The 99,698-nt window shown below is 72.3% G+C and carries 89 protein-coding genes and 1 pseudogene (1 of these 90 running past the window's edge); 44 read left to right on the top strand and 46 right to left on the bottom strand.

Annotation, left to right across the window (positions count from 1 at the left end; all coding sequences use genetic code 11):
• Window positions 1-351 carry the 3' portion of a helix-turn-helix domain-containing protein gene (locus ACWEVS_RS26105; protein WP_452417550.1) on the top strand. It extends 228 nt beyond the left edge of the window, so the window shows 351 of its 579 coding nt (coding positions 229-579); its start codon lies off the left edge, out of view; its stop codon occupies window positions 349-351.
• 129 nt (window positions 352-480) lie between these two features.
• Window positions 481-945 (top strand): luciferase domain-containing protein, encoded by a 465-nt coding sequence (locus tag ACWEVS_RS26110; RefSeq protein WP_449929002.1) that lies wholly within the window; start codon window positions 481-483, stop codon window positions 943-945.
• Window positions 946-1,330: 385 nt separating this feature from the next.
• Here the strand turns inward: ACWEVS_RS26110 and ACWEVS_RS26115 are convergent, their stop codons facing one another.
• Complete coding sequence (locus tag ACWEVS_RS26115) at window positions 1,331-1,894, bottom strand: TetR/AcrR family transcriptional regulator (protein ID WP_354916084.1); 564 nt, start codon at window positions 1,892-1,894, stop codon at window positions 1,331-1,333.
• 87 nt (window positions 1,895-1,981) lie between these two features.
• Between ACWEVS_RS26115 and ACWEVS_RS26120 the strand changes: the two genes are divergently transcribed.
• The 4 genes from ACWEVS_RS26120 (at window position 1,982) to ACWEVS_RS26135 (ending at window position 6,060) form a co-directional block, all read left to right on the top strand.
• Window positions 1,982-3,142: an alpha/beta hydrolase family protein gene (locus ACWEVS_RS26120; RefSeq protein ID WP_452553785.1), complete on the top strand. Its 1,161-nt coding sequence runs from the start codon at window positions 1,982-1,984 to the stop codon at window positions 3,140-3,142.
• Entirely contained in the window at window positions 3,143-3,757 is a 615-nt protein-coding gene (locus ACWEVS_RS26125) for a VC0807 family protein (RefSeq protein ID WP_452553786.1), read from the top strand. It abuts the gene before it with no gap.
• Window positions 3,758-3,934: 177 nt separating this feature from the next.
• A complete protein-coding gene (locus ACWEVS_RS26130) occupies window positions 3,935-5,263 on the top strand; it encodes a hypothetical protein (protein WP_452553787.1) in 1,329 nt (442 codons plus the stop codon).
• Complete coding sequence (locus ACWEVS_RS26135) at window positions 5,260-6,060, top strand: substrate-binding periplasmic protein (protein WP_449929012.1); 801 nt, start codon at window positions 5,260-5,262, stop codon at window positions 6,058-6,060. The genes ACWEVS_RS26130 and ACWEVS_RS26135 overlap by 4 nt, the downstream gene beginning before the upstream one ends.
• Here the strand turns inward: ACWEVS_RS26135 and ACWEVS_RS26140 are convergent, their stop codons facing one another.
• A complete protein-coding gene (locus ACWEVS_RS26140) occupies window positions 6,061-6,705 on the bottom strand; it encodes an extracellular solute-binding protein (RefSeq protein WP_449929014.1) in 645 nt (214 codons plus the stop codon).
• A 273-nt stretch (window positions 6,706-6,978) separates the two neighbouring features.
• Here ACWEVS_RS26140 and ACWEVS_RS26145 point away from each other — a divergent pair, with 273 nt between their 5' ends.
• The gene (locus ACWEVS_RS26145; protein ID WP_449929016.1) at window positions 6,979-7,950 is read left to right on the top strand and encodes a hypothetical protein; all 972 of its coding nucleotides are present in this window, start codon (window positions 6,979-6,981) and stop codon (window positions 7,948-7,950) included.
• An 82-nt stretch (window positions 7,951-8,032) separates the two neighbouring features.
• Here the strand turns inward: ACWEVS_RS26145 and ACWEVS_RS26150 are convergent, their stop codons facing one another.
• The 4 genes from ACWEVS_RS26150 to ACWEVS_RS26165 all read right to left on the bottom strand — a co-directional run bounded on the left by ACWEVS_RS26150 (window position 8,033) and on the right by ACWEVS_RS26165 (window position 11,344).
• Window positions 8,033-8,263 (bottom strand): hypothetical protein, encoded by a 231-nt coding sequence (locus ACWEVS_RS26150; RefSeq protein WP_452553789.1) that lies wholly within the window; start codon window positions 8,261-8,263, stop codon window positions 8,033-8,035.
• Window positions 8,264-8,340: 77 nt separating this feature from the next.
• The gene (locus ACWEVS_RS26155; RefSeq protein WP_449929020.1) at window positions 8,341-9,099 is read right to left on the bottom strand and encodes an SDR family oxidoreductase; all 759 of its coding nucleotides are present in this window, start codon (window positions 9,097-9,099) and stop codon (window positions 8,341-8,343) included.
• A 314-nt stretch (window positions 9,100-9,413) separates the two neighbouring features.
• Window positions 9,414-10,628, bottom strand: a complete 1,215-nt coding sequence (locus ACWEVS_RS26160) for a low temperature requirement protein A (RefSeq protein WP_449929022.1) — start codon at window positions 10,626-10,628, stop codon at window positions 9,414-9,416.
• A 143-nt stretch (window positions 10,629-10,771) separates the two neighbouring features.
• The gene (locus ACWEVS_RS26165) at window positions 10,772-11,344 is read right to left on the bottom strand and encodes a TetR/AcrR family transcriptional regulator (protein ID WP_449929024.1); all 573 of its coding nucleotides are present in this window, start codon (window positions 11,342-11,344) and stop codon (window positions 10,772-10,774) included.
• A gap of 39 nt (window positions 11,345-11,383) precedes the next feature.
• Here ACWEVS_RS26165 and ACWEVS_RS26170 point away from each other — a divergent pair, with 39 nt between their 5' ends.
• Window positions 11,384-12,328 carry an ATP-binding cassette domain-containing protein gene (locus tag ACWEVS_RS26170; protein WP_452417539.1) on the top strand — a complete coding sequence of 315 codons (945 nt, stop codon included), beginning with the start codon at window positions 11,384-11,386 and terminating at the stop codon, window positions 12,326-12,328.
• On the top strand, window positions 12,325-13,107 hold the full coding sequence (locus ACWEVS_RS26175; protein WP_452553791.1) for an ABC transporter permease: 783 nt from the start codon (window positions 12,325-12,327) through the stop codon (window positions 13,105-13,107). Before ACWEVS_RS26170 ends, ACWEVS_RS26175 begins: the two co-directional genes overlap by 4 nt.
• A 102-nt stretch (window positions 13,108-13,209) precedes the next feature.
• On the opposite strand, the gene ACWEVS_RS26180 is transcribed toward ACWEVS_RS26175, so the two are convergent.
• Window positions 13,210-14,553 carry an APC family permease gene (locus tag ACWEVS_RS26180; protein ID WP_452553792.1) on the bottom strand — a complete coding sequence of 448 codons (1,344 nt, stop codon included), beginning with the start codon at window positions 14,551-14,553 and terminating at the stop codon, window positions 13,210-13,212.
• Between the two features lie 64 nt (window positions 14,554-14,617).
• Between ACWEVS_RS26180 and ACWEVS_RS26185 the strand changes: the two genes are divergently transcribed.
• Window positions 14,618-15,469, top strand: coding sequence for an LLM class flavin-dependent oxidoreductase (locus ACWEVS_RS26185; RefSeq protein WP_452553794.1), 852 nt, complete (start codon window positions 14,618-14,620; stop codon window positions 15,467-15,469).
• Window positions 15,470-15,510: 41 nt separating this feature from the next.
• Here the strand turns inward: ACWEVS_RS26185 and add are convergent, their stop codons facing one another.
• Together add and ACWEVS_RS26195 are read right to left on the bottom strand one after the other, a co-directional pair.
• Entirely contained in the window at window positions 15,511-16,464 is a 954-nt protein-coding gene (gene add, locus ACWEVS_RS26190) for an adenosine deaminase (protein ID WP_452553795.1), read from the bottom strand.
• Window positions 16,465-16,528: 64 nt separating this feature from the next.
• Window positions 16,529-17,449 (bottom strand): annotated as a pseudogene (locus ACWEVS_RS26195) (RNA polymerase sigma factor); the annotation flags it as partial.
• Window positions 17,450-17,571: 122 nt separating this feature from the next.
• Here ACWEVS_RS26195 and ACWEVS_RS26200 point away from each other — a divergent pair.
• Entirely contained in the window at window positions 17,572-18,192 is a 621-nt protein-coding gene (locus ACWEVS_RS26200) for a TetR/AcrR family transcriptional regulator (protein WP_452553796.1), read from the top strand.
• Between the two features lie 116 nt (window positions 18,193-18,308).
• On the top strand, window positions 18,309-20,459 hold the full coding sequence (locus ACWEVS_RS26205) for a SpoIIE family protein phosphatase (protein WP_452553798.1): 2,151 nt from the start codon (window positions 18,309-18,311) through the stop codon (window positions 20,457-20,459).
• Here the strand turns inward: ACWEVS_RS26205 and ACWEVS_RS26210 are convergent.
• Both ACWEVS_RS26210 and ACWEVS_RS26215 read right to left on the bottom strand, forming a co-directional pair.
• Window positions 20,456-21,538, bottom strand: coding sequence for a winged helix DNA-binding domain-containing protein (locus ACWEVS_RS26210; RefSeq protein WP_452553799.1), 1,083 nt, complete (start codon window positions 21,536-21,538; stop codon window positions 20,456-20,458). The genes ACWEVS_RS26205 and ACWEVS_RS26210 overlap by 4 nt on opposite strands.
• Window positions 21,539-21,548: 10 nt before the next feature.
• Window positions 21,549-22,970 carry a WS/DGAT/MGAT family O-acyltransferase gene (locus ACWEVS_RS26215; RefSeq protein ID WP_452553801.1) on the bottom strand — a complete coding sequence of 474 codons (1,422 nt, stop codon included), beginning with the start codon at window positions 22,968-22,970 and terminating at the stop codon, window positions 21,549-21,551.
• Window positions 22,971-23,010: 40 nt separating this feature from the next.
• Between ACWEVS_RS26215 and ACWEVS_RS26220 the strand changes: the two genes are divergently transcribed.
• Together ACWEVS_RS26220 and ACWEVS_RS26225 are read left to right on the top strand one after the other, a co-directional pair.
• Window positions 23,011-24,675, top strand: coding sequence for an acetolactate synthase large subunit (locus tag ACWEVS_RS26220; protein ID WP_452553803.1), 1,665 nt, complete (start codon window positions 23,011-23,013; stop codon window positions 24,673-24,675).
• A 49-nt stretch (window positions 24,676-24,724) separates the two neighbouring features.
• On the top strand, window positions 24,725-25,708 hold the full coding sequence (locus ACWEVS_RS26225) for a tyrosine-type recombinase/integrase (protein ID WP_449929045.1): 984 nt from the start codon (window positions 24,725-24,727) through the stop codon (window positions 25,706-25,708).
• A 58-nt stretch (window positions 25,709-25,766) separates the two neighbouring features.
• Here ACWEVS_RS26225 and ACWEVS_RS26230 read toward each other — a convergent pair whose 3' ends face one another.
• Complete coding sequence (locus ACWEVS_RS26230; RefSeq protein WP_452553805.1) at window positions 25,767-26,771, bottom strand: SMP-30/gluconolactonase/LRE family protein; 1,005 nt, start codon at window positions 26,769-26,771, stop codon at window positions 25,767-25,769.
• A 110-nt stretch (window positions 26,772-26,881) separates the two neighbouring features.
• On the opposite strand from ACWEVS_RS26230, the gene ACWEVS_RS26235 reads away from it, so the two are divergent.
• The 8 genes from ACWEVS_RS26235 (at window position 26,882) to ACWEVS_RS26270 (ending at window position 36,586) form a co-directional block, all read left to right on the top strand.
• Complete coding sequence (locus tag ACWEVS_RS26235; RefSeq protein ID WP_452417520.1) at window positions 26,882-27,319, top strand: MarR family winged helix-turn-helix transcriptional regulator; 438 nt, start codon at window positions 26,882-26,884, stop codon at window positions 27,317-27,319.
• Window positions 27,320-27,458: 139 nt separating this feature from the next.
• Complete coding sequence (locus ACWEVS_RS26240) at window positions 27,459-27,986, top strand: PadR family transcriptional regulator (RefSeq protein ID WP_449929049.1); 528 nt, start codon at window positions 27,459-27,461, stop codon at window positions 27,984-27,986.
• On the top strand, window positions 27,983-28,675 hold the full coding sequence (locus tag ACWEVS_RS26245) for an ABC transporter ATP-binding protein (RefSeq protein WP_449929051.1): 693 nt from the start codon (window positions 27,983-27,985) through the stop codon (window positions 28,673-28,675). Before ACWEVS_RS26240 ends, ACWEVS_RS26245 begins: the two co-directional genes overlap by 4 nt.
• Window positions 28,672-30,885 (top strand): FtsX-like permease family protein, encoded by a 2,214-nt coding sequence (locus ACWEVS_RS26250; RefSeq protein ID WP_452553807.1) that lies wholly within the window; start codon window positions 28,672-28,674, stop codon window positions 30,883-30,885. The genes ACWEVS_RS26245 and ACWEVS_RS26250 overlap by 4 nt, the downstream gene beginning before the upstream one ends.
• Before the next feature lie 16 nt (window positions 30,886-30,901).
• Window positions 30,902-33,193 (top strand): penicillin acylase family protein, encoded by a 2,292-nt coding sequence (locus ACWEVS_RS26255; protein ID WP_452553809.1) that lies wholly within the window; start codon window positions 30,902-30,904, stop codon window positions 33,191-33,193.
• Between the two features lie 462 nt (window positions 33,194-33,655).
• Complete coding sequence (locus ACWEVS_RS26260) at window positions 33,656-34,309, top strand: lysophospholipid acyltransferase family protein (protein ID WP_449929057.1); 654 nt, start codon at window positions 33,656-33,658, stop codon at window positions 34,307-34,309.
• A gap of 48 nt (window positions 34,310-34,357) precedes the next feature.
• Window positions 34,358-35,977: a penicillin-binding transpeptidase domain-containing protein gene (locus ACWEVS_RS26265; RefSeq protein WP_452553811.1), complete on the top strand. Its 1,620-nt coding sequence runs from the start codon at window positions 34,358-34,360 to the stop codon at window positions 35,975-35,977.
• Between the two features lie 99 nt (window positions 35,978-36,076).
• Entirely contained in the window at window positions 36,077-36,586 is a 510-nt protein-coding gene (locus tag ACWEVS_RS26270) for a hypothetical protein (protein ID WP_452417513.1), read from the top strand.
• A 177-nt stretch (window positions 36,587-36,763) separates the two neighbouring features.
• Here the strand turns inward: ACWEVS_RS26270 and ACWEVS_RS26275 are convergent, their stop codons facing one another.
• From ACWEVS_RS26275 to bla, 3 genes are all read right to left on the bottom strand, one after another.
• Window positions 36,764-37,513, bottom strand: a complete 750-nt coding sequence (locus ACWEVS_RS26275; protein WP_452417511.1) for a TNT domain-containing protein — start codon at window positions 37,511-37,513, stop codon at window positions 36,764-36,766.
• Window positions 37,514-38,304: 791 nt separating this feature from the next.
• On the bottom strand, window positions 38,305-40,545 hold the full coding sequence (locus tag ACWEVS_RS26280; protein ID WP_452553813.1) for a transglycosylase domain-containing protein: 2,241 nt from the start codon (window positions 40,543-40,545) through the stop codon (window positions 38,305-38,307).
• Window positions 40,545-41,483: a class A beta-lactamase gene (gene bla, locus ACWEVS_RS26285; RefSeq protein WP_452553815.1), complete on the bottom strand. Its 939-nt coding sequence runs from the start codon at window positions 41,481-41,483 to the stop codon at window positions 40,545-40,547. Before bla ends, ACWEVS_RS26280 begins: the two co-directional genes overlap by 1 nt.
• A 501-nt stretch (window positions 41,484-41,984) precedes the next feature.
• Between bla and ACWEVS_RS26290 the strand changes: the two genes are divergently transcribed.
• Window positions 41,985-42,629, top strand: a complete 645-nt coding sequence (locus ACWEVS_RS26290) for a hypothetical protein (RefSeq protein WP_449929069.1) — start codon at window positions 41,985-41,987, stop codon at window positions 42,627-42,629.
• Between the two features lie 204 nt (window positions 42,630-42,833).
• On the opposite strand, the gene ACWEVS_RS26295 is transcribed toward ACWEVS_RS26290, so the two are convergent.
• Window positions 42,834-43,121, bottom strand: a complete 288-nt coding sequence (locus ACWEVS_RS26295; RefSeq protein WP_449929071.1) for a DUF3040 domain-containing protein — start codon at window positions 43,119-43,121, stop codon at window positions 42,834-42,836.
• Between the two features lie 132 nt (window positions 43,122-43,253).
• Here ACWEVS_RS26295 and ACWEVS_RS26300 point away from each other — a divergent pair, with 132 nt between their 5' ends.
• From ACWEVS_RS26300 to ACWEVS_RS26310, 3 genes are all read left to right on the top strand, one after another.
• Window positions 43,254-44,267: an Rv2578c family radical SAM protein gene (locus ACWEVS_RS26300; RefSeq protein ID WP_452553816.1), complete on the top strand. Its 1,014-nt coding sequence runs from the start codon at window positions 43,254-43,256 to the stop codon at window positions 44,265-44,267.
• 268 nt (window positions 44,268-44,535) lie between these two features.
• A complete protein-coding gene (locus tag ACWEVS_RS26305) occupies window positions 44,536-47,646 on the top strand; it encodes a S41 family peptidase (protein WP_452553818.1) in 3,111 nt (1,036 codons plus the stop codon).
• Window positions 47,647-47,766: 120 nt separating this feature from the next.
• On the top strand, window positions 47,767-49,101 hold the full coding sequence (locus tag ACWEVS_RS26310; protein WP_452553820.1) for a glycosyltransferase family 4 protein: 1,335 nt from the start codon (window positions 47,767-47,769) through the stop codon (window positions 49,099-49,101).
• Here the strand turns inward: ACWEVS_RS26310 and ACWEVS_RS26315 are convergent.
• Complete coding sequence (locus tag ACWEVS_RS26315) at window positions 49,067-49,969, bottom strand: S1C family serine protease (protein WP_449929079.1); 903 nt, start codon at window positions 49,967-49,969, stop codon at window positions 49,067-49,069. The genes ACWEVS_RS26310 and ACWEVS_RS26315 overlap by 35 nt on opposite strands.
• A 184-nt stretch (window positions 49,970-50,153) precedes the next feature.
• Between ACWEVS_RS26315 and ACWEVS_RS26320 the strand changes: the two genes are divergently transcribed.
• Window positions 50,154-50,870 carry an HNH endonuclease family protein gene (locus ACWEVS_RS26320; protein WP_354916200.1) on the top strand — a complete coding sequence of 239 codons (717 nt, stop codon included), beginning with the start codon at window positions 50,154-50,156 and terminating at the stop codon, window positions 50,868-50,870.
• On the opposite strand, the gene ACWEVS_RS26325 is transcribed toward ACWEVS_RS26320, so the two are convergent.
• Window positions 50,854-51,672: an SGNH/GDSL hydrolase family protein gene (locus ACWEVS_RS26325; protein WP_452553821.1), complete on the bottom strand. Its 819-nt coding sequence runs from the start codon at window positions 51,670-51,672 to the stop codon at window positions 50,854-50,856. The genes ACWEVS_RS26320 and ACWEVS_RS26325 overlap by 17 nt on opposite strands.
• Window positions 51,673-51,848: 176 nt before the next feature.
• Between ACWEVS_RS26325 and ACWEVS_RS26330 the strand changes: the two genes are divergently transcribed.
• Complete coding sequence (locus ACWEVS_RS26330) at window positions 51,849-53,066, top strand: isochorismate synthase (RefSeq protein ID WP_449929083.1); 1,218 nt, start codon at window positions 51,849-51,851, stop codon at window positions 53,064-53,066.
• A gap of 5 nt (window positions 53,067-53,071) precedes the next feature.
• Here the strand turns inward: ACWEVS_RS26330 and ACWEVS_RS26335 are convergent, their stop codons facing one another.
• Window positions 53,072-53,692 carry a YigZ family protein gene (locus ACWEVS_RS26335; protein ID WP_452553823.1) on the bottom strand — a complete coding sequence of 207 codons (621 nt, stop codon included), beginning with the start codon at window positions 53,690-53,692 and terminating at the stop codon, window positions 53,072-53,074.
• Window positions 53,693-53,867: 175 nt separating this feature from the next.
• Window positions 53,868-54,191, bottom strand: a complete 324-nt coding sequence (locus tag ACWEVS_RS26340) for a cupin domain-containing protein (RefSeq protein ID WP_449929087.1) — start codon at window positions 54,189-54,191, stop codon at window positions 53,868-53,870.
• Between the two features lie 71 nt (window positions 54,192-54,262).
• On the opposite strand from ACWEVS_RS26340, the gene ACWEVS_RS26345 reads away from it, so the two are divergent.
• The 7 genes from ACWEVS_RS26345 to ACWEVS_RS26375 all read left to right on the top strand — a co-directional run bounded on the left by ACWEVS_RS26345 (window position 54,263) and on the right by ACWEVS_RS26375 (window position 59,592).
• Entirely contained in the window at window positions 54,263-55,210 is a 948-nt protein-coding gene (locus ACWEVS_RS26345) for a helix-turn-helix domain-containing protein (RefSeq protein ID WP_452553825.1), read from the top strand.
• A 38-nt stretch (window positions 55,211-55,248) separates the two neighbouring features.
• Window positions 55,249-55,587 (top strand): YciI family protein, encoded by a 339-nt coding sequence (locus ACWEVS_RS26350; RefSeq protein ID WP_354916217.1) that lies wholly within the window; start codon window positions 55,249-55,251, stop codon window positions 55,585-55,587.
• Window positions 55,584-56,783 carry an RNA polymerase sigma factor gene (locus ACWEVS_RS26355; RefSeq protein ID WP_452417499.1) on the top strand — a complete coding sequence of 400 codons (1,200 nt, stop codon included), beginning with the start codon at window positions 55,584-55,586 and terminating at the stop codon, window positions 56,781-56,783. The genes ACWEVS_RS26350 and ACWEVS_RS26355 overlap by 4 nt, the downstream gene beginning before the upstream one ends.
• 160 nt (window positions 56,784-56,943) lie before the next feature.
• Window positions 56,944-57,417: a fluoride efflux transporter FluC gene (locus ACWEVS_RS26360; RefSeq protein ID WP_449924948.1), complete on the top strand. Its 474-nt coding sequence runs from the start codon at window positions 56,944-56,946 to the stop codon at window positions 57,415-57,417.
• Window positions 57,414-57,758 (top strand): DUF190 domain-containing protein, encoded by a 345-nt coding sequence (locus ACWEVS_RS26365; RefSeq protein WP_452553827.1) that lies wholly within the window; start codon window positions 57,414-57,416, stop codon window positions 57,756-57,758. Before ACWEVS_RS26360 ends, ACWEVS_RS26365 begins: the two co-directional genes overlap by 4 nt.
• Window positions 57,755-58,132: a fluoride efflux transporter CrcB gene (gene crcB / locus ACWEVS_RS26370; protein WP_354916229.1), complete on the top strand. Its 378-nt coding sequence runs from the start codon at window positions 57,755-57,757 to the stop codon at window positions 58,130-58,132. Before ACWEVS_RS26365 ends, crcB begins: the two co-directional genes overlap by 4 nt.
• 212 nt (window positions 58,133-58,344) lie before the next feature.
• Window positions 58,345-59,592, top strand: a complete 1,248-nt coding sequence (locus tag ACWEVS_RS26375; protein WP_452553830.1) for a serine hydrolase domain-containing protein — start codon at window positions 58,345-58,347, stop codon at window positions 59,590-59,592.
• 240 nt (window positions 59,593-59,832) lie between these two features.
• Here the strand turns inward: ACWEVS_RS26375 and ACWEVS_RS26380 are convergent, their stop codons facing one another.
• Window positions 59,833-61,125 carry a virginiamycin B lyase family protein gene (locus tag ACWEVS_RS26380; protein ID WP_449924959.1) on the bottom strand — a complete coding sequence of 431 codons (1,293 nt, stop codon included), beginning with the start codon at window positions 61,123-61,125 and terminating at the stop codon, window positions 59,833-59,835.
• A 96-nt stretch (window positions 61,126-61,221) separates the two neighbouring features.
• Between ACWEVS_RS26380 and ACWEVS_RS26385 the strand changes: the two genes are divergently transcribed.
• Window positions 61,222-62,337, top strand: a complete 1,116-nt coding sequence (locus ACWEVS_RS26385; RefSeq protein WP_449924962.1) for an epoxide hydrolase family protein — start codon at window positions 61,222-61,224, stop codon at window positions 62,335-62,337.
• A gap of 114 nt (window positions 62,338-62,451) precedes the next feature.
• On the opposite strand, the gene ACWEVS_RS26390 is transcribed toward ACWEVS_RS26385, so the two are convergent.
• Together ACWEVS_RS26390 and ACWEVS_RS26395 are read right to left on the bottom strand one after the other, a co-directional pair.
• On the bottom strand, window positions 62,452-63,339 hold the full coding sequence (locus ACWEVS_RS26390; RefSeq protein ID WP_452553832.1) for an arginase family protein: 888 nt from the start codon (window positions 63,337-63,339) through the stop codon (window positions 62,452-62,454).
• A 538-nt stretch (window positions 63,340-63,877) separates the two neighbouring features.
• On the bottom strand, window positions 63,878-64,468 hold the full coding sequence (locus ACWEVS_RS26395) for a TetR/AcrR family transcriptional regulator (protein ID WP_452553834.1): 591 nt from the start codon (window positions 64,466-64,468) through the stop codon (window positions 63,878-63,880).
• A gap of 80 nt (window positions 64,469-64,548) precedes the next feature.
• Here ACWEVS_RS26395 and ACWEVS_RS26400 point away from each other — a divergent pair, with 80 nt between their 5' ends.
• Window positions 64,549-64,956, top strand: coding sequence for a VOC family protein (locus ACWEVS_RS26400; RefSeq protein ID WP_354916246.1), 408 nt, complete (start codon window positions 64,549-64,551; stop codon window positions 64,954-64,956).
• Here ACWEVS_RS26400 and ACWEVS_RS26405 read toward each other — a convergent pair.
• Entirely contained in the window at window positions 64,949-65,806 is an 858-nt protein-coding gene (locus ACWEVS_RS26405) for an aldo/keto reductase (protein WP_452553835.1), read from the bottom strand. The two genes, ACWEVS_RS26400 and ACWEVS_RS26405, sit on opposite strands and share 8 nt — an antisense overlap.
• Window positions 65,791-66,687, bottom strand: a complete 897-nt coding sequence (locus ACWEVS_RS26410) for an NAD-dependent epimerase/dehydratase family protein (RefSeq protein ID WP_452553836.1) — start codon at window positions 66,685-66,687, stop codon at window positions 65,791-65,793. The genes ACWEVS_RS26405 and ACWEVS_RS26410 overlap by 16 nt, the downstream gene beginning before the upstream one ends.
• An 81-nt stretch (window positions 66,688-66,768) precedes the next feature.
• Here ACWEVS_RS26410 and ACWEVS_RS26415 point away from each other — a divergent pair, with 81 nt between their 5' ends.
• Window positions 66,769-67,710 carry a LysR substrate-binding domain-containing protein gene (locus ACWEVS_RS26415; protein ID WP_452553868.1) on the top strand — a complete coding sequence of 314 codons (942 nt, stop codon included), beginning with the start codon at window positions 66,769-66,771 and terminating at the stop codon, window positions 67,708-67,710.
• On the opposite strand, the gene ACWEVS_RS26420 is transcribed toward ACWEVS_RS26415, so the two are convergent.
• The 4 genes from ACWEVS_RS26420 to ACWEVS_RS26435 form a co-directional block, all read right to left on the bottom strand.
• Window positions 67,702-67,902, bottom strand: coding sequence for a hypothetical protein (locus ACWEVS_RS26420; protein ID WP_452553838.1), 201 nt, complete (start codon window positions 67,900-67,902; stop codon window positions 67,702-67,704). The genes ACWEVS_RS26415 and ACWEVS_RS26420 overlap by 9 nt on opposite strands.
• Window positions 67,903-67,912: 10 nt before the next feature.
• Entirely contained in the window at window positions 67,913-68,323 is a 411-nt protein-coding gene (locus tag ACWEVS_RS26425) for a cupin domain-containing protein (RefSeq protein WP_452553840.1), read from the bottom strand.
• A gap of 19 nt (window positions 68,324-68,342) precedes the next feature.
• The gene (locus ACWEVS_RS26430) at window positions 68,343-69,098 is read right to left on the bottom strand and encodes an SDR family oxidoreductase (RefSeq protein ID WP_452553842.1); all 756 of its coding nucleotides are present in this window, start codon (window positions 69,096-69,098) and stop codon (window positions 68,343-68,345) included.
• Window positions 69,099-69,354: 256 nt separating this feature from the next.
• Window positions 69,355-70,269, bottom strand: coding sequence for an RNA polymerase sigma-70 factor (locus tag ACWEVS_RS26435; protein WP_452553844.1), 915 nt, complete (start codon window positions 70,267-70,269; stop codon window positions 69,355-69,357).
• 167 nt (window positions 70,270-70,436) lie between these two features.
• Here ACWEVS_RS26435 and ACWEVS_RS26440 point away from each other — a divergent pair, with 167 nt between their 5' ends.
• Together ACWEVS_RS26440 and ACWEVS_RS26445 are read left to right on the top strand one after the other, a co-directional pair.
• Window positions 70,437-72,458, top strand: a complete 2,022-nt coding sequence (locus ACWEVS_RS26440; RefSeq protein WP_449924987.1) for a hydantoinase/oxoprolinase family protein — start codon at window positions 70,437-70,439, stop codon at window positions 72,456-72,458.
• Window positions 72,455-74,083: a hydantoinase B/oxoprolinase family protein gene (locus ACWEVS_RS26445; RefSeq protein WP_452553846.1), complete on the top strand. Its 1,629-nt coding sequence runs from the start codon at window positions 72,455-72,457 to the stop codon at window positions 74,081-74,083. The genes ACWEVS_RS26440 and ACWEVS_RS26445 overlap by 4 nt, the downstream gene beginning before the upstream one ends.
• 37 nt (window positions 74,084-74,120) lie before the next feature.
• Here ACWEVS_RS26445 and ACWEVS_RS26450 read toward each other — a convergent pair whose 3' ends face one another.
• Complete coding sequence (locus ACWEVS_RS26450; RefSeq protein WP_452553847.1) at window positions 74,121-74,963, bottom strand: NAD(P)-dependent oxidoreductase; 843 nt, start codon at window positions 74,961-74,963, stop codon at window positions 74,121-74,123.
• 52 nt (window positions 74,964-75,015) lie between these two features.
• On the opposite strand from ACWEVS_RS26450, the gene ACWEVS_RS26455 reads away from it, so the two are divergent.
• Window positions 75,016-77,952, top strand: a complete 2,937-nt coding sequence (locus ACWEVS_RS26455) for a BTAD domain-containing putative transcriptional regulator (protein ID WP_452553849.1) — start codon at window positions 75,016-75,018, stop codon at window positions 77,950-77,952.
• Window positions 77,953-78,013: 61 nt separating this feature from the next.
• Here the strand turns inward: ACWEVS_RS26455 and ACWEVS_RS26460 are convergent, their stop codons facing one another.
• From ACWEVS_RS26460 to ACWEVS_RS26515, 12 genes are all read right to left on the bottom strand, one after another.
• A complete protein-coding gene (locus ACWEVS_RS26460) occupies window positions 78,014-80,092 on the bottom strand; it encodes a PucR family transcriptional regulator (protein WP_452553851.1) in 2,079 nt (692 codons plus the stop codon).
• A 151-nt stretch (window positions 80,093-80,243) separates the two neighbouring features.
• Window positions 80,244-81,317 (bottom strand): DUF917 domain-containing protein, encoded by a 1,074-nt coding sequence (locus tag ACWEVS_RS26465; protein ID WP_452553852.1) that lies wholly within the window; start codon window positions 81,315-81,317, stop codon window positions 80,244-80,246.
• 85 nt (window positions 81,318-81,402) lie between these two features.
• Window positions 81,403-82,203, bottom strand: coding sequence for a hypothetical protein (locus ACWEVS_RS26470; protein WP_452553853.1), 801 nt, complete (start codon window positions 82,201-82,203; stop codon window positions 81,403-81,405).
• 650 nt (window positions 82,204-82,853) lie between these two features.
• The gene (locus ACWEVS_RS26475) at window positions 82,854-84,161 is read right to left on the bottom strand and encodes an MFS transporter (protein ID WP_354916283.1); all 1,308 of its coding nucleotides are present in this window, start codon (window positions 84,159-84,161) and stop codon (window positions 82,854-82,856) included.
• A 140-nt stretch (window positions 84,162-84,301) separates the two neighbouring features.
• Window positions 84,302-84,670 carry a nuclear transport factor 2 family protein gene (locus ACWEVS_RS26480; RefSeq protein ID WP_449925009.1) on the bottom strand — a complete coding sequence of 123 codons (369 nt, stop codon included), beginning with the start codon at window positions 84,668-84,670 and terminating at the stop codon, window positions 84,302-84,304.
• A gap of 70 nt (window positions 84,671-84,740) precedes the next feature.
• On the bottom strand, window positions 84,741-85,424 hold the full coding sequence (locus tag ACWEVS_RS26485; protein ID WP_452553855.1) for a polysaccharide deacetylase family protein: 684 nt from the start codon (window positions 85,422-85,424) through the stop codon (window positions 84,741-84,743).
• Window positions 85,425-85,514: 90 nt separating this feature from the next.
• On the bottom strand, window positions 85,515-86,273 hold the full coding sequence (locus ACWEVS_RS26490; protein ID WP_449925015.1) for an ATP-binding cassette domain-containing protein: 759 nt from the start codon (window positions 86,271-86,273) through the stop codon (window positions 85,515-85,517).
• Window positions 86,270-87,298, bottom strand: a complete 1,029-nt coding sequence (locus tag ACWEVS_RS26495; protein WP_449925018.1) for an ABC transporter permease — start codon at window positions 87,296-87,298, stop codon at window positions 86,270-86,272. Before ACWEVS_RS26495 ends, ACWEVS_RS26490 begins: the two co-directional genes overlap by 4 nt.
• Window positions 87,295-88,284: a sugar ABC transporter substrate-binding protein gene (locus ACWEVS_RS26500; protein WP_354916298.1), complete on the bottom strand. Its 990-nt coding sequence runs from the start codon at window positions 88,282-88,284 to the stop codon at window positions 87,295-87,297. The genes ACWEVS_RS26495 and ACWEVS_RS26500 overlap by 4 nt, the downstream gene beginning before the upstream one ends.
• Before the next feature lie 224 nt (window positions 88,285-88,508).
• Complete coding sequence (locus ACWEVS_RS26505) at window positions 88,509-89,627, bottom strand: DUF917 domain-containing protein (RefSeq protein WP_449925024.1); 1,119 nt, start codon at window positions 89,625-89,627, stop codon at window positions 88,509-88,511.
• Entirely contained in the window at window positions 89,627-91,204 is a 1,578-nt protein-coding gene (locus ACWEVS_RS26510; protein ID WP_452553858.1) for a hydantoinase/oxoprolinase N-terminal domain-containing protein, read from the bottom strand. The genes ACWEVS_RS26505 and ACWEVS_RS26510 overlap by 1 nt, the downstream gene beginning before the upstream one ends.
• A gap of 41 nt (window positions 91,205-91,245) precedes the next feature.
• The gene (locus tag ACWEVS_RS26515) at window positions 91,246-92,583 is read right to left on the bottom strand and encodes a purine-cytosine permease family protein (RefSeq protein ID WP_452417476.1); all 1,338 of its coding nucleotides are present in this window, start codon (window positions 92,581-92,583) and stop codon (window positions 91,246-91,248) included.
• Between the two features lie 131 nt (window positions 92,584-92,714).
• On the opposite strand from ACWEVS_RS26515, the gene ACWEVS_RS26520 reads away from it, so the two are divergent.
• A complete protein-coding gene (locus ACWEVS_RS26520; protein WP_449925033.1) occupies window positions 92,715-93,353 on the top strand; it encodes a TetR/AcrR family transcriptional regulator in 639 nt (212 codons plus the stop codon).
• A 184-nt stretch (window positions 93,354-93,537) separates the two neighbouring features.
• Here ACWEVS_RS26520 and ACWEVS_RS26525 read toward each other — a convergent pair whose 3' ends face one another.
• Window positions 93,538-94,491 (bottom strand): HpcH/HpaI aldolase/citrate lyase family protein, encoded by a 954-nt coding sequence (locus ACWEVS_RS26525; protein ID WP_449925036.1) that lies wholly within the window; start codon window positions 94,489-94,491, stop codon window positions 93,538-93,540.
• A complete protein-coding gene (locus ACWEVS_RS26530; RefSeq protein ID WP_452553860.1) occupies window positions 94,488-95,675 on the bottom strand; it encodes a CaiB/BaiF CoA transferase family protein in 1,188 nt (395 codons plus the stop codon). The genes ACWEVS_RS26525 and ACWEVS_RS26530 overlap by 4 nt, the downstream gene beginning before the upstream one ends.
• Window positions 95,676-95,696: 21 nt before the next feature.
• Here ACWEVS_RS26530 and ACWEVS_RS26535 point away from each other — a divergent pair, with 21 nt between their 5' ends.
• Window positions 95,697-96,332 (top strand): GntR family transcriptional regulator, encoded by a 636-nt coding sequence (locus tag ACWEVS_RS26535; protein ID WP_452553862.1) that lies wholly within the window; start codon window positions 95,697-95,699, stop codon window positions 96,330-96,332.
• Between the two features lie 112 nt (window positions 96,333-96,444).
• Here ACWEVS_RS26535 and ACWEVS_RS26540 read toward each other — a convergent pair whose 3' ends face one another.
• Window positions 96,445-97,209 (bottom strand): inositol monophosphatase family protein, encoded by a 765-nt coding sequence (locus tag ACWEVS_RS26540; RefSeq protein ID WP_354916318.1) that lies wholly within the window; start codon window positions 97,207-97,209, stop codon window positions 96,445-96,447.
• Between the two features lie 3 nt (window positions 97,210-97,212).
• Entirely contained in the window at window positions 97,213-98,526 is a 1,314-nt protein-coding gene (locus tag ACWEVS_RS26545) for a PucR family transcriptional regulator (RefSeq protein ID WP_452553864.1), read from the bottom strand.
• A gap of 87 nt (window positions 98,527-98,613) precedes the next feature.
• Between ACWEVS_RS26545 and ACWEVS_RS26550 the strand changes: the two genes are divergently transcribed.
• Entirely contained in the window at window positions 98,614-99,669 is a 1,056-nt protein-coding gene (locus ACWEVS_RS26550; RefSeq protein WP_452553866.1) for a DUF917 domain-containing protein, read from the top strand.
• Window positions 99,670-99,698: the final 29 nt, after the last annotated feature.

Here is a 99,698-nt window from a genome sequence, read left to right on the forward strand (position 1 = left end):
CGGATAATCGATCCGCGCGTGCCGCAGCAGCCCACCGGAAAGAACGGCCGGGTGCTGATCCCGTTGTCGCGGCATCAGGGAGAGCCACGCGCGTACAAGATGACCATTCCAGCGCACGACGAAGAGCCCCACCTGCGCACCCACGCGGGCTACGAATGGCTCTACGTCCTCCGCGGACGGCTCCGCGTGAAACTGGGTCACCACGACTTCATCATGGGAGCCGGCGAAGCAGCCGAGTTCGACTGCCAGATTCCGCACTGGTTCGGCGCCGCCGGCCGCGGCAGCGTCGAAGTACTCAGCCTCTTCGGGAAGCAGGGCGAACGCATCCACCTGCGCACCTCACGGCGCTGACGCAGGAGCACGCGCACATCGGTGTGCGGTGGGCGGGTTGAAGTGCCTTCTTCCGTCATGGATGCATGGTGGACCAGACTCTCGAGGTGCGCACAGAACATAACCAACGCACAGAAAGTGCGGTACCTCATGTTTGACCCACCGAAGAGATCGGGAACCAGGCCGGCCACCACCGGGCTGGAGATCCCGCATGACCAGATCGACCAGTTCTCTCCCGCACCGATCCGGGAAGCGCTGATCGAACAGGCCCGCGCCCTGCCGGGAGTGTTCCTCGGGCCGAGCCAGGTCTCCGAACCCGCCTCGCTGGCGCTGCGGCTGCATCGGCCCGCCGGACCGTGGGAGGCGTTCCTGCACCCCAGCCCGGACGAGTTCGCCCACATCCATCGCGCCGGTTTCCTGCACCTCACCCTTCCTCAGCCGATGATCGCCCCGCTGGTGGCGGCGGGCTGGGCCGAACCGCACCCGATCAGCCTGCGCCCGCAATGGCCGGACACGATCGTCATGCTGTACGCCCCTCGCGACGAGGACGAACTGTCCGTCGTCGGCACCGCACTGCGGGCCTCCTGGCGCCAGGCGTCGCTCGAGGAGGAGTGACCGGACCGCGCCGCCCCGGGCGCGCCGGTCCGCACCGATCCGCGCCGCATCCGCACGGCGCGAGCCCGCCGCGGCAGATCCGCTCGACCTGAGCACGCCCGGACAGGTCACTCGACCTGAGCACGCCCGGACAGGTCCACTCGACCTGAGCACGCCCGGACAGGTCCACTCGACCTGAGCACGCCCGGACAGGTCTACTCGGCTGAGCGCATCCGGACCGATCCGCTCGACCTGTCGGCCGGCCCGGGTGCGAGGGTGGTCATGCGGGCCTGCCCGGCTGTGCACGCCCGGGCGCGACGAGGGCACTGGCCGCCCATCGTGGGCGCCGCCCCCTCGGGTGGGCCGCCGGTGGACGGTCGCCCGAGGCGGCCGAGGACGGGAGGCGTCAGGAGGGTCGGCCGCCGAGCCGCAGGAGCCGGTCCACCAGGGCCTTGGCCTGGTCCGGCCCCATGGGGGCGTTGAAGAACATGGCGTGGAAGTAGACCGGGGCCTGGACGATCTCCATGAGCTCGATCAGCGCGGGCGGATGCTCGCCTCGCTCCTTCGCGCGGTCCAGCATGGCCTGCAGCTGCACGCCGCGCTCGATCAGGTAGATCCGGTCCTCGGCGTTGCCGGAGCCGACCATGGCCGCGCGCAGGAAGAGGCGCCCGGTCGGGGCGGCGATGTCCCGGGCCAGCTGGACCGCGTAGGCCTCCAGGTCGCCCCGCAGCGTCCCGGTGTCGGGGATCGGGGACGTACGGCGCAGCAGCTCCATGACCACGTCGTCGACCAGGCCGGTCACACTCCCCCAGCGGCGGTAGATGGTCGCCTGGTGCACCTCTGACCGCTCGGCGACCTTGGCGATCGTCAGCTCGTCCCAGGTCGATTCCTGGAGCAGCGCAATCACCGCCTCGTGCACGGCGACGCGGACGCGTGCCGTACGGCCGCCGGGGCGTCGTTGCGTGGTCATGCCGGCCATCTTAACGCGAAGCCTCTTGCGTTAGCGATGCATCGAGCCTTACCTTAATCACGAAATTTCTCGCATTAAGGAGGCGTGGTGCGGCCCGTCGTTTTCGAGAAGGACGAGACGTTCTGGTATGAGACGCTGCGCATGTTCGGCCACATCGCGTACGGCGGCGCCGACTTCGGCGAGGTGCTGGTCACCGCGCAGCGCATCGTCGAGGGCGACTACGACAGCTGGCACGACGAGTGGCGCGCGACCGCCGACCGGGTCGCCGCCGAGGCGGAGCGCAGCCGCGGGATCAGCGCCAGGGACGGGTTCCTGCGGGCGTCCAACTACTACAGGTCGGCCGAGTTCTTCCTGCACGGGGACCCCGCGGACGCGCGGATCGCCAGCGCCTACGAGCGGGCGGTCGAGTGCTTCAGGAAGGCGCTGCCCGAGGTGGCGCCCGTGGAGATCCCCTACGAGGGCACGACGCTGCCGGGCTACTACTACGACGCGGGCGCCGGCCGTACCGTCGTCATGCACAACGGGTTCGACGGCAGCGCGGAGGAGATGCACTTCGTCGCCGCGGCGGCGCTGTTCGAGCGCGGCTTCAACGTGCTGGCCTTCGACGGCCCCGGCCAGCCAGGCCCGATGCACCGGCAGGGGCTGGTGTTCAGGCCCGACTGGGAGAACGTGGTCGGCCCGGTCCTCGACTTCCTGCAGCACGACCTGAGGGCCGGCGGCCCGGTGGGGCTGCTCGGCAACAGCCTGGGCGGCATGCTCGCGCCTCGGGCGGCGGCGTTCGAGCCTCGGATCAAGGCGCTGGTGGCACTCGACGGCGTCTACGACATGGGCGCCAAGGCCACGGAACACTTCGGCGGCGACAGGGAGCTGGCCAGGAGCATGCTGGCCGGCCCCGAAGCGGATGCGGCCCTCGAACGGCTCATGGCGACCGACCCGGGCGTGCGCTGGGCGTGCACCCACGGGATGTGGGTGACCGGGGCAGGCAGCCCGCGCGAGTACACGGCGACGCTCTTCGACTATCACCTGCGCGACGGGATCGCCGAACGCATCACCTGTCCGACGCTCGTGTGCGCGGCCCAGGACGACCACTTCTTCCGCAGCCAGCCCGAGCAGCTCTTCGAACACCTGACCTGCGACAAGACCTTCCTGGAGTTCACCGAGGAGGAAGGCGGCGACGCGCACTGCCAGGCAGGAGCACAGCGCCTGGCCATGTCCCGGATCGGCACCTGGCTGGAGGAGGTTCTCTGAATGAACCGTTCGATCGTCTCCGTGGTCCTGTGGGACGTGGCGCCCATGGTCGCCGCCTACTACGCGGGCCGGGCGCTCGGCGTCGGCGAGTACCTCGCCATGCTGGCCGCCAGCTGCGTCGGCCTGCTCCGCGTCGGGTACGTGGCCGTCAGCAAGCGGCGCCTCGACGGATTCGCCGCCTTCACCTCGTCGATCTTCGCGATCGGCCTGGTCCTCTCGCTCATGACGGGCGACGAGAAGTTCATCCTGGCGCTCAAGTCCGTGACCACCGCCGTGGTCGGCGTGATCTTCCTCGGCACCGTCATCGCCGGCCGCCCCGCCGCCTTCGCCGTGGCCAAGCGCTTCGGCGCCGAGGACGCGGAGACGGCCGCGCGGTGGGACGTCCTGTACGCGGCCGAACCGCGGTTCCGCCGGGTCTACGTCGTGATGACGCTGGTGTGGGGCGTGGCGATGCTGGCCGAGTCCGCCGCCCGGCTCCCGCTCGTCTACCTGCTGCCCACCGACGTGATGGTCACCGTCTCCACCGTCATGCTGCTGGGCACCATGGGGCTCCTCGGCCTGTGGAGCGCCTGGTACGGCAAGCGGGGCGAGCTCAGGACCCGCCCCGCCGCGTGATCCGCCGCCCCGGCCGATCACGGGCGGGCGCCGGCCGCGGCCTCCTCTCGACAGCGCCGCCGGCAGCCCCTCTTGCGGCCTGTCGCGCCCGCGGCCATGCTCGATTTCCCAGCACGAGTCGATCTCGGGAGGCGCGGTGCCCGCCAACGATCCCGGCGTCTCCCGCCGGAGCAGGCCATGACCGTGACGGCGACGCCCCCGGTCCGGCGCAAGGAGTCGGTCTCCGGGCGGGTGCGCACGCTGGCCGGGCTGTCCCTGCTGACGCTGGCGCTGCTGCTGGGCGCGATCCTGGCCGGCGCGGCGAGCACGGGCTCCAGCCTGCGCGTCATCGGGCATGACGCCGGGCCGCAGGTGCTGGCCACCACGGGCCTGCACCGGCAGATGTCGGAGATGGACGCGCTGGTGGCCGAGACCCTGCTGCTGGGCAGGGAGTACGGCCCGCAGCAGCAGGCCGACCTGACCGGCTACGACCAGCGGCGGCTGGAGATCTCCGAGAGCCTGCTCAAGGCCTACCGGCTGGCCATGGACGACCCCGCCGAGCAACGCACGGTCGAGTCGCTGATCGAGGGGCTGGGCCGCTACGAACGGCTGGCGGCCCGGGCCCGGCTGCTGGACGCGCAATCCGGACACACCGCCGGACAGCCGCCCGACGACGTGGTCGCGGCCTACCAGCAGGCCACCGACCTCATGCACCGCGAACTGCTCCCCCAGGCCTACAACCTGACCCTGGAAACCGGGACGATCGTCAGGCGCGCGCACGACGCCGAACGCTCGGCCACCTCGCTGGCCCGCACCGCCGTCATCGTCACCGGGCTGCTCGCGCTGGCCTGCCTGCTGGGCCTGCAGGCCTACCTGACCAGCAGGTTCCGCCGGGTCTTCGCACCGGCCCTGATAGTGGCCACCGTGCTCACCGCGGCCGGCCTGGTGACCGGCACGGCCCTGCTCAACCGGCAGGGCCAGGCGCTGGAGGAGGCCAAGCGCCGCGGCTTCGACTCGGTGCTCACCCTGAGCAGAGCACGGGCGATCAGCAAGAGCATGCACGCGGACCAGAGCCGCTACCTGCTCGACCGCTTCCGCAGGGACACCTACGAACACACCTTCCTGGACAAGTCCCGGGCCGTCGCGGCCGTCGAGTCCACCAGCCTGCCCGACTACCAGAGCAGGCTGCACGCCGACTTCCAGGGACTGCTCGGCGGCCTGACAGGCCGGGACCGGCACCGGCTCTTCGCCGTCTACCAGAGGTTCCAGCAGGCCGACGCGCGGATGCGGACCATGCCGGCCGAAGCGGCGATCAAGTTCTGGGACGGCGAGCTCACCCAGACCTACGAGAGCTACGACAAGGTGCTGGAGGAGCTGGTCCGGCGGCACGAGTCCGACTTCGAGCGCGCCATCGACAGCGGCGACGGAGCCCTGGAGACGCTGTGGCGCTCGATCCCCGCCGGGATGGCCGCCGGCGCCCTGCTCGTCCTGGCCGGCGTCTGGCCACGACTCAGGGAGTACCGGTGACAAGAGTGCTGATCTGCCTGATCCTGCTGCTCACCGCCTGCGGCGCCGCGCGACCGCAATCCCTCGTGGACAAGGACGAGCTGGTCGTCGCCATCCGCTCCGACGTCCCGCTGATCAGCTTCAAGCGGCAGGACGGCGCCTACGACGGCTTCAACATCGACGTGGCCAAGGATCTGGTGTCCCGGCTGGGCAAGCGGATCCGCTGGCTGGAGATCAAGGCCGGCGACCAGCTCACCGTGCTCACGGACGGGCGTGCCGACCTGGTCTTCGCCCACATGTCGGTCACTCCGGAGCGGAAGAAGGTGATCGACTTCGCCGGGCCGTACCACGTCGACTTCCAGGACATCGCGGTACGGCCGGCCGACAAGGACGTCATCCGCGACGTCCGTGACCTGGCGGGCCGCCGGATCTGCTGGGTGCGCGGCACGAACATCGCCCAGCGGATCGTCGACGAGCGCCGGGTCAAGGCGGTCGTCGTCGCGGCACCCGACTACAACGTCTGCCTGGAGATGATCAAGGACGGCAGGATCGACGCCATCTCCACCAACAGCCAGATCCTGGCCGGGCTGCTCACCAGGCCGGGCGTCGACCTGCACCTGGTGGGCGCCACCTTCAACGAGCAACGCACGTCGATCGGCGTCCGCAAGGGCGACGTCGACGGCTGCGAGGAGCTCAACCGGGCCATCACCCGGATGTACCAGGACGGCACGGCCCACATGCTGCTGGACAAGTGGTTCGGCAGGTCGGGCATCGACCTGTCGGTGGTCTCGGTCCCGCAGTTCGAGGGCTGTTCCTAGTCAGGCGGCCCGGCGATCCTGCAGGGCGGCCTCGCTGCCGGAGGCGTTGTACCTGAGCACGTTCGGGTGGAGGCCGCGCAGGTAGCCGAGCGCCGCTTCCTGATCGCCGCCGTTCAGCTCCACGTGGGTCCACAGCGCGGTGTAGGCGGTTCCGGAGGTGGCCGGATGGGCGATGGCGACGCCGCCGCGCAGCCGCTCGTCCAGCAGTTCCCGCCAGGAGCGGATCGGCCGCATGCCGCGCCTGGCCAGTTCCTTGGTGTTGTTGCAGAAGGCCAGCACGCCGGCGTAGATCCCGCTCCAGGCATGCTCCCGATCGACCCAGTCCTTCCGGATCTCACCGGATTCTTTGGATTCATACGGCTCCAGCAGCCCCTGACTCTTGGCGGCCACGTAGGAGTCGGCCGGGCCGCCGTGCCAGACGTCGAACTCCTGCCGCGCCCTGGCCGCCTTGATCCGCTCCAGCGCCTCGCCGCTCGACAACCGGACGAAGTCGGCCTCCACGCCGGTGGCGTCGGAGAACCTCTTGACCATCATCGCGCACCATCGCTCGCTCGCGCCGCACGCGACGGTGATCTTGTCCCGCCTCGGTGCCGTGCAGCCCGCCACCATCAGGACCGCCACCACTGCGATGGCCAACGGCCTCATTGCCCCTCCAAGGGGTTGCCGACGTCTCGCCCGTGTGCCGATCCCATTCGACACTCCGGCGCGAGAGCCGTGCAAGATCCCCGCCTGGCCGACCCGCGAAGAGCAGGCCTGACCTTGTTTGTTCCGTCATGATCTGTCCATGCGGTGCCGATACGGGGCATGGCGCGCTCGACCTCCTCGACAGACTTCTCGCGCGGGCGCATGCGGCACATGCCGTCGCCGGCGAGCAGATCGGGGCAGATCACGGCGTTCCGCCATGAGATGATCCATGGCATGACTGGCCCGTCTGACCTGCACCGCCGCGGTGTTCCCGATTCGCTGGAGACGCCCATTCCCATGGTCAGGGGTGTCGGGCAGATTCCCGGCCTGCGGCCGCGCCGCCGTCCCGGTGACGGCGGCACGGTGAGCGGTGCCGACATCGAGGTGGTCGACACCTTGGACGAACTCAGCCGGCAGACGGTGACGGCGTGGCTGCAGAGCACCCCCTCCCCTGCCGCGCGGCAGACCCGGCTACGGGTGGTGGCCGCGTTCCTGCGCTGGTTGCGCGCCACCGAGCCAGGTCTCGGCCTGCTCTCCGTCACCGGAGCCGAGGTGGACCGCTACTGCGCGGCGGCGCGCGCCGGCGGCCTCAGCACGCCAAAACCCTTGTCGGGCACCACGGTGGCCAGGAAGCGTGCCGTCCTCACCTCGCTGTACACCTTCGCCTGGCGAAGCGGAGCCCTGCGAGCCTCTCGGCACGCCACCCAGACGCCGGCCGAGGGTGGCGACAGCGGCGCCCCCGGCGTGCTCACCCGGGACGAACGCCGGCTGCTGCGCCGCGGCATCGCCCGGCTGGCAGCCGACGGCCGATCGGCCGAGGCGGCCGCGGTCGGGCTGCTGGAGGCCACCGGCGCCTGCGGGGACGTGCTGGCCGACGTCGCCCCGCAGGACTTCCGCCTTGTCGCCGACGGCGATGGCGAGCACCTGGTCATCGTGATCCACACCAGTCGTGACGACATCGTCGCCTACCCGGTGCCTTCGGCCGTTCGCTCACTGGTGAGAGCGCTGTGCCACGACCGGGCGGCCACGGAACCGATCCTTCGCCGCGACGACGGCAAACCTGTCGACCAGGAGTGGGTCGCCGCCGCGCTCACCCAGGCCGCCCTCGCGGGCGGCATACCCGAGCACCGGGCCGTCGGCTTGGACCCGCGCAGCATGACCAGGCCCCGACGAGGCCCCGATGACGCCACGGTTGTGACACGGTGAGCGCCATGCGGCGCCGGCGGCGAACCGGGATGTTCGCCCTGGAGGTCGAGACGGCTCGCCGAGTCGGCGGTCGATCCGCGTCTCAGGCGACGTGACCGCCGGGCCGGATGTCGTCCTCGAGCGCCTCGACCGCGTCGCGCAAGCCCCGCAGCCCGATCTCCGTGCGTTCGACGTCTGTCGGATCGAACCGCCACTCGGTGGCCGGCAGTTGCATCTCCTCCTCCGGACGGCTCGCCTCGACGATGGTCAGTTCGGCCTCGACCTCGATCTGAAGCTCGTACAGGAACTCGTTCTCGCTGTCGGACGTGCTCATGTTTCCTCCATGCGTGGCTGGAACGGATGTCCGGCTGATCGCGTGGATCAGCCGGACGGCGATCTGGCCGGCGGCCATCAGTGGCCGGCGGCGGCGTTCTGGTCGAGCCAGTCGCGGTATCGCACCTTGCCCAGCACAGCGCCCTCACCCGGCACCAGGGTCCGCTCGCCCGGCACGCTGCCGAAGTAGCGCGCCCGCGGATCAGTCACCACCTCGCGCGCGTCGCCCCACGCCGCCAGCGCCTCGCGGAAGAACTCGTCCATCCGGACCTGCTCCGGTCCGGCCACCTCGAGCCTGCCGTTCAGCGGCGCGCCCGCCGCGACCCTGCCGACCTCCTGCGCCACCTCGTCACCCGCGATCGGCTGGAACCGCACCGGCGCGATCCGCACCTCGCCCTCCGCCGTGGCCTCGTCCGCGATGCTCCGCACGAACTCGAAGAACTGGGTCGCGTGCACCAGCGAGAACGGCACCCCCGAGGTCTCGATCAACCGCTCCTGAGCGATCTTCGCCGCGAAGTAGCCGTTCTCCGGCATCCGCTCGGTCCCCACCACCGACACCGCGACGTGATGGCCGACCCCGGCCGCCGCCTCCGCCGCCAGCAGGTTCCGCGTGGAGGTCACGAAGAAGTCCATCACCGCGGCCGGCTCGAACGACGGCGAGTTCGACACGTCGACCACCACCTGCGCCCCCGCCAGCACCTCGGCCAGCCCCTCACCGGTGAGCGTGTTCACCCCGGTGTTCGGCGCCGCGGCCACCGCCTCATGGCCGTGTCCCCCCAGCTTGGTCACCAGCTTCGATCCGATCAGACCCGTCCCACCGACGACGACGACCTTCATCGCGAACCTCCTCCTGTCCACCAGCGGCACCCCGTGCGCCACCCGGTCGCCGGCTAAGACAAGACACCCCCCACACCTGTGACAACAACCGCGAAAATTCTCCGGAAATCAGGTCAAGGACCCGGGACCGGCTGGACGGCATGCGAGCTGTTCGACGAGCTTGCCCGCGGTCGAGTCTCACGCATGAACGCCGCGACCTCGGTGGGAGTCAGCGGGAATCGGCCTCCCGCTCCACCGTTCCAGGACCAGACGAGGTCGACCCGCAGAGCGGGATGGTCCTCTGGCCGCGCCTGCCGTCCGCGGGTGAGTCTGCTTCACGACTCGCGTGAGTCTGTGAACCGCGGACCACGATCTTGCGCGCCGGCGCGGGCCGCGACGGCCGCGCTCCAGAGCGTGACGGCGACCAGGACGACGCAGATGGCCGCGACCAGCGCGACTACGGCGGCCACACCGATCCACGGCGTCCCGAGCGGCAGCAGCAGGACGACTGCGACGCAGCCCACCACAGCGGCGACAGAGATGACCGGCTCCGCGACGGCAAGCGCGTGCACCGCCCACAGCAGTGCGAGATACACGCCGACCGGGACGGCCACCGCGTAGCCGATCGCCTGCGGTGATGCCGCCACCTGGTGCCCGCTCTGCTCCACGGCCACCTCGAGCCCTGCGCCGAGAGCCGCAAGCGCCGCGAAGATGCCGTAGTGACCGTATCCCCACCAGTAGGACCGGTGACGGCGGTCACTGAGACCGGCCCCGGCCTGGACGAGGAAGTACAGCCACCACAGCGCGAACAGCAGGACGAGACCGGACCCGGCGACGACCACAAGGGGACCGCTGATCTGGCCCGATTCGAGCGCGCCTTCGACTCCCCGGCTCGCGGCCAGGACACTCTCACCCAGCAGAATGATCGTGAACAAGCCGTACCGCTCGGCGATGTGGTGCGGGTGCCAGTTGGTGGCCCTTTCCCGCTCCGCCCACCGCGGCACCGCCAACTCCAGGACGACCAGGCAGACGAAGAGCGGCAGCTGGAACGACGCGGGAACGACGCCCGCCGCCACGAGCGCCAGCCGGAGCAGCCAGCCCAGCTGCACGAGGCCGATGCCGGCCGCGTAACGGAAACCGGTGCGGCGGCTGGCCGGATCTTCCAGAGCGGCCCGCAGCCATTGCGCGACGAGCCCGGCTCTCATGATGAGGTAGCCCAGCGTGATGATCCCGAGGTCGGAGCGGCCGACCGCGGCGGGTACGCCGGCGGCCAGCACCAGCACCCCGGCCATCTGCACCATGGTCAGCACCCGGTAGAGGACGTCGTCGGTGTCGTAGGACGAGGCGAACCACGTGAAGTTCATCCACGCCCACCAGATCGCGAAGAACACCTGGAGGAACGGGATCAGTTCGCTCAGGCCGTGACCGTCGGCGATGCCGTGCGCGAACTGCGCTGTCACGGCGGCGACCGCGACCACGAACGTGAGGTCGAACAGCAGCTCCAGCTGGCTTGAAACGCGATGTGGCTCGTCGATGGGACGCGAGCTCATCCGGACTCGAATCCGGAGGGTGGTACTGGCTGGTGGCACGGTCAAGCTCCTGTCACTGCGCGAGGTCCGGTCCGCCTCAAGGACAGGACAGTAGTGCGATCTGTGACAGCGGCCGCGAGCGCGTGCCCATGCCGCCTCCGGTCTCAGGTCACCACCACCCCGCTCTCGAAGGTGCGGATCACCGTGGCGGTGATGCCGTGGCGTGGCAGTTCCCCCTTCTCGGCGGCCTCCCAGCCGGTGTAGGTCAGCGCCCAGACGACGCGCTGGATCCACTCGGGGCTGGCGGCCGGGTCGAAGACGCCCTCCTCCTGGCCGCGCTTGATCAGGTCGAGGGTGGTCGGCACCGACATGTCGGGTTCGAAGCGGTCGGTGAACTCCTCCAGCACGTGCGGGTCGCCGAACAGGAACGCCAGCCGGTCGCCGGACTCCACCATGGCCGCGATCAGGCGTCGCATCGCCTCGAGCGCCGGCCCCTGGTCGATCGCGGCCGCGCGGACGGAGTCCTCCACCGCGCCGAAGGAGTCGACGATCGCGGCCGCCATCAGCTCGTTCCTGTCGGCGAAGTAGCGGTGCAGCGTGCTGCGGCCGACCTGGGCGGCCTCGGCGATGTCGGCGAGCGTCGCCTTGCGGTCGCGGGCGAGCGTGGCGGCCGCGGCGGCCAGGATCGCGCGGCGCGTACGGCTTCGGGTGCCGGACTCCGTCCTGGAAGTACTCACTCCCAGACCCTAACATCATCGTTTGACTTTGGGACATTGATGTCTCACTCTAAAACAATGAACTCCTATTCTCTGGTCGCCGAAGGGCTGACCAAGCGCTTCGGCGACGCCGCCGCGCTCGACGGGTTCGATCTGGCCGTGCGGGAAGGGACGGTGTGCGGGCTGCTCGGACCCAACGGCGCGGGCAAGACCACGGCCGTGCGTGTCATGACCACGCTGCTGCGGGCCGACGGCGGCAGGGCCACGGTGGCCGGCTTCGACGTGGCCGCCCAGCCCGCGCAGGTCCGCCGGGTCATCGGCCTGGCCTCCCAGGAGCCCGCCGTCGACGAGATCCTCACCGGCAGGGAGAACCTGGTGATGTGGGGCAGGCTCTATCACCTCGACGCCAGGCGGGCCCGTCGCAGGGCCGACGAGCTGCTGGAGCAGTTCGGGCTCGCCGAGGCCGCGGACAAGCGGATCAAGCACTACTCCGGTGGGATGCGCCGCCGGCTCGACCTGGCCGCCACGTTCATCCAGGCACCCCGGGTCCTCTTTCTCGACGAGCCGACGACCGGGCTCGACCCGCGCAACCGCACCGAGGTGTGGCAGGCCGTGCGCACCATGGTCGCGGACGGCTGCACGGTGCTGCTCACCACCCAGTACCTGGACGAGGCCGACCAGCTCGCCGACCAGATCGCGGTGCTGCGCGGGGGACGGGTGATCGCCGACGACACGCCCGACCGGCTGAAGTCCTCGATCGGCGGCGACCAGCTCGACCTGGTGCTGCGTGACGCGCGGGACCTGCCGGAGGCCTGTGACGTCCTGGCCGCCTTCGGCCCTCCCGCGGCCGACCCCGACACCCGCAGGCTGACCGCGCCCGTGACCGACCGCATGCACGCCCTCGGCGAGGTCATGCGCGCCCTGGCGGCCAAGGGGATCGAGGTCGAGGACGTGGCCCTGCGCCGACCCACGCTGGACGAGGTGTTCCTGAAGGTGACGGCATGACACACGCGCTCACCGACGGCTGGGTGATCGCCAAGGCGTACCTGCTGCACTGGGTGCGCAACCCCGCCGCCATCCTGTCCCAGCTGCTGTACCCGATCGTGATGGTGCTGCTGTTCGGCTACGTCTTCGGCAGCGCGATGGCCGTCGCGGGCACGGACGGCGACTACCGCGAGTACCTGATGCCCGGCATGTTCGGCCAGACGATGGCCGTCGGCGTCACCAGCACGCTGATCATCACGACCACCCAGGCCTCCAGGGGCGTCACCGACAGGTACCGCTCGATGCCGGTCTCGCAGACGGGCGTGGTGCTCGGCCGGGCCCTGTCGGACATGGTGAGCTCGGCGCTGGAGCTGGCCGTGCTCATCGCGTGCGGCGTGGCGGTCGGCTGGCGCTGGCACAACGGGCCGACGGCCGCGCTGGCCGCCGTCGGCCTGCTGCTGCTCCTGCGCTTCTCGCTCATCTGGGTGGGCATCTTCGCCGGGCTGAAACTGACCCCCGAGGCGGCGGGCGCGTCCTGGATGCTCATGCTGCCGCTCACCATGGTGGCCAACACGTTCGTCTCCCCCGCGCAGATGCCGGGGTGGCTGGGCTTCCTGGCCGAGTGGAACCCGCTCTCGGCGACGGTCGCCGCCTGCCGGCGACTGTTCGGCAATCCCGGGTTCGCGGGCGAGTCGTGGGCGGCGGAGCACGCGCTGCTGCTGGCCGTCGCCTGGCCGGTGGCCATCACGCTGGTGTTCCTGCCGCTGTCGGCACGCGCCTACCGGCGACTGAGCCGGTGACCGTGGGCCGTGCCGTACCGCGCACAGGTCGCGGTACGGCACGGCCGGCTCAGGGGGTACGGCACGGCCGCCCGACTCTGCCGGTACGGCACGGCCGCCGGCTCAGGCGTTCTCCTCCTCCCGCTGCCGCTGGCGGCGGGTGAAGGCCCAGTTGACCAGCCACAGCAGCACGCCGATGCCGAGCAGCACGCCCGCCGTGACGTACACGGTGCCCGGCCGCCCGGTCAGCGGGCTGGCCAGCACGACCGCCATGACCGCGCCGATCGCCGGCAGCGCGGTCGGCGCCCGGTAATGGGCGTGCTCGACCTGCTCCCTGCGCAGCACCAGCACCGCGACGTTCACCACGGCGAAGACGCACAGCAGCAGGAACGCCGTGGTCTCGCCGAGCCCCGCGATCTCACCGGTGGAGATGAGACCGATGGCCAGCGCGGTGGTGAACAGGATCCCGACGACGGGGGTACGGCGGCGCGGGTCCACCATGCCGAGCCGGGCCGGGATGACCCGCTCGTTGGCCAGGCCGTACACCAGGCGTGAGGCCATCATCATGTTGATCAGCGCCGAGTTGGCCACGGCGAAGATCGCGATCGCGGCGAACAGCTGCGGCGGGAACCCGAGCCCGCCCGCCTTGACCACCTCGAGCAGCGGCCCGTCCGACTCCTTCAGGACGCTGGCGTCGACCAGCAGCGAGGACGTCAGCGCGACCAGGATGTAGATGGTGCTGGTGATGGCCACGCCCAGGAAGATCGCGCGCGGGAAGTTGCGCGCGGGGTCCTGGGTCTCCTCCGCCATGTTCACCGAGTCCTCGAACCCGACGAAGGCGAAGAAGGCCAGCGCCGTGCTGCCCAGCAGCGCCAGCATCAGCCCGCCGGAGTCCTCGGCGCTGATCTGCACCAGGCGCGACGGCTCTCCCGCGCCCGTCGCGACCGCGTAGACGCCGATCAGGATGATGATGATGAGGCCGGTCAGCTCGATGAGGGTGAAGACGATGTTGGTCTTGACCGACTCCGACACGCCCCGGTAGTTCAGCGCCGCGACGGCGACGATGAAGATGATGCCCACCACGACCGACGGCAGGGTGACGAACTGCTGCAGGTACCTGCCGCCGATGGCCCGCGCGGCGGCGCTGGCCGAGGTGAGGCCCGAGCACATGACCGCGAAGGCCACCATGAACGTCAGGAACGGCTTTCTGAAGGCGAGCTGGGTGTAGAGGGCGGCGCCCGCCGCTCTGGGGTACTTGGTGACGAGCTCGACGTAGGACATGGCCGTGAACAGCGCGATCACGAAGCCGATGAGGAAGGGGATCCACAGCGCTCCGCCGACCCTGCCCGCGACCGTCCCGGTGAGGGCGTAGACGCCCGTGCCGAGGATGTCGCCGACGATGAATAAGACCAGCAGTTTCGGTCCGATGGCGCGCTTGAGAGACACCTGGGCTGGGGGTGTTGTCATGTGGATGCCCTGCCCGGCTCCGGTGATGTTGACACCCGCCAGTAATGTTGATACATCAACAACCATGGAATTCGGCCTCAACGTCCCCGCCGACGCCCGCCCGGGCGACGACCCCGTGCGCGCCGCCGTGCGCGCCGAGGAGCTCGGCTTCGACTTCGTCTCCACCAGCGACCACCCGTGCGGCGCCGCCCCCAGCTTCGAGACCTGGACGCTGCTGTCGTGGATCGCCGCCTCGACCTCGCGGATCCGCATCGCGACCAGGGTGCTCGGCGTGCCGTACCGGCCGCCGGCGATGGTGGCCAAGATGGCCGAGACGTTCGACCGGCTGTCGGGCGGCCGGCTGATCCTCGGCCTCGGCGGCGGGCACTCCGACGAGGAGTTCCGGGCGTTCGGGCTGCGGGTGCCCACCACCAGGGAGAAGGTCGACGGCCTGGAGGAGGCGATCCACATCACCAGGGGGCTGTGGGAGCGGCCCGCCTTCACCTTCGAGGGCAGGCTCTTCCACACCGACGCCGCCGATCTGGAGCCCAAGCCGTCACGGCGGATCCCGATCTGGCTGGGCACGTTCGGGCCGCGGGCGCTGGAGCTGACCGGACGGCTGGCCGACGGGTGGATCCCCTCGCTGGGGTTCGCGCCGCCCGAGCAGGCCGTCGTCATGCGGGAGAAGGTGCTGGCCGCCGCCGAACGGGCCGGACGGCCGGCCCCCACGTGCGCCTACCACGTCGTCGTGCACGTCGGCGAGGATCTCGGGCGGCCCGGCATGGTCTCGGGCCCCGCCGAGGCGGTCGCCGAGCGGCTGGCGGGCTTCGCCGCGATGGGGTTCAGCACGCTCAGCCTCGCCCCGACCGGCCCGGGGGATCAGGCCGGGCTGCTGGCCGGCGAGGTCATCCCGCTGGTGCGCGAAGCCGTGCGCTGACCGCCGCGGTCACCCGGCCGGCGCGACAAGCCGTGTCCCGCTCATCCCGCGGGGGTGGCGAGCCAGGCCGCGATCCCCTGCAGCAGTTCGGCCTTCAGGGCCTCGGGCGCGAAGGAGGCGGCGACGGTGGCCGCGGCCAGCTCGGCGAGCGTCTCGTCGCTGTCGCGGGCGTCGGCGTACTCCCGCAGTAGCGAGGTCTCCCCGTCGGTGTTGAGGGTGACGACCAGGCCGGCCTCGCGCAGGCGGGGCAGCGGGTGCTCGGCGCGCGAGGGCACGATGCCGAGCAGCACGTTCGAGAACGGGCACACCTCCAGCGGCACGCGACGTTCGCGCAGCTCGGCCACCAGGTCGGGGTCCTCGAGCACGCGGATGCCGTGGCCGATCCGCTCGGCGTGGCCCACGTCGAGCGCCTCGCGCAGGCTGTCAGGCCCGGCGGTCTCCCCCGCGTGGTGCACCAGGTGCAGCCCCGCCTCCCTGGCCACCTCCAGCACGTCGGCGAAGGGCGCCAGCGGGAAGCTCTCGTCGCCGGCCAGGCCGATGGCGATGACCTCGTCGTGGGCGGTGGCCAGCTTGAGCGTCTGCCACAGGCGTTCCGCGGGGCGCCGCCGGGAGTGGTCGAGGATGAGCCGGCAGGTGATGCCGTGCTCGGCCTCGCCCTCGGCCAACCCTTCGAGCACGGCCAGCAGCGGCATCTCCGGGTCGCCGAGCCGTTCGCCGTGGGCGGCGGCGGTGAAGGTGACCTCGGCGTAGCGGGTGCCCTGGGCGGCCTCGTCGGCGCAGAACTCGCGGGCGATCCTGCGGAAGTGGTCGGGGGTGCGCAGGGCGCCGCGCACCTGGGCGTTGAAGTCGGCGAACGGCCGGAAACCGGCGAAGACATCCGGGCGCCGCGCCTGGACCCCGAGATCTCGCAGCGTGGCAGGGCGGACCGTGCTCTCCAGGTGGACGTGCAGATGGGCCTTGGGCAGCAGCGCGATGTCTCTTACCGGGTCTCTCACTGGTGTGATCCTACGGAGCCCTCCTCAAGGCGCACACCTGCTTTTCCGGCGGTACGGCGGGGCGTCAGCCGACGTAGTCGCGCAACGCCTCGGCGCGGGAGGGGTGGCGCAGCTTGGACATCGTCTTGGCCTCGATCTGCCTGATGCGCTCGCGCGTCACGCCGTACACCTTGCCGATCTCGTCCAGCGTCATCGGACGACCGTCGGCCAGGCCGTACCGCATCGAGATCACCCCGGCCTCCCGCTCGGACAGGCTGCCGAGGATCTGCAGCAGCTGGCGCCGCATCAGCGTGTAGGAGACCTGCTCGACCGGGCCGGGCGCCTCCGAGTCCTCGATCAGGTCGCCGAGCTCGGCGTCGCCCTCCTCCCCGAGCGGGGTGTGCAGGGAGATCGGCTCGCGGGCGTGGCGCTGCGCCTCCACCACCTTGTCGGGCTCCATCTCGACCTCGGCGGCGATCTCCTCCGGCGTCGGCTCGCGGCCGAGGTCGGCCAGCAGCCGCCGCTGCGCGGAGGCCACCTTGTTGATCACCTCGACCATGTGCACGGGGATGCGGATCGTGCGCGACTGGTCGGCCATCGCGCGGGTGATGGCCTGCTTGATCCACCAGGTCGCGTAGGTGGAGAACTTGAATCCGAGCGTGTAGTCGAACTTCTCGATGGTGCGGATCAGACCCAGGTTGCCCTCCTGGATCAGGTCGAGGAAGAGCATGCCGCGCCCGGTGTAGCGCTTGGCGATCGAGACGACCAGCCGCAGGTTGGCCTCCAGCATGCGCTGCTTGGCCCACCCGCCGTCCTCGGCGATCCACTCCAGGTCGGCCCGCAGCTCGGCGGGCAGGCCCGGCTCGGTGTCGAGCCGCTCGCGGGCGAACAGGCCGGCCTCGATCCGCTTGGCCAGGTCGATCTCCTGCTCGGCGGTGAGCAGCGGGACCTTGCCGATCTGCTTGAGATAGTCCTTCACGGTGTCGCGGCTGGCTACGGCCTCGGCCGTCAGGGTCGCGGTCATGCGTTCCTTTCCAAACTTAGTATGGACATAAGATTAGGATCAACCATAGATAGTGTCAACCTAAAATGATGTCGGACCTAAAAATTTGTGAGAGGGTGGTGCCCATGAGCACCGACGCGCTGGGTTTGAGGGAACAGAAGAAGCGAGAGACCAGGCAGGCCATCTCCGACCACGCTACCCGCCTGTTCGTGGAGCGCGGCTTCGAGCGGACCACGATTTCCGACATCGCCGCCGCCGCCAGGGTCGCGAAGATGACGGTCACCAACTACTTCTCCCGCAAGGAGGACATGGCGCTCGACCACCACGAGGAGTTCGTGGCCTCGCTGGCGGCGACGGTCAGGGGGCGGGCGGCCGGGCAGTCGGCGCTGGCGGCGCTGCGCGAGGCGTTCCTGGCGGCGGTCGAGCGGCGCGACCCGGTGATCGGGTTCGCGGGCGAGCCGTTCACCCGCATGATCGCCAACAGCCCCACCCTGGTGGCCCGCCTGCGCGAGCTGCACGAACAGCGGGAGGAGGCGCTGGCGGCCGAGCTGGGCGGCGACCTGGACGCCCGGGTCGCCGCCTCGGCGCTCGCCGGTGTCCACCGGGTGCTGTTCGCCGACCTGACGCGGCGCACGCTGGCGCACGAGGACCCCGACGCCGTCGCCGCCGCGCTGAAGGAGGCGGCCACGACCGCGTTCGGCCTGCTGGAGTCGTCGTTCGGCGGCTACGCCGTACGGGCGGCCTGAACGCCCGCCGCCGGCCGGGGGTTGCGGCGTGCCGACCGGCCGGAGGAGAAAGCTCCAGGTCAGCCGGGGTACCGTCCCATATGTAAGGATCCGGCGCCTCGGGGGTGGTGACTTTGGTGGGACGGTTCCCCCCTTCCGACGCTGTCGACGCCTTCGACGACGGACAGGGCCACGACGGCCACGACGACCACGACCTGATGGCCAGGGGCCTGACCGAGATGCTGGAGACGATCGGCGCCCACACCGGCGCGGTCTACCGTCTGTCTCCCGACGGCCAGGTGCTGGAACTACGGGTGATGCTGGGGCTGCCCCGGGAGTTCGTCCAGCCGTGGGAGCGGGTGAGCCGGTCCGCGCCGGTCCCGGTGGCCGACGCGCTGCGCGAGCGGCGCCTGGTGTGGGTGGGCAGCGCCCGCGACATGGTGCGCTGCTATCCGTCGATCGCCGTGGCCCTCCCCTACGACTACTCCCTGGCCGCCCTCCCGCTGTCGACCTCGGCGGGCGACTGGGGGGCGATGTTCATCGTCTGGTCGGGCTCCTATCCGCCACCACCGGCGCACATGCGCGACCGGCTCACGGCCGCCGCGGACACGCTGGCCCGCCGGCTGGAGACGGCCACCGCCGGCGGTCCCTCCCTGGAGCGGGGCACCGGCTCGCTCGACGCGGCGCGCGCCGACCCGGCCGTCGCGCTCGGGGCGATGGTGGCCCGGCTGCCCGAGGGACTGTGCACCCTGGACGTCAACGGCCGCGTCACCTACGTCAGCCCGAAGGGGGCCGCCCTGCTCGGCGAGTCGCCGCTGCGGCTGATCGGCGCCCGGCCCTGGGTCGTGCTGCCGTGGCTGGACGATCCGGTCTACGAGGACCACTACCGCCGGGCGATGATCAGCCAGCGGCCGTCCTCGTTCGTGGCGCTGCGTCCGCCGGACCGGTGGCTGGCCTTCGACCTGTATCCCTCGATCTCCGGCATCACCGCGCGCATCACCCCGGCGCCTGCGGAGGCGCAGGCCGTCCCGGCCGCCACGCAGCCGATCGACGTGGCGCTGCCCGCCCGGGCTGGAGCGATCTACCACATCCTCCATCTGGCGAGCAGGCTGACGCAGGCCGCCGGGGTGCAGGACGTGCTGGACCTGGTCGCCGACCAGATCATGCCCGCGTTCGGCGCCCAGGCGGTGGCCCTGCTGACGGCCGAGGACGGACGGGTGCGGGTCGTCGGCCACCGGGGGTTCCCGCCGCACATCATCGAGCAGTACGGCAGGCTGTCCCAGACCGCGCCCACCCCGAGCGTGCGCGCGATGGTCACCGGGGTGCCCAACTTCTTCGAGTCGCACGAGGCGCTGTACCGGGTCTACCCGATGGCCGTCGCGCCGGACGACGGCATGGCCGCCTGGGCGCTCATGCCGCTGATCGCCTCCGGCCGTCCCATCGGCACCTGCGTGCTCGCCTTCAGGGAGCCACACCGCTTCACCATCGAGGAGCGCGCCGTCCTCACCTCGCTGGGCGGCCTGATCGCCCAGGCGCTGGAGCGCGCCCGGCTGTACGACGCCAAGGTGGAGCTGGCCCACGGCCTGCAGCAGGCCCTGCTGCCGCACGCCCTCCCCCACGTGCCAGGGCTGGCCGCGGCCGCCCGCTACCTGCCCGGCACCGAGGGCATGGACATCGGGGGCGACTTCTACGACGTCATCCGCCTGCCCGGCGACGCCGCCGCGGCCGTCATCGGCGACGTGCAGGGGCACAACGTCACCGCCGCCGCCCTCATGGGCCAGCTCCGCACCGCGGTGCGCGCCTACGCCGCGGCCGGCGCCGATCCGGGCGAGGTCATGACCCGTACCAACCAGTTGCTCACCGACCTCGACCCCGGCCTGTTCGCCAGTTGCGCCTACGTCCATCTCGATCTGCGGCTCCGGGTGGCGCGCCTGGCCCGCGCCGGTCACCCCGAACCTCTCCTCCGGCATCCCGACGGCCGCGTGGAGGTGATCCACGTGCCGGGAGGGCTCCTGCTGGGCGTCGACCACGAGGCGGAGTTCCCGTGCACCGAGATCGCCCTGGAGGACGGCAGTCTCCTGTCGCTCTACACCGACGGCCTGATCGAGGTGCCGGGGCTCGACCTCGACGACGGCCTGGCCGCTCTCGGCGCCGAGCTCGGGCGTTCCGGCGACCTGCCGCTGACCGAACTGGCCGACATCCTGATGGGCGGCGCGCGCGGCGCCAACCGGCGCAGCGACGACGTCGCCCTGCTCCTTCTGCGCCTCACGGCCGAGCCGGCCTCCTAGCGCGCGACGGCGCCCTCCGCGGTGACCCTGATCTCCGCCTCCGGCCGTCCCGCGAAGGCGAGCATCCGGCCGGCCTCGGCCATGACCTCGGCCATGACCGCGGCGGGCAGCTCGCGGAAGGGCCTGATCTCCAGGCCCTCGCCGGTCAGCCACCACATGCCCGCGACGAACCCGTCGACCAGGATGACGGGGTTGGTGACCGCGCCGACGCACACCACCTTGCGGTGCTCGTCGGTCATCATGCGGGTGCGGTCGTCGTAGGCGAGGACCAGGTTGTCGAACCAGGGCAGGAACCGTACGGGGGCCGGGGCGTCCTCGGGGACCAGCTCGGCCTCGGGCAGGTCATACAGGGGGCGGCCGTTCTCGTCGGTGTAGCGGCGCAGCGGCATCCGCTCGACGACCTCGCGCAGCCTGGTCAGCCCCGACCAGACCTGGATGTCCTTCACGCCGGCCGGTCCGAACGCGGCCAGGTACCGCTCGATCATCCGCTCCACCGCCAGCTCGGCGGCCAGGGGGGCGCCGATCCACTCCTCGGCGAGCGTGAACGGCGTGGCGCCGCCCGTGCCCCAGATGCCGTTGGGCGGGGTGTGCACCAGGGGCAGCAGCGCCTGGGCCGACCAGCCGAGGGCCAGTGGCTGCACCTCGGGCCAGCGGGCGGCCAGCAGGTCGCGCAGCTGGGGGCGGGTCAGGGTCCGGCCGGTGAGCAGTTCCCTGGCCAGGGCGGCCAGCTCCTCCAGGTCGACGCCGCCGGTGGCCTTGCCGAAGGCGGCCTGGCGGGTGCGGGAGAGCGTGGCCTGCATGAGCGGGCGCAGCCACAGGTAGTCGGCGGCGGCGGTCAGGTGCTGGGTGCCGCGCAGCAGCGAGCCGCGCACGACCTGCCGGCCGTACAGCAGGCCGGACAGGTCGTGCTGGGTGAAGCCGGCCAGGCGTGACCACAGGCCGAAGTAGGGGGCGTCGATCTCCTGTCCCTGCACCGCCACGAGCCGGCGGACCGCCTCGAGCGGCGTCGTGTGCGCGCGGCGCAGCAGGAGCTGGCGGTCGAGGGCGGTGCGGTTGAGTGTCCTGCGCGTCAGCTTCATACCGGCGACGCTAGGGCCTCTTGCGGAAGACCTCGTTCCTCAATTCGGCGAGCGCGTCCCTGAGACTGTCGGTGATCTCCCAGGCGTCGGGGATCATGTCGCGGTCGGTGACCACGCCGATGTTCAGGACGCCGTCGTAGGAGAAGCAGGTGATGTTGACGCCCCCGCTCACGTCGGTGATCACCGAGACGGGATAGAAGGTCAGCAGCCTGGCCCCGCACACGTACAGGGGGAACTGCGGCCCCGGCACGTTGGAGATCGTCACGTTGATCGGCGGCGCGGTGTGCCCGACGAGCTGGAAGGCCGAGCGGGCGGCCAGGCCCATGAGGGCGGCGGGCATGGACTCGCTGAACTCCCTCAGCCAGCGCGCCGGGGACAGGGAGAAGCGCTCCTTGATCCGGCCCATCGCCGCCTGGACCTGTTCCAGCCGCGCCACGGGATCCTCGACATGGACGGCCAGCGGCGCGGTCATGATCGTCACCTGGTTGCCGGGGCCGCGCTCGTGCAGCGAGAACGGCACGCCCGCCACCAGCGGCCGGTCGGGGACCCCGCCGTGCGCGGCCAGCCACGCGCGCAGCCCGCCGGCGCACACCGCCATCACCACGTCGTTGACCGTCACGCCGAACGCCTTGCGCACCTCCTTGATCTCCTCCAGCGGCAGCGACACGAGCGCGACGCGCCGGTGCGCGGAGATCGGGCCGCTGAACGGGGTGCGCGGCGCGGGCAGGGCGGGCAGGGCCGGCGCGTCTCCGGTGCCCGCGAGCGTGCGTGCCAGGCCCGAGACCAGCTCCACGCCGGGCACCTTCGACACGACGGGGATCTCGTCCAGGTGCGGCACCGCCCGGGCGGCGAACTTCACCGCCTGCGCGGGGTTGGCGGCCAGCCTGGTCAGCGCCCTGCCGACCATCTCGAGGGGGCTCGGCGCCGGCTCGTCAGGCTCGGGCTCGACCTCGGGGGGCGGCGCCGGGACGGGGGTGAGGTCGAGCAGGACGGCCAGCACGTCCGCGCCGCCCACGCCGTCGACCGCCGCGTGATGGATCTTGGTGTAGAGGCCCGTACGGCCGCCGGCCAGGCCGTGGATCAGGTAGATCTCCCACAGCGGGCGGTTGCGGTCGAGCCTGCGGGCGTGCAGGCGGGAGACCTGCTCGGCCAGCTGCCTGTCGTCACCCGGCGGGGGCAGCCCGATCTCCCTGACGTGGTAGTCGAGGTCGAGGTCGTCCTCGTGCACCCAGTAGGGGTGGTCGAGACCGAACGGCACCGGCGCCAGCTTGCGCCGCATCGCCGCCACGTGCGGGAGCCGCTGCGTGAGCAGGTCCTGCAGGTCGCGTCTGAGGAGGGGACCGTCGAGGACGGCCAGTCCCGCGATGTTGGCCACGTTCGTGGCGGTCTCGAAGTTGAGGAACTGCGCGTCGAGAGCGGACAGTTGCGCCATACCAGGAAATTTACCGAGGATCGGCATTGCTGCAGAGACCATGACAAGCACTGCCGCCAGGTTGCTGGTCCGGGCGCTGGAGGCGGAGGGCGTGCGGTACGTCTTCGGCATCCCGGGTGAGGAAAACATCCATTTCGTCGACGCGTTGAACGATTCTTCGATCCGCTACGTCCTGGTCCGCCACGAGCAGGGCGCGGCCTTCATGGCGGAGATCTACGGCAGGCTGACGGGCAAGGCCGGAGTCGCCTCGGCGACGCTCGGCCCCGGTGCGATCAACCTCCAGCTGGGCGTCGCCGACGCCACCACCAACAGCACTCCCGTGGTCGCCGTGTCCGCGCAGGTGGGCCTGGACCGCATCTACAAGGAGTCGCACCAGATCGTGGACCTGGTGTCGCTGTTCAGGCCGATCACCAAGTGGTCGGAGCTGGTGCCGACCGCCGCCGCCGTTCCCGAGATGGTGCGCAAGGCGTTCAAGACCGCGCAGACCGAGCGGCCCGGAGCGGTGTACCTGGCGATCCCTGAGGACGTGGAGAAGGCGGAGGTCCCCGACGGGGTCGGGCCGCTGCCGGTGAACGTGGTGCGCCCGGTGGACCCGTCGGCCGCGCAGATCGCCCGCGCCGCCGACCTGCTGGCCACGGCCGCCCGCCCGGTGATCCTGGCCGGCCACGGCGCCACCAGGGCCGGCGCCCGCGACGCGCTCGTCCGCTTCTCCGAACGGCTCGGCCTGCCGGTGGCGACCACCTTCAACGGCAAGGGCGTCTTCCCCGACGATCACCGGCACGCGCTGGGGGCGTTCGGCTTCATGCGCCACGACCACGTGAACTTCGCCTTCGACGAGGCCGACGTGCTGATCAGCGTGGGCTACGAGCTCCAGGAGTTCGACCCGGTGAAGATCAATGCCGACCGGTCGAAGAAGATCATTCACATCCACCAGTTCCCCGCCGAGGTCGACGACCACTACCCGGTCGCGGTCGGCATCCAGGGCGACATCTCCAGGTCGCTGCACGCCCTCGGCGAGGCGGTGCACCGCCGCTTCACGCCCAGTCCGACGGTGGAGAAGGTGCGCCGGCTGGTCAGGGAGGAGTTCGAGCAGGGGCGGCAGGAGGACGGCTTCCCGCTCACGCCGCGCCGGATCGTCGCCGACATCCGGCAGGCGATGGGACGCGATGACATCGTGCTGGCCGACACGGGCGCGGTGAAGATGTGGATGTCGCGCATGTACCCCACCTACGAGCCCAACACGATGCTGGTCTCCAACGGGCTGTCGTCCATGGGGTTCGCGGTGCCCGGCGCGATCGCGGCCAAGCTCGCCTTCCCCTCGCGCAGGGTGCTGGCCGCCACGGGTGACGGCGCGTTCCTGATGAACTCCCAGGAGCTGGAGACCGCCGTGCGCGAGCGCGTGCCGATCACGGTGCTCATCTGGGAGGACGACGCCTACGGGCTCATCGACTGGAAGATGGGCCTCGAGCTGGGCCGCAGCTCCAACATCGCCTTCGGCAACCCCGACTTCGTGAAGTACGCCGAGAGCTTCGGGGCCAGGGGCTACCGGGTGCGTTCGGCCGCCGAGCTGCTGCCGACGCTGCGCGAGGCGCTGGACGGCGACGGCGTGTCGGTGATCGCCGTCCCCGTCGACTACTCGGCCAACCTGGCGCTCACCGAGTCGCTCGCGGGCCTGGGGGTGACGCCCCCGACCGGCGACGCCTGAGCCCGCGCGAGCGCGCCCTCCGGGAACCGCACCCTCTAAGATCGGGCCGATGGACGTGCCCGCCGTAGTCACCGATGGCCCGCGGCCGCCCGCCCCTGCCGTACGGCCGGCGGGCGACCCCTACCACGTCTACCTCGACTCCCTGGCCAGCGCCGAGTCGAGGAGGACGATGCGGGGCTGCCTCGACCGCATCGCGCGGGTGCTGACGGGCGACGAGGCGGTGACGGGCGCCGGGATGCCGTGGCACCTGCTGCGCTACGAGCACACCGTGCGGATCAGGACCGTGCTCACCGAGCAGGGCTGGTCGCCCGCCTACGTCAACAAGCACCTGGTGGCGCTGCGGCGGGTGCTGAAGGAGGCCTGGCGGCTCGGGCAGACCAGCGCCGAGGACTACGCCAGGGCCGCCGACCTGGCTCCCGTCACGCACACGCGGCTGCCCGCCGGCCAGCACGTGCCGCCGGAGGTGGTGGGGGCGGCGCTGGCGGCCTGCGACGACGCGCCCGCCGGGCGGCGCGACGCCGCGCTCATCGCCGCCCTGTACTCCACCGGCTGCCGGCGGGCCGAGATCGCCGGGCTCACGCTGGCCGACTACGAGCCGGCCGCCCGCTCGCTGCGGGTGCGCGGCAAGCGCGACAAGGAGCGGCTGGTCTACCTGACGGGCGACGCGATCGGCCTGCTGGAGCGGTGGCTGGCCGTCCGCGGGCGGGCGGCGGGGGCGCTGTTCTGCCCGATCAGCCGGTCAGGACGGCTGCGGACGCGGGACGAGCGGCCGGTGGCGCTGACCGGGCAGGGCATCGCCGACATCCTGGCGCGGCGGCTCGGCGAGGCGGGAGCCGGCAGGCGGACCGCGCACGACTTCCGCAGGACGTTCATCGGCGAGCTGCTCGACGCGGGGGTGGACCTGGCCACCGCGCAGGCGCTGGTGGGCCACTCCTCCCCCGCCACCACCGCGCGCTACGACCGGCGGCCCGAGAACACCCGCCGCGAGGCCGTCGACCGGCTCCGGCTGCCGCAGGCCCGCCCCCTCCCCTGACGGTGGCGCGCCGCCTTCGAGGTCCCTGGCCGCCGCGCCGCGCCCGGCCGCGGGGATCTCACAGGCCGCGCACGGCGGCGATGGTGAAGGGCCGCTGCGGCGTCCCCTCGCCGAGCGGACCACCCTTGTCGAACTGGGAGCGGACCACGTAGAGCGTTCCCCTGCTGCGCACCAGCGTGGTCGGGAACTGCAGCGCGTCGTCGGTCACCCGCCGCTCCAGACGGGCGGACGTGCCGTCGGCGGCGACGTGCCACCGGCTGACGGTGCAGGTGACGTTGTGGGCCACCCAGAGCGTGCCGTTCCGCAGGTCCAGCCCGTCGGCGTACCTCATGTCCCCTCCGTTCAGGGCGGCCCTGCCGATCGCGCCCGAGGCGAGATCGAGTCGGTAGAGGTGGCCTCCGGCCATGTCCGCGGTCAGCAGGAAGCGCCCGGAGGGGTCGGCGACGATGCCGTTGAGCGTGTAGGCGCCCGGCTCGTGCGGTGCCAGCGCGTCCTTGAGGTCGAAGCGGGGCTCGAGCTTCCCCGGCCTGCCGTCGGCCGCGGCCACCTGGGCGGGCGTGACGCGATAGACCACCGCGCGGACGCTGTCGGTGAGATAGGCGGTGCCGTCGGGGGCGATCGCGACGTCGTTGACGAAGCGGGGCTCGCGCCCCTCGACCGTGAAGGCGGCCAGCAGGCGGCGGCTGCGGGTGTCGTAGACGGACACGCCCGTCGTGGAGTCGGTCACCCACAGGCGGCCGAGGCGGTCCACCTTCAGCCCGTTGGCGGTGTCGCGCCCGTCCGCGCCCGCCGGCAGGAAGATCGTGGCGGTGCGCCGGCCTGGCGTCATCTTGAAGATCGTGCCGTCGGTGTACGAGCCGGCGTAGAGGTCTCCGGTGCGGGGGTCGGCGGCGATTCCCTCGGGGTAGACCCGCTCGCCGGGCAGCTCGTAGGCGGGGGAGATCCGCGCGTGCGCCGCGGCGTGGGCGGGTACGGCGGCGCCGGCCGTACCGGCCTGCACGGGGGCCGCGCAGGTCAGGAGGGCGAGGGCCGCGGCCGCGACGGCCTGACGGAAGGGGGGCATGCGACTGCTCCTCAGATTGATAGCTCTCTATCGTTTGGATGAATACACACGATAATTAGAGTTCTAATGCTCGTCAACAGGCGAATACACAGGGCCGCTACCATGCGAAGATGACCTCGATGCCGGTTCCCGAGCGCCTCGGCAGCCATCTCAAGCGCGCCGAACAGGCGCTCATCGCGGCCAAGCACGCCGCGCTCAAGGGGGCCGGCCTGACGGTGCCGCAGTACGCGGCGCTGCTTCACCTGTCCGACAACCCCGGCATCTCCGCCGCGGCGCTGGCACGGGCCTGCGCGGTCACCGCGCCCACCATGAACACCGTGCTCAGGAACCTCCAGGACAACGGCCTCATCGAGCGCACCCCGCACGCGTGGCACAAGAACATCCTGGAGACCCGGCTCACCGAGAAGGGCGAGAGGGTGCTGGCCGAGGCCGACCCCCGCGCCGTGCGGGTCGAACGCGAGCTGGCCGCCGCGTTCAGCGAGGAGGAGCGACAGACGCTCATCGCCCTGCTCGGCCGGTGCATCGACCACCTGCGGTCGCGCGAGTGAGATCCCAGGGCGGAAGCCGCCGCCGCTGAACGCGCCGAGCAGGGCAGGCCGCCCAGAGCCGAACCGGGCCGTCTTACAGATCAACAGCGCAGATGCGCTTATACACCGCAGATATACCCTCAGTGTATAGTCGGCGGCCATGAGCGTCCCTCTTGCGCTGCTCGGTCTCCTTGAGCGGGAGCCGAGCCACGGATACGACCTGAAACACGACTACGACACCTACTTCGGCAGGGGCAAGCCGCTGCCGTTCGGACAGGTGTACTCCACGCTCGCCCGCCTGGCCCGGGACGGCAAGGTCACCGCCGGGCAGAGCGAGCCGGGCGACGGACCGGACCGCAAGCGCTACGCCATCACCCCGATCGGCAGGAGCGAGGTCGAGTCGTGGCTGGCCGAGCCGGTCGCGGCTGAGCCGTACCTGCAGACCGTGCTGTTCACCAAGGTCGTGCTGGCGCTGATGCTGGACCGCGACGCGGCGGGTTACCTGGATGCCCAGCGCGCGGCTCACCTGCGACGCATGCGGGAGCTGACCGAGATCAGGCGCGAAGGCGCGCTGATCGACGTGCTTCTCGCCGACCACGCCCTGTTCCGTCTGGAGGCCGACCTGCGGTGGATCGATGTCACCCAGGCCCGGCTGGGGGCGCTGGCGGAGACGGTGCGCGGCCGATGATCGTCAACGCACTGCTGCGGGCCGAGAAGGTCAGCCGCTCCTACGGCAACACGGCCGCGCTGGTGGAGGCCGGCCTTTCGGTGACCGCGGGTGAGGTCCTGGCCATCATGGGGCCCAGCGGTTCCGGCAAGTCGACGCTGCTGCACCTACTCGCCGGGATCTTCACACCGGACAGCGGCGAGGTGTGGTTCGACGGGCGGCGGCTCGACACGCTGGACGACGGCCGCCGCAGCGAGCTGCGGCGCACCGCCTTCGGTTTCGTCTTCCAGTTCGGTCAGCTCGTGCCCGAGCTGACCGTGGCCGACAACGTGGCGCTGCCGCTGCTGCTCGGCCGTACCAGACGCAAGGAGGCCTACGCGCGGGCCGTCTCCTGGCTGGAGCGGCTGGAGCTGGCGGGCCTGGGCGGCCGGCGCACCGGGGAGCTGTCGGGCGGGCAGACACAGCGGGTGGCCATCGCCAGGGCGCTGGTGACGCGGCCGAGGGTCGTCTTCGCCGACGAGCCGACCGGTGCGCTCGACTCGCTCACCGGCGAGCACGTGATGGACCTGCTGGTGGGCCTGGCCCGCGAGGAGGGCACCACCGTGATCGTGGTGACGCACGACGTCCGGGTCGCCGCCTGCGCCGACCGGGAGATCATCGTGCGCGACGGCAGGGTGACCGACCCGTACGCCGGCGGGGTCGTCCGATGATCCTCCTGGGCCTGCGGCTGTCGCTGCGCAGCGGCAGGGAGACGGCGGCCCGGCTGGCGCTGATCGTGGCAGGGGTGGCGGTCGGCGTGGCCGTGCTGCTGGCCACGCTGTCGCTCTTCAACGCCTTCCAGGCCACCAACGACCGCCCCTGCTGGGAGTGCACGCGCGGCACGCCGCCCAGCGGCTGGGTCCTGGACGCCACCGCCGACGGCGCGCTGTGGAACCTCCGCGAGGACTACTACGCGGGCCAGACGATCAAGAGGCTGGACGCGGCGGCGCTCGGCGCCCGGGCGCCGGTCATCCCCGGGCTGTTCCACATGCCCAGCCCCGGCCAGTACTACGCCTCGCCCGCGCTGGCCAGGCTGCTGGACTCGGCGCCGCGCGAGCAGCTCGCCGGCCGCTTCCCCGGCACGCGGGCGGGCCTGATCGGCCAGGCCGGGCTGTCCGGGCCCGACGAGCTGGCCATCGTGGTGGGGCGGACGCCGCAGCAGGTCGCCGCCATGACCGGCACCCGGCAGGTCGACGCGGTCGCCACCGACCCCGCGGCCGATGAGAGCGCGGACGTCTACCGGTTCGGGTTCGGTATCGCCGCGATCGGGCTGATCGTCCCGCTGCTGGTGCTGGTGGGCACCGCCACCCGGCTGGCCGCCGCCCGCCGCGAGACCCGCTTCGCGGCGATCAGGCTGGTCGGCGCGACCTCCCGGCAGGTCAACGTCCTCGCCGCGGTCGACGCCGCGGTGGGCGCGCTGCTCGGCGCGCTGGCCGGCGTCGCGCTCTTCCATCTGGTACGGCCGGCCGTGGCCGGCGTGCGGATCACCGGTTCGCGCTTCTTCCCCGAGACGGCCGTCCCGAGCCCCTGGCAGTACGTGGCCGTGCTGGCCTGCGTGCCGCTCGTCGCGGCCGGCGCCGCTCTGTGGTCGCTGCGCCGGGTGCGGATCTCGCCGCTCGGTGTGGCAAGGAAAGCCGCCCCGCCACCGCCGCGGGCCTGGCGGGTGGTCCCGCTGCTGGCCGGCCTGGGGCTCTTCGCGGGCCCGGCGTTCACCAACGGCAAACCCAATGCCCTGTGGGCCGACGCCGGGATCGCGCTCATCATGGTCGGGCTGGTGTTGGCCGGGCCGTGGCTGACGATGCTGGCCGCGCGCCTGACGGCCCGGCTGACCCGCGGCGCGGCGACGCTGCTGGCCGCGCAGCGTCTGGCCGCCGACCCGAAGGCCGCGTTCAGGTCGGTCAGCGGGCTGGTGCTGGCGGTGTTCATCGGGACGACGATCGCGGCCCTGGTACCGGCGGTGGTCGCGGGCCAGCAGGCCGTGGCAGGCGGCGCGCTCAACAACGTCCTGGGCGCCTCGCTCTCCCGGCCGGGCGTCCCCGGCCTGTCCTCACGGGCGTCGGCGGACCTGCTCGCCCGGCTGCGCGCCCATCCCGGCGCGGACGTGCTGCCGATCTACGCCAGGGCGGACCTGGAGACCATCCGCCCGCCGTTGGACGGCCCGCCACCCGCGACATCCGTCGTCGAGTGCTCGAGCCTGGCACGCTTCCCCATACTCGGTCGCTGCCCCGCGGGTGCGCAGGCCGTGATGGGCAACTTCGCCCGCATCGTCGGCGCCGACAACCCCCTCACCGTCGACAAGCTCCTTCCGCTGGCGGGGCCGGCCAGCGAGTCCGCGTCCGCAGCCGGGCTCGAGCTGGAGGCTGTCATGATCGGCACGGTCGACGCGGCGACGCTGGAGCGGCTGCGCACCCTGCTGGCGGAATACACCGCCGAGGCGCCGATGACGTTCGCCGAGATCGCCCAGGCCAGAGCGGACCTGTACATCCGCGCGGAAAACGTGGCCCTGGTCATGGTCGCCCTCACCCTGGTCGCCGGCGGCTGCAGCCTCGTGGTGGCGGTCGGCGGCGGCCTGGTGGAGCGCAGGCAGCCGTTCACCCTGCTGCGGCTGGCCGGCACGCCCACGCGCACCCTGGCCACGGTGGTGCTGCTGGAGTCGGCGATGCCGCTCGTGCTGGCCGCCCTGCTCGCCGCCGGAGCCGGTTTCGGCGTGGCCGAACCGGTCATCGACCAACTCGCGATGAAGGGCGCGTCCCTGGCGATGCCCGGGCCGGTCTACTTCGCGGCCGTCGGCGGCGGCCTGGCCGCGTCCCTCCTGGTGATCCTCACGGCCATCCCGCTGCTCAGGCGCATGACCGCGCCCGACAACGCGCGTTTCGAATAGGAGTCCCATGACGCTCATGCTGAGACTGGCAGGGTTGATCGCGCTGTCCCTGATCACCGCGGTCGTGGTGGCAGTGCCCACCAGCGCGGCGGACGCCCGCTACTCCGCGCAGATCCGGCGCACCGAGTACGGTCTCCCGCACGTGTCCGCCAAGGACTATGGCGGGCTCGGATTCGGGTACGGCTACGCCTTCGCGCAGGACAACCTGTGCGTGCTGGCCTCCTGGGTGGTGACGCTGCGGGGTGAGCGATCCAGGCACTTCGGCCCCCAGGCGAAGTCCGACGACCCGGTCCGCCCGGTCGCCAACCTGGTCAGCGACGTCTACTACAAGAGCGTCGCCGACTCAGGCGTCGTGCGACGGCTGCTGGCCCAGCCGCCACCGGTGGGCCCGAGCGACGAGCTGCGCCGGCTCGTCGACGGCTACGCCGCCGGGTACAACCGCTACCTGGAGGAGACCGGGGTGGCGAACCTGCCGGATCCCACCTGCCGAGGCAAGGCCTGGGTCGGCCGGATCACCGCCACCGACATCTGGAACAACCTCCTCGACCTCGGTCGCATGGTCAGCAGCTCCCAGTTCAAGGAGCACATCGTCGGAGGAGCCGTGGCCGAGGGGCCGCAGCGGCGGCCAGCCGCGGGCAGCAACGCCTGGGCACTCGGCCGCCGGGCCACCCGCGAAGGCCACGGCATGCTGCTGGCCGACCCGCACTTCCCGTGGAACGGCATCCGGCGCTTCTACCAGGTGCACCTCACCATCCCCGGCGTGCTCGACGTCTCCGGCGCCAGCCTGTACGGCACGCCGGTCGTCCAGATCGGCCACAACGCGGCTGTGGCCTGGGCCCACACCGTCTCCCACGCCCAGCGCTTCAGCCTCTACCAGCTCGACCTCGTGGACCCCACCAGCTACCTGGTGGACGGCCACGCCGAGCCGATGGGCCGCCAGGAGGTGCAGGTCACCCTGCAGGACGGCACCACGGTGGCCCACACGCTCCACACCTCGCGCTACGGCCCGGTGGTGGCCGCCGGGCAGACCGACAAGGTCGCCTACGCGCTGGCCGACGCCAACGCCGCAAACCTGCGGGCGGCCGACGAGTGGCTGGCGATGGCCAGGGCGAGGAACCTCACCCAGCTCCGCGCGGCCCAGACCGCGCATCAGGGCATGCCGTTCGTCCACACGCTCGCCACGGACGCCGGTGGGACCGCCTTCTTCGCCGACACCTCGGTCGTCCCCCACGTCACCGACGCCCAGGCGGACCGCTGCGCCAAGCCCTCGCCCATGCCGGGCCTGGAGGCGTACGTCCTGGACGGCTCGACCTCCGCGTGCCTGTGGGGCAAGGATCGCGACGCCGTCGTGCCGGGCATCTTCGGGCCGGGCAGCCAGCCGAAGCTGACCCGCGCCGATTACGTGGCCAACTCCAACAACACCGCCTGGATGACGAACCCGTCGGCGCCGCTGACCGGCTACCCGCGCGTGTGGGGCGAGGCGCGTACCGAGCTGGAGCCGCGCCCCCGTGTCAGCCTGGACATGATCGCCCAGCGGCTGTCCGGGACCGACGGGCTCGGCGATCCGGGCTTCACCCTGCGAACGCTCCAGGCCACCGCGCAGGGCAAGCGCAACCACACCTTCGAGCTCATGCGCTCGGACCTGCTGAAGCTGTGCCGTACCCACCCCGAGCTGACCACGTCCGCCGGCAGGCAGGTGAACGTGCGCGAGGCCTGCCGGACGCTGCGTGCTTGGGACGGGCGCGCCACCCTGGACGGCCAGGGAGCCGTCCTGTGGCGAGAGTTCTTCGCTCGGCTGGAGCGTCCCACCAGGCCGGGGGACCCCGTTTTCACCCCCTGGCGGGTGCCGTTCGATCCCGCGCATCCGCTGACCACCCCTCGGGGGCTCAAACGCGACGACCCGGTGGTACGGCAGGCCCTGGCCGACGCCGTGCTCTACTTCCAGACCAACCGCATCCCCCTGGCTCTCACCCCCGGCCAGGCGCAGCACTACTCCTCGATCCCGGTTCCCGGCTGCACGGAAGGGGAGGGCTGCTTCGACAGGGTACGCATGCGCGGCCGGCTCGGCACCGACGGGCGTTACCCGGAGGTGGACACCGGTTCCAGCTTCATGATGGCCGTCGAGCTCACCCGCGCCGGGCCCCGTACCCGCACCATCCTGACCTATTCGCTCTCCACCAACCCGGACTCGCCCCACCACACCGACCAGACCGTCCTGTTCTCGCGCGGCCAGTGGGTCAGCGAGCGCTTCACCGAAGCCGAGATCGCCGCCGACCCGCATCTGCGGACGACCACGGTACGCGGGTGAGGCAGACGCCCTACGAGAAGGCCGTCCTGGTGCCCAGACGGTGGAGCGGATCGCCGGCTGTCACGACCCGGGGCGCCGGCGGGCCCGGCGCGGATTTCCTTCCCGTTGCGCCAAAGCCGACCAGAGCGCCGTGACCTGCGCTTTTGCCGTTTCTCATGGGTCCGGTGAGGCAAGTGCTGACCCAGTCTTGGGGCGGGATGGAATAGCGACCGCCGGATGTCCGTTAGAGTCGACAAGGCCGCTGTGGTCTGTGTCCCCCGGGCCGCAAATTACCGCCTTCACGGAATACCGTTCGGCTGGAGCCGTGTTGTGCATCTCGCCGAGGAGGCGACCGCCACAGCGGCCTTGAACGTGGAGACGGCGCCCCACCCGTGAGGGGTGGGGCGCCGTGCCGCGTTGGGACGTGGGCCGGCGCCGGGCCCACTAGGGTGGGCTTCGCCGTCCCACGACCCAGGAGAGCCGTTGCTGTACCAGATGGTGAAGTTCGTCGCCGCGCCGATGGCGCACGTGATGTGGCGCCCGCACATCTCCGGCGCCTACCACGTCCCGGCCAAGGGTCCCGCCATCCTGGCGGCCAACCACCTGGCGGTCATCGACTCCTTCCTGCTTCCCGCTCTCCTGCCCCGCCACGTGACCTTCGCCGCCAAGAGCGAGTACTTCAGCGGCAACCCCGTCTCGCAGTGGTTCATGCGCCTGGGCGGCAGCCTGCCGGCCGACCGCGAGACGGCCACCGCCGCCCAGGCCCTGCTCGACAGCGCGGCCGACCTGCTCGAGCGGGGCGAACTGTTCGGCATCCACCCCGAGGGCACCCGCTCCCCCGACGGCCGCCTGTACCGCGGCAAGATCGGCGTGGCGTGGCTGGCACTGAAGACGGGCGCGCCGGTCCTGCCCGTGGCGCTGTCGGGCACGGAGAACGTCATGCCGCCGGGAGCCAAGGTGCCGCGCCTCACCAGGATCGGCATCAAGATCGGCGCTCCGCTGACCTTCGAGGGCGACCACAGGAACGCCCGCGACAGGCGCAGGGTCACCGACGAGATCATGGCCGAGATCCAGAAGCTGTCGGGCCAGGAGTACGTGGCCACCTACGCCGCCAGCGTGAAGGCTGGCCGGTCGTGATCGGCCGACGCTAAGCTCGTGAGCCGATCGAGGACATGGGGGTGACTCGTGGCGCGTGGCCGGACGATCGCGATCGTGTCGGGAGCCACCGTGCTGGCGGTGGGGGCCGCCGCGGGCGGTGCCTACTGGCTGCTGCACACCCGCGGCTCGCCGGAGGAGACCGCCCGGCGCTTCGCGGCGGCCTGGCAGGCGGGCGACACGCCGAAGATGACGGCCGAGCTGGTGGCGCCCCAGTCGCTGGCCGCCTACGACCAGCAGCGTAAGGGCCTCGACGTCGAGCGGATGGCGATCACCGTGGGCCGGGTCGTCGACCACGGCGACGACACCGCCACCGCCCCCTACACCGCCACGCTCACGCTCAGGCACATCGGCGAGTGGTCCTACACCGGCCAGATCGATCTCAAGGTCGCCGAGCGCGCGTGGAAGGTCGCCTGGTCGCCCAGCACGCTCCACCCGTCGCTGACGGGCGGCGCCGCCTTCAAGCTCAAGACCGACTGGCCGCGGCGCGGCGCCATCACCGACGCCTCGGGCGAGCGCATCGACACCGGCCAGGTCGGCGGGTCGGTGCAGCAACTGGTCGGCTTCCTCGACAAGGCCACCGCCAAGGACGTCGCCAAGCTCGGCCCCTCCTACCGTGCCGGCGACGCGATCGGCCGCGGCGGCCTGCAGGAGAACTTCCAGAAGCGGCTGGCGGGCACCCCCGCCACCGAGATCATGCTCGGCGACAAGGTGCTCGGCAGGATCGACGGCAGCAAGGGCAAGCCGCTGGAGACCACGCTCGACCCGCGGGTGCAGACCGCGGCCGTCACCGCGGTCCGCGACCTGCCCAAACCCACGTCCCTGGTCGCCGTACGGCACGCCACGGGCGAGATCCTCGCCGTCGTCAACAACCGCGGCGGCTTCAACCGGGCGCTCGACGGCCGCTACCCGCCGGGCTCGACCTTCAAGGCCGTCACCGCGCTCGGCCTGCTGGCCGAGGGCGTCTCCCCCACCCAGCGGGTGACCTGCCCCAAGTACGCCACCATCGGCGGCCTGAAGGTGCGCAACTCCGAGCACGCCGAGTACGGCTCGCTCACCTTCTCCGACTCCTTCGCCTACTCCTGCAACACGACCATCGCCCCGATGGCCGCCGAACGGCTGGGCTCCGACAAGCTGCTGAAGGCCGCCGAGATGGTCGGCTTCAACCAGCCGCTGGCCGTCGGCGTCCCCGCGGCCAAGGCCAGCTTCCCCAGGACCCAGTCCGACGCCGAGCTCGCCGCCGCGTCCTTCGGCCAGGCCAGGATCACCGCCAGCCCGCTGACCATGGCCTCGGTCGCGGCCGCGCTGGCCGACGGCACCTGGCGCCCGCCGACGCTGGTGTCCGGCCTGAAGCAGAAGGCGGCGGCGGTGAAGCTGCCCGAGGACGTGGCCGAAGACCTGCGGTCGATGATGGCGGCCGTGGTCACCAAGGGCACCGCCAAGGCGGCGGGTCTGCCCGAGGGCACGCGCGGCAAGACCGGCACCGCCGAGTACGGCACCGGCCCCGAGCTTCCGTCCCACGCGTGGTTCATGGGCTACCGGGGCGACGTGGCCTTCGCGGTCGTCGTCGAAGGCGGTGGCGGTGGCGGCAAGGTGGCCGCGCCCGTCGCGGCGGCCTTCCTGCGCGGCCTGGCCGCTTCGCTGCCCTAGAAGCAGCGAAGCGGCGCGCCGTCCACGAGCGCGGCCGGCCCCGACCACCGCCCCGCGGACAGCTGAGCTGCGATCATGGGACGCATGCTGTCCTTGTCGATGAATGACGCCGCAGCCGACATGCTCCGGGTATTGGGCGGGCTGGCGGGCGTCGAGCCACCAGGCGGCCTTGCCGCGGGCCTTCGCGAGCGCGTGGCGGAAGGCATCGTCCGCCGCGGCGAGGTGCTCACCTGGGCGTCCTCGACGGGACATGCCGAAGGCTTCCCCTCCTTCCACGACCTCACCGGCTGGGAGTGCTCCGACAGCTCCTTCCATCTGGAGGACCACGTCCCGATCGACATCGTCAGCGTGGATGGCGCACCCACGATCAGCGACGATGACCAGCGGATCCTTCTCATGAACGGCGTCGCGTTCGCCCTGGAGTTCAGCCGGCTGGTCTACGCCCTCGACCCGCCCAACGCCGTGCGCTGCATCGTGAACGCCAATGAGACCAACGCGACTTTCAGGTTCCACCAGATCAGGCCCGGCGAGACCTGGAACGCCGCCGACCTCGACAGCTTCCGTCACGACAAGATGATCGTGATCGACATCAAGCCCGCAAGGACCTGACGAATCAAGCCGGCCGCGATCCTCGCTGGCGCGGAGAGGATCCGGCTGGTCGACGGCGAGGCGGGCTTCCCTGCTCGGGAGGCAGTCTCAGCGGTCGGGCGAGGTTCGGCGCCCGCCGCCGGCGAGATCTTCGCACCCCGCCGCAGGCGAGCGCCGCCGCTGCCAGGCCCCCGTGTCCTACTCGCTGCCGGCCACGAGATCGGCCGGCGGGATCGGCGCGATCTCCTCCAGGTACTGGTTCGCCAGCAGCCAGCTCACCGGAACTTCTTGGCTGGTCTGCGGAGCCTCGGGAATGTACTTGCTGAGCACGTGGTATTGCGTGCCGCCGCCCGGCTGCTGGAAGGCGGGGGCGGCCGGGCCCACATCGACGCGGAAGGGCTTGAGGACCCGGAAGGCGTGGTAATTACATGGGTGCTCGGGATCCTGCGCGTTGGTGTTGAGGTTGCGCGGCGGCAGCCCGCGCCTGATGAACAGGTCGCCCATCGGCGCCAGGTATGCGCCCCCGTATCCTCCGAAGCGGTCGAGCCTCATGCCGATCTGCAGAATCGTCGTCTTGACCAGCAGCCTGCCGTTGGGGTAATTGCCGGACTGGGCGAATCCGGCGTTGGGCGGGTAGCGGTAGTCGTTCGTGGTGTAGTCCCAGTAGCGCGACAGGAAATGCTGCGGGCTGAGAGTGCCCAGCGGCACGTAGCCGCGCAGGAGCGCACCGAGATAGCCGGTCCGCGGCAGGAAGACCGGCCCGAGGTCCGGGTCGCCGGTCACGTACGGCGGTCCGCAGACCAGTTGGCCGCCCGGCGTGCTCCTGCTGTCGCTCTCGCCTTTACCGGGCGGCGGCGTCGGACCGAGATCCGCCGCATGAACGAGCCGGGTTTCGGACTGCAGAACGCTGTCGGCGTGCGCGGCCACCCCGCCCATGGCGCCGGCCATCGCGTATATCGCAGCGACCAGCATGGCGCTTCGTCGATAGAATCGCATGACTTTCCCGTCAATTGTGGACGACAAATACATGAAGGTTGACCACAAGCGATTCAGCGACGTACGCACCCGATCGCACCGCGACTTCCGCCGGATCAGCCGCTTCGGCATTTCTCGCTCGAGAAGGGCGCTCCTCTGAGTACATGCGGACATGAGTGCATTACGCACATGAATAATGTGATCGATCTCTACATTCCCGGCACCACTGGAACCAGATCACATCAACCGCAAGAGAAGAGCAAAGAATAGAGCAATGAACGCGGCAGTGCGCTATTTTCTGAATTTCCCAGCACATGCTATTTTGTATCGCCATGTCGGATATATATGCCGATTGCACACTTTCCGGAGAATCCGCCGGCCGTCCTCGACGACGCGGCCACGCCGTCCGACGGACCTTCCAGGGACGGCGCCGGTCAGGGGCGACACGGCTCGAGGTGTGCGGGAGGCGGTTGCCTGGCGTGTCGTGCGTGCGTCGGCGGCGAGGTGGCGGTCATGATGGAGCATGAGTCGCGCCGACTCCATGTGACACGTTGAGAAGAGGGCCCCGGCATGTCGCCGGGGCCCTCGACGTTCGTCGGCCGCCGCATGTCCCGAAGGGGACCGCGCCACCGGAGCCGCGCCACCGGGGCCGCGCCACCGCAACCCCGCCCGCCGCGCCCGGGCACTGCCCGCTTCGCCCACCCGGACGAGCGTGCCGCCTGGCGCCGGAACGGCCGGCGGCCCGGACAGGTGGGAGACCGGCCTCAGCCGTTGGGCGGACCGTGGCGGCGGCCACGCGGACGGGTGTCCTCCACGGCCCCGGTGTCAGGATCGGCGGCCTCGTCGGCACCTGACTCGTCGGCGTTCCCGATGGCGTCGGTGCCGGAGTCGGCCTCACGTGCGCTGTCGCCGTCGTCGGGTGCGGACTCCGGCGCGGGACGGCAGTGCCCGGAGCAGCCCTCGAAGCGCTCCGCGTTCAGGGGCGTGAACCGCGTCGGCGGCACGCCCGTGAGCGCGCCGATCATCGTGTCCTTCCAGATCGGCCCGGGCAGGGTGGCCCCCTCCACCGTTCCGTAGTAGCGCCCGCCGATCGTCACCCCGGTCAGCTTGTACCGCTGGGAGCCGCGCGGGTCGCCGATGCTGACCGCCGACGCCAGATCCGGAGTGAATCCGGCGAACCAGGCGGTCGCGTAGCCGTCGGTGGTGCCCGTCTTACCCGCCGCGGGGCGCCCGATGCCCCCGACGCCGCGCATCGTGCCCTTGGTGAACACGCCGGACAGCACCTCCGCCGTCGCGTCGGCGATCTCGGGGTCGAGTGCCTGGCGGCATTTGGGCCGGTACCGGGTGACCTTGCCGTCCCGGTCGGTGATCTGCGTGATCGCCATCGGCGCGCAGTACCGGCCGCGCGCCGCGATGGCCGCGTACGCGTTGGCCACCGTCACCGGGTCCATCTCGTTGACGCCGAGCGTGAACGTCTCGACCTCGCGCAGCTTGCGACCGTCGGCACGCCGGACGCCCAGCGACTGGGCCGTGGTGACCGTGCTGCAGAGCCCGACCCGCTGCTGGAGTTCCATGAAGAAGGTGTTCACCGAACTCCAGGTGCCGGTCCGCAGCGTCTTCCACCCGGGCGAGCCCTCGTCGTTGGTGACCGTGTGCCGGGGGTCGCCGACCTTCCCGCCCGCGCAGGTCCTGAACGTGGCGAAGTCCGGCGCCCGGTAGCCGGCGCCGGCGCTCAGGCCGTCGTCGAGCTTCATGCCCCGCTGCAGCGCGCTGATCAGGGTGAAGGTCTTGAACGTGGAGCCCGCCTGGAACCCGACCCCGCCGCCGTGCGCGGCGTCCGCGACGACGTTGTAGGAGATCTCGTTCCTGGACTTGCGGGGGCCGTACGGCCGGCTCGCGGCCATGGCCCTGATCGCTCCGGTGCCCGGCTGGACCAGGGCCTCGGCGGCGAGGGGACCGTCGGAGGCGCGCACGTACCGCCTGATGGCCCGGTCGGCGGCGGCCTGCATGGCCGGGTTGATCGTGGTCTTGATGGTCAGCCCGCCGCGGTTGAGCATCTTGAGGCGCTCGTCGGCGGTCTTGCCGAAGTCGGGGTTGCTCAGGATCTCGTGTCGGACATACAGGCAGAAGTAGGTGTATTTGGTGGACTCGCAGCCGCCGGGGAGCTTCGTGCCCTTGTAGCCGAGCTTGGTGGCCTTCGCCGCCGCGGCCGCCGCCGGGGTGATCGCGCCCAGCTCGGCCATCCGGTCGAGCACCACGTCACGGCGCTTGCGCAGCCGCTCGCGGTACTTGCCGCCGAGGTTCGGGTCGGTGGCGTTCGGATCCTGAACGGCTCCCGCCAGCGTCGCCGCCTGCGCGAGTGTGAGCTTGCCGGCCCGGACGCCGAAGAACCGCTTGGCCGCCGCCTCGACGCCGTAGGCGCCGGCGCCGAAGTAGGCGATGTTCAGGTACTTCTCGAGGATCTGGTCCTTGGTGTAGGCCTTCTCGACCCCCATGGCGTACCGCAGCTCTTTCAGCTTGCGCGCGTAGCTGGCCTCGAGGGCGGCGTTCTGCTCGGCCTGCGTGTCGGCGGAGTTGAGCAGCACCTGCTTGACGTACTGCTGGGTGATGCTCGACCCGCCCTGGCTGACCTGGCCCGCCCGCAGGTTCGTGGCGAGCGCCCGCACCGTGCCCTCGAGGTCGATGGCGCCGTGCTCGTAGAAGCGGTAGTCCTCGATCGAGACGATCGCCTTCTTCATGACCTCGGCGATCTCGTCGAAGCCGACGGCCTCCCGGTACTGCTCGTAGAAGCGCGCGATCTCGTTGCCCTTGGCGTCCTGCACGGTCGTGACCTCGGCCAGCGGCGGCTCGGCGAGGGCGACCGGCCTGAGGTCGACCTGTCCCACAGCCGACATGAGCCCCAGACCCGCACCCCCCGTGGCGGGGAAGGCGATCCCCGCCACGACCACGCCGGCCGCCACGCCCGCGGCGGCCAGCCGGACGACCTTCGCTGTCCGTCGCGCCATCAGAGCTTGCCGAGCCCACGCGCCAGAATGGTGGCGGTCTTGGCGATGACCGTGTTGTCGACGGCGGGGGTGCCGCGGTTGGTGTAGACGGCCATGATGATGGGCGCCGCCGCCTTGCCCGGCCAGATGACGGCGAGGTCGTTGCCCGCGCCGATCTCGGTGTTCGTGCCGGTCTTGTCGCCGATGGTCCACGTCTTGGGCAGGCTGGCACGGATGCGCTCGTCGCCGGTCTTGCTCGCGATGAGCCAGGCGTTGAGCCGTGCCCGGTCCTTGGGGTGCAGCGCGTTCCCGGTCGTGATCAGGCGCAGGTCGCGGGAGATGGCGGCGGGCGTGGTGGTGTCGCGGTTGTCCTTGGGGGTCCAGTCGTTGAGCTCGGTCTCCCAGCGGTCCAGGCGGGAGATCGGGTCCTTCAGCGAGCGGAAGTACCTCGTCAGGCCGGCCGGCCCGCCGATCTGCTTGAGCACCATGTTGCCCGCGGTGTTGTCGCTCAGGGTGATGGTCGCCTCGCACAGCTGGGCGACCGTCAGGCCGTCCTCGACGTGCTTCTCGGTGGTCGGCGAGTTGGGCTTGAGGTCGGCGGCCGTCCACGTGACGACCTTCTCCATCAGGCCGGGCTCGGAGGTGCGGGCCTTGTGCAGCGCGGCCGCGCACAAGGGCGCCTTGAACGTCGACAGCAACGGGAAACGCCCGCCCGCCCGGTATGTCACGGTCCTGCCGGTCGCGGTGTCCACGGCGTACGCGCCGATGCGGCCGTCGAAGGACGCCTCGAGCTCGCGCAGTTCCTTCCCGACCTGGGCCTGCGCCGAGAGCGGCCGCGCCGCCGTCACGGTGGCGGCCGAGGCCGTGGCGATGCCGGGGGCGGCCCCGGACAGGAGGGAGATCGCCAGAGCGGTCGCGGGCAGCGCGGCCGAGAGCCGGCGGGCGCGCGGGTTTCGCATGTCACATCCTTGCGTCGGCTGTCAGAGGCAAGGAGCAAAGCAGGCCCGGCCCGGTGCAGTCCAATAGCGATATGGACGATCAACCAATATCAGTTTCGATATGAGAACTGGTGGTGTCGCGTGTCGCGGGACCGTGCCAGACGGAGTGGCGGGCCCGTCACATCAGGAAACGTGATCTTTCCGTGCCATGACCGGCCCTGCCGCACCGCCGGCGGAGCGGGGACGCCGCGCGGCGCTCAGCGTTTTCGTAGCTTTTGACCGGCACTTTCCTCGCTCGGGAGACTCCGGCGTGGCGTGTCGTCACAAGACAACCCGCGACGACTGTAAGCATCCTCATTGTTACGTTGAGTCACTCAACGGACGAGCGTCGGCCGTCATCCGGCCAGCGAGTCAGTCGCGGCCCCGCCGCGATCCGAGAGGGAACGGATTTTCTCTATGTTCACGAGTCCCCGAACAGACACCACACCGACACCGCCGGCGCGGCACAAGCCACTGAGGAGGGTGGCGACGCTGACGCTGGCGGGATCCGTCTCCATGGCGCTCGGCGCCAGCCTGTGCTCACCGGCCATCGCGTCCCCGACCGTGGGGAGCGGGGCCTCCGCAGGGGTCGCGGCTTCGGATCCCCGCCCCAACGGTCGCCCCACGCTGCGGGAGGAGGCCAGGAGGAAGTGCAGGCCCAGGAGCTTCTTCCGGTTCCACAACTTCGAGCCGAGGAACTTCTTCATCCCACGTAGCCGCTTCATCGACGGCCCCGGCGGCGAGATCACGGCGACCGTCAGGCGCCAGCACCGCGTGTACTGGGAAGTCGAGATCGAGCGCGAGAAGGGCAGCGAGATCCAGATGCCCTTCAACCAGGACACTCTGATCCGCAGGCTGCGCAACAACGTGAACCCGCTGCTCGCCGAGGAGAACATCGTCGAGGCGGGCCACGAGTACACCCACACCATCAGCAAGAACATGTACGGCAACCTGTGGTACCGCGTCTTCGGCTACCGCATCGGCTTCTCGGCCTGGCGGCAGTTCCAGAACTGCGACGTCCACCCGGTCGCCACCGGCATCGCCAACGTCCCGTCGAGGGTCGAGGGCTGGAGGTACTGGGAGACCAAGCGCCCCATCTTCATGGGACGCGTCCTGTCGGCCAAGTAAGTACATCGACGGTGACCGTATCGCGTAGGCGCCCGCCTGCACCCACGGTGACCGAGTATCCGGCGGCCCGGGATCCGGGCCGTGCCCGCACGGTCGGGGATGCCGTGGGACGTGCGGGAGCGGCTGCCGGCGGCCGAGCTCCACGAGCTCCCGCCGGCGGCGGCGCACCCTGAAGGCCGTCGCGAGTGCGGCCGCCGGGGCGGCCTAGAAGGCCAGCGCGGCGGCCTCCTGGCGGAGGACCAGCACCAGCAGCGTCGCCACCAGCGTGGCGATCAGCACCCAGCTGATCACGATGATGACCGTCGAGCGGCGGAGGCGGCGCCTGGCGGGCTGCTCGCCGTTGGCTCTGGCCGTCCGGCGGCGCTCGGACTCCTCGCTGCGCCGTACGCGATCGTTGAACGACTCCAGCCGCGCGACGAGTCGCGGATCATCGTCGACGAGGTGGCGCTCGATCTGTGCCAGCATCCGCTCCTCGTCCTGCGACCAGGCCATCGTGCACCTCCGAACGCAAGCTCTGTGCACCGTTTCCTGCCCAACCGTGAAGATCATTATCCGTTCCTAGGGCAGCGAATTGCAGAGTCTTTCCTGTTGCGATCATTGTCGAACCTGCGTTCTAATCATGTCATGCGCTGGGACAACCTGCGTCTGACCGACGCCGGCGGCGACGATTCGGCGCTGCCGCTGTTCGCCCGTGGCGCGGTGACCCGCACCTTCGACACCCCCGAGTTCCGGGGGATGACCTTCTACGAGATCCACGCGAGATCGATCATCAACAAGGTGCCGGCCGCCAGTCGCGTGCCGTTCTCCTACACCATCAACCCCTACCGGGGGTGCAGCCACTCGTGCGTCTACTGCTTCGCCCGCAAGACCCACGAGTATCTCGACCTCGACGCCGGCCACGACTTCGACTCCAGGATCGTGGTGAAGGTCAACGCCGCGGAGCTCGCCCGCAAGGAGCTCGCCGCGCCGCGCTGGGGCGGCGAGCACGTCGCGATGGGCACCAACGTCGACTGCTACCAGCGCGCCGAGGGCCGCTACCGGCTGATGCCCGGCATCCTGCGGGCGCTGGGCGAGGCCGCCAACCCCTTCTCGATCCTCACCAAGGGCACGCTGATCCTGCGCGACCTGCCGCTGCTGGTGTCGGCGGCACGGGTGACGGAGGTGAGCACGGCGGTGTCGGTGGGCTTCCTCGACGCCGAGCTGTGGCGGACGGTGGAGCCGGGCACCCCCCATCCGCGGCGGCGGCTCGAAGTCTGCCGGCGGCTCAACGACAGCGGCATCGCCTGCGGCGTGCTGATGGCGCCGATCCTGCCTTACCTGTCCGACTCCCCCGGGCAGTTGGAGGAGACGGTCGGGCAGATCGCGGCGGCCGGCGCCACGCACGTCACGCCGATCGTGCTCCACCTGCGGCCCGGGGCGCGCGAATGGTTCCTCGGCTGGCTCTCGCGCGAGCATCCGCGGCTGGTGCCGCGCTACCTGGAGCTGTACGGCAGGGGCGCCTACGCGCCGAAGGCCTACCAGGATCAGGTGACGGCCCACGTCAGGCGGCTGGCCGAGCATGCCGGGATCGGCCGCTCGCCTTCGTGGCGCATCAGACCGGAGCAAGCCGCCAAGCCGGAACAGTTGTCCCTTTTGTGAGGCCAAGTAGCCATTTGGGTATTAACGGGGTTGATGCCCGAATAGCGGGCCGACACATCGGGGGAACGACCAATGCCAGAACCGCAGAAGAAACCCGCCAAGTCCGGAAAGGCCAAGAAGGCGAGCATCAAGGCGACAAGAGCCTCCAAGAACGCCAAACGCGAGGCCGGCAAGAAACCGGAAGGCGAGTAGGTTCCCCTCACCGCGACGGTGCGATCATGATCAGGCAGCCGGCCGCCCGTCCGGCTGCCTGATCACGGAGCGGCCAATGACGGCATACCTGCGCTTCCCAGCGATCTTCAAAGACGTCGTCGTCTTCGCGGCGGAGGACGATCTCTGGATGGTCCCCGCGCAGGGCGGGCGCGCCTTCCGGTTGACCGCGGGGCTGGCCGAGGCCGCCTACCCGCGGTTCTCGCCGCGCGGCGACCAGCTCGCCTTCGTCGGCAGGGAGGAGGGTCCCGAGGAGGTCTACGTCATGCCCGCGGGCGGCGGGGCGGCCAGGCGGGTGACCTTCCACGGTGCCCGGTGCACCGTCACCGGCTGGGACCCGCACGACAGGGTGCTGTACGCCAGCGACGCGCAGCAGCCGTTCGAGGGGCAGAAGTGGCTGCACCGGGTGCGGCCCGGCGGGGTGCCCGAGCGCCTGCCGTACGGGCCGGCCACGAGCATCAGCCACGGACCGCGGGACATGATCGTGCTGGGCCGCAACACCGCCGACCCCGCCCGGTGGAAGCGCTACCGGGGCGGCACCGCCGGCGATCTGTGGATCGACCCGGCCGGTCAGGGCGACTGGCGGCGGCTGATCAGCCTGCCGGGCAACCTCGCCTCGCCGTGCTGGAGCGGTGACCGGGTCTGCTTCCTGTCCGACCACGAGGGCACCGGCAACGTCTACTCGTGCGCGCCCGACGGTTCGGACCTGCGCAAGCACACCCATCACCGCGACTACTACGCCCGCAACCTCTCCAGCGACGGCCACACGCTCGTCTACCACGCGGCGGGTGACCTCTACGTCCTCGAACCGGACAGCGAGACCAGGCGGGTGGAGGTGCTGCTGGCCAGTTCCCGCACCCAGCGCAACCGGCGCTTCGTCGACGCCTCCGACTACCTCGACAGCGCCACGCCCAGCCCCGACGGCAGCGCGGTGGCGATCGCGACCCGTGGCAAGGCCTACACCTTCGCCGGCTGGGAGGGGCCCGTCCACCAGCACGGGGAGGTCGACGGCGTCCGCTACCGCTTCCTCACCTGGACCGGCGGGGGCGGTCTGGTGGCCGCCGCCAGCGACGACGGCGACCGCGAGGTCCTCGTGCTGCTCGACGGCAGGAGCCAGACACGCCTCGACCACCTCGACACCGGACGGGTCACCGACCTGGTCGCCGCGCCCGCCGGTGACCTGATCGCCGTGACCAACCACCGCCACGAGCTCCACGTCGTCGACCTCGCCAGGCGCACCGCCACCCTGGTCGAGGCCAACCCGCACGCCGCGGTCGAGGACCCCGCCTGGTCGCCCGACGGCCGCTGGCTCGCCTACGCCTCGCCCACCAGCGCCCAGCACACCGCCATCAAGATGCACCACGTGCCCTCCGGCCGTACGGTGACCGCCACCCATCCGGTGCTCAAGGACTACCGCCCCGCCTTCGATCCCGAGGGCGACTACCTCTACTTCATCGGCCAGCGCGTCTTCAACCCCGTCTACGACGCCCTGCAGTTCGATCTCGGCTTCCCGCTGGGCACCAGGCCCTACGCCATCGCCCTGCGCGAGGACGTGCCCTCCCCGTTCGTGCCCCGGCCGCGGCCGCTCGCCGCCAAGAACGACGACGGGGACGACGAGGACGACGGCAGGGACGAGGCGGAGGAAGGGGAGGACGAGGGCGACGTGCCGGGTGAGCCGGCCGTCGACGTCGAGCGCCTGCCGTACCGGATCACCGCCTTCCCGCTGCCCGAGGGACGCTACGAGCGGCTGGCGGGGCTCAAGGGCAAGGTGCTGATCCTGTCCCACCCGATCGAGGCCGACGAGGGCACGCTGCACCTGTTCGACTTCGACAAGCAGAAGGACGAGACCTTCGCCACCGACGTCACCGACTTCGTGCTGGCCGCCGACCACCGGAGCCTGCTCTACCGGGCCGGAGATCGCCTGCGGCTGCTCAAGGCCGGTGAGGTCCCCGACGTGGACGACGAGACGCCCGGCCGGCAGAGCGGATGGCTCGACCTGTCCCGTGTCAAGGTCTCCCTCAGCCCCGAGGCGGAGTGGCGGCAGATGTTCCGCGAGGCGTGGCGGCTGCAGCGGGAGAACTTCTGGTCGGCCGATATGGCCGGGCTCGACTGGCAGGCCGTCTACGAGCGCTACCTGCCGTTGCTGGACCGCGTCACCACCCGGGGGGAGTTCTCCGACCTGCTGTGGGAGCTGCAGGGCGAGCTCGGCACCAGCCACGCCTACGAGATCGGCGGCGAGTACCGGCCCGGCCCCGACTACACCCAGGGCAAGCTCGGCGTCGACTGGGAGTACAGGGACGGCGCCTACGTGATCGGCCGCGTCGTCCAGGGCGACCCGTGGGATCCGGAGGCCACCTCACCGCTCAACCGGCTCGGCGTCCACGTACGGCAGGGCGACGCGCTGCTGGCCGTCAACGGCATCCCCGTCGGCGCGACCACCACGCCCAACCAGGCACTGGTCAACCAGGCCGGGCAGGAGGTCGAGCTGGCCCTGTCCAGGCAGGGGCGCACGTTCAGCGTGACCGTCCGCGCCATCGCCGACGAGCAGCCCGCCCGCTACCGCGACTGGGTCAACCTCAACCGCGCCCGCTGCCACCAGCGCAGCGGCGGCCGTGTCGGCTACGTCCACATCCCCGACATGGGCACGGCCGGGTTCGGCGAGTTCCACCGCGGCTACCTGTCCGAGTACGACCGCGAGGCGCTCATCGTGGACGTCAGGTTCAACACCGGAGGCAACATCTCCGCGCTCCTGCTCGACAAGCTCGCCCGCCGCCGCGTCGGCTACGAGCATCCGCGTCGCGGCGACGCCGAGCCGTACCCGCCGGAGTCGCCGCGCGGCCCGCTGGTGGCCGTCACCAACGAGTGGGCGGGCTCCGACGGCGACATCTTCAGCCACACCTTCAAGCTGCTCGGACTCGGCCCGCTGGTCGGCAAGCGCACGTGGGGCGGTGTCATCGGCATCTGGCCACGTCACCGGCTGGCCGACGGCACGCTCACCACCCAACCGGAATATTCCTTCACCTTTGTCGAAGGTGACCGGCGAGTGGAGAATTATGGGACAGACCCGGACTTTGAGGTTGATATCACACCTCAGGACTACGCCCGAGGGATCGACACGCAACTCGAGAAAGCCATCGATCTCGCGATAGAACGGATCTTTCACAGCTGATGCTCAGACTTTGCAACCTTCTCCATCATTGGAGCGTCTAAAGGGCGAAAGCGGGGGAACGCGCCACGGGGACAGGCAAGCGCGTGAACCCGGAAGCTTCCGAGAAGGGGACCCCCACAGGTGCGTGCACTGGCAGGCAAGGGCAAGGCGGCCGTCTACCGGCTGTTCGAGGCCAACAACCGCAGGCGCGGACGAGCCGCGCCACCTCCGTCCACGCACCAGATCAAGATCCTTCTTCTGCATGCCTACGGCATGGGCGGCACCATCAGGACGGTCTTCAACCTGGCCGGATACCTGGCCGCCACCGGCCGCGACGTGGAGATCGTCTCCATCCTCAAGGAGGCCGAGGAGCCGTTCTTCCCCCTCGACCCGCGGGTGAAGGTCCGCTTCCTCGACGACCGGCTCGTCCCGAGGACCGGCCTGCGCGGCCGGCTGTCGAAGGTGCCGAGCAGGCTCATCCCCCCGCAGGAGGCGGCCTACCACCGCTTCAACCTGTGGACCGACCTGCAGCTGGCCAGGTGGATCCGCTCGATCGACACCGGGGTCGTCATGGCCACCAGGCCCGGCCTCAACCTGGCCCTGGCCCAGCTGGCGCTGCCGAGCGTCATCACCATCGGCCAGGAGCACGTGGCCCTGCAGGGACAGCCGCAGGAGGTGCAGGAGCTCATCAAGCGCCGCTACCGCAGCTTCGACGCGCTGGTCACCCTCACCAAGGCCGACCTGCGCGACTACCGCGAGACGCTGCGGCGCAAGCCGAAGAAGCTGGCCCGCATCCCCAACGCGGTGCCGCCCATGACGGGCGAGGTCTCCAAGCTCGAGAACAAGGTCGTGGTCGCCGTCGGCCGCATGACCAGGCTCAAGGGCTTCCACCGCCTCATCACCGCCTGGGAGACCGTGGCGGCCGCCCACCCCGACTGGACCCTGCGCATCTTCGGCGCGGGACCGCAGGAGGACAACCTGCGGGCCCAGGTGGCCGAGGCCGGGCTGCAGGACAGGATCGAGCTGCCGGGGCCCACCACCGATGTCGGCGCCGAGCTGGAGAAGGCCTCGATCTTCGCGCTCAGCTCGCGCCACGAGGGCTTCCCCATGACGATCCTGGAGGCGATGGCCAAGGGGCTGGCGGTGGTGAGCTTCAACAGCCCGCACGGCCCCAAGGAGATGATCACCAACGAGGTCGACGGCCTGCTGGTCAAGCCGCGCACCAACGCCAACCTGGCCGCCGCCCTCATCCGCGTCATCGAGGACGAGGAGCTGCGCCACCGGCTGGCCGAGGGCGCGCTGGCCACCGCCGCCACCTACGACGTGCAGTCCGTCGGCGCCAAGTGGGACGCCCTGCTGGAGGAGCTGCTGGCCCGCCGCAACGGCACCTACGTCAAGCCCGCCCCCGCCGCCGCGCCGGCCGCGCCCGAGCCGCCCGCGCTCACACCGTCTCCAGCTCCACCGGCTCAGCGATGACGTCCACGAGCGCGCCGTTGCGGAACACCGTGATCGGCAACGGCCGCCCGATCGCCTCGGCGAACATCAGCCGCTGAAGGCTCTGCGCGTCGCCCACGGGGTTGCGTCCGGCGCTCAGCACCAGGTCGCCCGCCCGCAGCCCCGCCCGCGCCGCCGGGGAGCCCGGCACCACCTCCATCACCCGCAGCGCCTGCCGCTGCCCGGTCCGCGCCCGCAGCGCCTCGGGCAGCGGCGCGGGCGAGGTCACCAGGCCGAGGAAGGCCCGGCGCACCCTGCCGTCCCTGATCAGCGCGGCGATGATGGAGCGCGTGGTGGAGTTCACGGGCACGGCCAGGCCCACCCCGACCCCCGCCACGGCGGTGTTGATGCCCACCACCCTGGCGCGCGCGTCGGCCAGCGCCCCGCCGGAGTTCCCGGGATTGAGCGCCGCGTCGGTCTGGATGACGTCCTCGATGAGCCGCCCGCCCACGGGCAGCGAGCGGCCCAGCCCTGACACCACGCCCGCCGTCACCGAACCGGCCAGGCCCAGCGGGTTGCCGACCGCCACCACCAGCTGGCCCACCACCAGGCCGTCGCTGTCGCCCAGCACCGCCGGAGCGGGCGTCGCGCCCTCGGCCCTGATCACAGCCAGATCCGACAGCGGATCCCGGCCCACCAGCACGAAGTCGCTCGCCGACCCGTCGGCGAAGGCCACCGTCCCCGACCGGGACGAGCCGACCACGTGCGCGTTCGTCAGCAGGAAGCCGTCGGTGGTGAACACCACGGCCGAACCGCTGCCCCTGTCCGCACGCACGCCGGCCACCTTCGGCATCAGCTCGGCGGCGACCGAGGACACGGTGCTGGAGTAGGCGTCGAGGGGATCGGACATGCGAGACCTCCCGTGTCGATTACACGATTACACGGTAACTCGCCCAGCACGTGATGGCGATCGTCAGCGCGCCGGACCACCTCCTCCGTCACACCTTCCTCACCCGAGCCGAGCATGTCGTGTCGAACCCCGGGGAAGCGGGAATCTACTCGGCCTGTGCCCATGAATGGCCGGGAGGCGCCACTTGAGCACTCGGGACGCGGTCGCCGTGCTGGCCGCCGCCGTACTCCTCGCCGGCCTCCTCGGACGGCACCCCGGCCAGCCGGCCACCGCCGCGGCCACCCCGCTCGACAACCCCCACGGCACCCGCCCAGGGCTGGCCCCCATCACCAGCGCGGACGACAGGTCCGCCGCGCGCGACCTCATCGGCGGGTTACGCGTGCGGGGCATGGGGCCCAAGACCGGCTACAGCCGCGCCCGCTACGGCGAGAACTGGGCCGACACCGCCACCGACCTGCCGTACGCGGGCAACGGCTGCCGCACCCGCGACGACCTGCTGGCCCGCGACGGGCACGACCTGTCCTACCGCAGGGGCTCCTCCTGCGACGTCGTCGCGCTCAGCCTCGACGACCCCTACACCGGGCGCACCATCGCCTGGCGCAAGAGACGCGCCGACGACATCCAGGTCGACCACGTCGTCCCGCTGTCCTACAGCTGGCGCATGGGCGCCACCCGCTGGCCCGCCGCCAAGCGGCTGCGCTTCGCCAACGACCCGCTCAACCTGCTGCCCGTCGACGGCGACACCAACGAGGCCAAGGGCGGTTCCGGCCCGGCCGCGTGGCTGCCGCCCCAGCGCCGCGTCCGCTGCGCCTACGCCGTCCGTTTCGCCCAGGTCGCGCTGAAGTACGGCATGGCCGTCACCAGGGCCGACAAGGCCACCATGCTCAGAGTGTGTCGGTAGACCAGTCGAACCCCTTCTCGAACGTGATGCCGGCCAGCGCCCGCTGGCCGTCGGCGTTCGGATGGAAGTAGTCCCACTTGCTCACCAGGTCCAGCGAGAACGGATAGGAGAACACCGCGCCTTCGTCGGTACGGCACCGCGGCCCGTAGGCAGCGCACGCCCGTTCCCACTCCCTGTTGAAGGCCATCACCCTGGCCCGCACCCTGGCCCGCCGCCGCACGTCGGCCCGCTTCGTCGAGGTGGGGTTGGCCAGCATCGCCTGGCAGATCCTGCCCAGCCCCCAGAACGTCCGCGCGATCACGTCGTCCTTGCCGACCTTCCACAACCTGCGCAGGTCGGGGATGCTGGCCACGAACACCCGCGCCTGCGGCAGGTCGGCGCGCAACCGGTCCATCGCCTCCCGCACCCGCTGCCCGAACACCTCGACGGGCGTCATCGCCGCCTCGGTGCGCACGCACGCGTCCTGCGCGCCCAGCATGATCGTCACGTACTCCGCCTTGACCGCGACCGCCTTGTCCACCTGGCCCATCAGATCGGCGCTGGTCGCCCCCGGCACGGCGAAGTTGCGGTTGTTGCCCCGCAGCTCGGGCTCCCGCTCGGCCAGCCTGAGGTAGTGGCTGCGCACGTGCGCGTTGTCGCCCGCCGACCAGGAGCGCGACGTGCACGAGACGTACCAGCCGCAGGCGTTGAACCCCGCGCTCACCGAATCGCCCAGCGCCGCCATCACCCCGGGCACCGGTTCGGTCTCGACGGCGCCCGACCCGGAGACCAGAATCACAGCGGTGAGCACGCGAAGGATCATGGCCCCCAAGGTAGAGACGGCCGCGAGGGCAGGCCACGACAAGGACCCACTTCCTATCGACGCTTGACACAACCAGGTTGAGCCCTATACCACCTGGTGTCCGGATTTTCCCCTAAGGTAGGGCTTGGCAGGGGGCCTGAATCGAACACGTTCAGTTCCGGCATAGCATGTCTTGAGTGAGTGTCGCGCTCGGAACAACCCGCCCTCTGCCGGTTCGTACCGTCCCGATCGGGGACCCCGGCAACCTGCTCGCCAGCCTGCCCTCCACCGCTCCCTACGCGTGGATCCGGCACGGCGAGGGCCTCGCCGGATGGGGCGAGGCCGCCAAGGTCACCGTGCCCTCGGGCCCCGGCCGCTTCGCCTGGGCCCGCCAGTGGCTCTCCTCCGCCTTCGCCGACGCCCACACCCACGACGGCATCGGGCCCGTCGCCTTCGGCACCTTCACCTTCGACGAGAACTCACCCGGCTCCACTCTCGTCATCCCCAGAACCGTGCTGACCCGCCGCGACGGGCAGACCTGGATGACCACCATCGGCGATCCCGCCCCCGCCGGGCCGCCGGCCCCCATCACCGATCCCGGGCGCATCAGCTACGGCGACGGCAGCCTCACCGCCCCCGCGTGGGAGGCCATCGTCGCCCGCGCCTCCCGGCGCATCCGCGAAGGCGAGCTCGAGAAGGTCGTGCTCGCCCGCGACCTCACCGCCACCGCGCAGCGCCCCATCGACACCCGCCTCCTGCTCACCCGCCTGGCCGAGCGCTATCCCGAGTGCTACACCTTCTCGGTCGCCGGGCTCGTCGGCGCCACCCCCGAGCTGCTCATCCGCCGCACGGGCCAGCAGATCGAATCCCTCGTGCTGGCCGGCACCACCGCACGCGGCACCAACCCCGCCGACGACATCGCCCGCGGCGCGGCCCTGTTCGCCTCCACCAAGGACCGCCACGAGCACGAGTGCGCCATCGCCTCCGTCCGCGAGGCGCTCACCCCGCTGGCGGCCAGGCTCAGCGTGCCCGACGAGCCCGAGCTCCTCGTCCTGCCCAACCTGCAGCACCTGGCCAGCCACGTCACCGGCACCCTCGCCGACGGCGCCTCCGTCCTCGACGTCGTCGCCGCCATGCACCCCACCGCCGCCGTCGGCGGCACCCCCACCGACACCGCCATCCGGCTCATCCGCGAGCTCGAAGGCATGGACCGGGCAGGCTACGCCGGCCCCGTCGGCTGGATCGACGCCCACGGCGACGGCGAGTGGGGCATCGCGCTGCGCTCGGGCATCGTCAAGGGCCGCCGCGCCCGGCTGTTCGCCGGCTGCGGCATCATGGGCGACTCCGACCCGGCCTGCGAGCTGGCCGAGGCGCAGACCAAGTTCCGCGTCATGCAGTACGCGCTGGAGGGCTGAGCCCGTCACGCCTCGGGGAGGTGGACCTCCGCCTCCACGGCCACCGCCGCTCTGCCCGCCGTCAGCGTGGCCACCCAGGCGGTGAAGACGTCCATCTGGTCCTGCCCCACCGCCACCGCGAAGGACGCCTCGGCCCCGTAGCCGGCTTCGCGCACCGGATAGGCCGACGCGCGAAGGGCGTTCTCCACCCGGCCGGCCAGCTCGTGCCCGACCGAGACCCGCACCAGCCTGGCGGGCACCATGCGGACCGGCTCCACCCGGTCGAGGGTCTCGGTCACGGCCGAGCCGTACGCCCTGACCAGGCCGCCCGCGCCGAGCAGCACGCCGCCGAAGTAACGTGTCACGACCGCGACCACGTCGTTGAAGCCGCGGCCCACCAGCGCCTGCACCATCGGCGTGCCGGCGGTGCCACCGGGCTCGCCGTCGTCGTCGCCCTTCTGCAGGCGCTGACCGATGACGTAGGCGGTGCAGTTGTGGGTGGCACCGGGGTGCAGCCTGCGCCGCTCGGCGATGAACGCGGCGGCCGCCTCGACGCTCTCGGCGGGGGCGATCGCGCAGATGAAGCGGGACCTCTTGACCTCGGTCTCGTGCTCGGCGGGGGCTTTCAGGGTGAGGTAAGGGGTCACCTGGCCAGGCTACCGCCTTTACAAAGTAGATCAATGTATCCCGCCGTCGCCGCCCCCGCGCGGGAAGCCGGTGACGGGCGCCCGCCCGGGCGGTGCCCCGGACGGGCGGTGTCCCGGACGGGCGGTGTCCCGGACGGGCGGTGTCCCGGACGGGCGGTGACGACCTGCTGGAGGGTCAGGCAGGAGGGAGACTGATGCCGAGCATGCGGGCGCCGGACTCGGTGCGCGGCCGGTGGGTGCTGCCCGGACCGAAGACCACGTAGCTGCCCGGGCCGAGACGGTGGCCGTTGTCGATGAACTCGCCCGACACCACGTAGTAGCGCTCCTCCCCGTCGTGCCGGTCGACCTCGGGCCACTCGGCGCCGGGGGCGAAGTCGTACATCCAGCCGCGCGCCCGGTCCGTCGCCGTCAGCCGCCGCCTGACGATGCCCGGGACCACCTCGACGGCCTCCACCTCGTCCACGTGCAGCACGTTCATGTCGTTGTCCTGGTGATTCATGCCGGCCATCTTGCTCGGCCGCGCTCCCCCGGCACAGTGTCTGGATTGACATCTTGAGATACTTTCCTGCCATGGGCGTTCACCGGGTCGTCGCGCTCGTCCTGCCGCCGCAGTCCACGTTCGAGCTGGCCTGCGCGGCCGAGGTGTTCGGCGTGCGCCGGCCGGGGCTGCCGGTCCACTACGACTTCGGCGTCTGCGCCGAGCGTCCGGGGCCGGTGCCGACGCTGGCCGGCTACGACATGCACGTGCGGGACGGCCTGCCCGCGCTCGACACCGCGGACACGGTCGTCGTGCCCGGCTGGCAGCGGCCCGGCGAGCGGGCCTCCGCAGCCGTCGTCGACGCCCTCGTCCGGGCGCACGGGCGCGGGGCGCGCATCGTCTCGATCTGCTCGGGCGCCTTCCTGCTGGCGCAGGCCGGGCTGCTCGACCACCGCAAGGCCACCACCCACTGGCGCATGGCCGCCGAGCTCGCCGCCCGCTTCCCGCTGGTCCAGGTGGACCCGGACATCCTGTACGCCGACCTGGGCGACGTCGCCACCAGCGCGGGCACCGCGGCGGGCATCGACCTGTGCCTCCAGCTGGTCCGCGCCGACCACGGAGCGGCCTACGCCGCGCAGGTGGCCAGGCACATGATCATGCCGCCGCACCGGGAGGGCGGGCAGCTGCAGTACGCCGCCACGCCGGTCACCGCGAAGGTCGCCGACTCGCTGGCGCCCGTCCTGGACTGGGCCGCCGAGCGGCTGCACGAGCCCTTGACCGTGGAGGACCTCGCGGCCAGGGCGGGGATCTCGCCACGCACGCTGGCCAGGAGGTTCGCCGAGCAGCTCGGCGCCAGCCCGGGCCGGTGGCTGCTCGGCCGGCGGGTGGCGGCGGCGCAGGCGCTGCTGGAGGAGACCGACCTTCCGGTCGAGACGATCGCGGCCAGGGTCGGGCTGTCGTCGGCGGCCAACCTGCGCAGGCGCTTCCACGACGCCCTGCGGACCACGCCCGCCGCCTACCGCCGGTCCTTCCGCTGGTAGCCGCGGCGGCGACCGGCCCCGGCAGTAAGCTCGACGGCGTGAAGTACGTGCTCATGATCGCTTCCGACGCCTCGGTGCCGCGCGAGGTGGTCGACGCCCAGATCCAGGCGGGTTGCGGCGGCTGGAGCGAGGAGATGGAGGCGCGCGGCGTGGTGCGCGGCGGGGCGGGGCTGCGGCCCAGCTCGGAGGCCACCACCGTGCGCGTGCGCGAGGGCCGGGTGCTGCGGTCGGACGGGCCGTTCGCGGAGACCAAGGAGCAGATCGGCGGATTCGTCCTCATCGAGTGCGCCGACCTGGAGGAGGCCGTCGAGATCGCCGCCAGGCACCCGTCGGCCGGCTACGGCCAGATCGAGATCAGGCCCGTCTGGGAGCCATGACCGGGCCACCGGACCGGCAGGCGCTGATCGAGAGCGTCTTCCGCGCCGAATGGGGTCAGGTCGTGGCTACCCTCATCCGCGTCACCGGCGACTGGGACCTGGCCGAGGAGTGCGCCCAGGACGCCTTCGCCACGGCCATGGAGCGCTGGCCGCGCGAGGGCGTCCCCGACCGGCCGGGCGCGTGGCTGACGGTGACCGCCCGCAACCGGGCCACCGACCGGCTGCGCAGGCAGGCGGCCGGGGCCGCCAAGCTCCGCGAGCTGGCCGCGCACCCGCCCGGACCGCAGCCGGAGGTCGACGGCTTCCCCGACGACCGGCTGCGGCTGATGTTCACCTGCTGCCATCCCGCGCTGCCCTTCGAGGCGCAGGTCGCGCTCACCCTGCGCAGCCTGGCGGGGCTCGGCACCGGCGAGATCGCCCGTGCCTTCCTGGTGCCCGAGTCCACGATGTCGCAGCGGCTGGTCAGGGCCAAGCGCAGGATCCGCGAAGCGGCGATCCCGTTCGCCGTGCCGCCGCCCGAGCTGCTGCCCGAACGGCTCGAGGCCGTCCTGGGCGTCCTGTACCTGCTGTTCAACCAGGGCTACAGCGCGCACGGCCTGTGCGGCGAGGCCATCAGGCTGGCCAGGCTCGCGGCCGGCCTGATGCCCGACGAGCCGGAGGCCGGCGGGCTGCTGGCGCTGATGCTCCTGCACGATGCCAGGCGGGCGGCCAGGCTCGACGACGAGGGCGTGCTCGTCACCCTCGACCGCCAGGACCGCGCCCGGTGGGACCGCGCCCAGATCGACGAGGGCCTCGCCGTCCTCGACGCGAACCTGGCGCGCGGCCGTCCCGGGCCCTACCAGGTGCAGGCCGCCATCGCGGCCTGCCACGCGACCGCCGTCCACGCGGACGACACCGACTGGCGGCAGATCCTCCTGCTGTACGGCACGCTGGCGCGCATGCTGCCCTCCCCCGTGGTCGAGCTCAACAGGGCGGTGGCCCTCGCGATGGTGGCGGGACCGCAGGCCGGGCTCGACCGGATCGACACGCTGGCCGGCCTGGACGGCTACCACCTGCTCCCCGCCACCCGCGCCGACCTGCTGCGCCGCCTCGGCCGCCGGACCGAGGCGGCCGCGGCCTACCGGCGGGCGATCGAACTGGCGGACGAGCAGGCCGATCGTCGCTACCTGCGCAAACGCCTGTCGGAGCTCTCCTAGCCCCCGGTCGGGCGCAGGGCCGGGGGCGTGGCCTCACGCTAGGCTGAAGGGGTGCGGGGGCGTGCCAGGCCGGCCCCGGCCGTGACAGCTCGTCCCGCATCCCGCGGGTACGCCACGCGCATGGACAGGCATGCGTCCTGATCAGGTGAGGTTCGCGGCAGTGACCGATCCCGTCGACCGCGATGTCGACCTCGTCGATGCCCGCCGGCGCCGGCAGGCGCGCCGCGCGCAGTACCGCGTGGTGGCGGTGATCGCCGCCGGTGGCGCGGCCGGCGCGGGCGCCCGCTACGGTGCCGCGCTGCTGTGGCCGACCCCGGCCGTCTCTTTCCCGTGGACCACGCTGGGCGTCAACGCCTCGGGCTGCCTGCTGATCGGGGTCCTGCTGGTGGCGGTGACCGAGGCGTGGACGGCACCGGCATGGGTGCGGCCGTTCTTCGCCACCGGCGTGCTGGGCGGCTTCACCACCTTCTCCACCTACTGCGCCGACATCGAACGGCTGGTGAGCGGCGGCCGGGCCGGCCCTGCCCTCGGCTACCTCGCGGCGACGGTCGTCGTGGCCATGGCCGCGGTGACGGCCGGCGCCTGGACCACCCGCCGGCTGCTGCGGCCGAAGACGGAAGGCGGCACGCGATGACCCTGTCCGGACGGGCGCTGCGGCTGACGGTTCTCGTCGACGACACCGACACCTGGCGCCACCGCCCGCTGTACACCGAGATCGTGCACCGGGCCCACGCCGCCGGGCTGGCCGGGGCGTCGGTCTTCCGCGGCATGGAGGGCTTCGGCGCCGGCAACGTCGTGCACACCACCCGGCTGCTGTCGATGGCCGACGACCTGCCGGTGGCCGTCGTCATCGTCGACGCCGAAGAGAAGATCCGTGCCTTCCTTCCCCAGCTGGACGAACTGCACATCGAGGGCCTGGCCGTCCTGGAGGAGGTCGAGGTCGTGCACTACCGCGGCCGGCAGGCGACGGCATGAACTGGCTGCTGGTCCTGCTCGGCGGCGCGGTCGGCGCGCCGCTGCGTTATCTGACCGACCGGGCCGTGCAGGCCCGCCACGACACCGTCTTCCCCTGGGGGACCTTCGCCGTCAACGTGACCGGCTCCCTGTTCCTCGGGGTGCTGACCGGGGCGGTGCTGGCGGGGGCGGCGGGCCACGACGTGCAACTGCTGGTGGGCACCGGCTTCTGCGGGGCGCTGACCACGTACTCGACGTTCTCGTGGGAGACGCTGCGCCTGGCCGAGTCCGGCGCGGGCCTGCTGGCCGCCGCCAACATCCTCGCCTCGGTGGTGGCCGGTCTGGGCGCGCTGTTCGTCGGCCTCACGATCGCCCAGGCGGTCTTCGGCACATGAATGACCGGCTGTCGTCCGGCACCGCCTTCGCCGGCTGCGCGCTGGTACTCCCGAGCTGACTCGCACCCCGCAGGTGCGAGCCGCCCGGTCCATGTGATTCCACAAATCCCGTCATATGCCAGCAACCGCCATGGTTGATCCACTAGATATATGACCATGCACAATTTCACACTTCACGCATCCGGGACAGCAGCCGAAAGGCGGACATGGGGATGCTGAGCAGGCGGAGATTCCTCCAGGCCGGCGCCGCGACGGTGCCGGCCATCGCATTGGGCGGCATTGCTCCCCGCGCGGCCCTCGCCGCGACCGTGGAGACCTCGGGGATCGCGCCCGCCGCGCTCGCCGGGTTCGACAGGGTGCTGAAGACCTACATCGTCGAACGAGGCATCTCCTGCGCCCAGCTGGCCATCTCCAAGAACGGCAAGCTCGTGCTCGCCAGGGGCTACCGCTACTCCGACGACGGCAGATCCCTTCCCGCGGTGACGCCCACCTCGCTGTTCCGCATCGCCAGCCTGAGCAAGCACATCACCGCCACGGCGATCATGCGGCTGGCGCAGGACGGCAAGCTCAGCCTGACGGCGTCGGTCGCCACCCTGCTGGGTCTGCCGACCGAGACCGACGCCCGGCTGGCGAAGGTGACGGTGTGGCGGCTGCTGCAGCACACCGGAGGCTGGGACCGCGAAGTCTCCGGCGACTACCTCTACATGGACCATCCCATCTCCAAGGCGCTCGGCGTCCCGCTGCCGATCACCCAGGACCACATCATCCGGTACGCCAACAGCCGTCCGCTCGACTTCGCGCCCGGCACGAGGTACGGCTACAGCAACTACGGCTACATGCTGCTCGGGCGGATCATCGAGAAGGCCTCGGGGATGAGCTACGAGTCCTACGTCAGGCAGCGGATCCTTGGGCCCGTCGGCATCACCCGCCTCCGGCTCGGCCGTACCCTCCGATCAGAGGCCGCGCCCGGCGAGGTGATCTACGAGTCCGATGCCACCGCCACGACCGTCGTGGACGCGTCAGGCGCGGTGGTGCCGCGGCCGTACGGCGGGTTCAGCATGACCAACCGCGGGCCCGGCGGCGGATGGCTGGCCTCGGCGGTCGACCTGGTGCGGTTCGCGAAGGTGCTCGACGCGCCTGGAGCGGTGCTGAACGCGACCTCCATCAACAGGATGCTCGCCAAGCCGGAGACCGGCCCTACCCCTGACGAGGCCTGGTACGGCGCCGGGTGGTGGGTGCGCGAGGTGCCCGGTCACCTCAACACCTGGCACAACGGATCGCTGCCCGGCACCTACACCTACCTCGCCCGGCTGCAGAACGGCTTCACCTACGCCGCCCTGTTCAACAGGGGCGAGGAGAGCGGGTCACTCGACTTCGACGTGCTCAGCCCGCGGATCAACGCCGAAATCGGCAAGGTGACCAGCTGGCCGACCACGGACCTCAGCTCCCGCTACTTCTAGCGTTCGCGCGGACGCGGCCGGCGGCGAAAGCCACGCGGACATCGGCCGCAGCCGCTCCTCGGCGGCCCGGTGCCGCCGAGGAGCGCGCGCGCTCAGCGGACGCCGTCGGTGCACGTCGCCAGGTCCAGGCCGGAACCTCCGACCTGGCGGCGGCGTGGACCAGCGGTCTCCACGACGGACCGGCCGCGGACGGTCAGACGAGGTTCGTGGGATGCTGCTCCGTCGCTACCGGGGACCCGTTCAGGACGGGTCGGCGGGCGGCTCGATCCTGGCCAGGTGGCCGGTCTCCAGCGCCGCCCACAGGAAGCCGTCGGGCCCCGCGGCGATGCCGTGCGGCTCGGAGGCGGGCGTCGGCAGGTCGTAGGTGGTGATGCGGCCCGCGGCGGTGATGCGGCCGACGCGGTTGCCGCCCCACTCGGTGAACCAGCAGGCGCCGTCGGGGCCCAGCGTGATCGCGTGGGGGCGGGCCGCCCGGTCCGGCAGCGGGAACTCGGCGATGTCGCCGTCGACGGTGATCCTGCCGATCTGCCCGGCGCCGATCTCGACGAACCACAGCGCCCCGTCGCCGCCCCGGGTGATGCCGACGGGCGCCGCCGCCGGCGTGGGCAGCGGGTGGACGGTGATGCCCCCGTCCATCGTGACGCGGCCGACGGCGTTGGCCTGGTTCATCGCGAACCACATCGCGCCGTCGGGCCCCGCGGTGATCGCCGAGGGGAAGGCCCCGGCCACCGGCAGCGGGTACTCGGTGACCGTGCCGTCGGTCGTGATCCGCCCGACCAGGCCGGCGTTGGTGCCGGTGAACCACAGCGCGCCGTCGGGCCCCTGCGCGATCCCGAACGGCCCCGCCTGCCCGGTGGGCAGCGCGAAGGAGCGGGCGTGGCCGTCGACGGTGATCCGGCCGATCGCGTGTCCCTGGTACTCGGTGAACCACAGCGCGCCGTCCGGACCTGGGGTGATCACGGTGGGGCCGGCACCGACCGGATGGGTCGTGAGCGAACCGTCCGCCCCTCTGCGGCCGACGGCGCCCTCGCCGACGAGCGTGTACCAGAGCGCGCCGTCGGGTCCCGCGGTGATCGCGTAGGGGCCCGCGCCCCGCACGGCGAACTCCCTGACCGGATCGTCGATCCACGCGGCGGCCGCGGCGAGCAGGGCGGCGCGGTCGTGGTGGACGTCCACGCGGACGCTGCCGCCCGCGTTCCGCACCGTCTCGGCCGTCGCCGCGGCCCGGTCGGCGGCGGCCACGAGGACCAGCAGGGGTGGCATGCCGTACGGCGGCGCGGACACCGGCGGCGGCGACAGCAGGATCACGCCAGCCGGGGGCGTTCCGAGCAGCGGCAGCGCCTCCAGCGCGACGGTCGCACCGGCCTCCTCCCCCGCCAGGACGATCCTCGAGGCGGGCGTGCCCTCGCCGAGCAGCGCCCGGTAGGCGGCGGCCACGTCGGCCGGCGCGGCGGCGTGCACCTCCACCACGCGTCCGGCCAGGCCTCCGGTGGGCCGCGCGTCGTGGCCGTGGACATAGACGACAGTGCGCACTCTTCCCCCTGTTTCCGATCAAAGACCGAAATGCTACTTGACCACTTGAACCGTATGACGTACGGTACGCCGTACCGAACACTGGAGGAGAACGTCTTGCGAGACAACGACATCCGGCCCTTCCGCCTCGAGATCGCCCAGGCCGACCTGGACGACCTGCGCGAGCGGCTCGACAGGGTCCGCTGGCCCGACGAGGTCCCCGGGCTCGGCTGGCAGTACGGCGTGCCCCTCGACCACCTGCGCGGCCTCGTCGACCACTGGCGCACCGGCTACTCCTGGCGCGCCGCCGAGGCAGAACTGAACGCCCACCCGCAGTTCACCACCGAGATCGACGGCCAGACCATCCACTTCCTCCACGTCCAGTCCGCCGCCCCCGACGCGCTGCCGCTGCTCATCACGCACGGCTGGCCCAGCTCGCCGGTGGAGTACCTGGACGTGATCGAGCGCCTGTCGGCCGACTTCACGCTGGTGATCCCCTCGCTGCCCGGCTACGGCCTGTCCGGACAGACCAGGGAGATCGGCTGGGGCTCCACCCGCATCGCCAAGGCGTGGCTGGAGCTGATGACCAGGCTCGGCCACGAGCGGTTCGGCGTGCAGGGCGGCGACTGGGGCAGCTGGATCTCCCGCGAGGTCGGCGTCCTGGCCCCCGAACGCGTCGTGGGCATGCACGGCAACGGCCTCATCTGCTTCCCGCTGGGCCTGCCGGGCGAGCTCGACGACCTCACCGAGGTCGAGCAGGAGCGGATGGACTTCCGACAGAAGTACATGAGCGAGCAGTACGCCTACAAGCTGATCCAGTCGGCGCGCCCGCAGACCTTCGCCTACGGCATGGCCGACTCCCCCGTCGCCCTGCTGGCCTGGTTCGCGAGCGTCTTCCACGAGTGGAGCGACGGCGGCATCCCGCGCGACCGGCTGCTGACGACCGTCATGCTGTACTGGCTGACGAACACGGCGGGCTCGGCCGCGCGCTCGTTCGTGGAGACGCCGGACACCTCGGAGGACACCTCCGTGGAGTGGGAGCTGAAGCCGGCCACCGTCCCGACAGGCATCTCGGTGTTCCCCAAGGACATCCTTCGGCCGATCCGCCGCTTCGCCGAGCGGGACAACAACGTGGTGAGCTGGGTCGAGCACGAGCGGGGCGGCACGTTCGCCGCCATGGAGCAGCCGGACCGCTACGTCGAGGACGTCCGCGCCTTCTTCCAGGGCCGCTGATAGCCCCGGCCGTCCAGGTCCGCCGGCCGTCCCGGCTTTCCAGCGCCGCTCACTATGATCGACGGGGTGGAGGACGCCCGCGGCTCTCTCACTCCGTCTGGTGTGACGGGGTGCTCATGCGCGGCCGGTCAGCGTGGTGGCGTGCGTGAAGGCGTCGAGCAGGCAGGCGGCGAGATCGCGCGCCGCGCTGCCGTCGGGGTCGAGGGCGGGGTTGTAGATCGTCAGGTCGAGCGCCGCGGCGCGCGGGTCGGCCAGCAGCGTCCCGGCCAGCACGGCGAACTCCCGCCTGGTGAGCCCGCCGGGCAGGCGGTAGGCGACCGCCGGCATCAGCGCGTCGTCCAGCACGTCGGCGTCGACGTGGAGCAGGAACCGCTCGACGCCCGCGCCGTCCAGATGGGCGAGCGCCCGCCTGGCCGTCTCCTCCACCCCGAGGTCGCGCGTCCGGGCGAGGGAGACGACGAGGGCGTCGGTGGCGCGCAGCGCGGCGCCGGTGTCCCGCTGCTCGTCCGGGTCGCGGTGGCCGATCAGCGCCGCGGCTCGGCTACGGACGAGGGGCGGCGCGCCGTCCATCCTCGGGAGGAGGTCGGTGCCGGGGCCGAACGCCAGGTACAACTCGGAGTCCGACGCCTCACCCGTGGGCGAGTGCTCGGGCGGGTAGAAGTCGGTGTGCGCGTCGAGGAAGACCAGCCCGTGGGATCCCGTGCGGCCGAGCGCGAGCAGGCTGCCGAAGATGACGCTGTCGTCCCCGCCGAGCACCACGGGGAACGCCCCCGCGTCCAGCACGTCCGCCACGACGCCTGCCTGGCGCAGCGCCACGTCGGCGATCGCCTCGGCGTTGAGCAGCCGGCTGGGATGGGTGCGCTCCCACGAGTACGGCGGCGCCTCCACCACCGGCCCGCGACGGGCGCCGAGCGCCTCGGCCAGGCCGGCGTCGAGCAGCGCGCCGCCGAGCCGCTCGACACCGGGGACCAGGCCCAGGTTGGTCCGCACCTGGATGATCACCGGACGCTCCGGGCATGCCATTCCGCCTCCCACCGGGCCCATCTCCCGCCCATCCCCTACCCCGGCCTGCCCACCCTCTCCCCGAGCCGCCCGATCCCACCCGACCGTCTGCTCCCGGACCGACCGCCGTGCTATCGGTGGACACCGAGCACACGGTGCCGCCCTCGGGCACAAGGTGGACCTCGAGCACAGGGTGACGTTCGAGCACACGGTGGACGGTCACCGTGACCGGGTCGAGCACAAGGTGGACCTCGAGCACAGGGTGACCGTTGGGCCGGTGTGGACGTCGGGCCCATGGTGGACATCGGGCTACGGGTGGCCGTCGATCAGACGGTAGGCGCAGGGCGGCCGGTGGGCGGGCGCGCCGAAACTGGCATCTGGCCCGGAGAGTGGAGCCTGCCAGTGGGCGGGCCAGAGCTGCCGAGCCGGCCTGCGGGCGGGCCGGAGCGGCCATCCGCGCCCTGGTAGACCGCAGGGAACCAGCCCGCGGGCATGCCGGAGCTCCGGAGGCCGGGTCGCGCGAGCCGGGCCGCAGGGGTCATGCGCGCAGCGACTCCAGGAGCCTCGACAGCGCGGCCTGGGTGGCGGCGAGATCGCCCGGGTCCGCCGAGGCGGCCAGCCACAGCGCGGCCTCGTTCATCGCCCCGGACAGCAGCCTGGTCAGCGGCGCCACCGGCTGCTCGACGATCGTGCCTGCGGCCATCAGCGTGGTCAGCGCCTCGGCCAGGTGGCGGGCGGAGGTGGCCTCGTCCAGCGCCCGCCACTCGGCCCAGCCGAGGACGGCGGGCCCGTCGATGAGCATGATCTGCTGCACGTCGGGGTCGGCGCTGGCGGCCAGGAAGGCGTGGCATCCGGCCACGAGCTGCGCCCACGGGTCGTCCTGGGCGTCGGCGGTGGCGGCCACCCGCTCGCCCACCTCCTGCTGCACCTGTTCGAGCACCGCGCGGAACAGTTCGGCCTTGCTGTCGAAATGGTGGTACAGCGCGCCCTTGGTGACGCCCGCCGCGCGGACGATCTCCGCCAGGCCGACGGCGGCGTAGCCGTGGGCCGCGAACAGTCTCCGGCTCTCACGCAGCAGCGTCCGCCTGGTCTGCTCGCGCTGTGCCGCCCTCTGGCTCCGCGTCGTCATCGCCTCGCCCCCTTTGACATACCGGCGGTATGCGAACTACCGTACCTCGACATACCGACGGTATGCGAAAGGGGTCCGGCATGAAGGTCAGCAGTTTCTACCCGGTCATCTGCACCACCCGGGTGCAGGAGTCGCGCGACTTCTACACCCGCCTGTTCGGCTTCGAGCTCACCTTCGAGGCGGACTGGTACGTGAGCCTGCGCCGCGACAACCACGAGCTGGCGCTGCTCGACCCGGCCCACCCGACCGTCCCGGCCGGCTTCCGGGGCGTGGCGGCACGGGGCCTGCTGCTCAACGTCGAGGTCGACGACGTCGACGCCGAGTGGGAGCGGCTGGTGGTCCAGGGCGGTCTCCGGCCCGAGCTGGAGCTGCGCTCCGAGGACTTCGGGCAGCGGCACTTCATCGTCGCCGACCCCAACGGCGTGCTCATCGACGTCATCACCCCCATCCCGCCGGTGGGCGAGTACGCCGGCCAGTACGTCAGCTGAGCCGTGGCAGCAGGGCCAGCTCGGCGGCGCTCAGCTCCAGCTCGGCCGCCTGCGCCGAGTCGCGGACGGACGAGGGGCGGCTGGCACCGGGGATCGGGATCACCACCGGCGACAGTGACAGGTGCCAGGCCAGGCACACCCGCTGCGGGCTGACCCCGCGCTCCTTCGCCACGGTGTGGAACGGGGTCTCGCCGGCCGGGTCCGCCTCGTCGAGGGCGCTGCGCGCGATGCCGCCCAGCGGGCTCCACGGCAGGAAGGCGATGCCGAGCTCGGCGCAGAGCCGCAGCTCGGCATCGCTGTCCAGGACGGCGGGCGAGAACCTGTTCTGGACGGAGACCAGGTGCTCGCCGAGCTCGCGGCGGGCCAGCAGGATCTGGCCGGCGTCGACGTTCGACAGCCCGGCCGCCCTGATCTTGCCCGCGTCGAGCAGGTCGCGCAGGGCGCCGACGGACTCGGCGAAGGGCACCCGGGGATCCGGCTTGTGCAGCTGGTAGAGCCCGATGGCCTCGACGCCGAGCCGGTGGAGCGACGCCTCGCAGGCCCGCTTGAGATGGCGGGGATCGCCGTTGACCGTCCACGAGCCGTCACCGGGCCGGCCGCGCCCGCCCTTGGTGGCGATGAGCACGTCCCGGCCGCGGGTGGCGCCGGCCAGCAGGCGCTCGTTGTGGCCGGCCTCGCCGGCGTGCCAGTGGTAGGAGTCGGCGGTGTCGAAGAGCGTGACGCCGGCGTCCAGGGCCGCGTGGACGGTGGCGATCGCACGTTCCTCGTCCGGACGGCCCTCGACGGACAGCGGCATCGCGCCCATGCCGACGGCGCCGACCTCGAAGTCCCCGATCAGCCGCGGGCGCATGCCGCACCCTCCTCGACGCTCGTCCTGACGGCCCGTTCGATGACGCCCGGCAGCCAGTCGGCCACGTGGGAGAAGGCGAACCCCAGGAGGGCGGCGCGGCCGGTGTCCATGGTGAAGGCCCGCTCGAAGGAGTACGGCGAGACCTCCCCGGCCGCGGCGCCGGCGACTCGGGTGAAGGCGGGGGCGGCGGAGGTGGCCGTGCCGATCGCCGCGCACAGCTCCCACACGTCCAGCTCGCCGTGCGAGGCGGCGTTGACGGGGCCGGTGAAGTCGGCGCCCGCGGCCCATGCCAGGAAACGGGCGATCTCGGCCTCGTGGACGAACGACGAGGCGCCGGAGTTCTCGTGCACGGTCACCGGCAGGCCGGCGCGGATCCGCCGGACGTAGTGCTCCAGGCGGCCGGTGAAGTCGGCGCCGCCGAGCACGTGGCCGCTGCGCACGCTGACGAAGGCGAAGTCCGGCTGCGCGGCCAGCACCGCCTCGGCCTGGCGCTTGGCGGGGCCGTACCCGGTGGCGGGTGGCCCCTGCTCGGCGAGGTCGACCGCGTCCTCGGCGAACGGCGCGCCGTCGAGGCCCGCGTAGACCTCGATGGTGGAGGTCATCACGTAGCGCGCTGTCCGGCCGGCGAAGACCCGGGCGGCGATCTCCGCCTGGGCCGGCGTGTAGCAGATCTGGTCGATGACGGCCGCGAAGCTCCGGCCCGCCAGCGCGCGGCGCAGCGCCGCCTCGTCGTCCCTGTCGGCCACCAGGTGGGTCACGCCCTCGGGCGCGGGCGCCGATCCCCTGTTGACCACGGTGACGGCCACTCCCTGGGCGTGGAGGCTCTCGACCAGGCGCCTGCCGAAGTACCGGCTGCCGCCGATGACGCACAACTCGTTCATGTGAGCCAGCGTGCCCGCCCTATAGTCATCACCGGTAGTGGCGACTCGCTTAACCAGTCATAAGGAGAGCTGTTGATCGACGTGCACCGGCTCGGGATCCTGCGCGAGGTGGCGGGCCACGGCAGCTTCAACCGCGCCGCGACCGCGCTGCGCCTGACGCCCTCGGCGGTCTCCCAGCAGATCGCCGCGCTCGAACGCACGCTCGGCACCCAGGTGGTCGAGCGCAGCACCCGCGGCGTCACCCTCACCGAGCCGGGCCGCCTGCTGGTGGCGGCGGCCGAGGCCATCGCCGCCGAGCTGAGCGACGCCCAGCAGCGCATCGACCGGCTGGCGGCGGGCCGTGCCCAGCTCACGATCGCCTCCTTCGCCAGCGGCGGCCGTCCCCTGCTGCCGCCCGCGCTGGCCCGGCTGGCCGCCGACCATCCCGGCGTCGAGCTGACGATCCTCGAGCGCGAGCCGGAGGACAGCCTCCCGCTCGTCCGCCAGGGCCGCGCCGACCTGGCCCTGGCCTACCACTTCGACGGGCCGCCCCCGGCCAGGCCGGGCGACCGTTCGGGCATGGACTGGACGCCGCTGCGGCCCGATCCGTTCCGCGTCGTCCTGCCCCGCGCCCACCGCCTGGCCGGGCGCGCGGCCGTGCACCTGGCCGAGCTGTCGGGCGAGCGCTGGGTGCTGGGCTGCCTGAAGACCGTGGACCTGCTGCGGCACTACAGCGAGCTGGCCGGCTTCGAGCTGCGCGTCTCGTGCAGCGCCACCGACTACTTCTTCGCCCAGTCGCTGGTCACCGCCGGGGTCGGCGTGGCCCTGATCCCCGAGATCGCGCTGCTGCCCTCGCCCGAGCTGGTGGCGATCCCGCTGGAGGCGCCCAGCCCGTCCCGTTTCATCGGCCTCGCCACCTCGCGGCGTGACCGGGGGGCGGCGCAGCCGTACGTCGACCTCCTGGTCGAGCTGCTGCGCCGACCGCCCGCCGCGACCTCGGTGCCCGCGGGTCCCGCGGCGCCACGCCCCCGGGCTTCAGTCTGACCCGTCGCCTGACCGCCGTGAGGTGGGGGTGTCGAGGCCGGCCTGGAGTGTCCGCGCGTCCCCCAGGAGCAGGAACTGGATGAGGAAGCCGGGCACGATGCGCAGAAGCGTGGCGCCGGCGGTGGCCGGCAGGCGTCCGTGCCGCCGCATGCGCGCGGCCAGCGTCACCAGGCCGGCGCGGAGGCCGGCCATGGGACCGGGCTCAGGACGGGCGAGGGGCGCGGCGGTCCTTGCGCTGCTCGAGTTCCTCGTCGTCGACCAGGACGAGCATGGGCTTGCCGGGCTCGCACAGCATGGTGACGATGAAGCGGAGCGGGATGTCGGCGCGGTTGTTGCCGTCCTGGTAGTGGATGACGTCTCCGCCCGGCTCCCAGAACGCCTCGCCGGCGCGGACGACCCGCTCCGGCTCGCCCTCCAGTTCCAGCAGCATCTCGCCGTCCAGGACGTAGCCGAACGCGGGGCCGGGATGCCGGTGCGGCGGCGCCCCCGGATCGCCGGGCGGGTACTCGACGATCACGGTCATCACGTTCGCCCCCTCGGGGATGAACGGCGGCTCGGCCTCCTGCAGCACGGTGAGCGCCGTCTGCCACGCGGTTGATCTCGATATGGACATGGAAGAGCCTTTCGCTGATCTACTTTCCGGTGGCGGTCCGGTCGAGCCAGTCGCGGTATCTGGTCTGACCGAGGGTGGCGCCCTCCCCTGGCACCAGCGTCCGCTCGCCCGGCACGCTGCCGAAGTAGCGCGCCTGCGGGTCGGTGACCACCTCGCGCGAGTCGCCCCAGGCGGCCAGGGCCTCGCGGAAGAACTCGTCCATCCGGAACTGCTCGGGCCCGGCCACCTCCACCCTGCCGTTCAGCGGCGGCCCCACCGCGACCCGGCCGACCGCCTGGGCGACGTCGTCACCCGCGATGGGCTGGAAGCGCACCGGCGCCACGTGCACCTGGCGATCGACCGTGGCCTCGTCGGCGATGCTGCGGACGAACTCGAAGAACTGCGTCGCGTGCACGAGCGAGAACGGGATCGGGGAGTTCTCGATCAGCCTCTCCTGGGCGATCTTCGCCGCGAAGTAGCCGTTGTCCGGCATCCGCTCGGTGCCCACGACCGACAACGCGACGTGGTGACCCACGCCCGCCGCCGCCTCCGCCGCGAGCAGGTTGCCGGTGGAGGTCTCGAAGAACTCCAGCACCGCGGCCCTCTCGAACGACGGCGAGTTCGACACGTCGACCACCGTGGACGCGCCGGTCAGCACCTCGGCCAGCCCTTCGCCGGTGAGGGTGTCGACTCCGGTGTCCGGCGCGGCGGCCACCGCCTCGTGCCCGTGCTCTGCCAGCTTCGTCACGAGCTTCGAGCCGATCAGCCCGGTCCCGCCGATTACCACGATCTTCATAACGAACCTTCCCTGCCGCCGGGGCACTCGGTCGCCCTCGGTCGCCGGTCACGACAGGACAGCCCCCAGGGTTTGTGACCGCTACCGCGCTGTTCAATCGGCATCGGTCAAGATCTCTTCTCTGCGCGTGCCCGCTGACCTGCGCGTTCGTCACGGACCAGGTCGGCGCGGCCCCACCCGGTGCGGCTTCGTGGGCGGGCCGGTCTCCGTGCGGATCCGCCTCCTGGCCTGTCTTCGAGGAGGCGGAATCCTGGAGCTACAGGCGGGAACCTTGCTCAGACGTGGCGGACACAGCGGTGATCTTGGTCGGGTTCATCATCCACAACACCTGCTCGATGCCCTGGGCCGAGGCGGTCACCGTCAGGACGGCGAACACCTGGCCGTCGCGGCTCAGCAGGGCGGAGGTCTGCCCGTTCGTGCTCGCCCACGCCACGTCGACCCCTGTCCAGAAGTGACCCGCGAACGCCCTGACGTACTTGGCCACCCGAGACGCGCCCACCACGGGGAAACGGGAGGCGCGTACGGCGCCGCCGCCGTCGGAGTAGCTGGTCACGTCCGCGGCGAAGAGCTCTTCCAACGCGGTCAGGTCGCCGGAGCGGGCGGCGGCGACGAAGGCCTTCAGCAGCCTGCGCTGCTCGCCCGTGGTCACGGGCGTGCGACGCTCGACCACCACCCGCTTGCGGGCCCTGCTGACCAGTTGGCGGACGGCCGCCTCGTTGAGCTGGACGATCTCGGCTATCTGCCGGTAGGGGTAGTCGAACGCCTCCCGCAGAACGTACGCGGCGCGTTCGGTGGGAGACAGCCGCTCCAGGAGCAGCAGGACCGCGAGCTCCAGCGCCTCGCCTCGCTCCGCGCCGAGGTGCGGGTCCGCGCCGGTGTCGACCGGCTCGGGCAGCCATGGGCCGAGGTAAGTTTCGCGGCGGACGCGTGCGGACCGGGCGGCGTTGATGGCCAGCCGCGTGGTCGTCGTGGCCAGGAACGCGGCGGGATGGCCGACCGTGGCACGGTCGTAGCTCTGCCAGCGCAGCCAGACGTCCTGCACGAGATCCTCGGCTTCGGTGACGCTGGACAGCATCCGGTACGCGATCCCGAACAGCCGTGGCCGCACGCTGTCGAAGACCGCCGCGGCCTGTTCGAGATCCCGCGCGTCAGCCGCTTCGCCGTCCGCCATCGCCGCTCCCCCATCCTGGACCGCCACCTGCCGCCTCTCCGTCGAGCACCCAGGACGGTTCGCCGGCGGCGCGCCTGCGAGGAACGGGGTGCGGAACGCACGGGTGCGGGGCCGTGGCCGTGCGCCTCGCACACCCGCGACGGCCCGCCACCGCATACGGTGCCACCATGACATATCGCGTCGCCATGGACATCGGCGGCACCTTCACCGACGTGGTCTGCTACGACGAGCAGAGCGGTGCGGTGCTGGCCTCGAAGGCGCCGACCACCCCCGGGGACCTGGCCGAGGGCGTCTTCGCCGCGCTCGGCCGGGTGGTCGACGACCCGTCCCTCATCTCCTTCTTCGTGCACGGCACCACGCAGGGTCTCAACGCACTCCTCGAACGCAAGGGCGCCAGGGTGCTGCTGCTGACCAGCGAGGGCGCGCGCGACGTCTACCAGATCGCCCGCGGCAACCGCGACCGCATGTTCGAGCTGCGTTACCGCAAACCGGCCCCGCTGGTCCCCCGCGGCGACGTCATGGAGGCGGCCGGCCGGCTCGACTGGCGCGGCGAGGAGCTGCAGCCGCTCGACGAGCAGGCCGTACGGCGGGCCGCCCACCGCGCGAAGGCGGAGGGGTTCGACGCGATCGCCGTCACGCTGCTGTTCTCCTACGTGAACCCGGCGCACGAGATCCGGGCGGGCGAGATCCTCCGGCAGGAGCTCGGCGACGAGGTGCTGGTCGTGCTCAGCCACGAGGTGGCCAGGGAGTGGCGGGAGTACGAGCGCACCTCCTCGGCGGTCCTGGAGGCCTACACGGGTCCTGTCGTGCGCCGCTACCTGTCGCGGATCGAGCAGCGCTTCGCCGAGCGCGGGCTGGCCGTACCGGTGCACGTGATGCAGTCGTCGGGCGGCCTGGTCAACGCCGGATACGCGATGAGACGACCACTGCAGACCCTGCTGTCGGGGCCCGTCGGCGGCACCATGGGCGGGGTGGCCGCGGCCCGCCTGCTCGGCCGCGACAACGCCATCTGCGTCGACATGGGCGGCACCTCCTTCGACGTCTCCCTCGTCGTCAACGGGCGCCCCGACGTCAGCGCCGAGGCCAGGATCGAGGGCTTCCCTGTCCTGATGCCGATCGTGAACCTGCACACCATCGGCGCGGGCGGCGGCTCGATCGCCTACACGGAGGCGGGCGCGCTGCGCGTCGGACCGCAGTCGGCGGGAGCCGTACCGGGGCCGGCCTGCTACGGCAGGGGCGGCACGCAGCCGACGGTGACCGACGCCAACGTGGTGCTGGGCCGCGTCGACCCGGCCTGGTTCGCCGGCGGCCTGATGCGGCTGGACGTCGAGGCGGCGGGGACGGCCGTCGCCACGCTCGCCGAGACGCTCGACATGGATCCGCTGCAGCTGGCCGAGGGCATCTGCGACGTGGCCAACGCCAAGATGGCCCAGGCCATCCGCACCCTCACGGTCGAGCACGGGGTGGAGCCGCGCGAGTTCGCGCTGGTGGCCTTCGGCGGCGCGGGCGCCATGCACGCCGTCTTCATTGCGCGCGAGCTCGGCATCGGCGAGGTCGTCGTGCCGCGCTTCCCCGGTGCCTTCTCCGCGTGGGGGATGCTGGAGGCCGACGTGCGGCGCGACCTGACGCACCCGTACTTCCGCCCGCAGGACGACCTCGACGGCGGCGACATGGCCGCCCGGCTGGCCGACCTGGAACGCGACGCGCTGGCCGCGCTCGACGGCCAGGGCGTGCCGTCCGGGCGGCGGCGGGTCGAGCACGCGGTCGACATGCGCTACGAGGGCCAGGACTACACCCTCACCATCCCGCTGCGAGACGCCGCCGAGCCCGCCACGCCCGGCTTCCTGCGGGCCGTCGCCGAGCGCTACGCCGAGGCCCACGTCAGCAGGTACGGCCACGCCACCCCCGAGGCGCCGGTCGAGTTCGTCATGCTGCGCAGCACCGGCTTCGGCACCTTCCCCAGGACGGCGACGGCGCCGCCGGCCGGCGAGACGCACCCGCCCGCCGTACGGGATGTGATCTTCGACGGCCGGGTGCACCGCACGCCCGTGCTGCGCAGGAGCGCCCTGGACGGCGAGATCGAGGGCCCCGCCATCGTGGTGGAGGAGACCGCGACCACCGTCATCCCGCCCGGCTGCCTGGCCGCCGTGGACGCCAACGGATTCCTGATCATCAAGGTGACCTCATGATCGACCCCGTGACCACAGAGATCATCCGCTGCGCGCTCCTGCAGGCGGCGGAGGACATGAACACCACGCTCATCCGCTCCTCCTACACGCCGGTCATCTACGAGGCCAAGGACTGCGCCGTCGCGCTGCTCGACCGCGACCACAACGTCCTCGGCCAGTCGAGCGGCCTGCCGATCTTCCTCGGCAACCTGGAGGTCTGCACGCGCGAGACGGAGCGTCTGCTCGGCAGGGACGTCTGGCAGGAGGGTGACGTCTGGGTGCTCAACGACTCCTACATCGGCGGCACCCACCTCAACGACGTCACCGTCTACGGCCCGATCTTCGTCGACGGGGAGCTGGCCGGGTTCGCGGCCTCCAGGGCGCACTGGCTCGACATGGGTTCCAAGGACCCCGGCGGCTCCATGGACTCCACCTCGATCTTCCAGGAGGGCCTGCGCATGGGCCCGACGAAGATCTACGACAACGGCCGGCCGTGCCGCGACCTGCACGAGGTCATCGCCCGCAACGTGCGCTTCCCGCACGCCACGCTGGGCGACATGCGCGCCCAGGTCGCCTGCGCGATGACCGGGCAGCGCCGCCTGGCCGAGATCGTCGGGCGCTGGGGCATCGAGACCGTCATGGCGGCCCGCGACGAGATCTTCGCCCAGACCGAGCGCCTCGAGCGGCAGGCCATCGCCGCCATCCCCGACGGCACCTACACCGCGGGCGGCTTCCTCGACAACGACGGCATTGACCTGGACACCCCGCTGCCGGTCAACGTCACCGTCACCGTCGAGGGCGAGCGCGTCCACGTCGACCTCACCGACTGCGCCGACCAGGCGACCGGCCCGGTCAACTGCGGGGCGGCCCAGGCCGTCGCCGCCGTCAGGGTCGCCTACAAGCTCCTCGTCAGCGCCGACGTGCCGCTCAACGGCGGCTCCTTCCGCCCACTCGACGTCGTCACCAGGCCCGGCTCCATGCTGGCCGCCCAGTCACCTGCTGCCTGCCAGTACTACTACTCCCACCTCGGCCTGCTCATCGACCTGGTCGTCAAGGCGCTGGCGCCGGTCGTGCCCGACCGGGCGGCCGCCGCCTCCTACGGCGACTCGCTCATCGTCCAGTTCACCGGCACCGACCCGCGCACCGGCAAGCTGTACGTCTCCCAGGAGGCCACCGTCGGCGGCTGGGGCGCGTGGGAGGGCGGCGACGGCGAGACGTGCCTGATCAACAACGTGAACGGCGCGCTGCGCGACATGCCGATCGAGGTGCTCGAGACGCTCTTCCCCGTCCGCGTCACCCGCTACGAGGTCCGTCCAGACACCGGCGGGCTGGGACAGTGGCGCGGCGGCAACGGCGTCGTCCGCGAGTACGAGTTCATCGGCGACACCTCCCTGTCGCTGTGGTTCGAGCGCTCCGTCACCCCCGCCTGGGGCCTGGCCGGCGGTACGGCCGGCGCGCCGCCCCGCGTCACGCTCAACCCCGGCTCCCCGCGGCAGCGCGAGATGCTCAAGGTCAACGCCCTGCCGGTGCGGGCGGGCGACGTCCTGCGCTGCGAGTCGGGCGGCGGCGGCGGGTACGGCCCCGCCGAGCTGCGCGACCCCGAGGCCGCCGCCGACGACCTCGCCCAGGGCATGGTGACGCGCTAGCGAAGGGCGGCCCCGCCGCGTGGCGGGGCCGCCACCCCTACTCCTTGATCATCTCCACCAGCCGGGTGAGGCTGTCAGCGCCGTGCCCCGCCTCGACCGCCCTGTCGATCAGCCGCTGGATCGGCAGCAGCACGTCGGGGCGCAGTCCCAGCTCCTTGGCCGCCTCGACGAAGTTGGGCATGGCCAGCTGGTTCATCGCCAGCGCCGACACGTCGGTGGCGTAGTCGCCGGAGACGATCTGCTCGGCCTGCTCGGGCATGCCCGCCATCATGGCCGACAGCCACGCGCCCAGCATCGGCGCGAACTCGCGCACGTCCTCGCCGGCCGCCCGCACCATGGCGAACGCGTGGAAGACCCCGCCGAGCATGCCGTACATCCCGCTGAGCAGCGCCAGGTCGTACAGCGCGGCCAGGCCCGGGTCGGTGCCCATGAACCGCGCCTGCGCCAGCGCCTCCAGCGTCGCCGCGTGCTCGTGGAAGGCTTCCGCCGAGCCGCTGTAAAGAACCAGCGCGCCGGGGCCGGCGATCATCTGCGGCACCGCCATGATGCCGCCGTCGACGTAGCGGCCGCCCAGCTCGGCCACCCTCGCCGCCACCTCGCGCGCCTGGGCGGGGGTGCCGTTGGTCAGGTTCACCAGCACCCTGCCCGCCAGCGACCCGGCCTCTTCCAGCACCTGGCGCACCGCGTCGTTGTTCACCACGCACACCACCACGAGGGGAGCCGCCGCGACCGCCGCCGCGACGTCGGTCGCGTGTTCCGCGCCGTCCACGTTCCTGCCCGCCGTACGGTTCCACACCGTCGTGCGATGCCCCGCACGCACGAAGGCGCCCGCGAGCGCCTTCCCCATCAGGCCGAGCCCGATCACCGTTACCGAAGTCATGCCTCCACCGTGCGGCACCGCCCTCTCGATCCGCTCTCGATACGGTGTCGCCATGCGCTTCGCCATCCTCGGCCCGCTGGAGGTCCGCACCGACGCCGGCGCTCCCGTCCGCGTCCGCGAGCGCAAGGTCCGAACCCTCCTGGCCGACCTGCTGGCACACGAGGGCCGGGTCGTCCCCGCCGACCGCCTCATCGACGACCTCTGGGGCGACACTCCGCCCGCCGACGCCCAGGCCGCGCTGCAGACGAGGGTCTGGCACCTGCGCCGGGCCCTGAACGGCGCCGAGCCCGGCGCCCGCGACCTGGTCGTCTCCCGGCCGCCCGGCTACCTGCTGCACGCCCCCGAGCTCGACGCCACCCGCTTCCAGGACCTGCTGGCCGACGGCCGCCTCGACGAGGCGCTCGCGCTGTGGCGCGGGCCAGCGCTGGCCGACTTCGCCGACGCCGCGTTCGCCGCGGCCACGATCACCCACCTGGAGGAGCTGCGCCTCACGGCGCTCGAGGACCAGGCCGAGCGGCGCCTCCTGGAGGGCCGGCCGGTCGAGCTGGCCGCGCTGGTGGCCGCCCATCCGCTGCGCGAACGGCTGCGCGGCCTGCACATGCGCGCCCTCTACCGCGCCGGCCGCCAGAGCGCGGCGCTGGACGCCTACGCCCAGGCCCGCGCCCTGCTGGCCGACGAGCTCGGCCTCGACCCGGGCCCCGAGCTGGCCGCGCTGCACGAGGCCATCCTGCGCCACGACCCCTCGCTCGACCCGCCGCCGCGCACCCACCCGCCCGTAGCCCCGTCGCCGGCCCTGCCCGCCGCGCTGACCGGGCTCGTCGGTCGCGAGTCCGACCTGCGGCAGGTCCGCTCGATCCTGGAGCGGGCCAGGCTGGTCACGCTCACGGGTCCCGGCGGCGTCGGCAAGACGCGCCTGGCTCTCGAGGCGGCCGGCGACCACCCGGGCGCCCGCTTCGTGGAGCTGGCCGACAGCGACGATCCCGTCCAGGCCGTCAGCCGGGCGTTCGGCCTGCGCGACGAGAGCGACCTGGCCGCCGCGCTGCGCGCCCAGCGCGCCTCCCTGCTCGTCCTGGACAACTGCGAGCACCTCGTGGAGCCGGCCGCCGCTCTGACGGCCGCGCTGCTGCGCGAGGTCCCGGGCCTGCGCGTCCTGGCCACCAGCAGGGAGGCGCTGGCCGTGCCCGGCGAGCGCGCCTACGCCGTACCGCCGCTCGACGCCGGCGCCGCCACCCTGCTGCTGACCACGCTCGCCCCCGGCCTGACCGGCGAGGAGGCCGCCGCCCTGGTGCCGAGGCTCGAGGGCATCCCGCTGGCCATCGAACTGGCCGCCACCCGCGCGCGGGCGCTCGGTGGCCACGCCCTGGCCGAACGCCTCGACCACCACCTGCTCACCGCCGAGCAGCGCGGCACCCCGGCGCGCCAGCGCACCCTCCGCGCGGTCATCGACTGGAGCTGGGACCTGCTCACCGCACCCGAACGCACGGTGCTGCGGCGCCTGGCCGTCCACGCCGACGGGTGCACGCTGGAGGCGGCCGAGCACACCTGCGCCGAGCCGCACATCGACGTCGCCGGCTGCCTCGCCCGCCTCGTCGACCGCTCGCTGGTGACGCCCGGCCCGCGCCACCGCCTCCTCCAGACGGTCAAGACCTACTGTCTCGAACGCCTCGAGGAGGCGGGCGAGCAGGCGGCCATCAGGTCCCGTCACGCCGCCTACTACACCGCGCTCGCCGAACGGGCCGAGCCGCACCTGCGTGGCGCCGAGCAGCGCGCGTGGCTGTCCGTCCTCGACGCCGAGGCGGCCAACCTGCGGGCCGCGCTCGACCACGCGCCCGCCGGCCTCGCCCACCGGCTCGTCGACGCCCTCGCCTGGTACTGGTTCCTGCGCGGACACCTCACCGAGGCCCGCCGCCACCTGGCGCACGCACTCCGGCGGGGCGCGGACGCGCGCACCGCCGCCTGGCAGGCCGGCTTCGCCCTCCTGGCGGGCGAACCGGCCGACCCCGGCGCCGCCCTCGCCCTCTTCCACGACGATCCCGCCGGGCTCGCCCGCGCCCAGTGGTTCCTCGCCTCCGCCCAGCGCGGCATCGGCGAGGCCGGCCCGCTCGCCGACACCGCCCTGACGGGCTTCCGCGCGCTCGGCGACCGGTGGGGCGCCGCTGCCGCCCTCAGCACACGTGCCGGCAAGGCGCTGCTCGCCGGAGACCTCACCAGCCTCCACGACGACGCCACGGCCGGCCTCGAGGCGTTCCGGGCGCTCGGCGACCGGTGGGGGCAGTCCCGCGCCGCCGACCACCTGGCCACCCACGCCGAGATCACCGGCGACTACGCCCGCGCCACCGCGCTGCGCACCGAGGGCCTGCGCCTCATCGAGGAGCTCGGCCTCACCAGTGAGGTCTCCTGGCGCCTGTCCGGGCTCGGCCGGCTGGCCCTGCTGCGCGGCGACCACGAACGCTCCCGCGAGCTCCACACCCGCGCCAAGCAGCTGGCCGCCGAGCAGGCCAGCAAGCCGGCCGAGGAGTTCGCGCAGACCGGCCTGGCCCTCACCGCCAGGCGCCAGGGCGACCTGGACGAGGCCGAGGCCCACCTGCGCACCTGGCTCGACTGGATGCGCCTGCTCGACGCCAGACCGGGCACCGCGCTGGTCATGGCCGAGCTCGGCTTCGTCGCCGAACAGCGCGGCGACGCCGCCGGCGCCCTCGACCTGCACCTGCAGGGTCTGACCGCCGCGCGCGCCAGCGGCGACCCCCGCGCGGTCGCGCTCGCCCTCGAGGGCCTGGCCGGCGCCCACTCGCTGGCGGGGCGCCACCACCTCGCCGCCCGCCTGCTCGCCACCGCCGCCGCCACCCGCCGCGCCGTCGGCGCGCCACTGCCACCGGCCGAGCGCGGCGACGTCGACAGGATCGAGTCCCGGGTACGGCAGGCGCTGGGCGACGCGCGGGTGGAGGAGCTTCCGCTCGACGAGATGCTCATGCTCGTCGAGCAGGCGTAGCGCACCGGACCAGGCGGCGCGGCGGCCCTTGGTGGCTCTGGTGGGGGCTCGGTCGGAGGGGTCAGGTGGCCGGCCGGGGCGGTGGCGCGGTGGAGCCGAGCACGTGGCAGGCCAGTTGCAGCGCCAGCCTCGTGGCGCGGTCGTCGAGGTCGTAACCCGCCTCCCTGATCCGGTCGAGGCGGGCCGTGACGGTGTTGCGGTGCACACCGAGGCGTTCGGCGGCCCGCACCGCGCCGCCCTCGCCCAGCACCGCGCCGAGCGTCTCCAGCAGCGTGCCGTCCCTGTCCATGGCCAGCAGCGGCTGGAGCACCACCGTCGCGGGGGCCATGAGCGCGCTGGCCGGGATGGCGGCCAGGAGCTCGGCGGGGCCCATCCGGTCGGCGCGCGCGACGCTTCCCGCCCGCGCGAGGAACGCCGCCGCCTCGGCGCCGAGCAGCGACTCCCCCATCGCCCGCAGGTCGGCGACAGGAGTGCCGACGCCTGCCGCGCACGGCCACGGCAGCGCCTGTACGGCCCGGCCGAGCCGTTCGGCCAGGTGCTCGGGAGGCAGCGCGGACCAGCCCGCCCAGCCTCCGCCCCTGGCGACGACCGGTACCTGGCCGACGGTCGCGACGATCACGGCGCGTGCCCGTTCCGCGTCGCCGGGGCTCGGCCCGCGGCCCGTCGGCCTGATCATGAACGCCGCCATGGGTCCACGCACGGCCCATCCCAGCGCCACCGCCCTCGCCCACACCCCTTCACCCGCGGGCTCCTGCTGCCCTTCACCGCCGCGACCCGCGCCTCCACGGACGGCGCCTCCCTTACCCGGGCCTGCTTGGAAGGCGTCACCCCGACCCGCGTCTCCCCGACCCGCGTCTCCCCGGACCGCGCCACCCCTGCCCGCGCCTCCCTGAAAGGCGCCACCCCTGCCCGCACCTGCCGACCAGGCACCACCCGGGCTCTCACCTACCGGCCAGGCACCACCCGGGCTCTCGTCCTTACCGATGGCACTACTCTCGCCCTCGCCCTTCCGGATGCCACGACCCGGGCACGCGCCGGTCGGAGACGCACCGGCTCTGCCGGTGGCCTCCTGGCGGACACCACCGGCGCCCTGTTCTTCGGGGCGAGGAGAGACCTCCCCGGTGCCTGTGGCGACACCCCCGATGCCCGTGAGGGCGGCCTCGGTGCCCGCCGCTCCGGTGGCGGCCTCGGTTCCCGTCGCTGTGGTCGCGGCGTCGCTGCCCGTCCGCATGCCCTCCTCAGTGCCCTTGATGGCGGCCTGGATACCCGTCGCCGTCGTGGCGGCCTCGGTGCCCGCCGGCGCGCCTTCTGCGCCCGTGATGGCGGCCTCGGCCAGGAGACGGTCGGCGAGGGCCGACTGGAGAGCGAAGTCGCTCGACGCCGCCAGCCGTTCGGCCGCGACCCACGCCGTCATTGGGGCGACGGCGAGGCCGAGCACCGCGCGCACCACCGCCGGCCACCCCGCCGACCGTGCCGGCCCGGCCGCCACCAGCCTGCCCAGCGCCGTCCCTTCAGGGCCGGTGACCTCGACCTCGACCGGCCACGGCCCCTGACCGGCCGGCGCCAGCGCGGCGGCACGCCCGGCCAGGCGCGTGCCGTACGGGTCGACGAAGGCCACGGAGGTGCCGGGCAGCTCCGCGTTGAGCACGCCCAGCACCCGGCGCGCCGAGGCACCCGCCTCGGCCAGTCTGGTCGCGCAGCGGGCGACGAGCTGGGTACGCGCGGCAGAGGGACGCGCCGCCGCCGACGCCACCTCCACGGCCGTCACCAGCGGATCGGCGGCCACGACGATCAGCGTGATGCCGAGGCGTTCGGCGAGCACCGCGCTCGATCCCATGCTCGATCCCGTCCCTGCCGCTTCGGCGGGCGCGATCACGCACGCTGCCGCCTGCTCCCACGCGCGCCGCATCGCCATCTCCACCGCCCAGCCGCCGCTGGCCGCCGCCCCGATGAGCACCACGGCCGTGTGCGGCGCCACGCTGGAGAACACCGACAGGTCGTCGACGATGCGCACCTGGTGGACGGGGTGCTCGCCGCTGCCGTACATCCGGGCACCCGCCAGCGGCCCGCCGTTGACCAGCTCGGCCACGGTGACCGGCGCCTCCCAGCCCCGCACCTCACGCCCCTGAGAGCCACTCACCTGCATCTCCCGCCTCCGCGCCCGGCGCCGTGCGCCTCGTACCCGCACGACCCCACCGCGCCCCTGACGACCCTGAGCACCGGCCCCGGGCACCTCGCCTTCACGACCCTCCGCACCTCCACCGGGCAGTAGGTGACGCACGACGACGGCGTCATAGCGGGACCCCGAACGCCCGCAGCCCGCCCAGCGCGCGCCCCTCGTCGGTGTGCCAGGCAGGAGCGGCACGCAGCACCAGGACCTCCACCCGCATGCCGGGCCTGGCCTTGTCCACGTCCACCACCATCCCGTCGGCCGAGGAGATCATGCAGATCTGGTCGGGCGCCATCGCCACCGGCGCCCCGTCGGCCAGCGCGAGCACGATCTCGTTGTGCGCCTCCAGCCGTACCAGCCTGCCGAGTCCCTCGCTCTCCTCCACCACGATGCTCGACGGCAGCGACGGCATCGCCAGGTCCGCGCCATGTCCGCTGCTGCCCTCGACCGCGACGATCCGTCCCACGCACAACCGGCGCACGCCGTACGGGGCGGCGGCCGAACGCGGCGCTCCCGGCTGTCCCGCCGCCATCAGCATCGACACCGTGCCCGGAACCAGCACCCCGGAGAGGTCGGCGGCCCGCATCGGGTAGCAGGCGGCCAGCCCCCACCCGCCGAACGACAGCACCAGCGGCCGCAGTGTCTCCTCCACCCTGCCGGGCGCGGTCTCCAGCAGCACCAGTTCCCCGGCGGGGCCGGCCAGCGCCAGCGGGGTGGGGCTGATGCCGCCCAGGGTGTAGGTGGTCTGCTCCACCAGCGGGAACACCCTGCCGGAACCGTCGCCGTCCACCAGCGGCAGGCCCAGCGCCGCCGCCGCGATCAGCGGGAGGAGGGCGTTCTCGGCGGCCAGGTTCAGCGCCACGACGGCGCCGGCGCGGGTGCCGAGCCGGCGTTCGAGGGCCTGTACGGCTCGCGCGGGCTCACCGCCTTCGGGCAGTTGCTCCCCCATGGCCGTCGTGGAGCCGACCAGCGTGACAGCGACGCACAGGGTGTCGGACGGCAGGTCGGTGGCCGGTACGAGCCGCACCGGCGTGTCGAGGACGGCGCCGGCCCAGTCGACGGCCAGGTGGAAGGCGGACTCGGCGGCGCCGGTGGCGAACAGCCGCGACCCCGCGGCGAACACCGGCAGCTCCGCCCGCCCGATCATGTCCGACCGCCCGATCACGGCCGCCTCCGCCACGCGGTCCGCTGCCAACCCAAGGACTGCACGGAGGGCCGGACGTGCGAGGCACGACCCGCCCGAGCTCGCAGCCGCCGGCCGAGGGCGGACGGCGCGGCGGTCATGGGGTGGTCCCCTCGGCGGTGACGCGTACCCGGTAGAGGCCGTCGGGAAGGTACGACAGCGGGTTCACCGTCAGCGCCTCGATCCGCGCCGAACCCGGGGCGGCCCCGGCGCTCACCACCCGTGTCAGCGCCTCGTCGCGGGCGTCGTCCACTTCCCTGTCCAGTTCGGCCCTGCCCCGTGCCCGCACGATCCGTTCCACCCCGGCCACGGGACTCGCCAGCGTCGCCCCGTAGGCCGCCGCCTCCCCTGCGGGGTCCGGAGACGGGTCACCACCGGCGGCCGTGGGCGGGGCCGGCCGGCCGCGCAGGGCGGCGGCGGTGCCGCCACGGGCACACACCAGCGGGTAGCGGCGGAAGTAGGAGGAGGACACCAGCCCCTCGCCGGTCCGCGCCACGTACAGCGGGATGCCGGGCAGCCACGCGGCCAGCGCGTCGGCCACCCGTTCCGCCTCGGGTCGCAGCGACGCGTTGAGTATCGCCTCGCGCTCCCTCTCCCGCAGTCCCGGCCTGCCGAACTCGTACGACAGCGTGATGCGCGCTCCCGGAACCTCGGCGGCCACGAGGTCGGCGACGGCCAGCTCGTGGTCGGCGAGAGTGGGCGAGCCCGTCGCCGTCACCGCGAAGTCGAGCAGACCGCAGCCGGCGGCGAAGAGGCGGACGGCGTCGGTGTCGAGAGGGGCGAGTGGGCGGCCGGTCAGGCTGTGGCCGCCGCGGACGATCGTCGCCCTGCCTCTGGGGTGAGGGACGTGCGGGCCGAGGACGGGCGGGCACGGTCCGCCGACCCTGATGGCGGCCACCGGCGCGGCCGGGACGTCGGCGAGGTCGATGGCCAGGCAGGCCGCGCGGATCTCTTCCGGTCGGATCGTGATACGGGTCTCGGGGTGGCCCGTCCGGCTTCCAGGGCGCTCGTTCCCGCGGCGCCCGCCGGGGGAGCCTCCGGCGCCGGTCGGGCCGGACGCGGCGCGACGGCCGGGATCGCCGGCCCGGCCGGGCGTCCCCCGATCAGCGGGAGCCCCTGGAAGGCCGGGCGTCCAGGGAAGACCGGGCCTGCCAGGAAGACCGGGCCTGCCAGGAAGACCGGGCGCGGCAGGAAGACCGGAGGTGCCAGGAGGACCAGGGGCGCCGGCAAGACCGGATGCCCCAGCAGGGCCGGGCCCGCCAGTAAGACCGGATGCGCCGGCAAGACCGGACAGCACGAAGACGTCCGCAAGACCGGGCAGGAAGGGGCCGAACTCGTGAGAGCCGACAGCGTGAGGGCCAGCAGCGGGGGGATCGACAACGTGAGGGTCGACAACGTGAGGGCCGGCAGCGTGAGGGTCGACAACGTGGGGGGCGACAACGTGGGGATCGGGGCCGGCCGCACCGGAGGATGACCACGAGGCGATCGGGACGCCGTCGCGGACGGCCACGACGGTGGTCGCGTGCCGCCCGAGCGCGACGCCGAGGATCATTCCAGCTCGCGCCCCTCGGTCTCCGGCAGCGGCACCGCCAGCAACGCCGTGACCACCATGAACGCGTTGATCACCAGCATCGTCGCGGTGAACCCGGTGGCGTTGGCCAGCAGCGCGCCCACCGCGGAAGGCGCCAGCGTGGTGGCGATCAGCTGGGCGGCCGTCGCCCACGAGTAGCCGGTGCCGCGCAGCGCCGTCGGGTAGAACTCGCCGTTCCAGGTGTTCCAGACGCCCCACGCGCCCAGGCTGAAGAACGACAGCACGAAGTTGCCCGCGTACAGCTCGAAGGTGGAGTCGGCCAGGGCGAACCACAGGCCGCCGAGCGCCGCCGCCACGACGTAGACGAGGAAGACCTTCTTGCGTCCGAAGCGGCCGGTCAGCAGGGAGGCGCTCACGTAGCCGGGGATCATCATCAGCGCGCTGAGCGCGGCGAAGCCGAGCGAGGCGTCGAGGGTGAGGCCCTTCTCCTGCAGCAGCGTGGGCAGCCAGGTCTGCAGGCCCCAGTAGCCCCAGTTGAAGGCGAAGTTCAGCAGCAGCATCGCCACGGTGATCTTCGTCAGCCCGCCGCGCAGCAGGTCGAGCGGGTTGCCCACACGCCGGGCGGCGACGGTGAAGGTGGCGTCGGTGTCGGGGCTGCCGAGGGTGCGCAGCACCTGGCGGGCTTCGTGCTGGCGGCCGCGGGCGGCCAGCCAGTACGGCGACTCGGGCACCCACGCCCTGATCGCGAACGCCCACAGCCCGGCAGCCGCGCTGGCGATGACGACGACGTGCCAGCCGAGGTCGCCGAGGGCGACCGAGGCGCCGATGGCGGCGAGCATGCCGATGGGCCAGCCGATCGACAGGTAGACCGCCGCCCTGCCGCGGCTCCTGGTGGGCAGCAGTTCGAGGAAGTAGGGGAAGGTGACGGTGTAGACGCCGGCGAGGGCGAGCCCGGAGGCGACGCGCAGCGTGACGAGGGTGGCCAGGTTCGGGGCGAAGGCGGAGGCCAGGGCGATCACGCCGTAGGACAGCAGCGACCAGAAGCAGGTGGGCTTGCGGCCGATGCGGTCGGCGAGCGGACCCCACACCAGCGCGCCAGGGATCATGCCGAACGCCACGGCCGACAGGACGACGCCGACGCCCGCCTGCCCGATGCCGAACTCCTCGCCGAGGTCGCCGGAGACGTAGATGAGCGCGAGCTGCTCCCACGACTCGATGACGAAGGCGATGAACAGGGCCAGGGCGATCAGCACGTGCCGTCGGGTGAACGGCATGCGGTCGAACGCGGACCCGATGGGCAGGGTCCGGGCGTCGGTGGCGGTCATGGGTGCTCCTCGGAGGAGGGGGGCGCTGCACGGATATGGCGCACCATAGGACCGCCCCCTCTCGCTCTCCGTGTGCACGACGCCCATGCGGGCGGGCGCGGCCTGTGCACCACGCCCTCGCGCTTCAGGATACGCCCAGGTCAGAGGGTGTTCTCGTGGACGTGCACGATGAGCCACTCGTCGTCGGAGCGCCGCAGCACGGTGGTCGTGCGCACGGTCTCCGACGCGCCGGTGGCGTAGTCGACGCGCAGCAGGTAGCGGGCCAGCGCGGTGTCGCCCCACACGTCGACCACCTCGTCGTAGGCGGTCACGCCCGTCTCCTGGGGGCCGTCGGTGGGCCGGGCGTCGCGCACCTTTTCCAGCTGGGCCCTGCTGGTGATCAGGTCCGGCGCGGCCGAGTCGAAGATCGTCGCCTCGGGGTGCAGCAGGCGGTCGATGCCCGCCCTGTCGCCTCTGGTGTAGGCGTCGTACATGCCGGTCACAACCGCCCACACTGCCTGGCGTGTCATCGTTGGCCTCTCATTCCTGCTCGGTATCCGGTAGACCCAGACACTTTAGAGCGACCCGGGAACCGGCGGGTCACCCGCACCACAGGCGGTGGAAGACGTAGCCGCGTTCCTTCAGCGTTTTGATGATCTTGGGGAGGGCGGCGACGGTCTGCCGCCGGTCGCCGCCGCCGTCGTGCAGCAGCACGATCCCGTCCGGCTCGACCTGCTTCAACACCCGTCTGGCGATGGTCTTGGCGCCGGGCCTGGCCCAGTCCTGCGGGTCGACGGTCCACAGCCGCACCCGCTTGCCCAGCGCCGCGGCCTCCCTGCGGACCTTCTTGTTGACCGCCCCGTACGGCGGGCGCAGGCATCCCGGCGTGTAGCCGGTCTGCTTCCTGATCTCGGCGTCGGTTCGGAGCACCTGGCGTTTGAAGACGGGCCACGGCAGGAGCCGCAGGTCGGGGTGCGACCAGCTGTGGTTCTGCAGGCTGTGCCCCTCGCTGAAGATCCGCCCGGCCAGCGCCCTGTGCTCCTTGATGTTGGCGCCGAGCAGGAAGAAGGTGGCGTGCACGTCGTTGGCGCGCAGGATGTCGAGCACCTTGCCCGTGTACTCCGACGGCCCGTCGTCGAAGGTGAGGTAGACCACCTTCTGCTCCGGCGCCACCGCGGCGTGCGCGGCGGGCGCCGGGCCCAGGCCCACCGCCGGTCCCGCCGTCACCATCGTCGTCGCCATCGTCATGGCCACGACCGGCACCAGCGCACGCCAGCCCACCATCGTCCCCCCTCGCCCCCGGTTACGTATCTCGCTTATCCATCCTGTCGCATACGAACGGGGCATAAGATCTCTATTACCGCATCAGGTGTATCACTCTCTGGTGAGCTCATGCTCCAGCTGCTCCAGCTCGGCCCCTCCGGCCATGAGGGAGGTCAGCTCCTGCCGGCTGATGTCGGCCTTGCCGTACTCGCCGAGGCTGGTGCCCCTGTTGAGCAGCAGGAAGCGGTCGCCGACCGGGTAGGCGTGGTGCGGGTTGTGGGTGATGAACACCACGCCGAGGCCGCGGTCACGGGCCCTGGCGATGTAGCGCAGCACCACCCCCGCCTGCTTGACGCCCAGCGCGGAGGTGGGCTCGTCGAGGATGAGCACCCTGGCGCCGAAGTGGACGGCCCTGGCGATGGCCACCGACTGGCGTTCGCCGCCCGACAGGGTGCCGACCGGCTGGTCGACGTCGCGGATGTCGATGCCCATCGCCCGCAGCTCCTCGCGGGCGACGCTCCTGGCGGTGGCCACGTCGAACCTGCCCAGCGACTTGACCGGCTCGGAGCCGAGGAAGAAGTTGCGCCACACCGACATCAGGGGGATCATCGCCAGGTCCTGGTAGACGGTGGCGATGCCCCGGTCGAGGGCGTCGCGCGGGCTGGTCAGCCGCGTCTCGCGGCCGTCGATGAGCAGGGTGCCCGAGTCGTGCTGGTGGACGCCCGACAGGATCTTGATGAGCGTCGACTTGCCCGCGCCGTTGTCGCCGAGCACGCACGTCACCTGTCCAGCCGTCACGCCCATCGAGACGTTCCGCAGCGCGAGCACGCTGCCGAAGCTCTTGCCGATGTCCCGCGTTTCCAGGATCAATGCTTCACCTCTTCCGCGTAGCGGCGGACCATGTTGTTGGCGAGGGTGGCCAGCAGCAGCATCGCGCCGAGGAAGAACATGAACCAGTCGGCGTCCCAGCCGAGGAAGACGATGCCCTTGTCGGCCATGCCGAAGATGACCGCGCCGATGGAGGCGCCGATCGCCGAGCCGTACCCGCCGGTGAGCAGGCAGCCGCCGATGACGGCGGCGATGATGTAGATGAACTCCTGGCCGATGCCCGCGTTGGCCTGCACGGAGGTGTACCGCAGCGCCATGATCGAGCCGACCAGCCAGGCCGCGCACGCCGTCGTCATGAACAAGGCGATCTTGGTACGGGCGGCCGGCACGCCGACGGCCCTGGCCGCCTGCTCGTTGCCGCCGACGGCGAAGATCCAGTTGCCGGCGCGGGTGCGCATCAGCACCCACGTGGCCACGATCGTGATCAGGATCCACCACAGGATCGCGACCCTGAACCCGCTGTCGCCGATGGTGCCGCCGAACACCGTCCGTGCCGACTCGTAGCCGGAGGCCCGGCGCAGGCCGCTGACCTGCACAGTGCCGGTGATCATCTTGGTGACGCCCAGGTTGATGCCCTGCAGCATGAGGAACGTGCCCAGCGTGACGATGAAGCTGGGCAGCCTGGTCCTGGTGACGATGAGGCCGTTGGCGAAGCCGACCGCCAGCGCGACGACCAGGCCGGCCAGCATCGCCAGCCAGACATTGAACCCGAAGCGGGTGGCCAGCGTGACCAGCACCAGCCCCGTGGTGCCGGTCATCACGCCCGCCGACAGGTCGAACTCGCCGCCGATCATCAGCAGCGCGATCGCCACCGCCATGATGCCGAGCGTGGCGGCCGGGTCGAGCCAGTTGGCGATGCCGCGCACCGAGCGGAAGACCGCCGACTGGCTCGCGAAGAAGGCGAAGACCACGATCGCGCCGACCACCGCGCCCAGCTCGGGCCTGATCAGCAGGCGGCGGACCCGGCCGACCTCGCCCAGCCGTTCGTCGGCGGTGACCGAACTCATCTGGTGCCGCTCTCTGCCAGCTTGGCGACCTGCGCGGCGTTGTCCTTGGTGACGAACCCCGGCCCGGTGTTGACGGGCAGGCCGCCGCCGACGGTGTTGAGGTTGGTCTTGTACAGGTACAGGAACGTGATCGGCAGGTAGCCCTGCAGGTACTGCTGCTGGTCGACGGCGAAAAGGATCTCGCCGTCCTCGATGGCGGTCACCACGTCGCCCGACAGGTCGAAGGTGGCCAGCTTGGCCTGCGAGCCCGCGTCCTTGAGCGCGTCGCGGGCGGCGACGGCCACGCCGGGGTTCAGCGTCAGGACGCCGTTGATGGACTCGTCGGCCTGGACGCGCGCGGCCACCTTGGAGCTGACGTCGGCCTGGTTGGAGCCGTCGACCTGCAGCCGCTCGACCGAGCCGCCCAGCGTCGCCTCGGCGCCCTTGCACCGCTGGTCGAGGCCGACGTTACCGGCCTCGTGGATCACGCACAGCAGCTTGGTGACGCCCGCGGCCTTGAGCTGCTCGCCCGCGCCGCGGCCGGCCACGTCCTCCGACTGGCCGACGTGGGTGAGGGCGCCGAACTCCTTGGAGCGCTCGAGGCCGGAGTTGATGGTGATCACGGGGATCTTGGCGGCGACCGCCTTGCCGATCGACTCCTTCAGCGCGTCGGGGTTGGCCATGGAGACCACGAGCCCGTCCACCTTCTGGGAGACGGCCTGGTCGATGAGCTGCGACTGCTTGCCCGCGTCGCCGTCGCCCTGGTAGGTCACGGTGACGCCGTACTGCTTGCCGGCCGCTTCGGCGCCGTTCTTGACCACGTCCCAGAAGGCGTCGCCGGGTCCGGCGTGGGTGATGACGGCGAAGTTCATCCCGCCGGCGGGCGCGGGTGCGGTGGTCGGCGAGGCGCTCGCCGAGGCGGTGGCGGCGGCCTGGTCGCCGCCTGCCGAGCATCCCGTGAGGGTCAGCGCCCCCAGCAGGGCCAGCACTATCGGGGTCCGGTTCATGCGACACCTCCATGACCATCTGGCTCGTCCTCGATGTAACCGCCGCATTACCCCTGCGTCAACACTTTGTCGTGACATTAGGACTTATAGATGTTCTTGTTACCCCGGGTTGCCTCGGCGGCCTCGAATCGTCGTCCCCTATGTCGCCATTCTCCGCCGTGACCTGCTGCGGACCGAAGCCGCCACCGCGATCGCGGTCGCCGGCACCTACACCGGGGTACGGATCACGTTCCCGCGGCCGACCTGGCGGCGAGCCGTTCGACCGGCACGTACGGCTCGCCGAGCCCGAACGCGCCGGGGCCGAAGCAGTCCAGCGCCGCCGGGGTGCGCATGATCTCGGGCGTGGAGATGGCGTAGACCGTCAGGCGCTGCCCGTAGGCCAGCGCCTCGGTGGTCACCGGCGCCCCGGTGTCGGTGTTGAGCGTGCAGATCAGGTCGGGGACGATGGCCACCACCTCGCCGTCGCGGCGGGCGACGAGGTGCTCGTTCTGGAAGGTGATCACCATCCGGTCGCCCGGATCGTCCAGACTGGCCAGCGTCACCTGGCCGCGGGCGAACCCGGCGACGGTCCTGCGGTCGATGTCGACGACCTTGCCGCGGAACAGGACCAGGCCGTGGCTGTAGATCGTGCCGGCCAGCGCCGCGGTGAGCACCTCGAACGGGTCGTCGTGCCGGGCGCGCGCCTGCCGGAGCGCGGCGCCGATCCGTTCGGCCAGGCCGAGCGTGCCCGGTACGGCGGTGCGGCGCACGGTGGCCGCGTCCATCGGGTAGTCGCAGATGTAGGCGGCCCCGCCCATCTCGACCGTCATGACGCGGGCCAGCCGTTCCATGCGCACGTTGTCGTCGCGGGCGTCGATGATGGCCACGTCGCCGTGGTCGGAGGCGATCGACATGGGCGAGCCCGGCACGCCGTACACGGCGAAGGTCTCCATCTGCAGTTCGGGGAAGGCCCTGCCCATCCCGTCGGCGTCGATGACCGGCAGCCCGAGCTGGGCGCCCAGCAGCAGCGGCATCATGCTGTTGAGGCCGCCGCACTCGATGGGCATGGTGGCCGCGGCGGTGCGGCCGAGGTGTTTCTCCAGCGCCCGCAGCGCGGCGACGTTGCCCTGGCCGGACGGCGGCCGTTCGACGAAGACGGTGGGCGCCCCCATCATCGCCGAGGGCAGCACCAGGGCGTCGTCGGGCAGCTCGTCGACCGGGATGATCGTCACCTGGCGGCCCGCCCGCAGCTGCCGCTCGACCAGCAGCCTGCCGATGTAGGGGTCGCCGCCGCCGCCCGTGCCGAGCACCGCCGCCCCCTCGGCCAGGTCCCGCAGCCCCTCCAGTGTCAGGTTCTCGCCCATCACACCCGCACCTCCTCGATGCCGGCCGGGCCGCTCAGTCGCAGCTCGCCGACCGCCTTGACCCTGACCCGTACGGCGTTGCCCGGCAGGTAGGCCACATGGATCTCGTCGATGTCGACCACCTCGACGGTGCCGGGGTCGGCGCCCGCCGCGATCGCCCGTTCCACGGCCTCGGCGCGGGCCTGATCGAGCACGTCCGCGCGCGAGCAGGTGGCGGTGATGGCGAACAGCCGGTCGACCTCGCCGCCGATCTGGCCGGTCGCCGCGCCGATGGCGTTGGCCACCGCGTGATGCTCGGGCCGGTGGACGGCGGGCACGCCCTCCAGGCGGTCGGGCATCAGCACGCTGCCGCCGCCGACCACGACGACCGGCAGCGGGCTGGCCGAGACGCGCATCCGGTCGACCAGTTCGCTCACCCGGCCGGCCATCCAGGCCACGCCGCGCCTGACCAGCTCGCGGTCGAGGTGCCGGACAAGGGAGGGGTCGCCGATCTCGGCCATGCCCGCGGCGACCGCCAGGTCGGTGGCGGTGACAACCCGGCCGCCGAAGACCAGCGCCTGGCCGGTCAGCTCGTAGCCGACGCTGTCGGGGCCGATCCGCAGCGCGGGCTCGGCGGTGACGCGGCTGCCGCCGCCCAGCCCGATCGACAGCACGTCCGGCATGCGGAAGTTGGTGCGCACGCCGCCGATGTCGACCTCGCCGGTGGCCTGGCGGGGGTAGCCGCCGCTGAGCACGCCGACGTCGGTGGTCGTGCCGCCGATGTCGACCACGGCGCAGTCGGCCAGGTCGGCCAGGAAGGCCGCGCCGCGCATGGAGTTGGTCGGCCCCGAGGCGAAGGTGCGCACCGGGTAGCGGCGGGTGTGCTCGGCGTCCATCAGCGTGCCGTCGTTCTGCGACAGGTAGAGGGGCGCGTGGATGCCGACGGCCCGCAGCGCCCCGGTGAAGGCGTCGACGATCTCGTCGGCCAGGTCGCGCAGGCAGGCGTTGACGACGGTGGCGTTCTCGCGCTCCAGCAAGCCCACCCTGCCGATCCGGTGGGACAGGCTGATCCGCAGGTGGGGCAGCTCGGCGAGCAGGATGCCCGCCGCCGTCTCCTCGACCTCGGCGTTGACAGGCGAGAACACCGAGGTGACGGCCACGGTGTCGATCTCCTGGGCCGCCAGCCCGGCCGCGACGCGTTTGAGCTGGTCCGGGTCGAGCGGGGAGATCGGCCTGCCGTCGAACTCGTGCCCGCCGTCGCACAGGTGGACGCTGGGATCGACGGCTCGCACCAGCCGCTCGGGCCAGTCCGCCAGCGGCGGCAGCGCCGCCGTCGCCGGAAGGGCCAGCCGTACCACCGCGGTGCGGGCCAGCCGGCGCCCGGTCACCAGGGCGTTGGTGAAGTGCGTCGTGCCGATCATCACGGCGGTCACGCGGGCGCGGTCGACGCCCGAGGCGGCCAGCAGCTCGCGCAGGGCGGTGACGACGCCGCCGGTCACGTCGACGGTGGTCGCGGTCTTGATCTCGGCCAGGACGGTGGTCCCGTCCATGAGGACGGCGTCGGTGTGGGTGCCGCCCACGTCGATCCCGACACGCACAGAGGAGCTCCTGTCTACGCGGAGAGGGGTGGGAGGGGATGTCAGGCGGGGCCGGTGGTGCCCTTCGGGGCGGCGGCGGTGAGACCGAGCCTGCCCGCGATCGCGTAGGCGGCGAAGGCCACCAGCAGGGCGTTGAGCGCGGGGATGCCCCACGCGACGTACTTGCCGACCAGCGCGGCGCCGAGCCAGATGGCCAGGGCGGCGGGCGCCCACCCCGGGGCCGTCTCGGGCAGCGTGCCCGCCTGCCGGGAGGCGTCCAGCGCGGGACGCCAGCGGCGCACCACGAAGTACTCGGCGACCATGATGCCCGCCACCGGCGGGATGGCCACGCCGAGCAGGACGAAGAAGTCGACGAGATGGTCGAGGATGCCGGCGGCGGCCAGGCCGGTGCCGATCACGCCGAGCGCCACGGTGACCGCGGCCCTGCCGGTGCGCAGGCCGAAGGCGGTGTACAGGGTGTTGGTCATGCCGAGCGAGGCGGCGTAGAGGTTCCAGTCGTTGATCTTCAGGGTGGCGGTGACCAGGACGATCGTGCCCACCGCTCCGGACGTGCTGGTGACGATGGCGATCACGTCGCCGGTGCGCAGCGCGTGCGCGAGCAGCACGCCGACCAGGGCCACGGCGTACTCGCCCAGCGTGATGCCGAGCACGGTCTGCTTGACCACGTCGGCGGCGCTGCGGTTCCACCGGCACATGTCGGGCGAGATGACCGCGCCGACGATGAAGCCGCCCGCGACGATGGTGGCGCCCTCGGCCAGGCTCAGTGCCGGTCCCGGCGGGGCCGAGGCGACCAGCGCGCCCAGCGGCTGCTTCGACAGCTCGACCGCGATCGCCCAGCCGGCCAGGGCCAGGAAGGCCGGGACGGTGATCCACGCGGTCCAGGCCATCCCGGCGAAGCCGTGCACCACGATCGCCGTCACCGCCAGCCCTGCCATGATCGACCAGACCCACACCGGCGGCCCGCCCAGCAGCGAGGCCAGCCCCTGGGCCAGGACCGCCGACTGCACGCCGAACCAGCCGAGCAGGCAGACGGCGACGACCATGCCCACGATGCCGGCGCCGTAGCGGCCGAACCCGGCCCACCGGGCCAGCACGGTCGTCGAGAGGCCCTCGCGCATGCCCGCGATGCCGACGGCGATCGCGACGATCTCGAGGATGACGGCGCCCACGGTGATGGCCAGGACGGCGTCCCAGAAGGTCATCCCCATGCCGAGGGTGGCACCGAGCAGGAACTGGCTCAGCGCGCTCAGCATGCCGAAGCGCTGGACCGCGACCGTCAGCCAGCCGTAGCGGGCCGAGGCGGGCACCCGCTGGAGCGCGTAGTCGTCACGTGCGAGGCCTTCGTCGGATAACGCGGGGGTGATCGCCGCATCGGACATCCAGCCGCCCCTTCCCGTCAGGCGATGTATGGGGTGTCTGCTGCGACGCTAAGGTCCCCGGCGATCATTGGGAAGAGGCTTGATCACATCCATCTAGAACGGAATTGTATGTTCCGCTATATGCTGGGGGCATGACAGCAGCACCCATGAGCGGCCGCCGTGCGCAGGCCGCGCGCAACGACGAACTGATCCTGCAGGCCGCCAGAGCCGTCTTCACCGCCGACCCCGGCGCCCCGATCGCGGCCGTGGCCGAGCGCGCGGGCGTCGGGATCAGCGCCCTCTACCGGCGCTACGGCAGCAAGGAGACGCTGCTGCAGAAGCTCTGCGGCGACGGGCTCAAGCTCTACATCGCCGCCTGCGAGAAGTCGCTGGCGATGGACGGCGACCCGTGGGAGGCCTTCGCGGCCTACATGCGCGACATCGTCGAGGCCGACAGCAGCTCGCTGACCATCGCGCTCGCGGGCACCTTCCAGCCCACCGAGGAGCTCCACCGCGACGCCGCCCGGGCCGCGGAACTGGCCACCGCGGTGCACCGCCGGGCGGTCGAGGCGGGGGTGCTGCGCCCCGACGTCACCACCGCCGACATCGCGCTGCTGTTCGAGCAGCTGGCCTCGATCAAGCTGGGCGAGCAACCGCGCACGGTGGAGCTGCGCCACCGCTACCTGACGTTGATGCTCGACTCCATGCGGCTGCCGCCCGCCCACCGGCCGCTGCCCGGCCCCGCCCCTTCGGACGAGGAACTGTCGCGGCGCTGGGCCCCCCGCCCCTGACGCCCGGCGAGCGCGGACCCCGGCCCGGCGGGGCGTCAGCGGGCGCGGGCCAGGGAGCGGCGGGCTGTTCAGCGGACGCGGGCGGGCGCCAGCGGGCACGGGCCGGGACGCGGCCGGGCGCCAGCGGGCACGGGCCGGGACGTGGCCGGGCGCCAGCGGGCACGGGTCCGGGCGCGGCGGGGCGTCAGCGGGCCAGCCGGTCGGCCAGGTCGAGGGTACGGCGGGCGCGCGCCACGACCGGCGCGTCGACGAACCTGCCGTCGGGCAGCGCCACCGCGCCCACGTCGCCGGCCAGCTCGGCGGCCGCGACGATCTCCCGCGCCCTGGCCACTTCCTCCGGGGTGGGCGTGAACGCCTCGCGGATCACCGGCAGCTGCCGGGGATGGATCGCCGCCCGGCCGTACAGCCCCAGCGCCCTGCCCCGCCTGGTGGAGGCCAGCAGCCCGGCCTCGTCGGCCACATCGGCGTAGACCGACATCGCCACGGGGGGCAGCCCCGCCGCCGCCGCGGCCAGCACCGCCTGCACCCGCAGGTGGTCGAGGGCCGCCTCGTCGGTGATGGACAGCTCGGCCATCAGGTCCTGCTCTCCCAGCGCCACCCCCGCCACCCTGGGGTGGGCGGCGACGGCGGCCGCGTTCACCACGCCGGCGGCCGACTCCAGCAGGGCGTGGACAGGGACGTCGAGATCCACCAGGTCCAGCGTCGCGACCGAGTGCACCTTGGGGACCCGCACGGCGGCGAGCGGCAGGCCGGCCAGCGCCCGCAGGTCCCGCCGCCCGTGGTCCGTGGCGGGGTCGTTGACCCGCACGTGCACGGACGGCCCGCCCTGATCCCAGCCGGCGCCGTCGACCCGCGCGCCCACCACCGGCGCGCCCTGCTCCCCGGTGGAATCGCCGGCACGCGCACCCGCGCCGGGCCCGCCGCGGTCCCCGGCGGCACCGGCGGCATCGTCGGCGCGCGTTCGCGGGGACGACGGGCCGGTACGCAGGAAGTCGACGACGTTGCGCCTGGCCGCGTCCTTGCGGGCGGGCGCGACCGCGTCCTCGAGGTCGACGATGACCACGTCGGCCCCCGACGCCATGGCCTTGTCGAACCGCTCGGGCCGGTCCCCCGGCACGTACAGCCAGGTCAGCGTCACGCCACCACCCCGTTCTCGCGCAGCTTCGCGATCTCCTCGAGCGCGTAGCCGAGCTCGCCGAGCACCTCGTCGGTGTCCTGGCCGAGGCGGCGGCCCGTCCAGCGCACCTCGCCCGGCGTCTCCGACAGCCGGAACAGCACGTTCTGGACGGTGACCGAGCCGAGCTCCTCGTCGGGCAGCTCGATGAAGGTGTTCAGCGCCGCGTACTGCGGGTCCTCGGCGATGTCGCGCACGTCGTAGATCGGGGCGATCGCCGCCTGGGCCTCCTCGAAGCGGGCGACGACCTCGTCGGCGTCGCGTTCGGCGATCCAGGAGCCGACCGCCTCGTCCAGTTCCTCGACGTGCTCGACCCGGCCCGCGCCGGTGGCGAACCACGGCTGGGCCACCAGGTCGGGCCGTCCGACCAGGGTGACCACGCGCTCGGCGATGGTCTGCGCGCTGGTGGAGACGGCCAGCCAGCGCCCGTCGCGGGTGCGGTAGGTGTTGCGCGGGGCGTTGCTGCTCGACCGGTTGCCCGTACGCCGGGGGACCGCGCCGAGCGCCTGGTAGGCGGTCATCTGCGGCCCGAGCAGGCCAAGGATCGGCTCGATGATCGCCATGTCGACGACCTGCCCGCGGCCGGTCCGCTCGCGGGCGTGCAGGGCGACCATGATGGCATAGGACATGGCCAGGCCGGCGATGCCGTCGGCGAGGGCCAGCGGCGGCAGCGTCGGCGGGCCGTCGGGCTCGCCGGTCATCGCGGCGAAGCCGCTCATCGCCTCGGCCAGCGTGCCGAACCCCGGCCGCCCCGCCATCGGCCCGGCCTGCCCGAACCCCGTCATCCTGGCCACGATCAGGCGCGGGTTGAGCTCCATCAGGTGTTCGGGCCCGAGGCCCCAGCGTTCGAGGGTGCCGGGCCGGAAGTTCTCCACCAGCACGTCGGCGCCGCGCGCCAGGCGGCGCAGGATCTCCTGCCCCTCGTGCGCGGACAGGTCGACGGCGGCGGCGCGCTTGTTGCGTGACAGCGACTTCCACCACAGGCCGACGCCGTCCTTGGCGGCGCCGTGCCCGCGTGAGGGGTCGCCGCGGCGGGGATGCTCGATCTTGATGACGTCGGCGCCGAAGTCGCCCAGCATCATCGCGGCGGACGGCCCCGCGAACAACGTCGCGACGTCGATCACCCGGATATCGGCAAGACTGGTCATAAGTCCTATATCTTATAAGTTATGCGACAGCCCATGAGCAAGGCGGACTACGTCTACGAGGTCCTGCTGGACGAGATCCGCACCGGGCAGATCCCCGGCGGCACCGCCCTGCGCGCCGCCGCCGTCGCCACCCGGCTCGGGGTGTCGGTGACGCCCGTCAGGGAGGCGCTGCGCCGCCTGGAGAAGGACCGGCTGATCAGCTACGAGGCCCACCACGGGGCGACCGTGGTCGACCTCGGCGACGACGCGCTGGAGGAGTTCTACGGGGTGCGGGCCGTGGTCGAGGGCCTGGGTGCGCGTCTGGCGGCCGGGCGCATCGCCGCGGCGCAGCTGGCCGAGCTCAGGCGGCTGCACGAGTCGATGGTCGCGGACGCCGCGGCCGGGCGGCACGACCTGCTGGGCGGCCAGTCGGAGGAGTTCCACCTGCGGATCGCCGACATCGGCGGGCCCGCCTTCCTGGGCCGCCACGCCAGGGCGGTCAGGGCCAGCTTCCCCGTGCCGACGGGGGCGTCGCTGTGGCTGGACCCCGAGGTGGCCGAGCGGCAGCTCGACGCGCACGAGCGGATCCTGATGGCGCTGGAGCGCGGCGACGGGGAGACGGCCGAGCAGATCATGATCGAGCACGTGAAGGCGGGTGCGGCCCACCGCCGGGCCTGACGGCGGGCCCGGCGGGCGCCGCGTCGAGCGGACGGGCGGGGCCGGAGCCCGCGCGCCGAAGCGGTCGCGACTGTCCGAGAGTCGCGCGCCGGAGAAGACCGGCCCCGCGCGGTCAGGCGGCCACGTCGGCGAGGGCCGAGGCGGCGAGGTCGAAGCCGCCCACGTGGGCCAGGTAGTCCCCCGGCACCAGGGGGTCGCCGAGGTAGACGCCGCCCGCCTGCCGTACCAGGAGCGCCCCCGCCGCCACGTCCCACGGGTTCGACAGCCGCCCGTAGGCCACGTCCGCCCACCCGCCGGACACGTGCGCCAGCTTGAGCGCCGCGCTGCCCAGCCGCCTGACCGCGGCGAAGGAGCGGACCACCGCCGCGTAGCGGTCGAGCGCGGCCTGGCCGTCCTGGTCGAGGTCGCGCGGGGTGGGGTAGCTGCTCAGCAGCATCGCCTCACGGTCGCGCACGGCGCCGCGCGAGCGCAGCGGGACCCCGTTGCACCAGGCGCCCTCGGTGGAGGCGGTGAACTCGTCCTCCCGCACCGGGTCGTAGACGACGCCCGCGACCAGCTCGCCCTCCACCGCGGCGGCGATCGACACGCAGAAGAACGGGATGCCGGCGGCGAAGTTGGCGGTGCCGTCGATGGGGTCGACGTACCAGGTCACCTCGCCGGATCCGGTGGTGCCACCCTCCTCGCCCACGATCACGCTGTCGGGGCGGTGCGAGAGGATCACCTCGCGGATCGTCTCCTCGGCGGCGCGGTCGTGCTCGGTCACCGGGTCGTGGAAGTCGCGCTTGGTCTCGACGGGCGGGCGGGAGCGGAACGCCTTGCGCAGCGGCCCGCCGACCGCCCTGGCCGCCTCCGACGCGATGTCCAGTAGTTCGGTCATGTCTCATATCCTTGCCGCTCGGCACGCCAGCTGCAGCGCCAGACGCTGCTGCGGGTCGTCGAGGTCGGCCTGCAGCAGCGTCTCGATGCGCCTGATGTTCCTGCTCACGGCGTTGCGGTGCATGCGCACCTCCTCTGCGGCCTTGGCCGGCGAGCCGTGGTGGTCGAGGTAGGCCCTCAGGATGTCCAGCAGCAGTCCCGCCCTCTTCTGTTCCAGTATCGGCTGCAGCAGTTCCCGCACCGCCTGCTGGGCCGCGTCGGAGGAGTACCACTCCTCCAGCATCCGGTCCAGCCCCGCCAGGTCGTAGGTGGCCAGCGCGGCCGGGCTGCGGCGCAGCGCCGTACGGGCCTCCGACGCGGAGGTGCGCAGCCCGAGCAGGCCCTGGTGGGCGGTGCTGACGCCGCAGCGCAACCGGGCGCCCGCCGGCGGTACCCGCTCGAGGAGCAGCGCGGCGTCCGCGGCGGCGGCGCGCAGCCCCGCCCGCCCCTGGTCGCGGGGCGTGGTGCGGACCACGATCAGCGCGCCGTCGGCCATCGCGACGCTCCATTCGGGACCGACCAGGTCACGCACCACGCGGCCGGCCCGCGCCGCGACGGTGTCGAGCAGCGCGTACGGCTCGGGCCCCTCCACGCGCAGCACCACGTGCCAGCCGTCGACGGGCAGGCCGAGCGTCCGCGCCCTGGGGGCCAGCTCCTGGGCCTGCTTCTCCGGGGCGATCAGCAGCTCCGTCAGCACCTGGGCACGCGAGCGGGCGGGCGGCTCCTCGGCCGGTCCGGCGGCGGCGGCCAGCTCGGCCAGCCGCAGCACGATCCTGGTCGCCCGCCCGAGGTGGTCGTCCCGTTCGGGCGCGGAGAAGTCGGCTCCCACCTCGACGCCGAGCGCCGCCCCCGCCGCCTCGGCCATCCGGGCGGGCACGCCGCCCGCGCCGAGCACGCCGCGTACCGCCTTGTCGGCCCGGACAAGCGCGTCGGCGGCGTCGCCCGCGATGGCCCTGTCGAGGGCGACCACCAGCTCGGCCAGGTCGCCCTCCGCCGCCAGCAGGGCGATCCCGGCCCGTTCGGCCAGCGCGGCGGCGCCGCGTCCCACCTCCACCGGCGCCGTCAGCACGAGCGCCGCCGCGCCGGCCGCGCCCGCGTCCCGCAGCGCCACCTCCAGGCGGTATCCGGCCGCCTCGCGCGCCGCGGCGGCGGTCAGCACGAGCACGGCTCCGCCCGGCTGTGACACGATCCGCCGCAGGTCCTCCACCAGCCGGACACCGGTGGCCCGGCGGCCGCTCATCGGCCCGGCCAGATGCCGCAGGCCGTCCACGCCATCCATCTCCGAAGTGTGCCACGGGCACACTGACCATCCAATGAGGTTCTGCCAGCACACCATGCATGACCTCGGAGTTCCTACTGTGGGGACATGCGCATCGACACCGCGTCACTGCCCGCCTACGCCAGGGGATGCGCCGTCCTCGGCTCGGGCGGCGGCGGCCCCGTGACGATCGCCAGGGCCGCCGCGCTCCAGGCGCTGGACGACCACGGGCCGGTCCGTGTCGTCCAGCCCGGCGAGCTCGACCCCGAGCTGCTGGTGATGCCGGTCGGCAGTGCGGGCTCCTCCGCGGTGATGTCCGAGCGCGTCGGCGGCACCGACGAGCCCGTGCACCTGCGCCGGCAGATCGAGCAGCGGTACGGCACGCCCGTCGGCGCCGTGCTGGCCAGCGAGATCGGCGGCGCGAACGGCTGCCTGGCGCTCACCTGGGCCGCCCGCCTCGGCCTGCCGCTGGTCGACGCCGACGGGATGAGCCGCGCCTTCCCCCGCATGAACCAGACCGTGATGGAGCTGCGCGGCATCTCCGCCACTCCCGCGGTGATGTGCGACGGCCGGGGCAGGACCGTGGTGATCGAGCACGTGGACGGGCGCTGGCTGGAACGGCTGGTGCGCGCGGCGCTCGAGCCGTTCGGCGGCCAGGCGGCCACCACCGAGTACGTCATGCGCGGCCACCAGGTCGCGTCGGCCACCGCGCTCGGCTCGGTCACGCGCGCGCTGCGCCTGGGCACCGAGCTGCCCGCGCCCCTCGTCTCCGGGAAGATCGCCGAGACCGGCTCGATCGTCATCGAGGGCCTGGGCGCCGATCTCGGCCGGCTGGTGCGGATCGAGGCGGGCACCGAGTTCCTGGCCGTCCTGGAGGACGGCGCGCCGCTGGCGGTGGTGCCCGACGTGATCGCGCTGCTCGACGCCCGCACCGGCGAGGTCGTGGACACCGAGCACGTCAGGTACGGCCTGCGGGTGTCGGTGGTGCGGGTGCCCTGCGACCCGGTCTGGTACACCGAGGAGGGGCTGCGCCTGGCCGGCCCCGAGGCCTTCGGCCTCACCGGCCTGGCCGTTCCCGTCCGCGGTCTCCCTGACACCCCCTCCGCTCCCCCTTCCGCACGGCGACCAGCCCTCGCTGCGCCGTGGGTGCCGATGCGCCAGTAGATGTCAACCGGCATGGACGTCCTCCCTGG

It is taken from the genome of Nonomuraea sp. NPDC003754 (assembly GCF_053605785.1).

Bases quoted from the DNA above. Each gene is read 5' to 3' on its own strand.
- ACWEVS_RS26275 (WP_452417511.1), bottom strand. From the start codon at position 37,513: ATGGCCGGCGCCATGGGCGGGGTGGCCGCGCACGCCGACAGCGTTCTG.
- ACWEVS_RS26440 (WP_449924987.1), top strand. From the start codon at position 70,437: ATGACATATCGCGTCGCCATGGACATCGGCGGCACCTTCACCGACGTG.
- ACWEVS_RS26150 (WP_452553789.1), bottom strand. From the start codon at position 8,263: ATGAGCACGTCCGACAGCGAGAACGAGTTCCTGTACGAGCTTCAGATC.
- ACWEVS_RS26455 (WP_452553849.1), top strand. From the start codon at position 75,016: ATGCGCTTCGCCATCCTCGGCCCGCTGGAGGTCCGCACCGACGCCGGC.
- ACWEVS_RS26420 (WP_452553838.1), bottom strand. From the start codon at position 67,902: ATGGCCGGCCTCCGCGCCGGCCTGGTGACGCTGGCCGCGCGCATGCGG.
- ACWEVS_RS26550 (WP_452553866.1), top strand. From the start codon at position 98,614: ATGCGCATCGACACCGCGTCACTGCCCGCCTACGCCAGGGGATGCGCC.
- ACWEVS_RS26185 (WP_452553794.1), top strand. From the start codon at position 14,618: ATGGAATTCGGCCTCAACGTCCCCGCCGACGCCCGCCCGGGCGACGAC.
- ACWEVS_RS26485 (WP_452553855.1), bottom strand. From the start codon at position 85,424: ATGGTGGGCTGGCGTGCGCTGGTGCCGGTCGTGGCCATGACGATGGCG.
- ACWEVS_RS26125 (WP_452553786.1), top strand. From the start codon at position 3,143: ATGAACCGTTCGATCGTCTCCGTGGTCCTGTGGGACGTGGCGCCCATG.
- ACWEVS_RS26225 (WP_449929045.1), top strand. From the start codon at position 24,725: ATGGACGTGCCCGCCGTAGTCACCGATGGCCCGCGGCCGCCCGCCCCT.
- ACWEVS_RS26245 (WP_449929051.1), top strand. From the start codon at position 27,983: ATGATCGTCAACGCACTGCTGCGGGCCGAGAAGGTCAGCCGCTCCTAC.
- ACWEVS_RS26110 (WP_449929002.1), top strand. From the start codon at position 481: ATGTTTGACCCACCGAAGAGATCGGGAACCAGGCCGGCCACCACCGGG.
- ACWEVS_RS26540 (WP_354916318.1), bottom strand. From the start codon at position 97,209: ATGACCGAACTACTGGACATCGCGTCGGAGGCGGCCAGGGCGGTCGGC.
- ACWEVS_RS26315 (WP_449929079.1), bottom strand. From the start codon at position 49,969: ATGTCCGATCCCCTCGACGCCTACTCCAGCACCGTGTCCTCGGTCGCC.
- ACWEVS_RS26295 (WP_449929071.1), bottom strand. From the start codon at position 43,121: ATGGCCTGGTCGCAGGACGAGGAGCGGATGCTGGCACAGATCGAGCGC.
- ACWEVS_RS26140 (WP_449929014.1), bottom strand. From the start codon at position 6,705: ATGAGGCCGTTGGCCATCGCAGTGGTGGCGGTCCTGATGGTGGCGGGC.
- ACWEVS_RS26505 (WP_449925024.1), bottom strand. From the start codon at position 89,627: ATGGGCGAGAACCTGACACTGGAGGGGCTGCGGGACCTGGCCGAGGGG.
- ACWEVS_RS26130 (WP_452553787.1), top strand. From the start codon at position 3,935: ATGACCGTGACGGCGACGCCCCCGGTCCGGCGCAAGGAGTCGGTCTCC.
- ACWEVS_RS26435 (WP_452553844.1), bottom strand. From the start codon at position 70,269: ATGGCGGACGGCGAAGCGGCTGACGCGCGGGATCTCGAACAGGCCGCG.
- ACWEVS_RS26535 (WP_452553862.1), top strand. From the start codon at position 95,697: ATGCGACAGCCCATGAGCAAGGCGGACTACGTCTACGAGGTCCTGCTG.
- ACWEVS_RS26305 (WP_452553818.1), top strand. From the start codon at position 44,536: ATGACGGCATACCTGCGCTTCCCAGCGATCTTCAAAGACGTCGTCGTC.
- ACWEVS_RS26475 (WP_354916283.1), bottom strand. From the start codon at position 84,161: ATGACCGCCACCGACGCCCGGACCCTGCCCATCGGGTCCGCGTTCGAC.
- ACWEVS_RS26210 (WP_452553799.1), bottom strand. From the start codon at position 21,538: ATGAAGCTGACGCGCAGGACACTCAACCGCACCGCCCTCGACCGCCAG.
- ACWEVS_RS26430 (WP_452553842.1), bottom strand. From the start codon at position 69,098: ATGAAGATCGTGGTAATCGGCGGGACCGGGCTGATCGGCTCGAAGCTC.
- ACWEVS_RS26480 (WP_449925009.1), bottom strand. From the start codon at position 84,670: ATGACACGCCAGGCAGTGTGGGCGGTTGTGACCGGCATGTACGACGCC.
- ACWEVS_RS26405 (WP_452553835.1), bottom strand. From the start codon at position 65,806: ATGCGCCCGCGGCTGATCGGGGACTTCGAGGTCGGCGCCGTCGGCATG.
- ACWEVS_RS26500 (WP_354916298.1), bottom strand. From the start codon at position 88,284: ATGAACCGGACCCCGATAGTGCTGGCCCTGCTGGGGGCGCTGACCCTC.
- ACWEVS_RS26365 (WP_452553827.1), top strand. From the start codon at position 57,414: ATGACCCTGTCCGGACGGGCGCTGCGGCTGACGGTTCTCGTCGACGAC.
- crcB (WP_354916229.1), top strand. From the start codon at position 57,755: ATGAACTGGCTGCTGGTCCTGCTCGGCGGCGCGGTCGGCGCGCCGCTG.
- ACWEVS_RS26160 (WP_449929022.1), bottom strand. From the start codon at position 10,628: ATGAGCTCGCGTCCCATCGACGAGCCACATCGCGTTTCAAGCCAGCTG.
- ACWEVS_RS26425 (WP_452553840.1), bottom strand. From the start codon at position 68,323: ATGTCCATATCGAGATCAACCGCGTGGCAGACGGCGCTCACCGTGCTG.
- ACWEVS_RS26155 (WP_449929020.1), bottom strand. From the start codon at position 9,099: ATGAAGGTCGTCGTCGTCGGTGGGACGGGTCTGATCGGATCGAAGCTG.
- ACWEVS_RS26520 (WP_449925033.1), top strand. From the start codon at position 92,715: ATGACAGCAGCACCCATGAGCGGCCGCCGTGCGCAGGCCGCGCGCAAC.
- ACWEVS_RS26515 (WP_452417476.1), bottom strand. From the start codon at position 92,583: ATGTCCGATGCGGCGATCACCCCCGCGTTATCCGACGAAGGCCTCGCA.
- ACWEVS_RS26345 (WP_452553825.1), top strand. From the start codon at position 54,263: ATGGGCGTTCACCGGGTCGTCGCGCTCGTCCTGCCGCCGCAGTCCACG.
- ACWEVS_RS26410 (WP_452553836.1), bottom strand. From the start codon at position 66,687: ATGAACGAGTTGTGCGTCATCGGCGGCAGCCGGTACTTCGGCAGGCGC.
- ACWEVS_RS26280 (WP_452553813.1), bottom strand. From the start codon at position 40,545: ATGGCGCGACGGACAGCGAAGGTCGTCCGGCTGGCCGCCGCGGGCGTG.
- bla (WP_452553815.1), bottom strand. From the start codon at position 41,483: ATGCGAAACCCGCGCGCCCGCCGGCTCTCGGCCGCGCTGCCCGCGACC.
- ACWEVS_RS26340 (WP_449929087.1), bottom strand. From the start codon at position 54,191: ATGAATCACCAGGACAACGACATGAACGTGCTGCACGTGGACGAGGTG.
- ACWEVS_RS26400 (WP_354916246.1), top strand. From the start codon at position 64,549: ATGAAGGTCAGCAGTTTCTACCCGGTCATCTGCACCACCCGGGTGCAG.
- ACWEVS_RS26395 (WP_452553834.1), bottom strand. From the start codon at position 64,468: ATGACGACGCGGAGCCAGAGGGCGGCACAGCGCGAGCAGACCAGGCGG.
- ACWEVS_RS26220 (WP_452553803.1), top strand. From the start codon at position 23,011: ATGACAAGCACTGCCGCCAGGTTGCTGGTCCGGGCGCTGGAGGCGGAG.
- ACWEVS_RS26355 (WP_452417499.1), top strand. From the start codon at position 55,584: ATGACCGGGCCACCGGACCGGCAGGCGCTGATCGAGAGCGTCTTCCGC.
- ACWEVS_RS26240 (WP_449929049.1), top strand. From the start codon at position 27,459: ATGAGCGTCCCTCTTGCGCTGCTCGGTCTCCTTGAGCGGGAGCCGAGC.
- ACWEVS_RS26325 (WP_452553821.1), bottom strand. From the start codon at position 51,672: ATGATCCTTCGCGTGCTCACCGCTGTGATTCTGGTCTCCGGGTCGGGC.
- ACWEVS_RS26230 (WP_452553805.1), bottom strand. From the start codon at position 26,771: ATGCCCCCCTTCCGTCAGGCCGTCGCGGCCGCGGCCCTCGCCCTCCTG.
- ACWEVS_RS26270 (WP_452417513.1), top strand. From the start codon at position 36,077: ATGAATGACGCCGCAGCCGACATGCTCCGGGTATTGGGCGGGCTGGCG.
- ACWEVS_RS26495 (WP_449925018.1), bottom strand. From the start codon at position 87,298: ATGAGTTCGGTCACCGCCGACGAACGGCTGGGCGAGGTCGGCCGGGTC.
- ACWEVS_RS26530 (WP_452553860.1), bottom strand. From the start codon at position 95,675: ATGACCAGTCTTGCCGATATCCGGGTGATCGACGTCGCGACGTTGTTC.
- ACWEVS_RS26545 (WP_452553864.1), bottom strand. From the start codon at position 98,526: ATGGATGGCGTGGACGGCCTGCGGCATCTGGCCGGGCCGATGAGCGGC.
- ACWEVS_RS26145 (WP_449929016.1), top strand. From the start codon at position 6,979: ATGACTGGCCCGTCTGACCTGCACCGCCGCGGTGTTCCCGATTCGCTG.
- ACWEVS_RS26200 (WP_452553796.1), top strand. From the start codon at position 17,572: ATGAGCACCGACGCGCTGGGTTTGAGGGAACAGAAGAAGCGAGAGACC.
- ACWEVS_RS26255 (WP_452553809.1), top strand. From the start codon at position 30,902: ATGCTGAGACTGGCAGGGTTGATCGCGCTGTCCCTGATCACCGCGGTC.
- ACWEVS_RS26115 (WP_354916084.1), bottom strand. From the start codon at position 1,894: ATGACCACGCAACGACGCCCCGGCGGCCGTACGGCACGCGTCCGCGTC.
- ACWEVS_RS26445 (WP_452553846.1), top strand. From the start codon at position 72,455: ATGATCGACCCCGTGACCACAGAGATCATCCGCTGCGCGCTCCTGCAG.
- ACWEVS_RS26175 (WP_452553791.1), top strand. From the start codon at position 12,325: ATGACACACGCGCTCACCGACGGCTGGGTGATCGCCAAGGCGTACCTG.
- ACWEVS_RS26180 (WP_452553792.1), bottom strand. From the start codon at position 14,553: ATGACAACACCCCCAGCCCAGGTGTCTCTCAAGCGCGCCATCGGACCG.
- ACWEVS_RS26170 (WP_452417539.1), top strand. From the start codon at position 11,384: ATGTCTCACTCTAAAACAATGAACTCCTATTCTCTGGTCGCCGAAGGG.
- ACWEVS_RS26300 (WP_452553816.1), top strand. From the start codon at position 43,254: ATGCGCTGGGACAACCTGCGTCTGACCGACGCCGGCGGCGACGATTCG.
- ACWEVS_RS26375 (WP_452553830.1), top strand. From the start codon at position 58,345: ATGCTGAGCAGGCGGAGATTCCTCCAGGCCGGCGCCGCGACGGTGCCG.
- ACWEVS_RS26450 (WP_452553847.1), bottom strand. From the start codon at position 74,963: ATGACTTCGGTAACGGTGATCGGGCTCGGCCTGATGGGGAAGGCGCTC.
- ACWEVS_RS26215 (WP_452553801.1), bottom strand. From the start codon at position 22,970: ATGGCGCAACTGTCCGCTCTCGACGCGCAGTTCCTCAACTTCGAGACC.
- ACWEVS_RS26235 (WP_452417520.1), top strand. From the start codon at position 26,882: ATGACCTCGATGCCGGTTCCCGAGCGCCTCGGCAGCCATCTCAAGCGC.
- ACWEVS_RS26250 (WP_452553807.1), top strand. From the start codon at position 28,672: ATGATCCTCCTGGGCCTGCGGCTGTCGCTGCGCAGCGGCAGGGAGACG.